The organism is Paenibacillus lentimorbus NRRL B-30488 (genome assembly GCF_000411595.1).
Taxonomy (GTDB): domain Bacteria; phylum Bacillota; class Bacilli; order Bacillales; family Bacillaceae; genus Bacillus; species Bacillus velezensis.
This window is the reverse complement of the sequence record NZ_ANAT01000007.1, coordinates 1-101,146: the sequence shown is the minus strand read 5'-3', so window position 1 is coordinate 101,146 and position 101,146 is coordinate 1. Positions and strand designations below refer to the sequence as shown.

The following is a 101,146-nucleotide window of genomic DNA, read 5'->3' as shown; positions in this document are numbered from 1 at the left end:
ATGGCTCCGTCTTCTGCTGCGGGAGCGGTGTGTCCGGTGATGGCTCCGTCTTCTGCTGCGGGAGCGGTGTGTCCGGTGATGGCTCCGTCTTCTGCTGCGGGAGCGGTGTGTCCGGTGATGACTCCGTCTTCTGCTGCGGGAACGGTGTGTCCGTTTTCTGCTGCGGGAACGGCCCGAACATTTTTTGGAAACCGGTTCTTGGTATAAATACTCCCCTAAACCTTCTCTTTCCGCAACGGCAACTCCATGTTCAATTTCTTTAACAGAAATAGCGTTCAATTCTGTTCACCTCCCTTTTCTTTACAACATAACGTATGAAATGTACCCCTCACGTGTATAAGCTTCTCTCTCATATGAGCGAGAAATGGACATTTATACAACAAAAGACCCGTGGGAACGGGCCTTTTGCAGGCATTTTGCCGGGAACAAACGCAAACATAAGATCGATTTATTTCTTCCTCTCGCTCTCCGGCTCGGGGTGAATCATTACCTGTGCTTGTTTGAATTCATTCGTAATATCTCTTTCAATGCGGTCACACAGGTCGTGCACGTCTTTAATCGTCACGTGAGAGGCTACGACCAGGTGAAAATCAATATACTCTTGCGGGCCGGAGCGTCTTGTACGAAAATCGTGAATTTCAATAAATTCCTGTTGAAATGTTTCGATAATCTTTAAAATTGTTTTTTCTTCCTCTTCCGACAAACGGGTATCAATCAGCGGCGGGAATGCTTCTTTCATTAATTTAAACGCTTCATATATGATATACACCGCCAGCACCATACCTATAATGGGATCAAGTATGTACCACTCCGTTAAGGTAACGACCAAAAGGCTTGCCGCTACGCCTAATGATGTGTACACGTCAGTCAGTAAATGCAGGGCATTTGATTTCATTGCCACGGAATTAACCTTTTCGGCTTCTCTTTTTACGAACTTCGAAACGATCAAATTAATGAGAGCCCCCGCAAGCATCACAACAATTCCCAATACGGGCAGATGAACCGGCGCCGGGTTCACCAGTTTTTGAACGCATTCATATATCATCCAAATCCCTGCCGCAAAAATCAGAATCGTCTCGATGGTCCCCGACAGATTCTCGACTTTTCCATGACCGTACGGATGCCCTGTATCAGCCGGCTTTTTTGAAATCCTGACGGAGATAAAGGCGATGAAGGCGGCAATCAAATCTAAAAAAGAATGAATGGCTTCAGAAAGTATCGCGACAGATCCGGTTATGATCCCCACCACTATTTTGAGCATGACGACCAGGGAATTGCTTATAACCGATAAAAAAGCGATTTTAGAGGTGTTTTCCACCGTGATCCTCCTCTTTTTGACTTCTTGTATTTATCGTATCAAACGGCATTCGTGTGGGTCTACGACAACGTTTTTCACAAAAGCCATACATGTAACTCACCATAAACTAAGTTGGAAAGCGACAAAACAGGCAAACCTTTCTTTCAGCACTCAAGTCCCATTGACAAGATATAACCGCTTACATTATAGTAGTTTCATGAATAACCACTACGGAGGATGTTTATGGACGATGTTCTGAAAGAATTACAGAAGTTTGGATTTTCTCAATATGAATGTAAAGCATATATCGGCTTGTTGAAACACTCGCCTGTTACCGGATATGAAATCAGCAAAAGGTCAGGCGTCCCCCGCTCAATGATCTATGAGGTATTGGGGAAATTAGTTGATAAAGGCGCTGTCCATATTGTACCGTCTGATCCGGTTACATATGCCCCGCTGGCCGGAAAGGAATTAATCGACCGGCTCCGGCACGATTTCGAGAACTCATTCGGCTACCTTGAGGAAAAGTTATTGGCGCTGGAAAGCGAGCAGGAGATGAATGTCATCCGCCGCATCAGCACGAATGATCATGTCATCAATGAGATGAAGGATATGATTGAAAAAGCCGAGGAAGAGTTGTGGCTGTCTGTCTGGGAACAGCAGATTCCCTTTATTCAAGAAGCCGCTAATAAACGCGCCGCCGAACAATTGCCCGTCTTTTCGATTGTGTTCGGTCCTCCGGAAGTGAAGCTCGGAAATACGACAAATCATAATATGTCTCCTGAAGTGGCGGAGAAACGGATGGGCGGAAGATTAACGATAGCTGCCCGAGATAATAAAGAAGTCTTAATCGCCAATTTTTCTCCGCAGACGAATGCCTGGGCCATTAAATCAGAAGATCCCGCTCTCGTTCTCGTGGCCATGGAATATATGAGGCACGATCTGATGTTCGCAGAGCTTGTGAAAGAAGTCGGGGCTGAAAAAGTTGAAGGCCTGATGAAACAAAACCATTCGTTATTTCATGTCGTCACCGGAAATCGGTTCATATAAATGTGAACCGTATTTTCTTTGATTTTTTCATTAGTCGTTATCATTATAATCTCTATGAAAGGAGTTTAAAAAATGATTAACACAGAAGTGCAAAAAACCGCCGTTTCCCGGGAAATGAACGATACGTTTTTACAGGGGGTGCGGGATTGTGTGCCTACGCTGCTGGGCTATATGAGCATCGGTTTTGCTTTCGGCATCGTCGGCGTTGCCTCTCATCTAAGCATTCTTGAAATCTGTTTGTTATCTTTGTGTGTCTATGCCGGCGCCGCCCAATTTATTATTTGCTCGCTCCTTGTTTCCGGGAGTCCGATTTCCGCCATTATTTTAACGACGTTTATCGTCAATCTGCGGCACCTTCTGCTGAGCCTGACCATCGCGCCGTATTTCACGAAATACTCTCTGGCAAAAAATATCGGCTTCGGGGCTCTGCTTACTGACGAATCTTTCGGGGTAGCGGTGAACAAAGCGGCTCAAAACGGCAGGTTATACGATAAGTGGATGAACGGCCTCAATATAACCGCTTACATGTGCTGGGTTATTTCCTGCGTGATGGGCGGGCTTCTCGGGCAATGGATATCTGATCCTTACGCGCTCGGCCTGGACTTTGCTTTGCCCGCTATGTTCGCGGCGCTGCTTGTGCTGCAATTGCAGTCATCCGCTTCGGAAAAGCTGAAGCACAGCCTCTCCTTAATTCTCTATATGATCATTTTTATGGTCTTGTTATCGTATTTCGTCCCGTCACACATCGCGGTCATCGTCTCAACCGTGATTGTGGCAACGATCGGGGTGGTGACGGACAAATGAGCATCAGCACACAAATGATCTGGATTATACTCGGCTGCATGATTGTTACACTTGTGCCGCGCATTGTTCCGTTTATATTTGTCCGGAACATTCAGATGCCTGAATTGGCTTTAAAATGGCTCTCCTTTATTCCGCTTTGCATTTTGACGGCTCTGGTAACGGAAAGCATGATTGTGAAAACAAACAGCGCTTTGACCTTTGATTGGAAAGCAATGATCGTTCTCATCCCGACATTGCTTTGTGCGATGCTGACAAAAAGCTTATCCATCACGGTCATCACAGGAGTCGTGCTGATGGCCGCCGTCAGACTGATATGGTGACAATCAAAAGCCTCCATTCCGCAGAATGGAGGCTTTACCTTTATGATGTCGGATTTTCTTCTTCCATCTCTGATTCCTCGGCTTCGGCGTTTATGCTTTGCTGCTGTTCCCAATGATCCCGCTGCAATCTTTCTTTGGCGATGGTAAACATGAAATTCACGGCGCAGCACCCCTTCCCTGTTTTGCTTATACTATGTACTGTACTCATTTCCCCGTGCAGTATTCACAAAACATAAAAAAGCAGCCTGCCGCATGGAGCGGCCGGACTGCTTTTATTTTCAGTACGTGATCAGGAAGTATTTTTCTTTCCGCGGCGCAGTACGGTAAATTGATCTTCAATGCGGTCTTCCGCAGTCAGAAGATGCCCGATGTCCGTCTGGCGCTCGCCGTTAATGTAAACAGCTCCGTTTTGAATGTCTTCGCGGGCCTGCCGTTTTGAAGGCGACAATTTAGATTCCACTAGCACGTCTACTAAAGACAGTTCTTCAGAGCGGTCTTTTTCAAACGAAGGTACATCTTTGAATCCTACCTTGACGTCTTGAGCGGAAAGCTCTTTAATATTGCCGCTGAACAGCGCCTGGGAGATATGAACGGCCTGCTCAAGCGCTTCGCGGCCGTGTACAAGAACCGTCACCTCTTCAGCGAGACGTTTCTGCGCTTCTCTTTTCTCAGGAGCCGTCTCCGTTTTTTCAGCATAAGCTTCAATTTCCTCTTTTGACAAGAAAGTAAAGTATTTTAAGTATTTGACGACGTCGCGGTCATCTGTATTGATCCAGAACTGGTAGAATTCGTACGGCGATGTTTTTCTTTATCAAGCCAAATGGCGCCGCCTTCCGTTTTGCCGAATTTCGTGCCGTCAGCTTTTGTGACGAGCGGAATGGTAAGACCGAAAGCTTTCGCCCCTTCTTCTTCTGATTTTCTGATCAGTTCAAGACCGGCCGTGATGTTGCCCCACTGGTCACTGCCTCCGATTTGGAGTTTGCAGTTCTTTTCTCTGTACAGATTCAGAAAATCGTAGGATTGCAGGATCATGTAGCTGAATTCCGTGTAAGAAATTCCGGTTTCAATTCTTGAGCTTACAGTATCTTTCGCAAGCATGTAGTTAATTCCGAAGTTCTTTCCGACGTCGCGGAGAAATTCAATGATGCTCAGCTTTCCGATCCAATCAAAGTTGTTCGCTATGACAGCGGGGTTTTCTCCGGCTTCGAAATCTAAAAATCGGGAAAGCTGATTTTTAATTTTTTGCGACCATTCGACAACGATATCCTGAGTATTTAACGTACGCTCCGCTTTTTTGCCGCTCGGATCGCCGATCAGTCCCGTCGCTCCGCCTACAAGCGCAATCGGATGGTGGCCTGCAAGCTGGAAACGGCGCAGTGTCAATATCGGCAGAAGGTGTCCGATGTGCAGGCTGTCAGCCGTCGGGTCAAACCCTGAGTATAAACGGATTTTTTCTTCGTTCAGCTGTTTATTCAGTCCTTCTTCATCCGTCATTTGCTGGATTAAGCCGCGGAATGATAAATCCTCTAATAAGTTAGTCATTTTGTCTGCTCCTTTGTTTATGAAAATAAAAAACGCCCCTTCGTTTAAAACGAAGGGACGATATAATCGCGGTACCACCCTACTAATAAAAAGCATAAAAAAGCTTTTATCACTCTTTTTGATAACGGACCGTGTCCGTTCTTTCACTACTGAAAGCCTTGGAATGGCTTTGTTCGCAAAAGCGGTTCATGAGTGTATTCGGCATATCTTATGTGCTGATTTTCACCGGCCATCAGCTCTCTGGAACAATCAGATATCCTACTTGTCTCAATCAAAACCTTTTCGTATGAAGCTTACTCATTTTTAACATAAATAAGATACGATGTCAACGCCGTCTTTAATCTTCCATTGTGGACAGGTCGCCTGCCGGCAGGTTCAGCTCCCACGCCTTCAGCACACGTCTCATGATTTTTCCGCTCCGTGTTTTCGGAAGTTTATCTTTGAATTCAATTTCCCGCGGTGCGGCATGCGCGGCAAGCCCCTGTTTTACAAAGAGGCGAATGTCCTCCTTCAGCTGATCGGATGGCTCATGCCCTTCTCTGAGCGCGATAAACGCTTTAATAATTTCTCCCCGGACAGGGTCCGGCTTTCCGATGACCCCGGCTTCGGCAATCGCCGGATGTTCAACAAGTTTGCTTTCGACTTCAAACGGGCCGACGCGCTCGCCGGATGTCATGATGACATCATCGACTCTGCCTTGGAACCAGAAATAACCGTCTTCATCCATATAAGCAGAATCTCCGGAAACATACCAGCCGCCCGGCATGAAATAAGAATCATATTTCTCTTTGTTGTTCCAAATGGAATCCATCATCGACGGCCAGCCCTTTTTAATGGCGAGATTTCCCATCCGGTACGGCGGAAGCTCATTTCCCTGATTGTCAACGATCGCCGCTTCCACTCCCGGAATCGGTTTCCCCATTGAACCCGGCTTGATCTCCATGCAAGGATAATTGCAGATGAGCTGTCCGCCCGTTTCTGTCATCCACCACGTGTCGTGGATGCGCTTGCCGAATACTTTATGTCCCCACTTGATGACCTCGGGGTTCAGAGGTTCTCCGACACTCAGGACGTGACGGAGTGAAGTAAGGTCAAATTTGGATGCCATTTCATCTCCGGCGCCCATAAGCATTCTGAAAGCCGTCGGAGCGCTGTACCAGACGCTGACACCGAGCTTCTCAATCGTGCCGTACCAGTTTTCCGGACTGAATCTGCCGCCAACGATCACGTTCGCCGCTCCGTTCAGCCAGGGCGCAAATATCCCGTACACCGTCCCGGTCACCCAGCCCGGGTCCGCAGTGCACCAGTAAATATCGTCTTCTTTAAGATCAAGCACCCACTTGCCGGTCTGGTATTGCTGAATCATGGCTTCATGAACATGGAGCACACCTTTGGGCGTTCCGGTAGATCCTGATGTGTAGTGAAGCAGGTAGCCGTCTCTTCTGTCCATCCATTCAATATCAAGTCTCGTGCTTTCTCCCTCAGCCGCTTTATCATAATGGATGATTTTATCTCCCGCTTCTTTGCTGCCGCCGACAATGAAAATATGCTCGAGGTCAGGCAGGCTGTCCGCCGGAATCCGTTCGGCCAGTTCAGGTGTCGTCACGACAACCTTTGCCTGGCTGTTCAACAGGCGGTCTTTGACGGCGCCTTCCATAAACGCTTCAAATAAAGGGCCGGCGATCGCACCGATTTTAATTGCGCCGAGCATGATAAAGTAAAGCTCCGGCGAACGCGGCATGAAAATAAAAACGCGGTCCCCTTTTTCCACGTTTCCATACCGTCTCAGTACATTTCCCGCCCGGTTCGATTCCTCCATCATTTCTTTAAATGTATATTTTTCATCCCGGTTTGCGTCCTTGTAATACAGCGCTACTTTGTTTTTTCGAAATGATTCGGCATGACGGTCAATCGCTTCGTACGCCGCATTCAGCTTCCCCGTCTGATGCCAGGAAAACTCCGCTTCGACCTCTTTCCAATCGAAGCTGCGGTACGTTTCCTCATAATTTCGCAGATGATAATTCCCCTTTTCCGCCGGCAACGCTTTCAAATTCATGCAACATCCCCCTTTGCTTATCTATAGACTAATTATAGTAGATGTTCACAGTTTTCTCAATTTTTAAAATATAAATTACAACACTATTGAAAACGCTTTATATTTTGTTATGCTTAAGAGAGATGTGTTTTTATTAAGAACCGACAGGCGGTGAATCAGTGAAACATCATAAAACGTACCATTCTTCATCAATTCAGACAGCAGCCGGCCCTCTATTGGTAGAAGGGCCCGTTCCTCCAGAGGACCTAGCACAGTATGAGTTTCATGAAGGTCTGACAGCCTTTCGCCTTCCTCATCTACAGCACAAAGCGTTAATCGAGATCGCCGGGCTTCCTGAAGGTCGGATCATTATCGCCAGGGACGGACAGACGATTATCGGCTATGTGACGTATTTATATCCTGATCCGCTTGAACGGTGGTCTGACGGAAATATGGAAGACCTCCTTGAACTCGGTGCGATCGAGGTCGCTCCCGGCTACAGGGGCTGTTCTGTCGGAAAAACGTTGCTGACAGTCAGCATGATGGATGAACAGATGGAACGGTACATCATCATGACGACGGAATATTACTGGCATTGGGATTTAAAAGGAATGGAAAAAGATGTGTGGGAATACAGAAAGATCATGGAAAAGATGATGAATGCCGGGGGTCTTGTCTGGTTTGCAACGGATGAACCGGAAATCAGCTCTCATCCGGCCAATTGTCTGATGGCCCGCATCGGCAGGCACGTCAGTCAGGAGTCAATTGAACAGTTCGACAGGCTTCGTTTTTATCAGCGATTTATGTATTGACTGACATACAAAGGGGATAAAAAGATGATTGCAGAACAAATCATGAAACGGGACGTCATCACCGTCTCAAAACACGACTCCATTGAAACAGCCGTCCGGAAAATGAAGGTATATCATATCCGCCATCTCCCTGTCATCGACGACGAGCTGCACGTCACCGGTATTGTCACAGACAGAGACATTAAACAGGCCGGCCCCGGCAGCTTTGAACAAAAGGAACGCGGCGCGTTTCTGACAAACAAAGTGGAGACCATTATGAAGCGGGATGTCATCTGCGCCCATCCGCTTGACTTTGTGGAAGAAATATCCGCCTCCTTTTATGAGCACGGCATCGGCTGTCTGCCGATTACGGTAAACCATAAGCTGACGGGCATTTTAACGAAAACCGACGTGCTCCGGACTTTCGTCAGCCTGACAGGCGCGGCCCAGCCGGGATCCCAGGTGGAAATCCTGGTGACGGATATGACAAAAAGCCTTGCTGATCTCAGCTGCATGTGCCGTGATCTTCAGCTTCAAATCCTGAGTGTGCTCGTCTATCCCCATGATTCCGCCGGGTCGAACATTCTCGTCTTCCGGGTGAAGACGATGAATCCGCTCCCTTTTATCCGTGCCGTTCATGAAGCCGGATACAATGTCTTATGGCCGAAGCATTTGAGGGATCAGCCATGAAAGACAGCGTTTTTGTTTACTCGCCTTCTTATCAGACGTATCAATTTCATCAGGATCATCCGTTCAATCAGCAGCGCGTGCTTTTAACATACGATCTGCTTCAGGCGGCGGACGCGTTTGACGAAGGAGACATCGTCATTCCGCGCACGGCCTCTAAAGAAGAGCTGGCTCTCGTTCATACAGAGGATTATATACAGGCGGTGGAACTTGCGGGTGCGGGCCGGCTCCCTGCCGCAGAAGGAGAAAGCTACGGTCTCGGAACGGAAGACACCCCCGTTTTTGCCGGCATGCATGAAGCTGCGTCGCTTCTGGTGGGCGGCACCTTAACGGCGGCTGATTACGTCATGACGGGACAAGCCAGGCACGCCTGCAATTTAGGAGGCGGCCTTCACCACGGCTTCCGCGGCAGGGCGTCAGGCTTTTGTATCTATAATGACAGCGCCGTGGCCATCCAATACATCCAGAAGAACTACGGGGCAAAAGTGTTATACATTGATACAGACGCCCACCACGGCGACGGCGTTCAATTTACGTTTTACGACAGGTCTGATGTCTGCACTGTTTCTTTTCACGAGACCGGGCGTTATTTATTTCCCGGGACGGGGCAGGTACTGGAAAAAGGAAGCGGGCAAGGCTACGGCTATTCTTTTAACATTCCGCTGGACGCTTTCACAGAGGACGATTCCTTTCTCCACGCTTACAAAACGGCCGCCTCAGAAATCGCGGCTTTTTTTAAGCCGGATGTCATACTTACCCAAAACGGTGCGGACGCCCATTATTACGACCCGTTGACACACCTGTCCAATACAATCTCCATTTATCAGGAGATCCCGCGGCTCGCTCATTCATTAGCCCATCAATATTGCAGCGGCAGATGGATCGCGGTCGGCGGCGGCGGATACGATATTTGGAGAGTCGTCCCGAGAGCATGGAGCCGCATTTGGCTTGAGATGAAAGGGATTGATCCCGGGGAGCGCATACCGCAGAAATGGATTGATAAATGGCAGAAGCACTCCCCCTGCACGTTGCCCGCTTTTTGGAGTGATCCTGAACAATTATATCCTCCGATTCCCCGCAAAGAAGAAATTTCAGAAAAAAATGCCCAAACCGTGGAAAAAGCACTTTTTGCCATCCGGTCTGAGCAACGGTATAAAACAAAATAAAAACGACCTTATGAGGAGGTCGTTTTTTTGATCACAATTTCTACACGGCGGTTTTCTTTCATATGTCCGGGACTTTTGTTGTCCTTCACAGGTTTCGTATCCGCATACCCGGCAGAGATAAACCGTTTGGCGGAAAAGTCTTCATTCGCGGTAAAATACCGGATCACACTCGCCGCTCTTGCAGAAGACAGCTCCCAGTTCGATGGGAATTGATAGGTGGAAATCCGGCGGCTGTCCGTATGGCCCTCTACCTGTATGTCATTCGGAATTGTTTTTAAAAGCACCGCGATCTGATGCAGAACCGGCTCGGCGTTTTTCAGCACATCCGCTTTTCCCGTCTGAAACAGAACGGCCTCCTGCAGCACAAGAACCACTCCGCGCTCATCGCGCTTCGCCGTCAATTTGGAACTCAAATGATGCGCTTTTATGTATGTCTTCACGTTTTGTAACAGCAAATCCTGTTCTTTATTTTCGTTTGCTTTGTCTGATGACGCCGGTTCACCCCCGCCGCCGTTTGTATGAATCGATGAAACGGCAGATTGAAATTTTTCCGCGTCTATTTGCGACATCGAAAAAAGCAAGATAAAGAACACGAGAATGAGCGTGATCAAGTCAGCGAACGTCACCATCCATCTCGGTGAACCGCCGGAATGTTCCGGTTTGTTTCTTCTTTCAAAACGCTCTTTTCTAAGCTTCATGGACAGCGCCCTTTTTCTTGTTCGCAGGCTGTCCTTTACGCCAGTCTTCTCTTGAGCTGAAGACGACGAGCTGACTTTCGAGGTTGCGGGGATTTTTGCCCGATTGGATGCCGACAACCCCTTCGATCATGACCTGTTTGATGAAAATTTCACTTTCCGTTTTTCTTCAAGCTTTGCCGCGATTGGGATAAACACCAAATTGGCAAGCAGCGCTCCGTACAGCGTCGTCAATAGCGCAACGGCCATGTTCGGTCCGAGGGTATGCGGATCATTTAAGTTTTTGAGCATGAGAACGAGTCCGACGAGCGTCCCGATCATTCCCCAGGCGGGTGCGAAATCACCGGCTTTTTCAAAAACGCGTCTTCCTTTTCTGTGTCTTTCTTCCATTGCGGCGATCTCAGAATCCATCACCAGCCGGATCGTTTCCTCGTCCCAGCCGTCAATCGCAAGCAAAAGCCCTTTTTTTAAAAACGGATCCTTGATCTCCCGCGCCTGATCATCCAGAGACAGCAGCCCCTGCCTGCGCGCCTGCTCCGAAAGGCTGACAAATACTCTGACAAGCTCTTTCACATTGTCATCCTGACGGGAGAATACCTGTTTCAGAACAGAAGGGGTTTTCTTTAAATCCCTCGGCGGAAAGCTGATAAAAATCGCCGCAGCAAGGCCGCCAGTGACGATTAAAAAAGAAGTCAGATCCAAAAATGAACTGATTCCCGCCAGTCCCGTCCCTGACAGAATACCGATTGCGACGATAATACAGCCTAACATAAAGCCAACGGGCGTCAGATAATCAAAACGTTTCATATCTTCTCCTTACTCAAGTAAAAAAGCAAGATTCCACCCCTCAGAGTGAAGCTTGCTTTTCCGTTTTTTATGACTTGGTTGATTGTCTTAATTCGATGCGGTGAGGCAATTCGACGATATGCTCTTCAACCGGCTCTTTGTTCATCAGTTTTGTCAAAAGTCTCATCGCCACGGCGCCGATGTCGTACGTAGGCTGCACGACTGTTGAAAGCTGAGGGCGGACCATCAGGCTCAATCTCGTATTGTCAAAACCGATAATATCAAGATCATCAGGTATCGAAAGACCTTGATCTTGGGCCGCATGGATAATGCCTAGGGCCATTTCATCCGTCGCAGAAAGAATCGCCGTCGGTTTCCGGTCAAGGCCCATCAAGCTTTGAAGCGCCTCCATACCGGAATCATACGTGTAATCGCCTTCCGCTACGAATTGCTCGTTAAACGGAATCGCCGCTTCTTCAAGCGCCCGTTTGTACCCTTGCAGTTTTTTCGAACGGTTGATCGGCTCTTGCATCGGTCCGGAGACGAAAGCAATATCACGATGCCCTTTATCAATGAAAAGCTTAACGGCATCATAAATCGCCTGTTCATAATCAATGGCGACAGAAGGCGTCTCGCCCTGTTCTTCCACTGATGCCGCCAAGACGATCGGCACAGGAGAGCGCTTAAATTCTTCGACATGCTCGTCCGTAATGTTGCCGCCCATAAATACGATACCGTCCACTTGTTTGCCGAGCATCGTATTTAACAGATGCAGTTCTTTCTCAAGATTTTGATCCGAGTTGCTTAAAATAATATTATATTTGTACATCGTCGCGATATCTTCAATTCCACGCGCAAGTTCCGAGTAGAAAATGCTTGAGATATCAGGGATGATGACGCCGACCGTTGTCGTTTTTTGCTTGCAAGCCCTCTTGCCACCGCGTTCGGACGGTAGCCGAGCCGGTCAATGGCTTCCAATACTTTTTTTCTGGTCGTCGGTTTTACATTCGGGTTGCCGTTCACGACGCGGGAAACAGTCGCCATACTGACATTTGCTTCTCTGGCCACATCGTATATCGTAATGTTGCTCACTGAAACCACTCCTTTTACTGGATACACTTATCCTTATCTATAGCATAAACACTTTATGTAAAGAAATGTCGTACGATTTCGCATTCTGTCGTTTATGATTGTAAGCGTAAGTCAGTAGTGTACATTATTTTTCATTATTCATCAAATTTAAATATCTCTCATGAAATTATACACGTTTTTCCCAGTGATGAAAACGTTCACTTTCATTTTATAATTAAATAAAATGAAGATACGAAAAAAAGCCGCGCGAGGCGGCCTTTAAAGAGCGGAACATTGTATTATGCTTTTACTTTCAGCATCGGCTTTAATTCGTTCAGCCATTTCTCGAATTCAGGGATATCCATCTGCTGCGCAGAGTCTGAAAGGGCAACGGAAGGATCAGGGTGAACTTCGGCCATCACGCCGTCAGCGCCGATCGCAAGCGCCGCTTTTGCTGTCGGAAGCAGGAGATCGCGGCGGCCTGTTGAGTGTGTGACGTCAACAAACACCGGCAAGTGAGTTTCCTGTTTCAAAATCGGCACGGCAGAGATGTCGAGCGTGTTTCTCGTTGCCGTTTCGTACGTCCTGATTCCGCGCTCACAAAGAATGATTTGGTCGTTTCCTTGTGACATGATGTATTCAGCTGCATTGATGAACTCTGAAATTGTTGCGGCAAGACCGCGTTTTAACAATACCGGCTTTTTAACGGAGCCGGCGGCTTTCAGCAATTCAAAGTTTTGCATGTTCCGCGCGCCGATCTGAATGACGTCAATGTAATCAATCGCTTGCTCAATGTGTGCGGGCGTTACGATTTCACTGATCACCGCGAGGTCATATTCATCAGCGACGCGTTTAAGAATTTGCAGGCCTTCTACGCCGAGACCTTGGAAATCATACGGACTTGTGCGGGGTTTAAACGCGCCCCCGCGCAGGATTTTAATGCCTTGTTTTTTCGCGGCGGCCGCGACTTCGGCAACCTGCTCATAGCTTTCTACGGCACAAGGTCCGACGATGAATCTCTGATCGCCGTCACCGATTTTTTCGCCTTTAATGTCAACGATCGTATCTTCTGCTTTTTTCTTCCGGGAGACGAGCAACGCTTTGCTGTGATCCTCTTCTTGAAGTTCAAGTCCGGCTTTGAAAATTTCTTTGAAAATATGCTGGATCGTTGAGTTTTCAAATGGGCCGTCATTGCTTTCAATAATGCGGTTAAGCATTGTACGCTCTCTGACAGGGTCAAATCGGTTGACACCCTGTGCTTCCTTTGCTTTACCGATTTCTTTTACAACGGCTCCGCGTTCATTGATTAATTTAAGGATTTCTAAGTTTAGTGCGTCTGCCTGCTGTCTTAGGCTCTCTAATTCCTTGTTGCTCATCTTTTTCATCCCTTCTATGCTATGTTTTATTTTAATGGTTAACATGCATCTTACTACAGTTATGCGAAAATAGGAATATGAAATAATAAATTTTTTCACATTCGACTTTATCACCAAAACGCTTTTAAGCTTTTATGCGTTGAAGCGGTATATATTGATATCCTACATGATCCGGCTGAAATGATCAATAGTTTTTTTCAAAAAAAAACCGCCGGTATCAACCGGCGGCCAGCAATTATGAAAGGTGCTGCTCTATTGCGTTTTTTGTGATTTGTGAATGAGACGCGTGCCATTTCACTTCGCCGTTTGTAATGACGAATACTTGCGGGCTTTCATGTTTCACGCCGTATGTCTCGGCGATATAGTTTGAAAGCGGCCGGCTGTCCTGCACATGCAGGTAATAAGAAGGTACTTCTGAATGCTCCGATGCAAAGGCGTCAAACTCCTGAAACGCGGCTTGGCTGATCGGGCAGGTTGTGCTGTGTTTTAAAAACACGAGCGTGTTTTCTTTCTCAGCGGCATTTTTGAACTCTTCTTCAGACGATATCAGCTGTTTTGTCATGTCGGTTATCTCTCCTTATTGAAGATCAGCGATTTGCCTGACCGGCTTTTTCCCCTGCGTCTTCCGCTTCGGCCTTGATGCTTTGGGCCGTGTCCTGCATTTCGCTTCTCGTCTCTTCGGCTTTCTCGGTTAGTGTGCTCTTAGAACGGTCTTTTAAATCCTTCACTTTATTCATAATCTGGCCTGACTGATCAGCTACCAGCTGGGTGATATTAGATGTTTTGTCCTTGGCGATGCTGACATATTGAGAGCCTTTTTCTTTCGCGTCGGCCGTCATTCTGTCCGTCTTATCCTTTAACGCAGAAGCCTGACTGCCGAGATCGTCGCGCAGCTCCTTACCTGATTTAGGCGCCAGAAACAACGCCGTTGTCGCGCCGATAATTCCCCCGATCAGCGTTCCGATTAAAAAATCCTTACTATTGATTCCATCTTTGCTCATTATGATTCCTCCTTAGTGGATTTTTCTTATGATTAAAGCGATGTTTTTTCTTTTGCTTCCACTTGTCCCATATTTCCATAGCGGCCTGGCTCCAGGTGACAACCTGACTGATCTTATCCTGATTCTCTCTTACAGAGGCCGTAACGGAACCTGCTGCCTGCTTTATGGATGTATTAAACTGCTGGACGGAAGTTCCCACTTCCTGGACAGCATGGACAACCGTATTTAATTTCTCTGATTTTTCCTGAATGTCTTCCGCGAGACGGTTTGTCTTATGTAACAGCTCGGCTGTCTCTGCGGTAATGCCTTTCATCTGCCCTTCAAGGCCGTCTAAAGTCGAGGCTACGTTTGTTAAAGTCATCTGCACGGACTTTAATGTTTTGGACAGATAGATGACGAGGATGAGAAATGCAACGGCAATGAGTGCGACGCTTAAGTAAAGAATGATGATCATCTAATACCTCCTTATAATGCAGGATATAGTGGTATATACCCAATTCTCAAAATGATAAACATATATGAAAGGTCTGTATGTATACTATTTCTCCGTTTATCGGTAAATCCCTTTTGCAGCACGCGCAAAAAAGCAGTGAGAGCCCCACTGCTTTTTTGTTACGCTATGACGTTTTCATAGGCTCTCATATATTTTTGAATGTCTCCGGCACCCATGAAGATCAGCACTGCGCCTTCATGCGCTTTTAACACGGATGTGTCATTTTCTTCAATGAGTTCTGCGTTATCGATTTTTTCCTGAAGATCCGTGATCGTGAGCTTGCCGACGTTCTCGCGGGCAGAGCCGAAAATGTCGCACAGATACACGCGGTCGGCCGCGCTTAAGCTTTCTGCGAATTCATCCAGGAATGATTGCGTCCGTGTAAACGTATGCGGCTGAAATACCGCGATGATTTCACGTTCGGGATATTTTTGGCGCGCCGCCTCAATCGTGACTTTGATTTCAGTCGGATGGTGGGCGTAGTCGTCGATCAGTACCTGGCTGCCGATCACTTTTTCATTGAATCTGCGTTTGACGCCGCCGAATGATTCAAGTCCGAGCTTAATCATGTTCACGTCTATCTCTTCATAGTGGCAGAGCGCAATGACCGCTAAGGAATTGAGGACATTGTGATGGCCGTATGCCGGGATGTAGAACGTATCGTAAAACGTATTGCGGACAAAGACGTCAAATGTCGTGCCTTCCGTATTTTTTACGATGTTTCTCGCTTGAAAATCGTTTTCTTCTCCCGTGCCGTAATAAACGACAGGCACATTGGCGTGAATTTTCGGCAGGTACTCGTCATCACCGCAGGCAATGATGCCTTTGTTGACTTGAAGCGCCATGTTTTGGAAAGCATCAAACACATCGTCAATGTTGGCGAAATAATCAGGGTGGTCAAAATCAATATTCGTCATAATCGCATAATCAGGCTGATAGCTTAAGAAATGACGGCGGTACTCGCAAGCTTCAAATACAAAGTATTCGCTGCTTTCATTTCCTCTGCCCGTCCCGTCTCCGATAAGAAACGAAGTCGGCTTCGCCTGCTGCATCACGTGTGCCAAGAGGCCCGTTGTGGACGTCTTGCCGTGTGCGCCCGTTACCGCGACACTTGTGTATTTTTTCATATATTCAGCTAAAAATTTATGATATCTGATGACAGGAATCCCTTCAGCGAGCGCCTTTGCGATTTCCGGATGAGAATCAGGAAATGCGTTTCCGGCGATGACCGTTAAGCCGGGTTTGATGTTATCGGCGCTGAACGGATAGATCGGGATATTTCTTTTTTCAAGGGCAGCCTGAGTGAAAATCTGCTTCTCGATATCCGATCCCTGCACCTGATACCCTGTATCATGCAGGATTTGAGCAAGCGGGCTCATACCTGTCCCTTTTATTCCAACAAAATGATAAACAGTCATAATCGTACCTCCAACAAACGTCTATCTGTTCCCCAGTATATGACGCTCATTTCATTTTGCGACCGCAGCGGGCGAAAAGCCCGCACAGCGGCGCTTCCATTTATTTTTACGTTATCGTCAGTATCTGTAACTTTCTTTTTGATTAAACCTGCCGCATGATATTTCAGCGCGTGACAGTGATGCAGTTTTGATGGTCCATCCACTATCATACCATGTTTGTGAGAAAAATGAACGATATTCTTATTCTTGAGAAATGTCAGCGGCCGTAATCAGCACTTCACGGGGTTTGCTGCCCTTCGCTTCTGAGATCATGCCTTCGGCTTCCATCATGTCAATCAGCCTCGCGGCGCGGTTATAACCGATTCTGAACCTTCTTTGAAGGCTTGAGGTGCTGGCACTGTTTTGCTCCACGACGAATTGGCACGCCTCAGGAAACAGTTCGTCTTCTTCCTTAAGGGCGGTTCCCTGCCTGATCAGTTCTTCCTGTTCAAACAAATAAGAAGGCGGCAGCTGTTTTCTGACATGAGAGACGACGCGGTCAATTTCTCTGTCGGACACAAAGTTGCCCTGCAGGCGCACCGGTTTTCCTGTACCGTTTTCCCAATACAGCATGTCGCCTTTTCCGAGCAGCTTTTCCGCTCCCGCCATGTCGATGATCGTTCTGGAATCTACCTGGCTTGAGACGGAGAATGCAATCCTCGTCGGTATGTTCGCCTTGATCATTCCGGTAATGACATCGACAGACGGACGCTGTGTCGCGACAAGCAGATGAATGCCGCAGGCTCTCGCTTTCTGGGCGATTCTGGCGATGCTTTCTTCCACATCGTTCGGCGCGACCATCATTAAATCGGCAAGCTCATCAATGACCACTACGAGGTACGGGAGCTTTTCGCCTGTCTTATGATCGGCCGTTAATTCATTAAAGCGGCCGATATCTCTCACACCCGAATGGGCAAACAGTTCATACCGCCGTTCCATCTCTTCCACAACCCATTTTAACGCGGCGGTCGCGGCTTTGGCGTCCGTGATGACGGGGCTGACCAAATGCGGAATTTGGTTATAAGGCGCAAGCTCGACCATTTTCGGATCAATCAGAAGCATTTTGACATCACTCGGATCCGCCTTATAAAGCAGACTGACCAAAATGGTATTGATGCAGACGCTTTTTCCCGATCCTGTCGCACCCGCTATCAACCCGTGCGGCATCTTTTTCAAATCAATGACGACCGGGTTTCCGGAAATATCGACACCGAGCGCCGCTGTAAGCGGAGACGGATTCGTCCTGAAAGCGGCGCTTCTGATCATCTGCCTTAAATCGACGACTTTGCTTACGCGGTTCGGAACTTCAATGCCGATCGTGTTTTTACAGGGAATCGGCGCCTCAATCCGAATATCCTTGGCAGATAAACTCAGCTTTATATCATCTGCTAAGTTTGTAATTTTGTTCACTTTCACTCCGGGCTCAGGATGCACTTCAAAACGTGTGACGGACGGGCCTTGTGTGACATGAACAACTTGGGCGCGCACATTAAAGTTTTTCAGCGTAACGTTTAAAAGCTCGCGCTGTTCTTCAATCCACGATTGGTCGTCATGTCTTTGCGCCGGCGGTACGTCCAGAAGCGACAGATTCGGAAAGACATAGCTCGCTCCGCCCTCTGGCGTCTTCGTCTGCTTGTGTTTATCGCTTTTAAGCATCATGACGTTAAACGGAACATTGCGCTCTTTCGGCCGCTCCGCTTTTCTCACAGTCTGAGGCTGTCCGGGATGCTCCGTTTTTTCCTCGGCAGGCCGGGACGGGGCATCAGCCGTCTCAATGCTTACAGGTTCAGGCTCGGGGTCTGAATGCCGCTCTGCTTCATTGTACTCAGGCTGAGAGTCTGCTTCCTGTTTCGCGTCGGTTTCAGCTGATTCGGGCTTGTCTTCAGGCTGCGGCTGAACTTCCTCATCGTATCCGGGTTCTGTGTATGTATACACCGGTTCTTCTGCGGTTTCAAAAGGAGGTGCTTTTTCCGGCTCAGGCTCCTGATATTCCCCCCTGCAGCGCCGCTTGTTCCTCTGTGTTTTCAGCCGTTCGGGATGCTTCATACTCAGGCTCTTTAATAGGCTGCGGTCGGGTTTGTTCATGCTCTTGTTCTTCTGTAAAGCCGGCAGACTCCGCGCTTTCGGTGTGCTCCAGCTCTTCAGCCTGCTGCGGTTCTGGTGCCGCAAACACTTGCTCTTTTGCATTCTCAGCCTCGGTGTGAAGCTCCTCTTTTTTAACGGCCTGGATTTCTTCCGTTTCTTGTTTCGCAAACGGGTCTGGCCGGTCATTCGTCTGTTTTGTTATGCCGGATGTTGTGAAGACGGGCTCTTTTTCCGTTTCCTGACCGGATTTTGGCGGAACAAATTGCTCCTCTGACAGCAATGTTACGTTCTCTTCACGCCGCTTTTCGGAAATAGGCGCTTTTTTTATGCTGTGCTGAGATTGAAAGCCGTAAACCGGTGAAGGAATGGATGACGGTTTAAAGGGCTTTTTCACGGTATCAGGCTCTTTATGTGTATGCTGTTTCCGCTCGGTTTGCTCCTTCCCGGCGGCATAACCCCGGGACGGCTGGCGGCGTTCGTGCCTTTCCCGCTGTCTTTGGTTTTGCTCCGTTCGCTTATAGCCGTCCGGAACGACAGGGAAGCGGAAATTCCCTTTCGGATATTCGTAATATATTTTAGGATCTTCCATGCGCGTTAATTTGCCTTCTGGCTGATCCGGTATGTGCTGTTTCGGGATTTGGGCATGCGTGTTCGGTTCACGTTCATGCTCTTCTTCTTTTTCACCTAAAAATAAGTCAAAAAATTTATTCAGCCAACTCATGTTTAATCACTCTCTAACTCCCTTTTTAGTAGTCTGGGACGATATTTAGTATACCATTGCCGGGCGGCTCAGAAAAGATTAAGCTCCCAACTGAAGAAAGCCGTTAAGCAGGCCTGCTTAACGGCTTTCTCTCACATCATTCGATTCTGTGCGCTTATTTATGGGAGTTAGAATTGAAATGCTTCGCCGGCCTCGCGGCTGTCTTCAAGAACAAGAATCCCTTTTTCCGCCGGCGCATCCGGCAAAGCGAGTTCTTTCGCGGAGCAGATCATGCCGCTTGACGGAACGCCTCTTAATTCAGCGTCTTTAATCACAAGTCCGCTCGGCATTACCGCGCCGACTTTAGCGACGACGACTTTTTGCCCTTTGTCCACGTTCGGCGCGCCGCAAACGATTTGAAGGGTTTCCTCTCCCACATTCACTTGGCAGATATTCAGTTTATCCGCATTCGGATGTTTTTCTTTCGATTCAACGTGACCGACAACAAATTTCGGAGAAAGGTCAACCGTCAGCGTTTCTGAAACGCCGTTTCTGTTCAGTATTTCATTCACATCCTGAACGAATGTCTCAGACAAAGCGACGGGGCCGTTGTCCTCAATCTGTAAGTAAGAAGACACGTTAAAAATGTTAAAGCCCGTCGTTTCTTTTGTTTCTTTGTTAAAGATTCTGACGACATCGCCTTCTCTTTCATAGCCGATTTCTTCGCGTGCTGCATCTTTAAGAGAGATCAGAAGCGTATCTCCCACACCTTCTTTATTGTAAAAAGCGTTCATAAGAAAAATCCTTTCTAATCCTTTTTCGGCCGGCTTTTCGCCATGATAAACACAGGTTCCAGTCTGCCTTCATTATACAGAAATGAAAGGGCCGTAATCGGCACCGTGCCGCTTGCAAAGAAGCTCATGGACATTTGCCCTAAAATATCATACCCCGATTCATTTCGAATGTCAGCAAGTATTAATACATCTTGATGCGGAACGGAAATCGCCAATTCGCCTTCAGCGGCCTGCTTGTATTCATGAAGAATCGAATCATTGAGAATCCGGCTGGCGTCATAGCCGTCATTTGCCCTGAAAAATAAAAATAATTGTCCGCAACCGTATCCTGTTTCACGACCGAAGGAAGAGAGCGGAGATTGAATGACGCCGTCTCCCTGATGCGTTCTTTTGTCCAGTTTTCTTTCTCGAGCATACGGCTGTCAATTAAGCGGTACGTCTTACCGAGATCAAGCGCGTAGTAGATTCTCGTTTCGGCCGTATGGTCATCATACACGAGCGGAATGCCGTCGCTCGTTTGATCGGGAAATGACGTGGAGCGAATGACCGGATAGATTCCGGCTTCCTTTCCGGACATCTCCTGTCCGCTGCCTTCCATCGCCTCCATCGCTTCTGACACATAGTAGACGATTTCGTCGATCGCTTCTTCTTTTTCGTCTCCCATTTCGCAATGATCGGCGGGAGCTCCAATGTGATGCCTTTTTTGGTTGTTTGATCCTCAACACGGAGGGTGTCTTTTTCTCTGTCAAAAAAGAAGGATCGGTTCTCGTGCTGCAGGCGCTGTTTTAATAAATCCGCCAGCTTCCTTGACGTCATTTTCAAAGCCCGTGGCCTCCTTTATGCTTTAGCAAGGGAATCGGTTAAAAATTGCTCAATTTCTTCTTTTGTTTTACGGTCTTTGCTGACGAAGCGGTTCACTTCTTTTCCTCCGTTAAACACAACAAAGCTCGGAATGCCGTAAATCTCCCATTCCGCGCATGTATCAATAAATTGATCGCGGTCTACGTAGTAATAAGTGAATTCAGGAAAGTCCGCTTCCAGCTCAGGGAGAAACGGCTCCACAAAGCGGCAGTCCGGGCACCAATCCGCTGAAAACATAAATACCGCCCAATCGTCTTGTACCGCTTTTTGCAATTCTTCCGTGCTTTCAATCTTTTTCATTGTCATTCCTCCATCTGGATTATGAGTTTTTTATATGCTGATGTTTGTCCAATTGGATCATACCAGACTGTTTACGGCAAAACCAACTATATGCAATATCATTATCATATTTCATTTGCATTATCAAGCAAGTTTCGTTTACCATTTTGCTTGTAGCCGTACGAAAATCTGAATATGTACATAAGGAGGGGCAAAAGATGCAGTTTGTCGTGTATTTAGCCGGTGAAATCCACAGTGATTGGCGGGATGAAATCAAACAAAAAGCAAAAGCGCTGAACCTGCCGATTACGTTTGTCGGCCCGATGGAAAACCATGAACGCTCAGACAATATCGGAGAAGAGATTATGGGCGTGCAGCCCGATTCTGTTTTAAAAGACGCCAGAGCTTCTGATATCAACAATTTCCGTACAGAGGTGCTGATGGAAAAAGCCGATTTTGTGATCGCCCTGTTTGGCGAGAAATATAAACAGTGGAATACCGCGATGGATGCTTCTTATGCCGTCGCAAAAGGAAAGCCGCTCATTCTCATCCGTCCGAAAGAACTTCATCATCCGCTGAAAGAGCTTTCCGGAAAAGCGAATATCACGGTCGAAACCGTAAATCAAGCGATGAAAGCACTCTCTTATTTATTTGAAACAGAATAAGCAGGCCGCCTTTATGCGGTCCTGCTTACCTAAACTCACCACTTTGTATTAATCAGTTCAAGAGGAAATTTTATGTTTGTCTTTTTTGTCATAATCATATCTCCTTGCAGAACAAATAAAAAATGCAAATGACTCGACTTTGTGAAATCGCTGCTCATCTCAATGCTTGCAGCATATTTTTGATTTAAAAACGTTTATCATGGCAATAAAGATTCGAGGTTGTTTATTTGGATTGGAACCATTTTGATAATAATATTGAAAAATAATATGTGTTACCTAATTCTATTTTCAATACGCTTTAATGAACTGTCTCGATCATGCGGCTTAAAACAGAATATAAAAACAGCAGTCAATAAGTATTCAAAGGGACTTATTGACTGCTTATTTTTTTACACATTTTCTCTGATCGTTTCAACCGTCTGTTTGTCACTCGCCATGACCAGCTTAATGAGCATTTCTTTCGCCGCGGCATAATCATCGACATGGATGATGGCGGCATTTGTATGAATGTATCTTGAACAAATGCCGATGACGGCAGACGGAACCCCGCTGTTTGATATGTGGACCCGTCCGGCATCCGTTCCCCCGCCTGAAGCGAAATATTGATAAGGGATATTGTGCGTTTCCGCCATATCAAGGACGAACTCTCTCATCCCGCGGTGCATGACCGTCGTTCTGTCGAGAATGCGGAGCAGCACCCCCTCGCCGAGACGGCCGAACAGCTCCTTATCGCCGCTCATATCATTTGCCGGGCTGGCATCAAGCGCGAAGAAGAGATCAGGCTGAATCATGTTGGCCGCTGTCTGCGCCCCTCTCAAGCCGACTTCCTCCTGAACGGTGGCCCCGGCGTACAGATTGTTCGGCAGGTCTTTTCCGTGCAGCTCTTTTAATAGTTCAATGCTTAACCCGCAGCCGTAGCGGTTATCCCACGCTTTGGACAATATTTTCTTCTCGTTGGCCATCGGGGTGAACGGGCAGACCGGCACGACCTGCTGTCCCGGTCTGATCCCCATTTTGACCGCGTCCTCTCTGTCATCAGCACCGATATCAATCATCATATTTTTGATCTCCATCGGCTTTGCGCGCTGGGCATCTGTTAAAATGTGGGGCGGGATGCTTGAGATGACGCCGATAATCGGTCCGTTATCCGTCTGCACCTCGACGCGCTGGGCAAGCAGTACCTGGCTCCACCAGCCGCCGAGCGTCTGAAATCTCAGCATGCCGTTATCCGTAATCTGTGTTACCATAAACCCGACTTCGTCCATATGCCCGGCTACCATAACGGTCGGCGCATCTTCAGCGCCGCGCCTTACTCCGAAAACACTTCCGAGTCTGTCCTGCACGATGTCATCCGCATATTTCGCAAGCTCCCGTTTCATAAAGGAGCGGACCTGATGTTCATTTCCCGGTGCGCCGGGAAGCTGCGTCAGCGTCCGGAAAAGCGTTTTCGTTTCCTCATTCATATTTTCCCCTCATTTCTATGTAATGCTTTTATTTTATTAGAAAAACAACCGTTTTCCAAGCGCTCAGATTGAATGGGCTGTAAAACCGCCGCTTTACTTAACACCGTCTGGCATCTTCTGTATAATAAAAACTACGACATAATTGGAGGTGCTTCATATTGAAATTACGTCATTTTCTCTTAGGTGCAGGAGTCGGATTATGCGCTGCCATCGCAGTGAAAAAGTATGCGATGAAACCTTATATCTCTTCAGAAAAAGCGCTCCGTATCGTGAAAGCGGCTTTTAAACAGCGCGGGCCGATAGACGGATCATGGATTTACACAGAGCCCGAGCCCTACCAGGTAAACGGAGAAACCATCCAGGTATACAAAACCGGCGTGACACGTTCGGCATTCGGCGAACTGGAGCAATATGAAGTTATGGTTAATGCAAAAACAGGCCAGATTGTCGATGTCATTGATTCTGTCGCCTCATAATTCGGACAAGCAAAAAATAAAGCCCAAAACCATCAGCGTTTTGGGCTTTATTCGGTTACATCGGCCGAATTCGTTTATATACGGGGTTCCACATCGCGTCCTGCACCGCTTGGATCAGATCCTCGGGTTCCGTTTCCGCTACACCGTCCTGAATCGCAGCTTTAGCTACGGCTACCGCCACTGTTGCCGATACCGTCCTGAGATCCTCCACTTTCGGAAGCATCGGCGCGCCCGGCTTGCCGACGTCCACCATACCGGCGATGGCATTCGCGCAGGCAACGAACATATTGTCCGTAATGAGCCTTGCTTTTGTCACAATCGTGCCGAGCCCGAGTCCCGGGAATACGAGCGCGTTGTTCGCCTGTCCGATATGGTAGGTAACGCCGTTATACGCAACAGGCGGAAACGGACTTCCCGTTGTGACAAGCGCGCGGCCTTCCGTCCATTTAATTAAATCTTCAGGTTTTGCTTCTGATAATGTCGTCGGATTTGACATCGGCAAAATCGCCGGCCGTTTGACATGTGAGGCCATTTCTTTGACGATTTCTTCCGTAAATGCGCCTGAGACGGTGGATGTGCCGATCAGGATCGTCGGCTTGACCTGACGCACCGTCTCCGCCAGATCAATTGATCCGCCTTCACCGCTGCGGCCGTACTCTTTCACTTCATCAGCAGGGCGGGCGTACGGAACCTGAAAATCACGCAGGTCCTTCATATCATCCGTTAACAATCCGTTTCTGTCGATACACCAAAAGCGGCTGTATGATTCTTCTTCGCTTAATCCGTCATGCACCATAGCTTCGCGCAGCTGCTCAGCAATTCCGATACCGGCCGTTCCCGCGCCGAAGACGACGACTTTATGCTCTTTTAAAGGCACTTTTGACGCTTTCGCACACGCTAAAACAGCTGCAAGCGACACCGCGCCCGTTCCTTGAATGTCATCGTTAAACGTACAGACTTTATCTTTATACCGTTTTAATATGCCGCGGGCGTTAGCCGTACCGAAATCCTCCCAATGAAGCAGCGCATTCGGGAATGTTTCCCGGGCAAGCGAGACATACTCATCAATAAAGCGGTCATATTTCTCGCCGCGCACTCTTGAATGCTGGTTTCCGACGTACAGCGGGTCATTTAAGAGGCTTTCTTGATTTGTCCCGGCATCTAATACGACCGCAAGCACTCGTGACGGATCAATTCCGGCCGCCGCCGTATACACCGCGAGTTTTCCGACAGAAATGGCGATGCCGCCGACGCCCCAGTCACCGATTCCCAGAATACCCTCCGCATCTGTGGCAACGATCAAGTCAATGTTTTCATTTTTTCCGAACTGCTGAAATGCGGCGCGCATTCCTTCAGGGTCATCTATTGACAAATACAGACCGCGGGGTTTTCTGTACTCGTGGCTGTAACGCTGGATCGCGGTGCCGACGGTCGGCGTATATACGATCGGCAGCATTTCGCCTAAATGATCATTTAACAGCCTGTAAAATAATGTTTCATTCCGATCATGGAGAGCTGTCAAGTAGACATTTTTGCTCAGCTCATCAGGCTGCGAACTGAATTGTTCGTAGGCCCGCCTCGCCTGCTCTTCGATTGTCAATACTTTCGGCGGCAGAAATCCCTCGAGCCCGAGTTCCTTTCTTTCCTCCTGTGTAAAGGCCACCCCTTTATTTAAAAAAGGCGTAGAAAGCACTTCTAATCCGCGCAGAGTTGTTTTGATTTCTCCATCTTTCGTCACTTGAAATTGATTCACCTGTCTCTTCCTTTCAAAGCAATTTGTCTTAGGTTTGCTTTTATTCCCGAAATTCATACAGGTAAATCATCGATCCGCCTATTTTTTCTCCCGTCTGACAGATGCAGCCACTTCGCCGTCTTCTCCCCATTTTACCGCTCTGTAAATCGCGTCGTGATAGAAAATCAGCCAGGCGTCTTTTTCTGCCGCGAACGTCTGCCATTTCTGCTTTTGCGGAATGGAGGTCATCGGATAATCATCATATGCCAGCACCCATAGCGGATTTTTATGCGCATTCGTCGGCATCAGGTCGGCAAAATGCACAGCAGTCTCCCCGCCGTCTTCTAAGACGATGACGCTGTGGCCGTCGCTGTGGCCGCCGGTGTGGTGCATCGTAATGCCTTCTGTCAGCTGATACTCGTTCTCAAAGGTTTCGACCTGATCTTGTACCGCCTCCCAATTTTCTCTCCAATATGTATTTTTCGATCTGATATTAGGGTTTCTCATTTCGCGCCACTCTGTTGCAGAAGTGATAATGCGGGCATTCGGGAAAACAGAGACAAGCTCCTCTCCGCTGTATTCCGTCAAGCCGCATGCATGGTCAAAATGAAGATGGGTCATCGCCGCAATATGAATGTCCTCACAGGAAAGCCCGAGTTCACGAAGAGAGTGTTTTAAATTGGATTCCTGTGTTACACCGTAATTCCTTTTTTGTTTATCAGAAAATTTCCCTCTGCCGATACCCGCGTCAACCAATATATTCAGGCCGTTTTTTCTGATCAGAATCGGGTCTGTTCTTAATTCAATCTGGTTTTTGTCATTTACGGGGTATTTTCTCGACCATAAAGGCTTCGGGACAACGCCGAACATCGCTCCGCCGTCCATATGCGTTACACCGCCGTCCAGCCATGTTAATGAAATATTCCCAATATTCAATGTCTCCATCTTGATCCCTCCTGATGTAATGGTAGCAAATGGCGGCATAAAAAACAGACTCCCGCATCAGAGTCTGTCTTTTGTTCTCCATTCAACTTCGGCCCGGTAAATCGGCTGGCCGAGCGCGGAGAATTTTTCTTCGTATTCTGTCATAATATTGCCCTTCGGATCGCTGTTGTGCAGATCAAGACTGACTTCCGTCAGAAGCAGGCCGTATTCGGAAAAGCTTTTCAGAGAGTATTCGAATAAACCGCGGTTATCGGTTTTGAAATGAATCTCACCTGTTTCGCCCATCACTTCTTCGTATTTTTTCAAGAACGTTTTAAATGTTAAACGGCGCTTTTCGTGACGGTTTTTCGGCCACGGGTCAGAAAAGTTTAAATATACGCGCTTGATTTCTCCCCGTTCAAATACGTCATTCAGTGTTTCCGCGTCTATATTTAACAAACGGACATTGTGAGCCCCGCTGTCCTTTACTTTTTGGACGGCAGTGACGATGACGCTTTTAAACAGTTCGATCCCGATATAGTTGATATCCGGATTCTGCTTGGCCATTCCTGAAATGAACTGCCCTTTTCCCGTACCGACTTCAATATGGATCGGGTTGTCATTGCCAAAGACCGTGTTCCACCGCCCTTTATACTGGGCCGGATCACTGATGGCGATGTCAGCGTTTTCTGCCAGAAAATCATTCGCCCAAGGTTTATGGCGCATTCTCATATGATTGACACCTCTATCTATAATTTCGAGTAACAACATACCATGAAACATAAAGAGCCGCAAGCGCCTTTTAAAGGCGCCGGCTGCATAAAAAAAGAGGCTCCCCCGGTCCGGAACACTCATGTGATGCATAAAACCGCACCGCTTTGCACAATGTATGACACAGAAAGGATGTGTATATGAATCATGGGCTTAACAAGCGAACATCAGGTCCGGTTATTAAAGGACATATTGGCCGACCATCAATTGGATTGCTGCGGCACGGTTGCCGAGTATGAACAGCTGGAGCGCGTCATCAAATCACTGATGGCCAACACCGGGCTTGATTCAAATATAAAAAACGTGCTCGAGGATGTCTACCGCTACAGCCAGTCCGGCATCACGGCCGATTCCATCGACACGCATATTCAGGAGCACCAAAACCATTTGTCCCAATGGGTGGAGCAGATGGATTCGTACTCCTGACTACTTGACAATCCGCTTCATCAGGGCATGAAGCTCTTCCATGGCATCATGATACGCTTTGTCGTTTCCTTTTGATTTGTGCCAGGCGATGAAGGTGATGGTCTCCGATAACATGTACCACGCCATCCGCAGCCGAAGCCCTTCCGTGAGCTTCATGCCGTACATCCCAAGCCAGCTGTCCCACGCTGGCTCTTCGACGTAATGATACAATAAAGGGCCGAGATCCATGGCCGGATCGGCTATCATGGCGCCGTCCCAATCTATTAAATACAGCTGGTTGTCTTCTGACAGAAGCCAGTTATTATGATTCACATCACAATGGCAAACGACTTTTTCACCGAATTGCACCTGATCCACATGAGCTTCCAAATAAGCAAGGCCTTCCTGAATAAGCGGCGAAAATTGCCGCACGGCAAAGACGGCCTGCTTCAGCTGCGACAAAAGGGCGCCCGGATCAAGCGGTTCTTTTCCCAATCTTTTCAGCATGTCGAGCAAAGCTTTTGATGTGTGGATTTTGCGGAGCAGCTCAGCCACCGGGCGTCCGCTCATATCCTTTGCCTTCAGCTCCCTGCCCGCCATCCAAAGCTGAGCCGTAATGACGTCTCCGTTTTCCATCCGTTTTGTCCAAACCAGCTTCGGAACAATGCCTTCGGCGGATAACACGGCTAAAAAGGGCGAGCTATTACGTTTTAAAAAAGCTGTTGGCCGTTATGTTTCGCATAATATGCATCTCCTGTAGCTCCTCCGGCGGGGAAGATCTCCCAATCGCTACCTAGTAATTGTCCCAACCAGTTCATATCAATGTTCAACCCATCATTTCTTAAAATATTTTAGAATAGGCCTCCAGCCTTTCTCTATTGGCGGAGCGGCCTGTCATAAACAATTTCATGAGAATAAAAAAGACAGCTATTGAGAGTCTCATATGCTAATCAATAGCCGTCCTATAAATTTTAGCGCTACAGCACAAACTTCGTCAAGCAAAACTAGCAAGAACACCTGTGAATTCTGAAGATTTATGCCGCGAACCGCTCTTTGCCGTGAAACATTTGACGGGTTTCATTTGTTTATTATGTTTTTATTTTCAACGGCGCGCTGCCCGGCATAAGCCGAAACGGCGTCGTTCCGATCAGCTCGCCGTCAGCGTGAAACGGAATTTTCCCATCTGTTTCAAAAACGAATTCCTTCCCCTTTATCATCGTCACTCCGTCCATTTTGATATGCCGGCCGAAGCTCATCGCCCATAAAAAACGATACAGCGAGAAAAAGGACAGGTTTTCTGCAATGACAATATCAAAATGGTTTTGACGGGGATTTGCTGAAGGCGCCGCTTTCATGCCGCCTCCGTAATAAGGGTGATTAGCCGCAATGACAAACCAGACATTGCGGAATTCACACCTCTGGCCGTCTGCCGTGCAAACAAATCTGAACGGCTGAAACCCTGAGGCCGTATGTAAATGCGCGAGCGGGTAAATCACAAAGCCGAGACGCAAAAACCGAAGAACGCGCGATAACGGAAAATTCGCGGCTGCCTTCAAAACTGAGGCATCGAAGCCGACAGACAGGTGGTTAATAAAATAAAGTGATTGCGCTTTGTCATGAAAAAAGTTGATGTTTCCCGCAAAAAATTTCCGTGTGAGCGGGCGGTGCAGACTTTTGATTTCTTGGAGGAGCGCCGACTTCTTAATACCGAGCCCTTTGGAAAAGTCATTGTACGAACCGGCGGGCACAAAGGTCAGCTCAATCTGATCCGTTCCCTTAAGTCCGTTAATGACTTCATGCATCGTCCCGTCACCGCCGATGACGAACAGCCGCTTAAGCTTATGATCCTGCATCATTGAAATCTGTCTCGCCAGCACCTCCGCATGTCCGGGATGCCCGGTCAAAAAAGAGCGGTGGCTGACCCCGCGCCTGGTCAGCTCTTTTTGAACTGATTTCCAGACACGCCGGCCCCGCCCGCCTCCTGAGACCGGATTAATAATAAAAAACCATTGACTCATCGTTTGTTTTCACCTGCTTCATAGATGAAGAGACAGCCGGCAAACGTCCGCTTTAATCAAGCCATTCCTGTCTCCGGCTTGAATCGCTCAAGCCGTAAGACAAAAGAGCCTTCGCCGCCTTCAGCTGGTGGTGCTTGATCGGCGCCGTATTTTTCTGCTGCTTTTCCAGCCACCCTGCCGCAGTCCGTTTATCAGCTATTTCCAGCCCGTACGGCGGCTCCGGGTAATCAATATAAGACGTTCTGCTGAGTAAAAGCTTCCGCACGGGAATGTCGGCCTGCTTTTCTTTTACGATTTGCGAAACGACCGAGCCCGTCCGGTGCAGGCTGAGCGACGGATTCAATACTTGGCGCGTGCTGCCGGAGCCTCTTTCTTCCCAAAAACGGTGTTTTGATCCGATATATACGCTGTCCTCTTCCGCTTCCATAAAAGCGGCGCAGAAAATCTCCAGCGGCGAGATGATGATAATGCTCAGTTCGACGGACGCCTGCTGAATTTGCAGAACCGGATGATACATCACAAAATAGGAATCGGGCAGTTTTTGAGCCAGCATTTTTAACATCCTGTCCCTTTTGACCGCCTGCGAAAGCTCAGACTTTTGAGAAAGCGTGGAGCTCGCCCATTTTAATTGAAAGTCATACAGCTGATCTTTGAAAAAAGGCGCGAGCTCAGACTTTTGAGACGGAAGATTCCCGAACAGCGCCTCTTCTCCCTCCGGTTCATCAAACCATTGGTGCCTCTTTTCATTTATATCGGCCGTATTTTCTTCTTTTCTCTTTTTTAAGGAAAATTTTTTCCTGGCCGGCGCTTGATCGGTTTCCCCGCCGGCAGCCGTTTCCGTTTCTTCCGTTATCCGGTCAAACGCTTCAAGAAGCGCCTCCCAGCGTTCTTTCTTCAGCCGGATAAACTGGTTCATATAATGGTATGGATCAAGTTCATATCTGGATATGCAGTCGTGAATTTTGATGATCTGTGCCATGTGATTTCTCCACTCCGAATATTTGTTTATGTCAATTGAAACTGTGCGATTTCTTCGTATTTAGGCGACCGGTCAAGATGGGTCTGAAACAGGGAAAACCGGCTGACGGCACTTTGCACCCTGCCGCTTTCAAACGGCACATCGTCAGAAAACGGCCGGTCTCCCGCCCACTTCCGCGCCATCGTCATATGAGGGTGATACGGCCGTTTTTCCACTTGAAAACCGGCTTTCAAAACAGCCTGTTTTGTTTTTTCCCGCAAATCAAAGAGCAGTTCATTCCGTTCGGGCTCAAGGTGAAGCACTCTCGGCTGTCTGCGGTCGCCGAAAATATCCAGATGCTGAAACTGTACGGTAAACGGCTGCGCTGCCGACGCAGCATCTGCGAGCAGAGACGATAATTTCGCAAGCCGTTCTTCATCCGCGGCTCCGAGAAAAATCAGTGTAATATGATAGTCATGCGGGTGCACCCATTTTTTGAATGATAACGCCGGCTCCTTTTTGGCTGATTCCCAAATCGGTTCAGCAATATCAGCCGGAATCGGAATGCCGATAAAATAATGCGGCAATGAAGCTTTCATACGAGGATCTCCCCCTCTTTGGTTATGGTGTTATTATAAAACGGATAAGCGGAGAGGAGAACCCTGTCCGCTCATTATGATAGGATATTATGTACCGAACGTTTTATACAGAAAGGAATGAGCCGGCCTTGAAAATCGTAAACAGCACGGCGGAGCTGATCGGCGGCACACCGATCGTAAAGCTCAATCGCCTTCAGCCAGAACATGCAGCACAGGTCTATTTAAAATTAGAATCGTTTAACCCGAGCGGCAGTGTCAAAGACAGAGCGGCTTACAATATGATCATTGAAGCGGAAAACAGCGGGCATTTAAAACCCGGCTCTGTCATCATCGAACCGACAAGCGGCAACACAGGCATCGGCCTGGCGATGAACGCGGCGGCGCGCGGCTACAAGGCAATTCTCGTCATGCCTGACACGATGACGAAAGAACGCATCAACCTCCTGAAAGCGTACGGCGCGGAGGTTGTGTTAACACCGGGGGCGGAAAGAATGCCCGGCAGCATCAAAAAAGCGAAAGAACTCGCCGAACAGATTCCGGGAAGTTTTATCCCGATGCAATTCGATAACGGCGCAAATCCAGATGCCCACCGAAAAACGACCGCCATTGAAATCTATCAGGCCGTTCAGCAGCTCAACAGACCGCTCGGTGCTTTTGTGGCAACGGCGGGAACGGGCGGAACCATTACCGGAACCGGAGAAACGCTGAAAGAGCTTTTTCCGGATATGATTGTTCATGTCGCCGAGCCTGCAGGATCTCCCGTCCTGTCTGGCGGAAAACCCGGCGCTCATAAGCTTGTCGGGACAAGCCCCGGATTTATTCCCGGCATACTGAATCAGGACGTTTACGATGAAATCATGAAAATATCTGATGAAGATGCGTATACGACAACACGGCGTCTGGCCCGGGAAGAAGGCATACTCGTCGGCCCGTCTTCAGGCGCCGCCTGCTTTGCCGCCATTGAAACCGCCAAACGCCTCCCTCCCGAACAGATCGTCATCTGTATGACGGCCGATACGGGAGAACGTTATTTATCAACGGATTTATGGTCATTTGAATAATAAAAAGGGATGCCGCTTTCGGCGTCCCTTTTTATTATCACTTGGCAAGCTCATAAATGGCTTCGGCATATAAAGCCGTTGACCTGAGAAGGTCATCGATTTCAATGTACTCATCCTTTTGATGCGCGCTGTCAGGCCGGCCGGGGAACAGCGGCCCGAACGCGACGCCCGCCGAAAGGGATCTCGCATACGTTCCTCCGCCGATTGAAATCAGATCCGCTTTCTTTCCCGTCTGTCCTTCGTAAACCTTTTGAAGCGTCTTTACGAGCGGATGATCGGCAGAAACGTGGTGCGGTTTGCTGTCTTTAAATTCTTCAAGCCGGAATTCTTCAGCAGACGTAAAAGCATCACGGATGACTTTGCTGTCTGAAGTGACGGGATAACGGATGTTGATGCCGAGTTCTCCATCCTCACCCTTTCTGTATGTAAAGGTGCCGACATTCAATGTAAGCTCTCCGCTGATGTCATCCCTGCAATCAATTTTCAGCTTTTTGCCTCGTGTATCATTTAAAAAATAGTCACTGACGGTTTTGACAAAGTGCTTTCCGGCTCCATCCAGCTCTGTTCCGTTAAGGCATTCAGCAAGCTTTAAGCCGGCATTGATACCATTATCCGGTTCCATCGCGTGGCATGATTTTCCGTACACCCGAAGCGTCAGTTTTCCATTTTCCGAAACTGCTTCACCTTGTGTTTTTGACTGCTCAAGCCATTTGCTGAAATATGCGTGCACGGCATCAAGACCGTTCCCTTCAATAACCGCTTCAGCCGCATCCGGCACCATGTTCAAGCGCAGTCCTGAACGGAATGACAGAAGCACGTTTTTTGCGTCTTTGTCAGAAGCGCTTTTTACAATACGCAGTGACGCATCTATAATTCCTTTTTCCGCGTTAATGATCGGAAAGTCTGCGTCAGGAGCAAAGCCGATGTCAGGCATTTTTTCGTGTTTGAAGTAGTGATCCACGCATCTCCAATCACTTTCTTCATCCGTTCCGATGATGATTCTCACGCGTTTGGATAAAGGGAGCTGCATGTCTTTGACGATTTTCAGCGCATAAAACGCCGCCATTGTCGGCCCTTTATCATCAATGGCCCCTCTGGCATATATCCGGCCATCCCTGATATCGGCTGAAAACGGATCGCTCGTCCAGCCGTCTCCGGGCGGAACGACATCGACGTGGCACAAAACGCCGACGATTTCGTCACCCGTTCCCCATTCAATATGGCCCGCATAGCCGTCAAGATTCTTTACGGTGAAACCTTCTTTTTTACCGAATTCCAGCAGTGACGTCAGGCTGGCATTGACGCCTTCTCCAAACGGCCGGCCGGGACCGGCTGTTGATTCGTCCATTACGCTGTTGATCTGCAAAAACTTCTGCGTGTCACGGATCAGATCTTCTTTGTTTCTGATGACTTCAACTTCCCAGTTCATCACAAATCCCCTTTCTTGATAAAGACTTGCAAAATGTCGATAAAACGAATAATATAGATGATGTTTTGAAAAAATGTTCGTCATTGGAGGTACTTATGTTTCATCTCGACAAGCATCAAACGACAATAAAAAGAGAAATTACCGCGGGATTGACCACCTTTTTCACAATGGTGTATATCATTGTCGTCAATCCGGTGATCCTTTCCAATGCGGGAATTCCGTTTGACCAGGTGTTCACCGCGACGATTATCGCTTCCATTGTCGGAACTTTATGGATGGCTCTCGCTGCGAATTTTCCGATCGCCATTGCCCCCGGCATGGGCTTAAACGCGTATCTCGCCTTTCACGTTGTCGGCACAGGCAGCGGCATTACGTATCAGACGGCTTTCAGCGCCGTTTTTATCGCGGGAGTCATCTTTATTATTTTATCGTTAACGCCTTTAAGAAAACAACTTATAGAAGCGATTCCGGACAATTTAAAATACGGAATTACGACCGGCATCGGCTTATTTATCGCTTTTATCGGCTTACGCCAATCCGGAATCATCACGGCTGATAAATCCAATCTGGTCGCACTCGGCGATCTTCATTCGCCCGCCGTCATTTTAACGCTTATCGGACTTATCATCAGTATCGTGCTGATGGTGCTGAATGTAAACGGGGCTCTGTTCATCGGAATGGCGCTGACCGCCGTCATTGCCTTTTTGACCGGACAGATCCATTTTGCGAAAGGGTTCGTTTCATTCCCGCGCCTGCCGGAGGGCCTTTTGATCACAAATCCGTTCGGTGCCCTCGGGGATGTCGTGCATCACGGTCTGTACGCCGTTGTGTTTTCTTTTCTTCTCGTTACGATTTTTGACACGACCGGCACCATGATCGGTGTCGCCGAACAGGCGGGATTGATCAAAAACAATCAGCTGCCGAATGCCAGAAGAGCGCTGTTGGCTGATTCGACAGCTACGACGGTCGGAAGCATCTTCGGCACCAGCCCGACGACCGCGTTCGTTGAATCTTCAGCAGGTGTGGCCGCCGGCGGAAGAACGGGTCTGACGGCGCTGACGATTGCCGTTATGTTTGCCGTTTCCATGTTTTTCAGCCCGCTTGTCAGCGTCTTATCGGAAGTGTCCGCGATTACGTCACCGGCTCTGATTATTGTCGGCAGCCTGATGATGGGTGCTGTGTCGAATATCCGCTGGAATGAGCTTGACGAAGCGTTCCCGGCCTTTCTCGTCATTTTGGCGATGCCTTTAACGTCCAGTATTTCAACCGGAATCGCACTCGGCTTCATTTCATATCCGCTTGTTAAAGCAGCTAAGAAAAAATGGCGCGAAATCCATCCTCTAGTCCTCATCTTCGCCGTGCTGTTTTTTATTCAGCTTTTTATTTTGAACGGACATTAAGAAAAATCCCTTTCCTTTTCGGAAAGGGATTTTTACATATAAAGAACGGAAAGAATCGCGGCAATGAGACACCAGGCGGAACAGATGATTTGAATGACGGTTAATGCACTGTTTCGCGCCCGGAAATAGTCATCGCTGTCTCTCTTGATACCGCTTAAAACCGGTTTATCCGTGATCCGGTCAAATAAAAGCGACGCGGCATAGCGGCTGACGATCGCAAATAAAATAAGGACTGCCGGCTTCACTAAGAGCGGAAGAACGAGAATAAGAGCCGTAAAAGCCGCGGTTAAAAGGTAAAGCTGCCGGAGATACCCGCCGTTTCGGATCAGCACTTTAAAGAACAATTCTTTCCACGCCGTATACGCCGACCGTTTTGTAAAGATGTGCTTTGAGCCGGGATATAAAAACGGCTTGTTCCGCCCTTTATTTTTACCATTCGGGAGCTGCACATCATGGCTGAGCATCAAAACAGAGGCGGCGAGTGAAAGCTTCCGCCCGTTCTCCTCAAGCACTTCTTCTTCAAAGGCTGATAATGTCTCCGTCCCTTTCCAAGTCAAAAAAGCGGAACAGATGAACAATATACATCCCGCCGGCCAAAGCCAATACCATTCGGCGGCAAAGGTGATCATAAAAAACGCACCCGCCATCAGAACCATCACTTTCAGCCAGCCCGCAGCCTGATTCCCGAATGTCCGCCTGCTGTTTTTTCTGTGCCGGTGCACCGCTAATATCGCGGTATGGAAGCCGAACAGACAGCAAAACATACCTGAATATGCCGGTAAGGTACAGTCACCGTACTGGCGCCATAAGGGAAATAACAATACGGCAAGCGCACCCCATTTGATAAGGGAAAGGAACATCGAATACAAAAGCGCGTACCGTTTCAGCTTTTGCATCAGATGTTTTGCATGCACCAAAAACACGTGATCCGCTTCCAGCAAAAAGGTATGAATAAAACCCGTGCATAACAGCAGGGCACTGAATACATACAGCCAGCCCCATCCCAATACACCTGCCGCTCCATTAAGAAGCCCCCTGCCGTTCAGCCATTCAGCATATTGATAAACGGCAAATGCGGCAGCGGGAAGAACGATATACAGCGCGACCGTCCAATCAATGACCGTCTGAAACACCTTCCATTGATACCGCCAATAATGAAACAGCCTTTGAAAAACAGAGCCCGCCCGGTCATCGCTGACTGCTCCGAACCGCTGAATAAAAGCAATCCAGCAGTGAACGGCTCCCCGTTTTTCCTGAAGCTCCTCTAACGTGCCTTGAAGAAGCAGAGCGCCCTGATCCAGCAAATAAAATCGGTCGCAGATTTTTTCCGCCGTATCCAGAACATGCGTGCACATCAAAATCCCCGCGCCCCTTTCTTTCTCAGCAATCAGCATGTCGGAAAACAGCTTTGTTGAGATCGGATCAAGTCCGATAAAAGGCTCATCAATGATGTAAATATCCGGCTTCGCCAAAAATGCCTGTATGAGCATCAGCTTTTGCTGCATCCCTTTTGAAAAACCGGAAGGCAAATCATGTTTTACAGACGTCAGCGAAAACTCTTCAAGCAGCCGCCCTGCCCGCTCACGGCACTCTTCCCCTTCTATTCCCCGCAATGACCCGGTCAGCTCGAGGTGCTCCCAAAGCGTGAGTTCATCGTAAAAACTCGGACGCTCCGGTATGTAAGCATAAGATGAATCATTCCACTCAATACCGCCTTCTATATCCCGGGACAGCCCGAGAACCGCCTTTATCACTGTACTTTTCCCCGCGCCGTTCGCTCCGATTAAACCGGAAATTTCACCAGCGTTGACTGACAGAGATACATTCGAAATCACCTTCGGCCTGTCAGCATAACCGGCGCAGACAATGTTTGCATTCAATAATTCTCCCAAACTTCTCACTCCCCCGTTTTCATACGGACATGTATAAAAAAAGTTTCAGTTTCCATAATAATAAAAGCGGGCCGGACATAGTAATGCACCAAGGCTGTACCCATTTGAAAAAATTACCTGCGCTTATTCCTAGATTCATGTCGTCCATATCGTGTATAATGGAGGCAGTTAAAAGAGAAAAAACAGAATGTCATCCTTTGTTGCTTATTCGTACGAAGTTTTAGAGTCGAAAGTTGTGGTATATCAAGTCCATCCGATCTTATGATAGGGAGTGGTTTTTTGAAACCTTCAACAAATCGTATGCTGACTCGGATTAAATCAGTTTACATGTTCATCCAGGAAAAAGGCCTTGTGACAACACAGGAACTGGTTGATGAATTCGGCATTACACCTAGAACCATTCAGCGAGACTTAAATGTGTTAGCATACAATGATCTTGTTCATAGTCCTAGCCGAGGCAAGTGGGAGACAACACGAAAAAAAGTGAAAATTACATCTTAAGCGAACAATTACATAAGGCCCTTTTCGGCCTGACATGCTGCAAGGCAAAGCAGCGTCTTTGCCTTGTTTTTTGTTCCTCTATATAAAAAGCCCAAAACAAATCTGTTTTGGGCTTTTCTGATATCGATTACACTTCAGCGCCTCTCAGCGTTTCGAGCTCCTCTTCAGTCAGCTCGCGGAATTCTCCCGGTTTAAGATCCGGGTCAAGAGAAACAGCCCCCATCGAAAGCCGCTTCAAATAAGCCACTTCATTTCCGACAGCCTTTGCCATCAGCTTCACCTGATGATATTTGCCTTCTGTAATGGTCAAGTGAATCACCGTTTCATCCGGGCTTTCTGTAATGATTTCAACGGCTGCCGGCTTCGTCTTATAGCCTCCTTCAATGACGACGCCTCTTTCCAGATGAACGATGTCTTCCGGTGACAGAGGTGAAGTTAACCGGACCTCATATGTTTTAGGCACATGCTTTTTCGGAGAAAGGAGGGGATGAGCGAGCTGCCCGTCATTGGTGAGAAGCAAAAAGCCTTCCGTATCCTTATCAAGACGTCCCGCCGGAAACGGTTCAAATCGCTGTTCTTCAGGCGTCAGCAGATCAACCACCGTTTGCTGGCGGCTGTCTTCTGTAGCGGACAGCACTCCTTGCGGCTTATTCATCATGACATAAATAAATTCACGATAGTCTGCCGGCTCTCCGTATACCGTGATGTCCTGTTTTTCCGGGTCGACATGGGTTTTCACATCTTTCGCCGGCTCTCCGTCAATCATGACAGCCCCGGCCTTGACGATTTTTTTCACATCTTTTCTTGAGCCGAATCCGCTGTTGGCAAGCAGCTTATCAAGTCTCATCCTGATCCTCTCCTTTAAAAAGAAAAGCCCGCGATAAGCGGACTATTCATTATTTCTCAATGGGCGGAATGCCTGCCTCTCCTCAAAACGCGGGGCAGACGGTTTCCAAACATTTTCTGTAAAAATCCGATTCGGTACGCGGCAAACATGTACACCGCACCGCCGACAGCGGCGCAGACAAAGACGACAATCGCCGCATGCATCTGGCCGCTTTGGTATGTTACAAAGAAGCTGAGCAGCCATTGAGTCAGCTTGACCGCGACTCCCATCACGACGGACAGGACTGCGATTAAAATGACCCGTTTTATAAGTACCGTATACGAATAGCCCGCATGGCGCTTAATCATGATAAAACCGTACAGAAGAGAAGCGATATAACCGAGCGCCGTTGCCAAGATGGCCCCGTCTCCCTGAAACAGCTTGATCAGCGGCACGTTCAGCACCACTTTTATAATGACGCCGATGAAAAGGCTCACGACAGCAAATTTCTGCTTATTAATCCCTTGCAGGATCGCGGCGTTTACGGTAAACAGAGAAAACAGAATCGCGACAGGCGCGTACCAGAACAATATATCCTGTCCGATATCCGGGCGAAGACTTTCAGAGCCGTAGAAGAATGTATAGGCCGGACCCGATAACACGGACATCCCGACAACAGCGGGAATAACCAAAAACAGAATGATTTGCATCGTCTGGTTAATCTGCTGGTTCAAAAGCTTATAATTCCTGCTCGTAAACGATTCAGTAATCGTCGGAATCAGCGTCAGACCGAAAGCGGTCGCCAGAGAAACCGGGATCATCACAAGCTTCGGCACATAAAGGGTGACAATCGCAAGCATGTCCTGGCTGATATCCTTATGGCCCGCCGCAATCATCGCTTTATTAAACGTATTCGTATCGATATACGAATACAAAGGAATCGCCAGTCCGACAAATACGTAAGGAGCGGCATAACTGAAAAGCTCAATGAACATTTTTTTATAACTTAAGTTCGCAGACGGGACGAGATTCGGCTTCATCGCCAGAAGATCGCCCTTCCGCTTATTCCAGTAAATATAAAGGACGACAAGCCCTCCGAATGATCCGATCAGCGCCGCGAAAGTCGCGTATCCGACTGCGATGACAAGGCCGCCGTTGATCACTCTTAAAATCAAATACGTTGCGCCCAATAAAAAGATGATCCGGGCAAGCTGCTCCACAACCTGTGAAACGGCTGTGGGCCCCATCATCTGATGACCTTGGAAAAAACCGCGCACAAGACTCATAATCGGCACGACCAAAAGTGCCAGACTGACCATCCGGATGACATAAACGACGTGGTCAATCGTAAGTCCGTTGTTACTCGTGCCGCCGAGAGATGTTTCCGCAAAAAACGGCGCCGAAATATAAAGAATTGAAAAAGCGATCATCCCGGTTACGAGCATAACCGACATTCCCGCTCTCAGCATCCGCCTGCTCGTCTCATAGTCTCCTTTGGAGTTATATTTCGAGACAAATTTTGAAACCGCGGCGGGAAATCCCATCGTGGCAATGTTTAAAAACAGTGTATATTGATTATATCCGTATTGAAACAAAGCTCCGCCCGTCGCTCCGACCATCGCTCCGAACGGGATCAGATAAATCATCCCTAAAATCCGCGATATATAGGTGCCGAGCGTCAGCACGAACGTGCCCCTTAACAATTTGCTTGACATGTTTCCTCATCACCATTTTCTACGAAGATTCAACTTTTCTATTTTAACACAACTGGGCAATTAGACGGTAATAAATACAGCGGGAAACTTTTTGGGAAAGCTCTTAAAAAAACAAAATACGTTTAAGGAATCCCTTTCTTTCGCTATAATAGCAGAAAGCGGACATTTCCGCCTATTATATGTGAAAAAGAAAGTTGTTGATGAAATATGAAACATTATGACGTCATTGTGATCGGCGGCGGTCCCTCCGGTTTAATGGCTGCGATTGCCGCAGGCGAAGAAGGGGCGGACGTATTATTAATCGATAAAGGAAACAAGCTGGGACGGAAGCTGGCGATTTCCGGCGGCGGACGCTGCAACGTGACCAACCGCCTCCCCGTTGAAGAAATCATCAAACACATTCCCGGCAACGGCCGCTTTTTATACAGCGCGTTTTCCGAATTTAATAATGAAGATATCATCGCCTTTTTTGAAAAACTCGGCATTCAGCTGAAAGAAGAAGACCACGGGCGCATGTTCCCGGTGACGGACAAAGCGCAAAGCGTTGTCGATGCGCTTTTGAACCGATTAAAACAACTGAATGTCACCATCCGCACAAATGAAAAAATCAAAGAGGTGCGGTACGAGAACGGCAGGACAGCGGGCATTACGACAAACAATGACGAACACATTAACGCAGACGCCGTCATTATCGCGGTCGGCGGAAAATCAGTCCCGCATACCGGCAGCACCGGAGACGGCTATGCATGGGCGGAAGCGGCCGGTCATACCGTGACCGAACTCTTTCCGACGGAAGTGCCGGTTACGTCGTCAGAACCGTTTATTAAACAAAAAACACTTCAGGGGCTGTCCCTTAGAAACGCGGCCGTCAGCGTCCTGAATAAAAAAGGCAAACCAATCGTCACACACGTGATGGACATGCTGTTTACCCATTTCGGCTTGTCAGGCCCCGCCATTCTCCGCTGCAGCCAGTTTGTCGTCAAAGAACTGAAAAAGCAGCCCGAAGTCAAACTCCGCATCGATCTGTTTCCCGGCATCAACGAGGAAGAGTTATTTCAAAAGATGCACAAGGAACTGAAAGACGCACCGAAAAAAGCGCTCAAAAACGCGCTGAAGCCGTGGATGCAGGAACGGTATCTGCTTTTTCTTCTGGAACGGAACGGTCTTGATCCGCAGACAAGCTTTACAGAACTGCCGAAGGATCAATTCAGGGCTTTTGTCAAAGACTGCAAACAATTTACGGTTGCCGCTGACGGAACGCTTTCTTTGGACAAAGCGTTTGTCACAGGCGGAGGTGTTTCCGTAAAAGAGATTGAGCCGAAACAAATGGCGTCTAAAAAAATGGAGGGCTTATATTTTTGCGGAGAAATACTCGACATTCACGGCTATACCGGGGGCTACAATATCACTTCAGCCTTTGTCACGGGTCGTCTCGCCGGTTTGAATGCAGGACGTTTCTCACGCTCGCTGTAAATGGTTTAAAGCGCATTTACCTGAGCGTCCCCGTTGATAATTGACCAAAAACATGATACAGTTTTCTGCGTTTTGTTTCACCTGATTGAGGGAACAGGAAGAAAGGAATGATCTGCAATCGTGCGACCATACTAAAAAGTGGCGTATTGAAAAAAATAGTCAGAGGGTGAGAACGTTTGAAGAAGAACATCTCCAGTGTTTTTTGGATTGTGATTGTCATCACAGCCGCTGCGGTTTTATGGGGGGCCATTTCTCCTGACAGCCTGCAGCAAGTCACTGATACGGCACAAAAATTTATTACGGATTCTTTCGGCTGGTATTATCTGCTGGTCGTTTCTATATTTGTCGGTTTCTGTCTCTTTCTCATTGTGAGTCCGATCGGCACAATAAAACTCGGAAAACCCGGGGAAAAACCGGAATTCGGCTTATTATCATGGTTTGCCATGCTTTTCAGCGCGGGCATGGGAATCGGTTTGGTATTTTACGGGGCTGCAGAACCGATCAGCCATTACGCCATCAGCTCTCCCTCAGGTGAAACAGAAACACCCCAAGCATTTCGTGATGCGCTCCGGTACACGTTTTTCCACTGGGGGCTTCACGCTTGGGCCATCTATGCGGTCGTCGCTTTATGTATCGCTTATTTTCAATTCAGAAAAGACGCGCCCGGTTTGATCAGCAGCACACTGACACCGCTTTTGGGCGATAAAGTAAACGGGCCGATCGGCAAAGCAATTGACTGTATCGCGGTGTTTGCGACCGTTGTCGGTGTGGCGACAAGCTTAGGGCTCGGAGCAACTCAGATCAACGGCGGTCTGCATTATTTATTCGGCATTCCGAAAACATTTTCCATTCAGCTGATCCTGATCGCTGTCGTGACCGTGTTATTTTTGATTTCTGCGTGGAGCGGAATCGGCAAAGGGATTAAATACTTAAGCAATACCAACATGGCGCTCGCGGCTATTTTAATGATCTTTATGCTCATTGCAGGCCCGACGGTGCTGATTATGAACTCATTTACCGATTCTATCGGCCAATACATCCAAAATATCGTGCAGATGAGCTTTCGCTTGTCTCCGAATGATCCCCAAAAACGCGAATGGATTAACAGCTGGACCATTTTCTATTGGGCCTGGTGGATATCCTGGTCGCCGTTTGTCGGCATTTTTATCGCCCGTGTATCAAGGGGCCGGACGATCCGGGAATTTTTAATCGGGGTGTTGGTGACACCTTGTATATTGGCTTTCTTATGGTTTGCGATTTTCGGTGTATCCGCGATGGATCTTCAGCAGAAAGGCGTATTCAATGTCGCGGGAATGTCAACGGATACGATGCTGTTCGGCGCACTCAGCCACTATCCGCTGACAATGGTGACATCCGTATTAACGCTTGTTCTGATCGCTGTATTCTTTATTACATCAGCGGATTCAGCGACATTTGTGCTTGGAATGCAAACGTCTTACGGCTCTTTGGACCCGTCAAACCGGGTGAAAATCATCTGGGGCGTCATCCAGTCCGCCGTGGCAGCTGTATTATTATATTCCGGCGGTCTGGCCGCACTGCAAAACACGGCCATTCTCGCCGCGGTTCCGTTTTCAGTCGTGATCCTTCTGATGATCGTGTCTCTGTACAAGTCATTAGCGAGCGAAAGAAAAGGAATCAAACAAGCGGAGAAATACCAAAAACCGAGAAGTCCCCGCGTCAAAAAAGCATAATGCATAAAAAAGCCCGGTATTTCATCCGGGCTTTTTATTTTCGGTATAAAATGAGAGCGGAAAAACAATAAAGCTGCTCACCTTCAGGATCACAGGCCGCCGCTACCGTATATTTAATATCAACGAGCTGTTCATCAGAAATCCCCTTTAAAAATGTATTGACTTCAGTCTGCAGATCCTTTTCATGCTCCTCATCAAAAACAGCTATCTTCAGCACATCACCCTCTCCTTTCTCTATCAATTTATTCCGGTTCAATTGAAATATGATAGAGAAAAACAGATTTTCTTTTTTACTGATTTTTACTAAAAGTAACCAAAAATAGGTGTTGAAAACGCTTACTCTCATATGATAATATCATTTTAACAATAACCAGGTCATTTCTGTTTAGTAAACATTTAGTAAAAAGGAGATGCGAAATGGTCCGTCTCAAAGATATTGCCTTACAGGCATCTGTATCCAGCGCGACAGTATCGAGAATTTTGAATAAGGATGACTCTTTGGCCGTGACTGATGAAACAAGAGAAAAAGTTCTGAGGATCGCTGATGAGCTGGGCTATCAGCCGTCGGCAAAAAAACGGAAGAACCGCAGCCGCAGCGATTCAGCGCCCCTGATCGGCGTTGTCAGCTGCCTGTCACCGGAAGAAGAACGGCAGGATCCTTATTTTTCAGCGATCCGAAAAGGCATTGAGGAAGAATGCTTTCGGCAAAAAGTTTTTATCACATCTTCTATCCATCTCGGTTCTTTTCAAGAGCATATGTTTCACGAACTGGACGGCGTGATCGTAATCGGCAGCCTGCAAGACGAGGCGCTTACGAATATCAGCGCCGCTTTCAGGCACGCGGTATTTGTTAACGGCACCCCCGATCCGGCCCGCTACGATTCCGTGAGCGTGGATTTTTATGCCGCAGCGCAAAAGGCGATAGAACATCTTCTGTCGCTCGGTTACCAGCGGCTCGGTTATATCGGCGGCCGGGAGCGGGAGCATACCGTCATAGACGGTGTAAACAGCAATAAAACGATTGAGGATAAGCGTCTGACCGCTTTCTTACAAATGGCCGGCGCCGGGCCGGAGCATGTACTGATCGGCGAATACAGCATGCACGAAGGGTTCCGGCTGATGAATGAAGCCATCAAAGGCGGAAGTCTCCCCGATGCCTTTTTTATCGCAAGTGATTCGATGGCTGTCGGCGCTTTAAAAGCCTTGCAGGAAGCCGGCCTTCAAGTCCCGCGCGATACGGCAATTGTCAGCTTCAACGGAATTGATGAGGCAGAATACGCCAGCACGCCGTTATCAACGGTAAAAGTATACACGGAAGAGATGGGCCGGACGAGTGTCAAATTGCTTCTCGACCGTTTAAACGGCAGAACCGTCCCGCTGGCCGTGACGCTCCCCACTTCATTGATTGTCAGACAAAGCTGCGGCTCACAAGAAAGGAGGTGACATGTCCCGCAGCGTTTATATCATATTTAAAGGAGGAAAAGATGAAACGCTTACTGGCTTTGTTTCTTTCTTTTACTTGCATGATACTCCCCGGCTGCTCGGCAGAACAGAGCGGCGCCGGAGAAAAACAGAAAACATTGACAGTCTATTCCACAATATCCTCAGACAGCGAACGCGCCGTATTCAGAAAGTTGGCTGATTCATTCCAAAAAGAACATCCGGACATTCAAGTAAACGTTCATTTCCCAGGCAATGACTACGAAAATATGATGAGGGTCAGAATGGCGGCCGGTGACATGCCCGATCTTTTCGACACACACGGCTGGGCCAAAATCCGCTACGGAGAATATACCGCCGACCTCAGCGGCATGTCTTGGACGAAGCGGCTCGATCCGAATTTAAACAGCATGCTCAAAGACGCCAAAGGCAGAATATACGCCTTCCCTCTGAATCAGGCAAAGGACGGACTGGCCTACAACCGTACAATGTTGGAAAAATACGGAATCGAACCGCCGGAAACAATGGATGATTTTATGAAGGCACTGAGACAGATTAAAGAAAAAAGCGGCGGAACAGTCACCCCCTTTTGGTTTGCCGGCTATGAGAAAAGCTCATTTGCCCAATATTACGATCAATTCGCCGCACCGCTTCTCATCACAGATCCCGCACACCGTTTTAAAAAACAGCTGTTAAACGGAACCTTCCGCTGGACACACTTCACCTATTTATCTGACAAACTGAAAGAGATGCAAAAGGAAAACCTGCTCAATATAGATGCCGTGACGGCAAAACGGTCCCAGCTCATTGAACTGATGGCGCAAAACAAAATCGCCTTTACGCTGCAGGGCGGCACCCTCGGCCAAGACGTCGCTCAAATCAATCCGAAGGTAAAAGTCGGCATCATACCGACCCCGGCCATCCACAAGGGAGACGCGCCGGTTTGGATCGGAGGCGAACGTTACACGCTGGCGGCATTCAAGGATTCCCCGCGGCTTGAAGAAGCGAAACAGTTCATCGCATTTATGGCCCGTCCCGAGCATGCGAAATCAATTGCCGAAGCGACCTCGCTTCCGGCCGGATTAGTGAATGTACAAACGGACATTTTCTACGCAAATGACTATAAGCGCTATCAGCATATTAAGGTGCAGCCTTATTTTGACCGCCTTTATTTGCCGAACGGAATGTGGGATGTGATGGGGACAGCCGGGCAGGAGCTGATGGCCGATATCTTAACCCCCGCGGAAATTTCGGCGAAACTCGGCAGGGAATATAAGCGGCTCCGTCTTCAATCTGATTCACAAGGAGCTGAAAAAGAATGAGTGATCTTGCAAGAGAAACCCAAGGTTTTCAGCATCAAAAGCCGGTAAAACCCGCGTCACTGTGGTGGATGTACGTTCCCGCTCTTGCCACGGTTTTTATTTTCATGATTTTTCCGTTTGTCAAAGGCGCTTTTATCACATTTACAAACTGGAACGGCTTCTCACAGACGTATCAATGGGTGGGGGTCACTCAATATAAAAGGCTTTTTACAGATCCGGACACGTGGCTTGTTGTGAAAAACACTTTGCTTTACGGCATCGGAAGCACTTTTTTTCAGAATATGCTCGGACTTTTATATGCGCTGCTTTTGAATCAGAGCTTAAAAATGAAGGCGCTCACAAGAACGATCGTCTACCTGCCCGTCATTATCAGTCCGCTGATTATGGGATACATTTGGTATTTTATTTTCTCATATGACGGGGGTGCGCTGAATGATGTATTTGGCGCACTGGGAATCGGTCCTGTCAACGCCTTGGCAAGCCCTGCGGCAAACCCGTGGATTATCGTCATGATTAACACGTATCAATACGCAGGCATTGCGATGATTGTATATTTAGCGGGGCTGCAAAGCATTCCGAAAGATTATTACGAAGCCGCAAAAATGGATGGCGCGGGAGGTCTTCAGCCGTTTTTCACCATCACCCTGCCATTATTGATGCCGGCTGTCACCATCAACATGGTCATCAATATCATCGGCGGGCTGAAGCTGTTTGATGTCATTTTCGCGCTGACCGCAGGAGGGCCGGGCAATTCCTCTCAATCGATGTCGACGTTTATGTATGATTTATATTTTAAACGGCAGGATGCGGGATATGCCGCCGCCCAAGGAGTATTTATGTCCGTCATTATTCTTGTCATCAGCTTTTCTGCTCTCGTGTATTTCAAGCGAAAGGAGACGGAAATGTCATGAAAACAGCCCGAATGCGGATTTTTACGCTGTTGGCAGCCGTTATCTCGTGCGTTCATATTGTCCCCTTTTATATTTTGCTGACCACGTCATTAAAAGCAAAAGGTGACTACAGTTCAAAATGGTCGCTGCCATCCGCCTTTTCATTTCAGAATTTTCGTGAAGCATGGGAGCGTGCCTCTCTCGGGCAATCCTTTCTGAACACGATCATCATTACAGCCGTTTCCGCCGCTTTGTTAATTTTCATGGGTTCGCTTGCCGCATACCCGCTCGCAAGAAGAAATACAAAGCTGAACAAAATCGTCTTCGGCCTTTTGATTTCAATCATGATCATCCCGCCTTTGACTTCCATGGTTCCTTTATACAAGATGGTCGCTGATGCGGGGCTGATCAATACGCATGCCGCAGCCATTCTCATTAATACGGCTGCATATATGCCGCTGACCGTTTTCTTATATTCAGGGTTTATCCGCTCTTCCATTCCGAAAGAGCTTGAGGAAGCCGCGAGGATGGACGGCGCGGGATTGATCAGGACTTTTTATACAATCGTGTTTCCTTTGTTGAAACCGATTACCGCAACGGTCTGCATTATTTCCTGCGTGTTTATCTGGAACGATTACCAATTTGCGATTTTCTTTTTACAAGATCAAAAGGTGCAGACATTGACCGTGGCCATGGCGGGATTCTTCGGCGAAAACGCGAACAATCTTCACTTAGTCGCCGCAGCCGCAATTATGGCGATGCTGCCGATGGTCGTATTGTTTTTGGCGCTTCAAAAATATTTTATCTCAGGGCTGTCCTCCGGGGCGGTCAAAGGCTGAGAAGAAAAGGGAGGAATTTCTGTTGAAGAAAATTACGTTTATCGGAGCGGGAAGCACGATTTTCGCAAAAAATGTACTGGGGGACTGCTTACTGACTGAAGCATTAAACGGGTTTGAATTCGCGCTTTATGATATTGACGCTGTACGGCTGAAAGAATCCCAGCTCATGCTGGAAAACATGAGAGACCGCTACAATCCGAGTATATCCATCATCTCCTACGATGACCGAAAACAGGCGCTTACACACGCCGGCTATGTGATAAATGCCATTCAGGTCGGCGGTTATAAACCCGCGACGGTCATTGACTTTGACATCCCGAAGCGGTACGGTCTCCGCCAGACGATTGCCGATACCGTCGGAATAGGCGGCATTTTCCGTTCCCTTCGCACCATCCCCGTTTTATTTGACATCGCAAAAGACATGGAAGAGGTCTGCCCGGATGCGTGGCTGTTAAACTATACAAATCCGATGGCCTCTCTGACCGGAGCGATGCTCAGACATACAAATGTCAAAACGGTCGGCCTGTGCCACAGCGTCCAGGTCTGTACCAAAGATCTGTTTGACTCACTAGGCATGGATCACGAAGGTACGGAAGAACGCATTGCCGGCATCAACCATATGGCTTGGCTTTTGGAGATTAAAAAAGACGGAATTGATTTATATCCGGAAATTAAAAGACGGGCACGCGAAAAACAAAAGACGAAACATAAGGACATGGTGCGGTTTGAGCTGATGGATAAATTCGGCTGCTACGTAACGGAATCATCTGAGCATAATGCCGAATATCACCCGTATTTTATAAAAAGCCGGTATCCGGAGCTGATAGATGAACTCCAAATTCCGCTTGATGAATATCCGAGGAGATGCGCGGAACAAATCAAAAATTGGGAAACGATGAGAGACGGCATCATCAACAACCAAAACCTGACGCATGAACGCTCGAAAGAATACGGTTCGAGAATTATAGAAGCGATGGAGACGGGCCGTCCGTTCACATTCGGCGGCAATGTGCTGAATACAGGGCTGATACCGAATCTGCCGGCGAAAGCGGTCGTTGAAGTGCCGTGCGCCGCCGTCAAAAACCAAATTATGCCGTGCTATTCCGGCGAACTTCCGGAGCAGCTCGCGGCGCTCAACAGAACAAACATTAACACACAGCTTTTAACCATCGAAGCAGCCGTTACATTAAAAAAGGAAGCCGTATATCAAGCGGCCATGCTTGATCCGCATACGAGCGCCGAGCTTTCCATGAATGACATCATCTCTTTGTGCGATGACTTATTTGAAGCGCACAAAGACCGGCTTCCGGCTTATCATTGATCATTCGCAATCCGGTCCTGGGCGGGCCGGACGCTTTTATATGTTCAGCACCAGTTTGACCGTCTGTAAGGTGTGTCCTTTAAAATCTTCTTCAAATTCACATACCCTTTGAAACCCTTTCGCTTGATAAAAGGACAAGGCGATGCGGTTCTCTTTTTCTGCATGGACATAAAGCTTTTTTACCCCGCCGGACTGCCTGATGCATTCTTTAAGGAGTGCCGTTCCTATCCCGCTTCCCTGGCAATCCGGGTCAATATAGATGGCGGTCAGCTCCGCATTTCCGTCTTTTTGAACCGGAGTGACATTTGCAAAACCGAGCACTCGCCCCTCTTCTTCTGCCACAAAGAACAGAGAATGCAAGAGCCGGCGTTCCATCATCTCATCCTGATAGGCGGATTCGAGAAACTGATCCTGAATGTGTCTGGGAATAATCCCTTCATATGTATGATGCCAGCTGCGTTCTGCGACTTTCCGGACCTGTTTGATATCGTTTGTTTTCATCGCGCGGATCATCGGTTTCATCTGATTCGCCTCCCGTTTTTTTATAAAAAAGAAGAAAAAGACGCACGTCCCTTTTCTTCTTTCACTTCAAAGCGTTATTTCTTCGGCTTTGTTTCGCCTTCCCACTCCAGCATGCCGCCTTCAACATTAACTGTACGGAAGCCCTGCTCATGTAAATACATACAAACGTTCATGCTTCTTTTTCCGGAACGGCAGATAAATACATATTCCTTGTCCTTGTCTAACGCATCCATCTTCTCAGGGATGTCCCCCATGCGGATATGAACGGCCTCCGGAATCATTCCTTCGGCAACTTCTTCGTCTTCTCTGACATCAATCAGATACAGCTCTTCTCCCGCTTTTAATTTTTCTTCCAGTGCGGCTGTGCTGATTTCATTTATTTTCAATGTGTGACACTCCCATTCATCTTTATGGTGTTAAGTATACCAAAGCCCGCGGTGCAATTTCTATGATAGAGGCCTGATAAAAAAGCCCCTCTCTGTAAGAGAGGGGCTTCGTCCGGTCAGTTTGCCACGATATTGACAAGCTTGCCCGGTACGGCAATGATTTTTCGGATCGTTTTTCCTTCAAGCTGCTCTTTTACTTTTTCATCAGCTTGTGCGAGCTGTTCTAACGCTGCTTTATCAGCATCAGCCGGAACCATTAATTTCGCTTTTACTTTTCCGTTCAGCTGGACGACGATTTCCACTTCATCGTCCACCAGTTTTGATTCGTCATAAGCAGGCCAAGCCTCGTATGCAATCGAACCTTCGTGGCCGAGTTTTTCCCACAGTTCTTCCGCCAAATGCGGCGCAACAGGAGAAAGCAGCTTCACAAAACCTTCGATATATTCTCTCGGCAGTTCATTCGCTTTGTAAGCTTCATTAATGAAGACCATCAGCTGAGAAATGCCCGTGTTAAAACGAAGGGCTTCGAAGTTTTCTGTCACTTTCATAACCGTTTCATGATAGACGCGCTCAAGAGTTTCGCCCGCGCCTTCTGTCACTTTACCCGTCAGCTCGCCGTTTTCCTCGATAAACAAACGCCATACGCGGTCAAGGAAGCGGCGCGCTCCGTCAAGACCTGATTCAGACCAGGCGATAGATGCGTCAAGCGGCCCCATAAACATTTCGTACAGGCGAAGCGTATCTGCTCCGTGAGACGCCACAATTTCATCCGGATTGACGACGTTTCCGCGGGATTTACTCATTTTTTCATTGTTTTCCCCGAGAATCATCCCTTGGTTATACAGCTTTTGGAACGGTTCTTTCGTCGGCACGACACCGATATCATAGAGGAATTTATGCCAGAAACGAGCGTACAGAAGGTGAAGCACGGCATGCTCCGCTCCTCCGATGTAAATATCGACGGGCAGCCATTTATCCAGTTTCTCAGGTGAAGCGAGCTGATCCGGATTTTTCGGGTCGATAAAGCGGAGGAAATACCAGCAGCTTCCCGCCCATTGCGGCATCGTGTTCGTTTCTCTTCTGCCTTTTCTGCCCGTTTCAGGATCAGTGACTTCCACCCACTCTTTAATGTTGGCAAGCGGTGATTCACCTGTTCCGCTCGGTTTGATCTCATCGGTTTTCGGCAGAATCAGCGGCAGCTCTTCCGCCGGAACGGCTGTTGACGTGCCGTCTTCCCAATGAATGACCGGAATCGGCTCGCCCCAATAGCGCTGGCGGCTGAACAGCCAATCACGCAGACGGTATGTCACTTTTTTCTCACCGTTTTTCGTTTCTTCAAGCCAGGCGATCATTTTTTCAATCGCTTCCGCTTTATTCAGTCCGTTCAGAAAGCCGGAATTGACATGTTCTCCGTCTCCCGTGTACGCTTCTTCTTCCGTGTTTCCGCCTTTTACGACTTCTTTGACAGGCAGGCTGAACACTTTGGCGAATTCAAAATCACGTTCGTCATGCGCCGGCACGGCCATTACAGCGCCCGTTCCGTAAGAGGCGAGGACATAATCCGCTATCCAGATCGGCAGCTTTTCCCCGTTTGCAGGGTTTACGGCATATGCGCCTGTGAAGACGCCCGTTTTTGTTTTCGCAAGATCCGTCCGTTCCAGGTCACTTTTCGCCTGAACTTCTTTAACATAAGCGTCTACCGCTTCTTTTTGTTCAGGTGTCGTGATGACCTCCACAAGCTCATGCTCAGGAGCCAGTACGGCATAAGCCGCGCCGAACAGCGTGTCCGGTCTTGTCGTAAACACCGTAAACGTGTCATCAGTGCCGTCGATCGCGAAATGCACGTTTGCGCCTTCTGAGCGTCCGATCCAGTTGCGCTGCATGTCTTTAATGCTTTCCGGCCAGTCAAGTTCTTCTAAATCTTCAAGAAGCCTGTCCGCATAAGCGGTGATTTTCAGCATCCATTGTCTCATCGGGCGGCGTTCAACCGGATGGCCGCCCCGCTCGCTTTTGCCGTCAATGACTTCTTCGTTCGCAAGCACCGTTCCGAGCGCCGGGCACCAGTTGACCGGCACTTCGTCTACGTAAGCGAGCCCTTTTTCGTACAGCTTGGTGAAGATCCACTGCGTCCACTTGTAATAGTCCGGATCAGTCGTATTGATTTCACGATCCCAATCATAAGAAAATCCGAGTGATTGGATCTGGCGGCGGAAATTATCTATATTTTGTTTTGTGAACTCAGCCGGATCATTCCCCGTGTCAAGCGCGTATTGCTCGGCAGGAAGCCCGAACGCGTCCCATCCCATCGGATGAAGCACATTGTACCCTTGCATGCGTCTCATGCGAGAAAGGATATCGGTTGCCGTATAGCCTTCCGGATGTCCGACATGAAGGCCGGCTCCTGAAGGATACGGAAACATGTCAAGCGCGTAAAACTTCGGCTTGTCATTCTCTTCACTGACGGCGAACGTTTTATGATCCAACCAGTAATTCTGCCATTTCTTTTCTATTTTTCGTGCTGAAAACTCAACGTAAAAACCTCCTTCTGATTGAATACGGCGTATGTAGTCCAAGTATTGACGGGATGAGGAAGATTATATTCAGATTATTCTAAAACTAAAAAAACTCCCTCATCCCTAAAAGGGACGAGAGATTTTTGTTTCCCGCGGTACCACCCTCGTTAGCGCGGTTTTAAGCCGCACTCACTTGATACTTTTAACGCAGTTATGCGTCAGCGGTTTTGCCGCTGCAACTCTGAGGCGAGTTCGGAAACAGACTTGATTGACTTGCACCGGCCGTCAACTCTCTGAGTGCGAAATCTGCTTCTTACTGCTCCTCTTCACTGTTCTTATCGCTACCGTAATCTTACCTGTATTTTATAGAATTCTGTTCATAAGTGCAAGCAGGTTTGTATACAATGGGAATGTACCCGGAACGGGTCGTGAGCGGGGATATTATTTTGATGGAGGATTTTTTTGCTGGTGTGGTTTTGCTTCGGCCGAATCACTGTTTTGTTCTCTGACAAAATCAAAGCTCCTGAGAACAGCTTCTCCGCCGTAGCCTGCGATTATGGATAAGATGACGAGTTGAATTCCTGAATCGGGGTCAGCGGATAAGACAAGTAAGATGGAAGCAGCCATTCCGATAAAACCATCTTCCAAAAAACCGAGATAGATAAACCGCTTTGTCATTCTGGGTTTCTCCAGCCTGCCTCTCTTTTTCACATGACCGAGAACCCCCATGATGCCTCCAATTACACAAGCAATTATTACCTGATGCAGCATCTTCATCACCTTCCTAAAGCCCTTATTTAGTAAAGCGACTTCAGGCCATCCAGCCCCCTTACGAATACGATGATTTTCGATATCTACATACCGGCGATTGAACAGGAATGTAAAAAGCTTGTTTCTTCCATTATATGTGAACACATGATCGGTAAGCTTGATGCATTAGATTCATTTTTCACCCAGTGACAATGACCTAGTCACTTACTTAGCGATGATGTGCCTTCCCCTTATATATTCAGTGTATATGAGGACAAGCCCGAATGACAAATTGCAAACTTCGGCTGCTTGAATCAGAACATATGTTATGCTACGGTTACTGTAGATTCATTTAAAAAGGGGAGAAACAATGGCTGAAAAAGCGCGCAGCTTTACGGCCAAAAGGGGGTTTTACATGGCTGACTCAAATGTATTCGGAAAACTGGAGCAGCTGGAGCTTATCAAAAAGGCGCTTGATCACGCACGCATCGGCGTGGTGATTACAGACCCCTCTCTTGAGGACAATCCCATCATATATACAAATCAGGGATTTATGGATATGACAGGCTACTCTTCCGAAGAGATATTAGGTAAGAACTGCAGATTTCTGCAAAGCAAAGAAACCGACCGTCAACAAGTCGCGAAAATAAGAAAGAGCTTAAACCAGAAAGAAAAGATCACGGTGCGGCTGAAAAATATCAAAAAAGACGGCACCCCGTTTTGGAATGAACTCAACATTGATCCTCTGTATGTTGAAGACAAGCTCTATTTTGTCGGTTTTCAAAAAGACATTACAGAGCAGAAAGAATACGAAAAGCTCCTTGAGGATTCCCTCACAGAAATCACGACGCTTTCAACACCGATTGTTCCGATCCGAAACGGCATCTCCGCCTTGCCGTTAGTGGGAAACTTAACGGAAGAACGATTTGATTCAATTGTGACAACTTTGACGGACATATTAACCGCATCTAAAGATGATTACTTAATTATAGACTTATCAGGTTTGGCCGAGGTAAACGAACAGACCGCAGACCGGATTTTCAAATTGCACCACCTGCTTAAATTAATCGGCACAGAACTGATTATCACCGGGATCAAGCCTTCCCTCGCCATGAGAATGAATCAGCTTGATGCCAGCTTTTCTTCATTAAAGACATATTTAAACGTTAAGGACGCCGTCAACGTGCTTCCGGTCGTATAAACAAAAAAATCCCGCCGACACAGCGGGATTTTTTATGTCGTCATCGCACTTGGACGTTTTGTTTATTAACGGTTTTCAGGCGTTTGTCGTACAGCACCGTCGCTGCGATGCTGACAACAAGAAGCACCATCAGGATCAACAGCAGCACGCTCATGCCGTACTGATCAACCAGCACGCCGCCAAGGAGCGGCCCGATCATTCTGCCGCCCGTCGCCGCACTGTTGACGAATCCTTGGTAAAACCCTTCTTTCCCCTTAGGCGCAAGCTGATTGGCAATGGTAGGCACGGCAGGCCAGACAAGCATTTCTCCGACAGTTAAAATCACCATTGCGGTGAGGTACATCGGAAATTGCTTGGCGCTAAGAAGCACGCCGAACGAAACGATAAAAATACAAAAGCCGATGACCATCTGCGTTTTTAACGCGCCGGACCATTTTTTCAGAACAGCTCCTATGAGAGGCTGTCCGGCGACAATTAATATTCCGTTTACGGTCCAGAGCACACTGTATAATGAAAGCGGCATACCGATGCTTTGAGTATGTGACGCAACGGTTGTGGACCACTGCGAATAGGCAATCCACCCGAGAACATACCCGCCGCTCAATATGAGAAGCGCCGTAAATTTCGTTCTGCTGCTGACAGGCTCGTAGTCCAGAACAGAAACCTGGCTCGCATTTCCGGTTTTGATATTTCGAAACCCGAAAAATACGATAAGGAAAAACAGCACATAAAGCAAAGCATTGGCTAAAAACACGTACGTAAACGAGTACGCTGCAACCATCCCGCCGAGTGCCGAGCCCACGGCGACACCTGCGTTCTGAGCTACATAAATCGCATTAAAAGCTCTCCGCCCGCCTTCTTTCCATACCGCTCCCGCCATGGCGTAACTGGCCGGAAACACGATACCGGAACCGAAGCCGACAATGATGAGCAGCCAAATATAAACGGGCCATTGGTGAAACAGAACGAGTCCGAGAAGACTTGCCAATGTGATCATAATGCCCAGCATAATGGATTTGAATCCGCCGATTTTATCAAACAAAAATCCGCCGCATAAATTCCCCGCCACACTGGCCCCGGAATTCAGCATCAGAACAATCCCCGCAACAGTCAGCGATTTCCCTAAATGATTATGAATATAGATCGTATTCAGCGGCCACAAAAAAGATGCGCCCGTCACATTGATAAACATTCCGATGATTAATATCTTCAAAGCGCGCGGCATACCCATCCCCCTCTCTCTATAAAAAACCCCATGAAAAAACGGAAACCGCAAGCCGCGGCTCCGTATCGATCACGTTATCATAGCACATTCATTCTATCGCCGCGGACGTCTTTTTTCAATATCAGAATCTGAAAAAAATAATGCCGGAATGTTGAAAAAATTACAAATGATTGGATTCGCAAAAACAGACCGGCTTCATGCTCTTTTCCTCAGCAGCCAAAACGGAATATACAGAATGAAAAAGCTCAATATCACCGCCGCTTCCATTGATAGAAGATACCACGGCCAAGGTCCGAAAACATTCAGAAGCGAAGCGGTCTTCGGTTTTTTCATTAAATATAGATAATTTGCATTCAGCACACGATCAATAAAAAAGACACACGCCCCGTACAGATTTACGATCAGCACCGACACCCACAGCCCGCGCGCCGACGGTCTGTACTTTTCTGCAGCGGCCATGAATAGACAGGTAAGAAAAACACAGCCGTGGGAGACGAAAAACACGATGTACCGAAAATGCGGGAAAGAATACGCCCCTAAATCAGGTGTTGCCATCGCCTGTACGGCGCTGCCCAAACCGGCAAAATAGAGGAAGGCGAACAGCTTTTTGCTTTTTGTCATAACCATCAGCATCGCCAAATAGACGGAAAGGTCGCTCAGCTGCAGCGGCAGAGCTGTTTTCAGCGACCAGGCATGATGACAAAGCAACCATATATGATAGCTGATCTGTGACACGGCAAGGAGAATGAATAGTACATAGCGGATCATGCGGCTCTGGTTGAGCTTTTTCCTGAATACGATCACGCCCGCCACCAGCAACCCGATGATCAACAGCGTGAAAATGTGTTCCTTGGAAAAAAGATGAAAGGCCCCTGTTTCAGATTTCAATTGAAAATACTTCTGCATAAGGCTCCCCCGCGCGAAAAAATGACGTATGTCTATTCTTTTAAAAATCGCTTTCTTCTATTCATACAAAAAAGCCTCCGCTTATGCGGAGGCTTCTCAACTTGTTTTACAAGGCGGATTGAATGACCTTTTTATAATACAGCACCGACAGCATGCCGAAGATGGAGTACAGCAGCGTATACAGCGCCATGACGATGATCATCGGCGTCCACACTTCCGTTCCGAATAAAAACCATCCTGATTGAACGGCAAAATAGCTGTGGAACAGCCCGAGAACGAGCGGAATTCCGAAATGATACGCCTGCTTCCGGCGGATGCCTTTCAGCAGATCTCCCGTTGTGAAGCCGAGCTTCCGCAATATCGTATAATCAGCCTTCTCATCCTCACACTCGCCCATTTGTTTAAAATAAAGGATACAGCCTGAGGTGATCAGAAAGGTTAATCCCAAAAAGCCGACAATAAACATGATCAGCCCCATGTTTTTCTTTTGCGTGTCAGCCGTTTCAAATTGTGAAAGCGCGCCGTCTGAATAGTGCTGCGCCTGAAACAGACCATCAGCTTTTTGGATGTCCTCTTCTCGTTTGAGTGTAATGCCGAAGAACCGATTTGATTTTCCCTGAATGGACGGGTCGATATCTTTCTCGATCCGGTCGAATACCTGCTGCGTGACGATAACGGTCGGCAGCCCTCCGCTTGTAAATGTATATGACAGGAGGAAGTCGTTCTTCAAGCCCTTATACGCCAGCGGTATTTTATCCGTTTTGCCGTTTATATCAATGGAACCTGACGTTTTCAGGTCGAGAAATCTTTTCATCATATCATTATATCCGGTAAACACGGCTTCTCCGTCAGAAAGCTCCGTCCCTTCTGCGTCTTTCTCGCTTATAATCGGCAGCGCCAGGCTGGACGGGTCTTGTTTAAAGCTTTTCATGTCGCCGTTTATGATGTTCTTCATATTGACACCGGCTTGAATGGTCTTGATTGTTTTTACTTTGTGTTCAATTCCGTTTTTCTTCAATAAAGCGGTAAATGAGTCAGTCTCCTTTTGGTTATCAAACGCAAAGTCCGCAGCTGTATTTTGCTCAGCCGATTTTTCCGCGGAGTAGTACGAGATATAGCTTAAAGACAGTAAACCGATTGCCAGCGCCGAAAGAGTCGTAATAATCGTCAGCAGCACGGCGTTTGACTTCATCCGGAACATGATGGATGACAAAGACAGCACTTCACTGACATTCAGATACCCGCCTTTTGATTTCCGGATGAGATTTGCCAGAAAGCTGACCGAACCTTTATAAAACAGATAGGTTCCGATAATGACCGAGCCTAGAATAAACACCATTGCCGAAAACAGTTCATTCATGCTCGTAAAACTGCCTCCGAATAAATCCGCGGACACGGCATAGCCGGCGATAATGGCCGCAATACCGACAACGCCGATCAACATCTGCACCCAAGAAAGCCGTCTTATGCCGCTTTCTGACGATGACGCGGTTTTAAATAAAGACAAAATGCTTTGCCGTTTAATAAATAAGTAATTCATCATCATAATCAGCACGTAAATTGCCCCGAACACAATTAACGTCTGAACGAGCGCCTTGCTTGAAAAAAACAGTGAGACAGAGGCTTTCACACCGACTGTATGAAACAGCATCATCATACATAATTTCGAAAGAGAAAAGCCGGCAAAAATACCGATCCAAATCGATCCGAAATACAAAATGAAATTTTCTGTGCTGAGTATGCGGAAAATGTGCATTTTCGTCATGCCGATTAATCGGAATAAGCCGATTTCCCGGCCGCGCCGTTTAATAAAGATGGTGTTGGCGTATAAAAGAAATACCGACACGATCGCCACAAGCAGTACAGAGGCGGCCCGGATTGCCGCCGCCCCTTTTAAGGAGCTTTTCATTTCATCAAGCGCCGGATCGTATTGCATCGTGACAAACGCGAAATAAAGGGCGGCGCTGAACACCAGCGCAAAAACGTAAAGGTAATAGTTTTTCATATTCTTTTTCAGGTTCTGGAAGATCAAATGATGAATACTCATGCCTGAACCCCGCCCAATACACTTTGCGTTTTCATAATATCCTGAAAAAAGTCCAGTCTGTCCTGACCGCCTTTATTCAGCTGTGTATACACACGGCCGTCTTTAATGAAAACCACACGTCCGGAATAACTGGCGGCAACCGGATCATGCGTCACCATCACAATGGTGGCGCGGCGTTTTTGATTCAGGCGGCTGAGTTTATTCAGTAAATCCATGGCAGCCTTTGAATCGAGCGCTCCGGTCGGCTCATCAGCAAAAATAATGCCCGGTTCGTGAATAACAGCTCTTGCGGCAGACGTTCTCTGTTTTTGCCCGCCGGAAATTTCACTCGGATACTTATGTCTCAAATCATAGATCCCAAGCTCCTCTGCCGTCTCGGCAAATCGCAGGTCCGCCTCTTTCTTAGACATTTTCGTAATGGATAACGGCAGGAGTATGTTTTCTTTCACGGTCAGGGTGTCCAATAAATTATAATCCTGAAAAATAAAGCCGAGATGCCGTTTTCTGAATTCGGCAAGCTGTTTTTCTTTCATGGATGTAATCTCCGTCTCGTTCAGTTTAATGGTGCCCGCGCTCACTTTATCAATGGAGGAAAGCACATTCAAAAGGGTCGTTTTCCCTGATCCTGACGGGCCCATAATGCTGACGAATTCCCCTTTGTGAATCTGAAGATCAATTCCTTTCAGCACCTCTTGTTTATTCAGCTTGTTTCCGTAGCTTTTTTGGATATTGCCTGCTTCTAAAATCATCACGTTATGATTCTCCTTTTACATTGGTTATCTTTATTTTAAAAACAGAAGCCGTTTTTTCGTTTGATTAAGCGAACAAAAGAGAAAAGCATGTGACACTTTTGTCACACGCTGAACATGCTGACGGCATCGTTCTGTTTCGGAAACACCAAGGTAAAAACCGTGCCGCTTTCCGGCTCAGAGCGCACGCTGATTTGGATGAGAAGAGGAGCCGCGGCTTTTTGAGCCAAATACAGGCCCATCCCCGTTGACGCGTGATCTCGCCTCATTCGCGTCGAGGTAAATCCTTTTTCAAAAATGCGCGGAAGATCTTTGGGCTCGATGCCGATGCCGCAGTCTTCGATATCGACATGCACACGGCCGTTTTGTTCATAGCTTTTTACGGTAATGTCATCCGCTTCACTGTATTTTACCGCATTGCTTAACAGCTGCCTGATGATGAAGGAAAGCCATTTTCCGTCACTGTGAACGTCCGGTGAATCAAGCTGAATGTCAAACCCGATCCCTTTTTGTATGCACCATGATTGCAGATTTTTAATTTCTTTGAAAACAAGCGGTCTGAGCTGAATGCGCTGGAATGATAAATCATTTTCAATAAAGGACAATCGTTTCTGATGAAGCTGCTGGTCCAGGAGATGGTGAATCCGCAGCCATTCATACAGCAAAGGGGCTTTCAGCGGCTGTTCATCAAGGCGCTCGATCATGAGATGCATCGCTGTCAACGGTGTTTTGACCTCGTGAATCCATGACATCAGATCATCCTTTTCATGCTCTGACGCCGCCTGAAGATCAAGTGAGCTTTTTCGTAATTGCTCTGTCTGCCCTTCAATGCTTTCTTCAACGATAGACTCAAACGGACTGTCAGGCGCTTTAAGATAAGACATGTCTAAATTGGCGTCCCACTCTCTTAAGCTTTTATAATAGGCGGTCTCTTTCCGATAGCGGAACAAGAGAAATACAAGAAACACAAGAAGCGACAGGTAAACAAAATACAGCACTGAAAGAAACGGAATAGACGGATCAATATATGCCGCAAAAAGGAGCACAGCCTGCTGCAAAAGAAACATCGCGATCCAGCTTTTTCTTTCGAGCAGAAATGATTTAATCATAAAGACCGTCTTCTTCCTTTGCGATGTATCCCTGCCCCACCTTGGTTTCAATCATTTTCCCGATGCCTAATTGATCGAGTTTTTTCCGCAGCCGGTTGACATTCACCGTCAGCGTATTATCACTGACGAAACGCTCATCATTCCATAGGCTTCTGATGAGTTCTTCCCGGCTGACGATTTTATTTTTCTGTTCAGCCAGCAGTTTTAAGATCAGCATTTCGTTTTTGGTCAGCTCGACCGAACCGTTTTTACGGCTGACCGTGTTGGTTTCTGTGTCAATGACCGCCCCGCACCATCTTTTCATCAGCGCCGGTTCTGTGCCGTATTGGTGCACACGGCGGAACACCGCCTGTATTTTCGCGATTAACACATCAAAGTGAAAAGGCTTCTGAATAAAATCATCTGCCCCGAGCTGCATCGACATGACCATATCCGCGGGATGATCGCGCGAGGACAAAAAGAGAATCGGCACGTTTGATTGGGAGCGTATCATTCTGCACCAATGAAAGCCGTCAAATTTCGGCAGCTGTACATCAATGATCACCAAATCAGGCTTGATTTCGGTAAACTCCCGGATGACCCGGCTGAAATCCTTTATTCCATGCACCGCAAATGACCAGCCCGTTAATCTCTCTTTCATCTCGTGAAACAAAGTGTTATCATCTTCTATTAACAAAATGTGAAACATGGTATCCGCCCTTTTCTGATAGATAGAGGAAAAACCGGCTGATGTCCAGCCGGCTTTTTTCCTTTACAGTTCTCTTCTTAATGCGGTCAGAACGTTGGTTTTTGTCGCTTTGCGGGCCGGATTCATACCGGAAATCACCGCGACCCCCGCACAAATGACAACTGCGATCACAACGAGGCTGAGCGGGATATAGGAGAAGGTATAATGAAGATCTTCAGCTCCGGTGTTTCCCCCTACCGCTTTCAAGATAACCGGCACAGCCAGATTGACGGCAAAACTCACTCCGTAAGAAATGATAATCCCGATGACAGAACCTAATATCCCGATATAGGCGCTTTCCATCAGGAACATTCTGCGGATGATGGAAGGGCTTGCGCCGATCGCTTTCATAATCCCGATTTCCTGCGTTCGTTCCGTCACCGCCATCGTCATCGTATTGAAAATACCGATGGCTGAAATCACGACGGCGATAAAGCCGACAAAGATCAGGCCGATTTTAAAGACGAGGAAAAACGTGTTGACGCCCTTCAGCTCGGTAGTGACAGACCTGACATAAAAGCCGTCATCCGTGAGGTCATGGGTAAGCTGATCGACATGATCGAATTTGTCTGCATACACATTGATGCTTTTTTCCGCATTTCCATTCTTCAGATCCAAGAATGTCGAGAAGTCTTTCTTGAATTGATCACTCACAAAAATATTTGTATCCTCCATCCAATCTTGGGACGGTTTTTTTGTAATTCCGACTACTTTGAAGTCGTACGATTTCGTTTTTTCAACGTCTCCGTCTTTGTTTGTTTTGGAGATGCTCAGCTGTATCGTTTTATTAAGCAGGTCTTTCGTATAGCCTTTTGGTTTTTTCACCTCCGACATGTCGCCTTGGTGATCCTTTAACTCTTTGTCGTAAGCGTCAGCCTCTTTTTTCGTCAATAGGTTCTTCGCAAAATCATAGCCGACCACGATTTCATTCTCTGTGCGGGCGACTCTTCCCTGATCAAGCTCCATATTGGCTTTGACTTCATCTTTCATGTTTGTCAGCACAATGGCTGAATCTTCATTTGTTCGGTTTCCCAATGACGCTTTGTTCGGTTCATACACTTGTGTTCTCTCAACGACAGACTTGACATTTTTATACTTTTCCAAGTCTGATTTCTTCACGGCTTTTCCGTTCTCTTGGCCGAGCACATTGATTTCCGTAACAATCTGCTGGCTCATGGTAATGTCTGTAATCGTTTTTTGGATGCCGAATCCGACGGAAGCCAGCACCACTAAAAACGCGCACGCCATTGTCGTCGCCAGCACCGTCATGAAAACACGCAGCCGGTTTTTCTTCATATTTCTTCTGATAAAGTGAATCTGATCCTTAAATCTCAACAGTAACGCCCCCTTTTAATACACCGTCATGCAGCTGGAATTTTGAATGCGCGATCGAAGCGACTTCATCGTCATGCGTAATGATGACAAATGTAATCCCGCGCTCCCGGTTCAGCTGCTGAATTAATGCAAGCACCTCAAGTTCCGTTTCTGAATCGAGGCTTCCCGTCGGCTCATCGGCTAAAATAATTGACGGATTTAAAATGAGGGCTCTTGCGATACTGACACGCTGCTGCTGGCCGCCTGACAGCTCATTCGGATAATGATTCGCATGATTCTCAAGTCCGACCCGTTTCAGCATATCCGCGACTTTCTGCTTGCGTTCAGACGGTTTGACGCCTTTTAAGGCAAGCGGCATTTCAACATTTTCATAGGTTGTCAGACTCGGAATGAGCTGAAAGCTTTGAAAAATAAAGCCGAAATGCCCGAGGCGGAACTGCGCCCACTCTTTTTCATTGAAACCCGTCACATCAGTGCCGTTAATGACGATACGGCCCTTTGTCGGCGCTATGTATCCCGAAATTAAATTCAGAAGCGTTGATTTTCCGGAACCGCTCCGCCCGACGATACAGGCAATTTCCCCTTTTTCAACGGTCAAAGAGACATCCTTCAGCACCGGAACCTCACTCTCTCTGCCTTTCCTGCCGATTTTAAATGAATGATCGATATGCTGTACCTCTATCACGTACACCACTCCCCCTTATATCTGTTTCGTTTTTTATAGATGAAGTAATAACTGATGAAAAACCCGATAACCGCACCGATGAGCATGCCGAATATGTAACCGGTATACGAACCGTTATAAGCATATCCGCATACCCCCGCACTTCCCAGCATACTGAGCGACATGACGAGCACTTGAATGATGCGTTCAATGTGTTTGCTCAGGATAAAATGTCCGCTTCGTTCATTCGGCATTTTCAGGAAATTCACATAGCCGAATAGATAGAAACAAAATCCCATTAATGCGGAGATGAACAATGCGTGTTTCATGTAATACATCCATGATGTATGGATGTAAGCGGCAGGCATGAAATAGATCAGAAATCCGCTCCAAGGGAAATCAATATCCGGCACAGCCTGCCTGCCAAAAAGGAACTCGGCGTTTAACAGGTAAATCGTCATAACCACGATCGGAAAGACGGAAACCGTGAACGCTGTGATCAGCTGCGCCGCTAAATTGCCCGTTATCGTGCCGGCAGCTGTCACTAATGCGTAGATCATCAAGCTGATGACCAGCATCCCTGCGCTGAATGATTGAAAATGATGGACAGCGTCAGGTTTAAGCGCTAGGAACAATATGTCGGATACTCCGTAAGAAACAAACTGCGAGCCGGCTAACACGGCTGCTCCCAAGAAAAACTTCGTATGAAATATCCGGCTTCTCGAATACGGAAGACTCAGTGTAAACATCCTTTCAGCCCGGCCTGCTCTTATCAGAAAAAGCCCCATAACAACCGGCGGAATGAAATGAAGCCCAATCAAATTCCGATAATTGCTGTAATCGATGCTGAATGTACAAACTGACCCCGGGTACAGCTGAAGTGCACGTAAACAATCCTTATAGTGAAAATACTCATTTATAATTGCCAAAGGGCCTAAGATAGATAAGAACCCCGCTGTAAGCAGCAGCAGCGTCTGCCGCTGCTTACATTCTTTATAAAGCAAACCGCTAATCGGCACCTTGCCTTCCTCCAAACTGCTCATTTTCAAACGGATCTACATATGCTTTGACTTCCTGTAAACCGTAAAATAACTGATGAAAAACCCGATAACCGCGCCGAAGATAATGCCGGCTAAATAGCCGAACATCGTGTCTGTGACCCCATATCCGAAAACGCCGAAACCCATAACGGCAAACGCAATCACCAAAATCTGCACCGGACGGTCCAATTTTCTCCATAGAAAGAATCTGCCGTTCCGTTCATTCGGATGTTTCAGAAAGCTGACGTAACCGATCAGATAAAAGACAAGACTCATCATCATCGGAATGATTAAAACCAAATCCCTTTCTCTGATCCATTCGTTAAACACATATCCAATAGGGGTTACAAATATAAAAAGACGGGATTCGATATAACTGCTGATAAAAGAAAATTGATCTCCGACACTAACACCGAAAACGACCTCCAAATTCGCGGCCGGCAGACCGATGAGTAAAAAAGGCAGAATCGTTACGGTAAACGCCGTTAACAGCTGGGCGAATATATGTCCCGTTATTGCTCCGGATGCCATTAACAAGGCGTAAGCCATAAAACTGATGACAATCATTCCGATTGAAAAATGATCAAAATCGTACGTATGGCTCGGTTTCAGCAAAGATATCAGCAATGACGCCGCTCCATAGCCTATCGCCTGAGGAACAACAATGACTGCCCCGCCGAGCCAGAATTTAGTCTGAAAGATTTGGCCTCTGCTGTAAGGCATGCTTAACAAAGCATCCATCGTTCCCTTTGTCCGTTCCAAGCCTAATAAGAAGACAGCAATGATGACACTCACAATCCAGCTGAAGGAAAGAAGCGACCCATTCGTATAATTAACAACGAATTCACAATCTTGAAGAGCCTGGTTATTCAAACATTCTTGATATGTTGAGTAGTTGTTATAAACCAAAAAAGGGTTTGCCGCCATTAAAAGAATGCCGCTGCATAAAACAACCACTGATTTTTCTTCCATTCTGTGTACAACAATCCCCGCGGTATCATTCCGGTCCTCCTTTCTTACACATGCTTCGTTTTTTTATATATGGCAAAATAACTGACCAAAAATCCGACCGCTCCTCCGACCAGCATCCCGGCCACATACCCTGTCATCGTCTGTCCCGTCGAGTACCCCGCCAGGCCAAAACCGAGAACGGCGATGATGATCACCACAATCTGAATGGGCCGGTCAAGCTGCCTCCAGAGAAAAAAATGGCCGTTCCGTTCCACCGGCTGCCTGACATAGCAAAAGTACCCGATGGCATAAAATACAATGCTCATCACTGCCGGAATGATTAATATATACTTGCTGGCAGATACCCAATCTGTATCCATGTACATGATCGGATTCAAATATTGAAAAAGATTGTATACTTTGATATAAGCATCCACTGACGGCATCAGCTCATACATGCCGGCTCCGAAAATGACTTCCGCGTTGGACAGCGGCAACGTAATAATCAGGTATGGTGATATCGACACAGCAAACGCCGTTAACAGCTGGGCGAACGTATTCCCCGTTAAGCAGCCTGCGCTCGCGACCAATGTAAAAGCCAAAACACTCACAATAATCTCTCCGACGCTGTAATGGTGGAAGAAATATACGCGCTCAGGCTTTAACAGAAGAATGAGCAGCTCAGCCAGCCCGTAGCCGATCACCTGAGCGCCGGTAATGACCGCCGCTCCGAGCCAAAATTTAGTGTGGAACACCTGAGCGCGGGAATAAGGCAGACTGAAAAGCGCATCAATCGTACCTTTCGTACGTTCCAGTCCGAATAAGCAAACCGCCAAAATCACAGCGGGCGCCCAGTTTAAGTTCAGCATTCCGCTATCCAAAGAATTCACATAAAAATTACAATATGCTCCGTGGGTGTCCAGACAGCCTTGATAAACCAGATAGGTATTTAACACTTCAAATGGATTGACCGCCGCTAAAAAAATGCCGACCATCACAAGAACAGTTCGATTCTGCACCCATTCCCTGTACAGCAATCCCCTGTCTACCATCTCCGGTTCCCTCCAAACTTCGCGATGAAGACTTCTTCTAAGTTCACAGGAAGCTCGTTCCATACTTTAGGCTGCAGCTCTTGCAGAAAGTTCTTTTTCTTCTCATCGTTCTTTTGAATCAGCACTGTATAAAACACGCCTGCATGGTCGAGGATCGGTATGTTTTGTTCTCTGATCATCAAGTTGACATCCTCTTCAAATGCCATTTGGATTTTCATGTATTCTTCCTTCATATCATCCAAGTCCATCACATTCGTCAGCTGATTTCCTTCCAAAAACCCGATCCGGTTGCACATTCGCTCAATATCTTCTAAACGGTGTGAGGTAATCAGAATGCTCGTTTCCCGTTCAGCCACTTCATCCACCATAAGCTGAAGCACGTCATGACGCGTTACGGCGTCAATTCCGTCCGTCGGTTCATCCAAAAGGATAAGAGCCGGGCGTGAAGCAAAGGCAAGGACGAGCGCAAGCTGTTTTTTCAGGCCTGTGGATAATTCACGGTATTTCTTCGTTTCCGGAATGCCGTACCTGTTCATCAGCTCATTGGCGTAAGTCACATCAAAATTCGGATAGATTCTGCTTACAATCGCAACAAGCTGTTTATATGTATACTTGTCATAAAAAGGATTTTCAACAGGCATATAAATGATATTCTGTTTGACTTTCGGATGACGCTTTATTTCCACCTGATTAAATAAAACCGTCCCTTGATCCGGCAGCAGAATCTGCTGAATGAGCCGGAGCAGTGTTGTTTTCCCTGATCCGTTTCGCCCGAGCAGCCCGAAAATTTCCCCTTTTCCGATGGTGAGCGAAATATCTTTGAGCACTTCTTTACCGTCTATCGTTTTTGAGAGATTCCGCAATTCAATCATGATCCTTGCCTCCTTTCACATCAGCGCTGATTTCCTTTATCCATTCCTGCAGCTTCTCCAGCTCAACTCCCGCGTAATGGGCATCGATGATGAGCTGTTTCAATTGCTCTTTTATCATCGTCATCTTCCCTTCAACCAATGTCGTTTTTGCATTCTCCGATATATACGTTCCTCTTCCCCTCAGCGTTTCAATGACACCATCGCGTTCGAGCTCCTTGTACGCTTTGCTGACTGTGTTCGGATTGGCGATAATAATCGTTGCCAATTCCCTGACAGAAGGAAGTTTATCCCCCGGCTTCATGATCCCTTTTAAACAAAGCTCTTTCAATTGCTGTATGATCTGCTCATAAATCGGAGTTGAGCTTCTCGGATCGATTTGAATCATTTACTTCCCTTCTTTCTTTTACGAGCTGCTCTCTTTCTTTAAATGTTCTGCCATTGAAAACCGATGACGACAAGAACGACAAACAGACTGCTGGCTAAAACCGAGGCGGCGATAATAAGAGGCACATCTTGTTTTACGGATCTTTTGTTTTTCATGAAAGTTCCCCTTCCCTATGCTTAACATTTATATGTCGATTTCATTTTTTGAGTGTTTTATGTGTATTACATCAAGTAGTACACGTAATACAATAAACACACTCAGGCCTATTGTCAATTCTTTTTTAAAAGAAATACAAAAAAACCCGCCGGGATTCCGGCAGGTTTGCTGAACCATTTGAAACGGCGCGGTCAGTACTCAAAATTACGCTGCAAAATCATATTGTTTTGCAAGGTCTGCAGCTGCAATCTCATTCTGTAAAGCTGCTCTCTTTGCTGATCATTCGCAGATAATGACAGCTTGTTTAATTCATTCACCGCGTTTTCAAGCATCATTTGCGCTTCACTGTACTCATTATCATTATAATGCTCTTGTTTTGAAGCGGTCATAAATTGCTCATTCGCAAATTCATACGCCTGTTCGCTTCTTTGGAGATGTTCATCTACTGATTGTCTTGTTGCCAACGAAACCCCTCCTCAGTGAATGGGAAATCAAACTTAGTTTGAGCGGACCAAAAATAATAACACCCGAAGGTTGCAGGAAAGAGAACCAAATTTTCCGTGTTTAAGCTAAAAGAATGAGAATCTTGCCTGAAGTCATAATAAACAAAAGAAAGCCGCATCCTGTTTTCAGATTGTGAACCCCCATCATTCATGCTACAATTTTAGGATGCATCTGATGTGAGGGAGGCTTTTTGAACATTGAACGAGAATAACCCTTTTCCTTATTCAAATACGGAAAAACGGTACCATACATTAAATTATCACCTGCGGGAGCATTTCGGGCATAAAGTGTTTAAAGTCGCGCTTGACGGCGGTTTTGACTGCCCGAATCGGGACGGCACGGTTGCACACGGAGGCTGCACATTCTGCAGCGCGGCGGGCTCCGGTGATTTTGCCGGCAATCGGGCCGATGACTTACTCACTCAATTTCACGATATCAAAAACCGCATGCACGAAAAGTGGAAAGACGGCAAGTATATCGCATATTTCCAGGCGTTCACGAATACGCATGCCCCGGTAGAGGAGCTGCGTGAAAAATTTGAATCCGTCCTCGGGCTTGACGGCGTTGTCGGCATGTCTATCGCGACCCGTCCGGACTGCCTGCCGGACGATGTCGTGGAATATTTGGCAGAACTGAATGAGCGGACCTATTTGTGGGTTGAACTCGGGCTGCAGACCGTGCATGAGCGGACCGCACTCCTGATCAACCGCGCCCATGATTTTGACTGCTATGTTGAGGGTGTCAATAAACTGAGAAAACACGGCATCCGCGTTTGTTCCCATATCATTAACGGGCTTCCGCTTGAAAACAGAGACATGATGATGGAGACGGCCAAAGCCGTCGCTGATTTGGATGTGCAAGGCATTAAAATTCACCTGCTTCACTTATTAAAAGGCACACCGATGGTGAAGCAATATGAAAAAGGAAAGCTGGAGTTCCTTTCTCAAGAAGAATATGTAAGTCTTGTATGTGATCAGCTCGAAATCATTCCCCCGGAAATGATCGTTCACCGCATTACGGGAGACGGGCCGATCGAATTAATGGTCGGGCCGATGTGGAGCGTCAATAAGTGGGAAGTACTGGGCGCCATTCAAAAAGAGCTGGAAACACGGGGAAGCTATCAAGGAAAGCTCTTCAGAAAGATCGGGGAGGAGACCGCCCTATGACCTTGATGCACATCCTCCCTTTCAGTAAAGAATTGCTGAAGTCCGCCGCACAGGAAGGTGATATCACGGTTGACGCGACGATGGGCAACGGACATGATACATATTTCCTGGCCGGCCTTGTCGGTGAGACAGGACATGTCCATGCCTTTGATATTCAAGCGGACGCACTCGCTAAAACGAAGGAGCGGCTCGGTGCCGACTTCGGCCCGCGCGTCACGCTTCACCATAAGAGCCATGATCAAATAAAGGCATCGCTGCCTGAAGATGCGCACGGTCGTGTGGCTTGCGCCGTCTTTAATCTCGGCTATCTGCCAGGCGGCGATAAAAGCATTACGACAAACGGTCACTCAACCATTTCCGCGATCGAACAGCTCCTTGAACTGCTGAAGGAGAACGGGCTGATCGTTCTCGTTGTGTACCATGGGCATCCTGAAGGCAAGACGGAAAAAAGTGCATTACTGGAATACTGCAGCAATCTTGATCAGGAAAAAGCCCGCGTGCTGAGCTACGGCTTTCTCAACCAGCGGAACGACCCGCCGTTTATTATAGCGATTGAAAAGAAATCTGCCGGCAAATAAAGAATCGGCCTGTCATAAGCGGGCCGATTCTTTTTGTGTTTACTTTTCAGGAAAAATCAATTACTATGAAATAATGGAAAAAAGTTCATCTTTTAAGTGTAACATCTGGGAGGAGCGGCAGTTTGAATATTCTTCGCATCATATTTTCAAGTGTTCCCTATGTGATGTTTGTCATCATTTTATCAAGACATTTAGGATTTGAGTTCGCGAAAACCTATTACTGGTGGTTTGCTGCATTTTTTGTCATCGGGCTGATCGGCAAATTCGCAATGTACCTTGCGGCAAAAAAGAAACCGTTAAAAAAAGAGACAGCGTAAAATGCGCATGTCTCTTTTTATTTATTGTTTTGCAGCACGCTGCGTGTATAAGCGGGATTGTTCGTAAAGACACCATCTGCTTTTTGTTTCAGCATAATAGGCGTCAGCGTATGCTCGTCTTCCTTATCAAAAAACACGTGCACTTTCATCTTATTGTGATGAATGCGCTTCACGACTGCTTCATTTGCCAATTTGGCGTTGAGCCCGACTGTATCAGCATACGTTCTGATTACTTGCAGCTGCTTATCATTTATCTCCTCAGCCTCGTGATCTTTTAATAATCGAACAAGAGGAATTTTTTTATTCATAGAACGAACTTTCTTTAAGCTCTTCCCGCTAAAAGACTCAATGACTGCTTTATGGCTGGAAATCAGCTTATGTTTTTGTAATATGTCAATCAGTTTCTTTTCCATCACCAGGCTGCCGTTGCTTTCTCTTGTCTCAATATAGTAATTGGCAGTTTGTCCGAATTTCTGGATGATTTCTTCTAATGTTAAAATCTTTTCTCCTTTTCCCGCATTCAGTTTCTTAATCTGAGCCAAAGACAGATCATCTGTCATCCCTTTACCATCTGTTGTCCGGTCTACCGTTTTATCGTGAATCGCAATCAGACGGCCGTCCTTTGTCTCCCGTAAGTCTATCTCAATATAATCTGCTTTGTCTTTAATCGCACGTGCATAAGACAAAGCGGTATGTTCCGGCTCAATCCCAGAAGAGCCCCTGTGCGCTATCAAGACAGGATGATAGCCGGCGGAAGCATGGATGACGGAGCAGCCTCCGGAAATGGAAAGTAATGCTATGACCGCTAAATACTTTAATTTTTTCATAAAATTAAAGTATCATATTCTGCAGGCGCAAACAATGTTTCATTCTTCACGTCATAAATAAAAAAACTGCGCCGTCAATGTACACGAGAGGCGCAGTTCCCCATTACGAACTTTTCGTCCAAGCCATCTTCTGAAATTTGCGGTAGGCTCTTCCGTTGATATAAAAGAAAAATGACGTTTTTCCGCTTGCCCTGATCAGCTTTCGCGCGAGGCGGCCCATTTCTTTTTGGCCGGCGACTTTGTCATCGGATAAATAGACACCGAGCAGCCCCCTGTTGATCAGCCGGTGAAAATTTTCATGCGGAATGCCTTGCAAATGTTCATCCGCTTTTTCAATAAAATGCTGCAGTCTCTGCATCATTTCTTCATGAGACTGATAATACGTACAGAAATTCAGATCGCCTTCAAGCAGATCCTCTTCCTGGTCAATTAAATAATCGAGCAGTATATGCAGCCCTTGTATGTACGGAAAATAACTGCTGCGGATTTTCTCAGCGGTATGTTCGTTAAAATCAGGCTGGAATGAGTAAGCAACGAGACAGAAAATGCCTAACGTCGATCCGGCGCAGGCCGAGAACTCAAACCACTCCATTTCCGGAAGCTGTGACCGGTACTGCTCAAACCATGCTTTAAGCCTCGGAACGCGTTCATGCTCAACGACATGCTTATGAACCTGAAGATCGCAATAATAATCACACAGCTCAAGCAAATAAGGTTTAATGATATCGTAATGTTCTATTGACCCGAGCACCCGCTGGCATGTTCTGACCAGCTCATGAAGATAACCGCCGTCATCCCGCTCCTCTCTGTACTGATAGTACGGCCGCACCTCGGCTCCGACCGTCAGCGCGTCACGCATGGAAAGATGAAGCATGCGGAAGTCCTCCGGATCAAGCGAGGTGCTGCGGTCGCACAGATTGTCCAGATAATCACTGATTGTCTGATACGCGATGATAAATTGCACGCATTTCTGTTTTTGTTCTCCCGAAAGCAAGGCTAAAATGCCGCCGCCTTCACAATGAAACGATTTATCGCGGATACTTGCGGCCGCCTGCTGCCGCAGTTCGGTATTTTTAATGGAATCTGATTTTTCCCGCCACATGTTCAATTCCTGATGAACGAGCGGAAAAATTTCCCGATACACTTTTGCCATAAGGTTAAAAGGATGTTCCGGTACTGTCAACATATGCACCCCCAGCGAATTCAAATATACTGATCTGTAAAGGCTTTTGCCGCCTTAAACACAGTTTCTCTTTCCGGTTCATTAAAAATTTCATGATAAAGCCCTTCCCATTCCCGATACGATTTATTATGGGAAGCCACACCGGAAAACCATTTGCGGACCTTCATTTTATCGACGATTTTGTCATCACCGCCCTGCATAAGCAAAAGCGGCACCTTTAAAAACGCATCAGTCGGCACCATAGCGGCATCAATGGTTTTTAAAAGCTCTCTGTACCATCTTACGGATACCTTCGTGACATATAAAGAATCGTTTTGATCCGCTTCAATCATATCCGCATTCCTCGTTGCCATATCAGGTGATAAGCCGGAATCCACTCTGAGGGACGGAGCGAGGACGTTCAGCCCTTTAGACGCAAAATCAAGGACTTTATTGACTTTTATTTGCAGACCCAGACAAGGTGATGATAAAATGAGTGCCGTAATGCGGGGATTTCTCTGCTGCTTAAACCATTCTATCGCAATCAGTCCGCCCATGCTGTGTCCCAAAAGGAAAACGGGCGCTTCAAGCGTTCTCGCTTTATCAATCCATATATCTACTTCATCAATGTATTCTTGGAAAGAGCGAATATGCCCTCTGGCGCGGGTCGACGTTCCCTGACCGGGCAAATCGCCCATCACCACGTTATATCCGGAAGATCTCCACATTTCAACGAGCCATTTATAACGCCCGTGGTATTCGCTTGCCCCGTGGATAATGACAATGGTACCGACGGGCCTGTCTGCTTTCCAAGTCCACATGCAGTTCACCTCTTACATAAATTTAGAGAAAGAAGGATGAGACATGATAATCTACCCTTATAAACAATTTACGCCTGACATACATCCTGAAGCGTTCATTGCGGATAACGCCGTCATAACGGGCGACGTCGTGATCGGAGAACAGTCGAGCATCTGGTTCTCGGCAGTCATCCGGGGAGATGTTGCGCCGACAAAGATCGGAAAAAGAGTCAGCATACAAGACTTGAGCTGTCTGCATCAAAGCCCGAACCGCCCGCTTCTTATTGAAGATGACGTCACGATCGGCCATCAGGTTACACTGCACAGCGCAATCATCAGAAAGAATGCTTTAATCGGTATGGGCTCCGTCATTCTTGACGGGGCGGAAATCGGAGAAGGCGCGTTTATCGGCGCCGGAAGTCTCGTTCCCCCGGGCAAAACCATTCCTCCCGGCTGTCTTGCTTTCGGCCGGCCCGCAAAGGTTATCCGCCGGCTGACAGAAGAAGACATACGGGACATGGAAAGAATCAGAACGGAATATGTTGAAAAAGGCCGATACTATAAAACACTGCAAGAGAAATAAAAAAGATCAGCTTTGTTTTACTACTGTACCATTTTTCAAAATATTATTTAAGTAAAAACCATTTGCATTCTCCCGATTGTCAGGAAACAGAAGCAAAATGTTCCGGAATTTGTTTTATTCTCCCCCCGCCGGCCCGATCCTATGAAAAAAAGAGCCCATGTCCCGGGCTCTTTTTTTTACGCTTTTTTCGGCGAATGTCTGTCCGTTTTCCAGATCTATGTCTTTTCTTTTATGGAAACCTTTCCCGTAATAGGCGGCTAATAATATGCCGAACCAGACAGGACCGATGATGACGGCCACCCTGGTCTCTGCATCAAAAGCCATCAGCACAACGACAAAAGCCAGAAATGCCAGCGAGATATATGAGGAAAAGGGGTATAAAGGCATTTTATATTTGAGTTTTTTCCGTTCTTCCGGCTGTAAGCTTTTACGGTATTTCATTTGGGAAAGCAAAATAATCGACCATGTCCAAATCGCCCCGAACGTCGCAATGCTCGTCACCCACGTAAACACTTTCGCCGGCACCACGTAGTTCAGCAGGACGCCGATGCATAACGCGCCCGCTGAAACCAATATCGCTTTTCCCGGCACACCGCCTTTTGTGACCGTACCGTATGCTTTAGGCGCTTCATTTTGCTCCGCCAGATTGAACAGCATGCGCCCCGTGCTGAAGATCCCGCTGTTGCAGGAAGAAAGAGCCGCCGTCAATACGACAAAATTAATGATTCCGGCTGCAGCGGGTATTCCGATTTTTTCAAATGTCAAAACAAACGGGCTCCCGCCTGAACCGATTTCCTGCCACGGATAAATTGACATAATGACAAACAAAGCTCCGACGTAAAAAATGAGAATGCGCCAAAAAACAGTATCTATGGCCCGCGCCAGTGATTTTTCCGGATTTTTGACCTCACCGGCTGTGACACCGATCAGTTCAATCCCGAGATAGGCAAACATGACCATCTGAAGCGACAGCAGCACCCCTTTAATCCCATTCGGGAAAAAGCCGCCGTGGCTCCATAAATTGCTGATTCCGAGCGCAACGCCTCCGTTTCCGAGACCGAATACGATCATCACCAGACCGATCGCGATCATTGACAGAATCGCCAATACTTTAATGAGCGCAAACCAGAATTCAAGCTCACCGTACGCTTTGACCGCCAGAAAGTTGACAGCCGTCATAATGACGAGTGCACAAAGCGCCCAGATCCATGACGGCACGTCAGGGAACCAGTAGCCCATATAAATGCCGACCGCGGTGATTTCCGCCATGCAGGTAACAACCCATAAAAACCAATAATTCCAGCCCGTTAAAAACCCGGCAAGCGGACCGAGATAATCTCTGGCATACCGGCTGAATGAGCCGGCTACAGGCTTTTGAATCGCCATTTCCCCCAATGCCCGCATAATAAAAAACATAATCAGTCCGCTGCAGGCGTAAGCGGCTAAAATCCCCGGCCCGGCAAGCTTTATGGCAGAAGCTGACCCGAGAAACAGCCCGACTCCAATCGCGGCGCCCAACGACATAAGCGAGATATGCCGCTCTTCCAAGCCGCGGTGAAGCGTTTTTTCTTTGTTTTGCATAACTCTCCCTCCCCCTGATTTTGACAAAGAAACGACAAACCGAGACAAAATAGCCAGAAAACTCTTTCCGGAATCTACCCGATTAGTCCTATTATAACCTTTTTCTGAATATTGCGTAATACTTTGTCGAAAACAGAGCGGAATAGACGGTTTACAAAAAACAATAAAAAAAAGGCTTTCGATGTTATCGAAAGCCTTTTGGATTAAACGAAAATGACTTCTTTCGGCTGATGATTCAGCTCTTCCGGCACCAATCTTTTTTCGACATTGATGCTGTGCCAGATCATGAAGATCAGCACGGTCCAGATTTTGCGGCTGTTGTCCGCTCTGTCGGCACAATGATCTTCCAGAAGCTGAAGGACATAATCCTTTTCAATATAAGCATCTGTTTCACTTTCACGAATGATGTTGCGAACCCATTCGTTCATTTCATTTTTCAGCCAGTGGCGGATCGGCACAGGGAAGCCGAGTTTTTTGCGGTTAAGCACATGATCAGGCACTACCCCTTCAGCAGCTTTGCGCAGAAGGTATTTCGTCGTGCCGTTTTTCGTTTTCAATTCATCCGGAATTTTTGAAGCTACGTCAAACACGACTTTATCAAGGAACGGCACGCGCAGTTCCAATGAGTTGGCCATCGTCATTTTGTCAGCCTTTAACAGGATGTCGCCGCGCATCCACGTATGGATGTCAACATACTGCATTTTATTAATGTCGCTGTATGAACGGCTTTCCGTAAAGTACGGCTTCGTGACATCACGGTATGAAAGCTCTGGATTGTAATGTTTGAGCAGCTGTTTTTCACGGGCTCTTCAAAAATCTTCGCATTACCGATATAGCGCTCCTCAAGCGGTGTGCAGCCGCGGACTAAGAGGCTTTTCCCTCTCATTCCTTCAGGCATGACGGACGCCACATGAAGAAGCATTTTTTTCAGACCGGACGGAATGCGTTCAAACGGTTTAAGCGAAAGCGGTTCGCGGTAAATATTGTACCCGCCGAACAGCTCGTCCGCGCCTTCCCCGGATAATGCAACCGTTACATGCTTTTTCGCTTCTTTCGCGACAAAGTACAAAGGAATCGCCGCCGGATCTGCAAGCGGGTCATCAAAGTGCCAGACGATTTTCGGAAGCTCATTCATATACTCCTCAGGAGAAATGACTTTGCTTATATTTTCAATCCCGAGCGCGGCAGCCGTTTCCTTCGCTACGTCAACTTCACTGAAGCCCTGCTGCTCAAAACCGACGGAAAATGTTTTAAGGCTCGGGTGAAATTCTTTCGCAACTGAGACGATAAAAGAAGAGTCAATACCGCCGGATAGAAACGAACCGACAGGAACGTCACTTCTCATGTGAACTTTGACAGAGTCAAAGATTGCGTCTCTGACTTCTTTCACCAATTTATCTTCATCAGACTGAACAGGCTTAAAGTTCGCTTTGAAATATGTTTTAAACGCGATGTCGCCTTCCGGGCGGATCGTAAACTGGCTGCCCGGCTCGACTTTTTTCACTTCAGCGTCAAGCGTGCTCGGTTCAGGAACGAATTGGAAAGACATATATTGCTGTAAAGAAGCTGTATCAAGATCAATACCGTTTTGAGCGGCCATTAAACTCTTTCTTTCAGATGCAAAATATACTTTGTCCCCGATGGTTGTGTAATACAGCGGTTTAATTCCGAACGGGTCTCTCGCGCCGTACATGACGCGGTCAGCCTTGTTCCAGATTAAAAACGCAAACATTCCGCGAAGCTTTGAAGCGGCTTCTTCTTTATAATGACGGTATGTCGCAAGGAGCACTTCGGTATCGGAATCTGTATTGAAAGTGTAGCCTTTCGCTTCAAGCTCTTCTCTCAATTCAATGTAGTTATAGATTTCGCCGTTAAAAATGATCCAATATTTTTCGTCTTCATATGATAAAGGCTGTCCGCCGTTTTCTACGTCAATAATACTGAGCCGTCTGAAGCCGAATCCGACGTGCTCATCATGATAATACCCATCGCTGTCAGGACCGCGGTGAACGATCATTTGGTTCATTTGTTTGATTAGCTCTTCTTGATCTGCGGTTTGAGTTAATGGATGCTTATTAAAAACACCGACAAATCCACACATAGTATAGCCTCCATAAGTGTAATTTTCTAATTGGACCCCCTTTTTATAGACGCTTTGTTACGCCATTGGTTTCACGCTATGTAAAAAATAAGCATGGCAGCATCTACAAAAAGGGAAAGCCGCTTAAGTAAGCGGCTATAAAATTATTCTCCTAGTGCTTCTTTGCGAAGCGCATCCGCCTTGTCAGTACGCTCCCAAGGAAGATCCACATCATGACGTCCGAAGTGGCCGTAAGCAGCTGTCTGCTTATAGATCGGGCGGCGCAGATCAAGCATTTTAATAATGCCGGCAGGTCTCAGGTCGAAGTTATTCCGTACGACTTCGATCAGTTTTTCTTCAGAAGCTTTTCCTGTATCAAATGTATTGATGGAAATAGAAACAGGCTGTGCCACGCCAATCGCGTATGCAAGCTGCACTTCACAAGAATCAGCAAGACCTGCTGCCACGATGTTTTTCGCTACGTATCTCGCAGCGTATGCCGCAGAACGGTCTACCTTCGTCGCATCCTTACCGGAGAATGCGCCGCCGCCGTGACGTGCATATCCGCCGTATGTGTCAACGATGATTTTACGGCCGGTAAGACCCGCATCACCTTGAGGTCCGCCGATTACGAAACGTCCCGTAGGGTTGATGAAGTATTTTGTTTCTTCATCGATCAGTTCCTCAGGCACAACAGGGTTAATGACATGCTCTTTCAGATTGCGCTGAATCTGCTCAAGCGTAATTTCCGGGTGGTGCTGAGTTGAAATGACGATCGCGTCGATGCGGACCGGCTTGTTGTTTTCATCATATTCAACGGTAACTTGCGTTTTGCCGTCAGGGCGAAGGTACGGAAGAATGTCTTCTTTGCGGACTTCGCTCAAACGGCGGGCTAATTTATGCGCCAAAGAGATCGGAAGCGGCATAAGCTCTTTCGTTTCGTTACACGCATAACCGAACATCAGGCCTTGGTCTCCCGCTCCGATTGCTTCGATTTCAGCATCGCTCATTGTGCCTTCACGCGCTTCAAGAGCCTGATCGACACCCATTGCGATATCCGCAGACTGTTCATCAATTGATGTTAAAACAGCGCAAGTCTCCGCATCAAATCCGTATTTAGCGCGTGTGTAGCCGATTTCTTTAATCGTTTCACGGACTGTTTTCGGAATGTCAACGTATGTTGATGTAGTAATCTCTCCGCTTACCAGCACAAGTCCTGTCGTTACAGATGTTTCGCAGGCCACGCGCGCGTTCGGGTCATTTTTTAAAATCTCATCTAAGATACTGTCAGAAATTTGGTCACAGATTTTGTCCGGATGACCCTCAGTAACAGATTCAGATGTAAATAGTCGACGGTTTTTACTCATTCACTTTTCCTCCTGAAAAAAGATCTTTTGCAAGACCTTCTCATATGATACGGAACTCGCTCCCTCTTAATACAATGTCATACTATATCAGAGAATGTTAATTGGCATATTTTATGAAATAAAAAACCTTTTCCACTCGAGGAAAGGGTTTGGTCTGTGTGCCTTTCACTCTTATCGCTCAAGGAAAATATTAAACCTTGCATCAGGTTAGCACCTTGGTTTCCCACAGTGTTTTCACCTGCTTTTTTACAGAGAAACCGGTTGCTGGGCTTCATCGGGCCTGTCCCTCCGCCAGCTCGGGATAAGAGTATCCGCTCAATGAAATATCTTATCGTAAAAGGGCGGAAAGTGTCAATATGAATTAAAGCGATTGCGCGCCTTTATTTCAGGAAGCAATGGAAAAACACAAACAAAAAACCGTAAATAGTATAGACTATTTTCAGATATATGTTATACTAATTCCACATTCAGCGAAATACAAATAAACCGGCAAAGGAAGGTTTTTATGAAATTAGTTGATTTAACCGCAGATCTTCAAGCATTACTTGCAAGTCCGAATGTGCATCATAATTTATCGGCTCCAAAACTTACCGAAAAAGTGATCAGCCGAAATGAAGGAACGCTGACATCAACGGGCGCCGTACGCGCCACCACCGGCGCATATACAGGCCGGTCCCCTAAAGATAAATTTATCGTCCGTGAACAAAGCACAGAAAATCAAATTGATTGGGGCGCGGTAAATCAGCCCATTTCTGAAGAGGCGTTTGAAAAGCTGTACGCCAAAGTCGTCAGCTACTTAAAACAGCGGGATGAACTGTTTGTGTTTGAAGGATTCGCGGGAGCGGATGAAAAATACAGACTGCCGATTACGGTCGTAAATGAATTTGCGTGGCACAATTTATTCGCGCGCCAGCTGTTTATCAGACCGGAAACGGATGAAAGAGACCCGCAAGCGCAGCCTTTCACCATTCTCTCAGCTCCGCACTTTAAGGCAGACCCGGAGACGGACGGGACGCATTCGGAAACATTTATCATTGTCTCTTTCGAAAAGCGCGTCATTTTAATCGGCGGCACCGAATACGCCGGAGAAATGAAAAAATCAATATTCTCCATTATGAACTTCCTGCTTCCGCAGCAGGATATACTGCCGATGCACTGCTCAGCCAACGTCGGTGAAAAAGGCGATGTCGCCCTGTTTTTCGGCCTTTCCGGCACAGGGAAAACGACGCTTTCAGCCGATGCGGACCGCAAACTGATCGGAGATGACGAGCACGGCTGGTCAGATTCCGGCGTTTTCAACATTGAAGGCGGATGTTACGCTAAATGTATCAATCTGAGCGAGGAAAAAGAACCGCAGATTTTTCGTGCGATCCGCTTCGGGTCTGTTCTTGAGAATGTCGTGCTTGATGAAAAAACGGGTGAAGCGGATTACGACAATTCCTTCTACACGGAAAACACAAGAGCCGCATATCCGATTGAGATGATCGGCAATATCGTGCAGCCGAGCATTGCCGGCCATCCGCAGGCGATCGTCTTTCTAACGGCGGACGCATTCGGCGTGCTTCCTCCGATCAGCAAACTGACGAAGGAACAGGCGATGTATCACTTCTTAAGCGGCTACACCAGTAAACTCGCGGGAACCGAACGCGGCGTGACATCTCCGCAAACGACTTTCTCGACGTGCTTCGGTTCACCGTTCCTTCCGCTTCCGGCACATGTATATGCCGAAATGCTCGGGCGTAAAATCGACGAACACGGCGTTCAAGTCTTCCTGGTCAACACAGGCTGGACCGGCGGAGGGTACGGAGTCGGAGAACGGATGAAACTTTCGTATACAAGAGCGATGGTCAAAGCCGCTATTGACGGCAGACTGAACCAGACTGACATGACGGCAGACAGCATTTTCGGCCTGCACAGTCCCGTTCATGTTCCGGGCGTGCCGGATGAAGTTCTTCAGCCTGAAAACACATGGAGCGATAAACAAGCATACAACGAAAAAGCGCTGTTTTTAGCCAATGAGTTTAAAGAAACTTTAAAAAGTTTTCCCATGCAGACTCGATTGCCAAAGCCGGCGGACCTCTCGTGTAATCAAAAAAGCCAAGGGCGTTTATGCCCTCGGCTTTTGTTTTTCAGTTTGTCGAATGAAGCGAAGTGAGTCTGTATGTAATGCTTGTCCGGCCGTTCGCCCATTCGAGCTTTTGGACCTCGCCGGTGCCGGATTTCTCTCCGGTCTTCGTTTTGCGCACGTCCATCGGAATATCAAGAGGATAGACGCGGTAGCCCTCTTTCTCCAATAAAAAGATATTTTCCTCTATCCGTTTTTCATTGCCTTTTGTCACAATCATGGTATTAAATTCAACAGGCATTCCCAAAATGAAAATCCCCTTTCATTCTCTTATTCTTTATTATCATATCATAAATCAGGCATCTTACCGTGTCTTCATCCATTCCGCCAGCCGCCGGACAATGCGTCTGTTTTCCTGCGGCGGAAAATAATGCGTAAAACCGCTGTAATACCAAGTTTCCACCGGTTTCCCCGCCTCTTTCAGCTTGTCCTCGATCATCCGGGCGTGTTCAATCGAAACATTCTCATCATTCTCTCCATGGATGAGCAGCACAGGGGCCTGAATGCGGTCTGCTTTTTCAAACGGCGAACGCCATCTGTATTCATCCGGCACCTTTTTCGGCGTGCCGCCGATCACCCGCTTCATCATCCGCCGCATATCCTTCCGCTCTTCATAAGTAAGCACCATATCGCTCACACCGCCCCATGAAACGAGTGAAGCCGCTTGATGCCCCATTTCAATCGCGGTCAAAAGCCCCATGATTCCGCCCCGGGAAAAACCGAAAATATGCACCCGCCCTTCCCTGACGTTCGGATGCTCCCGAAGAAGGCGGAAAGCGGAAAACGCGTCCTCTCTGTCCTCTCCCGCAAAATCTTCATTTCCCTCGCCGCCCTGGTTGCCTCTGTAATAAGGCGCAAACACGACAAAGCCTTGGGAAGCGAATTGAACGATTCTCCCAGGGCGTACCATGCCGACATTTTTTATGCCGCCGCGCAAATATAAAAAACCGTCATATGTTCCCGGTGCCGCAGGTTCGGCAAGGAGCCCCTTTACCTTCAGCCCTTCTGACTCATAGCATACCGCAAAGAGGCGGACATGCGGACTCGGAGACGGGAACCTTTTCTTTTCTACCAGCAATACAATGCGCCTCCTTATATCATCAGTTTTTTTATTCTTTCCCAACGTGAATATGGGCACTCACACATTTTTTATACCCATCATACGATATGTAAAGCAGAAAAGGTTATTTTAACGCTTAAAACAAGGAGGTTACACCGTGAACAAATGGCTCAAAGCGGGCTGCGTTTTTGTCATATGCGCCTTTTTCCTGCTCATTCTTCCGGCTTGCAGACAGGAAGAAAGTCTGACAAAAGTAAAGGTGGCGGAAGTCACACACTCCATCTTCTATACGCCTCTGTATGTCGCTGAAGCAAAAGGTTTTTTTAAAAAAGAAGGGCTCCAAGTGTCACTTCAAACAACATGGGGCGGAGACAAAACGATGACATCGCTTTTGTCAAACGGGTCAGACATCGCGCTGGTCGGTTCTGAAACATCCATTTACGTGGAGGCGCAGGGAGCAAAAGATCCGGTCATCAACTTTGCGCAGCTGACACAGACGGACGGCACATTTCTCGTGTCGCGGAAGGATGAGAAATCATTCAAATGGAACGATTTAAAAGGAAAAACATTTCTCGGCCAGCGAAAAGGCGGCATGCCCCAAATGGCCGGTGAGTACGTCCTGAAAAAGAATCACATAGAGCCGAAAAAAGACATTAACCTCGTTCAAAACATTGATTTCGCCAATATTTCCAACGCATTCGCATCCGGAACGGGTGATTATGTGCAGCTGTTTGAACCGACGGCATCCCAATTTGAAAAAGAAGGCATCGGTCATATCGTCGCATCCTTCGGAGAAGCTTCCGGCCAAGTGCCATACACAACCTTTATGGCAAAAGAAAGTTATTTGAAAACCAATGAAAAGACGGCGGAAAAATTCACCCGCGCCATTTATCGCGCCCAGCAATGGGTGGAGAGCCATCCGGCCAAAGACATCGCAAAAACGATTCAGAAGGAATTTGACGATACAGACCCGGCCATTATCGAAACATCGATAGAGCGCTATAAAAACAAAAGTCATTCTCTGCAGACCCAGTTCTGCAAAAGGATGAATGGGAACTGCTTCAATCTATTATGGATGAAGCCGGAGAGCTCCCGAAACACATTCCGTACAGCAAACTCGTCAACACAAAAATCGCCAAAAAAGTCACCTCAGAACAATAGGAGGAACATGAATGTCTTTTTTACATGTGGATCATGTAACACATACTTATTTCTCGCTGAAAGAAAAGACAACCGCTGTGAAAGATATACATTTTCAGATTGAAAAAGGGGATTTCATCTCCTTTCTCGGGCCGAGCGGATGCGGAAAAACAACACTCCTGTCCATTCTGGCCGGCCTTATCACCCCTGCGCAAGGCCGGGTGCTGATCGAAGGAAGCGTGCCGAACCATAAAGAACACCAAATCGGTTATATGCTTCAGCAGGATTATTTATTTCCTTGGAAATCAATTGAGGAAAACGTGCTGCTCGGTTTACACATTTCAAAAACATTAACAGAAGAAAAAGAGCTGAAGTTCTCAGCCTTCTGCCTAAGCTCGGATTAATCGGCGTTGAAAAGAAATATCCGAAAGAGCTCTCAGGCGGAATGCGGCAGCGGGCGGCACTTGCCAGAACTCTTGCGCCGGACCCGGGCCTGCTGCTCCTTGATGAACCGTTTTCCGCGCTGGACTTTCAAACGAAGCTTTCTTTGGAAAACCTTGTCTTCAGAACATTAAAGGATTTTCAAAAAACCGCCGTGCTCGTCACCCACGATATCGGTGAAGCCATCGCCATGAGCGATACGATCTATTTATTTTCGAATCAGCCGGGCACCATCCACCAAATATTCACCGTGCCTAAGGAGCTCGCGGCTTTAGATCCGTTTGACGCGCGTCAGGATCCGGCCTTTCAGCCGCTGTTTCAAACCATATGGAAGGAGCTGAATTCCCTTGAAAAACAGCAGCGGCACGATTGAACAGCTTCATCAGCAGTTTAAGAAAAGACACCAAAAAGAAAAGCTCCGGATCCGTGCGTATCAGGCCGCCATTTTCATCGTATTTTTTGCCGGGTGGGAAATATCGAGCAGGGCGGGCTGGATCGATCCGTTAATCTTCAGCTCACCCTCCGCCGTTTGCAGGCTTTTAGTTGAAAAGATTGCGGACGGATCCCTTGCGGCGCACATCGGCGTAACCTTAGGAGAAACCGTTCTCGGCTTTTTGCTCGGCACGCTTCTCGGCACATGCCTCGCCGCTCTGTTATGGTGGTCAAACAGGCTCGCCCGGGTTTTAGACCCGTACCTCGTCATTTTAAACGCGATGCCGAAGGTCGCACTCGGACCGATTCTCATCGTGGCACTCGGACCGAATTTCACAAGCATTGTCGCCATGGGAGCAGTCATCAGTGTCATTATCACGACAATCGTCGTCTTTACGGCTTTTCAGGAAGTGGATGAAAACTATATTAAGGTGATGAAAACCTTCGGTGCGAAAAGAAGCATCATGTTTAAAGAAGTCATTCTGCCGGCATGCGCCCCCGCGATTATTTCCGCGCTTAAAGTGAACGTCGGTTTATCCTGGGTCGGTGTCATCGTCGGCGAGTTTCTCGTTTCCGAAAAAGGTCTGGGCTACATGATCATTTACGGATTCCAGGTCTTCAATTTCACTCTTGTGTTCTTAAGCCTTCTGATCATCGCGATTTTTGCGACATTGATGTATCAGGGAGTCGAACTGTTAGAAAGAAAATGGACGAAAGGAAAAATATAAAAAAGACCCGTGCGTAAGCGCCGGGTCTCCGTTTTTTATGATTGAAATACGCCGTCCTCTTTTAGCTTTTTCAGACTGATCGGAAGCACCGAATCTTTCATAATGAAACTGAATTTTTTATTTCGGGGGAGATTCTCCGGCAGTTCGCTGAACAGCACCGGCCCCTTTGTTTCAAAATAGTCAGCCTGTTTTTCAAGCTTTTCAATATCGGCAAAATAAATATTCTTCACGATTACCTTTTCCCTGCCGAGAACTTTATACTGTCCGACGTACTTCAGATGTCTTACCGCGGCGCCGGTTTCTTCTTTCACCTCGCGCAGGGCCGCTTCCTCCGCACATTCCATCGGCTCCACTTTTCCGCCCGGAAATTCAAACCCCCGGTCTTCGTGCTCAGTCAAAAGCCACTTATCTCCATATCGGCATATGACCCATACATGCTTCGGGCTGTCTGAAAAAGGCTGGTGTTCAAAGGAGAGCTGAACAGTATTCTGATAATAGTCTTTAAACTCGTACATGTTTATCCCTCTAATCCGTTCCTTCATATCTTCCATACATCATACCACAGTTGCGTTTGTTCGGAAGCCCTTTATCAAAAATTCAGAGGAAAACCATCCTACCCGCTAGTATAGCCTCCTTTGAAGCAAATGTTACGGTTTGCGCTTGAATTTATTTTTCAGGGTATCCAATAGGTCGACGAGCACCTGCGGAACCGGTATGCCCAGCGAGCTTGCCGTAATCACGATCTGAACCGATTCGTATAAGATATAAAACATAATAGCCAAATTGCGGATGGCGCCTTCTGAATGAAGCAGCTGATCAAAAAAATGGCAAACTGAGACTAATGCCAGGGTCACGATTTTTTTGACCAGCCGCGCAAAAAGCTTTCTTGCGCTCAGCTGCTGCAAAAGAGATTCTTTTAAGCTTGTACTGATAAACTCAATCGCCATGACCGATAGCAAAATCAGAAACGAATACTGAAAACCGCCAAAGAAAAACCCCGCTGCCCACACGATCACTGCAAAAAACGAAAAGATGCCAAAGTCTTTGCCCACTTGATCCAACATCCTTTCACAGAAACGGCCTTACATTATTCTATGAAAAGTGAATGGAACGGACTGGATTTTTCAGAAAAATGGACAACACCTCTCTTCGGCAGCCAAATAAAAGACCGAGTGCTTTATAGCCCCGGTCTTCCCTTGTTGATTATCCTAAATACGCTTTCAGCATCCAGTTATGTTTTTCGATATTCTGGTGAATGGCAAGCAGCATATCTCCGGTCGTTTCGTCTCCGACCTCATCTGCGAGATCCATGCCGCTTTTCAGCTCTTCCGCAATGACAGTGAAATCATCATAAATGTTCTGTACCATTTGTTCTGCGCTCTCATTGCCTTCCGCCTCTTTTATAGAAGCAGTCTTCAATGATTCCGTCATTGTGCCGATCGGCTTGCCGTTTAATGCCAGCAGACGTTCTGCCAGATCGTCAATATATGTAGCCGTTTCGTTATACAGCTCCTCGAACTTTTCGTGCAATGTGAAAAAGTCCTTCCCTTTGACGTACCAATGATAGTTATGTAATTTCACATACATGACCGTCCAGTTTGCAACTTGTTTATTGACCGCTTCCAATAGTTTTTCTGACATGCCTATCTTCCTCCTTTGATTTACTATTGATATACCCTATATATCGTGTGTTAAAACATAAATTTTTAGCCCTTGATTTTACGGATGGAAAATATGTTATGATTTGTTAAAAAGGAGGGATTTCATGCTGCTTCTTCTGGGCTTCGGCTTTCTTATCGTGCTCGCTGTGCTGCTTTTATCCATCTGGTCGACTGTAAGAGCTTATAACGTAAAACATACGATTGACCCGCCGGAGGACGCATCAAAAGGCTTGACGGATAAAAACAATCCTTAATGATGATGCGTCTGTTCCTCATGGCCGGAGGAATCATCGGCAGCTTCAGCATCCCCGACACGCACTTTTACAGTCGGCATATTATGCTGCTGTTTTGCCGTTACGTGGGATTGAACGGTATACACACCCTCTTCATCAAATTCAGTCCGCAGGTGATACGCCCCTTTTTCCTCCTTGGCCTTGCTTGTTTTGCTGCTGCCTTTTTTCCTTCTTTCCATACTTCAAACATGACTTCATCCGCATCCGTGACACGCTTGCCGCCGTAAAAAACCTCCGCCTTGTATTCCGTTTTTTCATGCGGTGCTGCCGTTTCCGGTCCTGTAAGCTTGACCTCAAGCGCTTTAGGCTCCTCATCCGCGGAGGTTTTGTCCGAATTGCCCCCGCAGGAAGATAATAGAAATACCATACCGCACATACCTGCCAATACAGCCCGTTTCATCCCATCACTCCTTCATGTTTGCTTCTATTTTAGCAAACGCTTACACATAAGGTGTGACATTTTTTAGAAATATGTAAAAAAGCCTTTTTGCATATCAGCAAAAAGGCCTGTTTTTTATCCGAACACTTTCAGCAAATCTTCTTTATCTTGTGACAGCCAGAAACGCATCAGGCGTTTCGCGCCTTCTAAATCATGAAGTTTCGCCTGGCCGCACTGTTTTTCATTGGCCGCCGGAATCTCCGTAATATCGATGGCTTCTTTCAGCGTAGCGTCAAGCAGGTCTACAATTTCTTCCGCTGTCGGCTCGCCGCTGACAACAAGATAATAGCCTGTCTGGCAGCCCATCGGTGAGATATCTATGATGTCGAAGTGATCGTATTTCTCAGAATGTGTGCGAATCGTAAACGCAAGCAAGTGCTCAAGCGTATGAATCGTATCCGGCTTCATCGCCTGTTTGTTCGGCTGGCAGAAGCGAATGTCAAACTTATTCACAACGCCGTCTGTTCCGACTTTATGCACTCCGCAATGTCTTACATACGGAGCCACAACCGCATTATGGTCTAGCTCAAAACTTTCTACTGAAGGCATAATGGCACTCCCTTTTTTCAGAATATGCATCCATTATAACACAGTTTTCCGATAAGAATTGTGGCGGAAGCTTTTCAATCTGAAATTTTTTTCTATACTAGCATCAGAAAGGTGGTTTTTTGATGAAAACCATAATGATTGCATTAATCCGCGGATACCAGAAGTTCATCTCTCCGCTGACACCGCCGTCATGCCGCTTTTACCCGACGTGTTCGCAGTACGGAATCGAAGCCGTCAAGACTCACGGCGCATTAAAAGGCGGATGGCTGACACTGAAGCGGATTTTAAAGTGCCACCCTTTTCATCCGGGCGGTGTTGATCCCGTACCGGACAAAAAACAAAAACATTAGTCCATATGCTGGTAGCCGTCGATCACCAGATCAAGTTTACCGGTTTCAGGATCAATCACCAGACCGTGCACCGGGACATTGTCAGGGAATAGCGGATGGTGTTTAATGACGTTTACGCTGTCTGTAACACTCGCTTCTACTGAATCAAAGCTTTTCAGCCATTGATCAAGATCAACACCTGAGTGCTTCAGCATGTCAATCCGCTCTTTCGGAATACCGCGGTCGATAATTTTATCAAGCATATCCTCGCTGTTGATTTTGCTCATGCCGCAATCATGGTGGCCGATAACGCAGACTTCATCAGCGTTTAATTCGTATACGGCCACTAAAAGGCTGCGCATGATGCTTCCGAACGGGTGGGCGACAAGCGCGCCGGCACTTTTAATAATTTTCACATCGCCGTTTCGCATGTTCATCGCATGCGGAAGCAATTCTACAAGACGTGTGTCCATACAGGACAAAATCGCCATCTTTTTATCCGGGAATTTAGATGTTTGGTATTTTTCATAATCTTTGTTTTTAGTGAACTGCTCATTAAATTGCATGATATCGTTTAGAAGATTCATCTTGGTGTTTCCTTTCTGCCTTTTTATTCACAATATAACATAAGGCGGGTCATTTCGTCACTCCCCGCACAAGATGACAAAGTGCTCAATAAATAAGACAAACCCCATTGGGCTTGTCTTATTTCCCCATATTGTATTTTTTGTTGAACTGTTCGACTCTCCCGCCTTTTTCGTTGAATTTTTGGCGGCCCGTATAAAACGGATGCGTATCTGAGCTGACTTCCACTTTAATCAGCGGGTATGTTTTTCCGTCTTCCCACTCTGCCGTTTCCTCTGACGTTTTCGTAGAATGGCTTAAAAAGCGGTAGCCGCTGTTCACATCTTGAAAAATCACTTGATGGTTATCCGGATGAATATCTTTTTTCATGATGATCTCCCTTTCTCAAATCGTAATAATTACGTTTTATTCTAAACCTTAAATAGGCGCTTGTCAATCATATATGCCCTGCTCCCTTGATTTCTAAACCCTGCACATATATGGAATCGGAAGAATAATCTAATCGCTTCAGCAAATAATATAATCACATTACATAAAACGGTAATTTAGAAAGGCGGTTTATGATCGTGGATGATTTAGTATTAGCCAGAAGTCTGTTCGGGACAACCATGGGCTTTCATATTATTTTTGCGACGCTTGGTGTCGGCTTGCCTCTGATGATTTTAATGGCTGAATTGATTTATCAAAAAACAAAAGATCCGCATTATGCCATTATGGCGAAAAGGTGGACGAAGGCGCAGGCTGTTCTGCTCGGCGTGGCGATACCGACCGGAACGATCGCGGGTACACAGCTTGCCCTTTTGTGGCCCGGATTCATGGAGGTCATCGGCAGGGTGATGTCACTTCCGTTTCAGATTGAAATTTATGCTTTCTTTATCGAAGCGCTGTTTATGTCCATTTATGTCTACGCCGCTGATCGGCTGACTCCGGCGATGCGCATCATTGCCGTTATTTTCGTTTTGATCGGCGCCGCGGCATCAGCCGTCTTAATCACAAATGTTCACGCATTTGAAGGAACGCCGGCCGGTTTTAAAATTTTAAACGGCAAAATCACTGACGTCGAACCGTGGGCAGCGTTTTTTAATCCAAGCTTTTTCACCACCGCGGGCCATGTCGTACTGACGGCTTTCATGACCGGTGCATTTATCGTCGCGTCAGTTGCTGCTTATAAAATGCTGAGAACGAGAAAACAGGAGCAGGTATACCGCTTTCACCGAAAAGCGCTGCTGCTCGCCTTAACGATCGGCGGGATATTCTCCATTCTTGCCTCTTTAAACGGTCACGAGTCAGCCCAGCTTCTTTACGAATACCAGCCTGAGAAGCTTGCGGGCGCAGAAGGGCTGTTTGAAACTAGATCACACGCTCCGCTTGCGATCGGGGGTTTTACTGATGCAAAAGAAGAAAAAGTAAAATGGGCGATAGAAGTGCCGTGGGCTTTAAGCTTTTTGGCCGCAAACAGCTTTGATACCGTCGTCAAAGGATTGAACGCGTTTCCGAAAGACGAGTGGCCGCCTTTATTCATCCATACACTGTTTAACGGAATGGTCGGCATCGGGATGCTGCTCATTTTGTACTCCATCATCGGCATCGTGTGGAGAAAATTTTAAAGAAAGACAGCTTTCCGACTTGGCTTTTGATTTTATTTTTAACCGCAGGACCGCTCAGTCTGATCGGAATTGAATTCGGGTGGATATTCGCTTGTACGGGGCGGCAGCCATGGGTGATTTACCATCTCCTGAAAACGTCTGATGTCGTCACGACAACCGGTTCAATCGGTTTGCTGTTCATCCTGTTTACGGTCGTTTACGCCATTTTGGCAGCCGCAGTTATTTATGTGCTGCTTTATTATTTCCGCAAACATCCTGTTGAGGAGGATGTAAAAGCGGCGGAATCCTAACAATAGAAAGGGCTGAATTGAAATGGACATTACCATGGATGCTCTCATTGCGATATCAATCGTATGGGGCTTCGTGTTTATCTACGCGGTCATGGCAACGATGGACTTCGGAGCCGGCTTTTGGTCGATGATTTATTTAAATAGAGAACAAACAAAGGCGACAAATATCGCTAATCGTTATTTGTCCCCGACATGGGAAGTGACCAACGTCTTTATCGTCGCGATCGTTGTCGCCCTATTCAGCTTCTTTCCAGGGGCAACCTTCGTGCTGGGAACCGTTTTATTGATCCCGGGAAGTATTATTTTGCTGCTCTTAGCCATCCGCAGCGGCTTTCTCGTCTTCTCCAATACGGCGAAGGAAAGAAAAATCATGAGATATATCTCCGGAATTTCAGGCTTCATTATTCCCGCTGTGCTGATTTTGGTCCTTCCGGTCACACACGGAGGGTTTATTGAGAAGACGGGCGGAGTGTATCACCTGAATTTGGCAAATGTCTTTACAAGCCTTAATGCGTATGCGTTTATCGGCTTTGCCATTTTAAGCACTTTATTTTTATCTTCACTGCTTCTGGCCGATTTTTCAAATGTTGCGGAAGAGGAGCATGCGTACCGCATCTACAGACGGAGCTCTTTACTAACAGGGCCGCTGTCGCTTCTGTTTGCCTTCTTCATTATGCTGACATTACGCTCTGAAGCCGGCTGGCTGTACACGGGCATGATGAAAGACAAGACATGGCTCATTCTGTCTGTCATTACATTTATCATTGCCGGCGTGGCTCTGTTTTTGCCGAATAAGCGCTTCGGCCGCAACCTCGGCAAACCGAGAATCGCCATGATCGCCATTGCGCTCCAATACTTTCTGGCAAGCTATGCATACGGACGGGCTCATCTTCCTTATATGATTTATCCGGATATTACGGTCATGTCAGGATTTACGGAGCCGGCAACCTTCAGGGCGCTGTTTATGACGTATATCGTCGCTTTCATCATTTTGTTCCCCGGGTTTTATTTCTTCTGGAAGCTCTTTATGAAAGACAGACGTTATATCCGCCAGGAGGAATAACAAAAATCAGGGCGGCTCATACTAAAGGCGTACCTTTTATCTTGGAGGGGAGCCAGCATGGACCAAAAAATTCTGTGTGAAGTCAATAACTGTTCATATTGGGGCAGAGGAAACAAATGCACGGCCGACGCTATTTATGTGGTCAGCCATACAGGCGAAACCGCTGAAAAAAGTGAAGAAACGGATTGCAAAACCTTTAAACCGCATGATTTATAAAAGAAAAGAGCTGTTTTATACAGCTCTTTTTCATTTCCGCCGCAAGCATCCCTGAACCGGAGAAAACCGCGCGGATGAGAAGCATGGCAGAAAGGCGGTTCGGCGGCAAATATAGGCGGCGGCATGCGATACAATCAGTATCGCATTCATGACAAGCACAGAATTTTTTATCAAGATGTACATGTTTGCCCCAGCCGGAAAGCAGCACCTGCGATGTAAAGCCGACACTGTTTGAAGAATAAAAAAATCATCGCATTCGCCTATTAAAAAAACCGGCTGATACAGCCGGTTCAAACGGGGGAAGGGGTGATAATGAACAGTTTCAATATAACAGCAGCATACAGGCAGCTCAACTCGCTGAAATGTCTTTTTATCAGTTGTTTGTCGTAAAAACGTCCATTTGGGTGACGTATTTTCTCATTATTTCCTGATTGACTTCAACACCCAGTCCGGGACCGTCCGGGACAGAGATGAATCCCTCTTCGATACGGATGTCGGGAGTGACAATATCCTCCTCCCAGTATCGGTCTGATGAGGAAATATCACCCGGTATTGTAAATTGCGGCAGCGAAGCAAGCGCGACTGTCTGCGCTCTCGAAATGCCGGTTTCAAACATTCCGCCGCACCAAACCGGCATGTGATGCTCTCTGCATAAGTCATGTATTTTTAAAGCCTCTGTCAGGCCTCCTACACGCGCCGGTTTTATGTTAATTATTTTACAGCTCCCAAGCTCAATCGCCCGCCTTGCATCATCATATGAGCATATGCTTTCATCAAGGCATACCGCGGTTCTTAAGTGTTTCTGCAGGTGGCGGTGATCGACAATATCATCTGCCTGAAGCGGCTGTTCTATCATCATGAGCTGGAATTCATCCAACTCTTTCAGCCTGCTGATGTCTTTCAGTTCATAAGCCGAGTTGGCATCCGCCATCAGCGGCACGTTCGGAAAACGGCTGCGGATGGCTCTGACCAGATCAACGTCATGGCCGGGCTGAATTTTTATTTTATACGTTGATAACCTTCTTTTACGTATTGCTCAATTTCCCGAAGCATCTCATCAGCCGAAGCCAGACCCACCGCCACGCCGGCGGGCACTTTATCTCTTTTGCCCCCTAAGGCTTCTGCGAGAGATATCCCCTTTTTCTTGGCATATAGATCCCACACGGCTGATTCAAGCCCCGCTTTTGCCATGCGGTTCCCTTTGAAACGCGCGAGACTGTCAGGCACTTCTGACGGATGGAAAAACTCGCGGCCTACGACATTTGGGATAAAAAAATCTCTCAGCATATGCGCGCATGTCTGAATCGTTTCTTCTGTATACCACGGAGAAGAAAACGCCGATACCTCCCCCCAGCCGGTTCTCCCGGTTTCATCGATCGCTTCCACGATCAAAAATTTACGGTCCTGCAGCGTTTCAATACTTGTTTTAAACGGTTTTTTCAGCCTCATACTTACATGATAAAGGGTGATTTTTTCAATCTTAATCATGACAATTCTCCTTTACGAAGCTCATTCAGCCGATGCCTCATCAGTTTATTGGACGCATTCCGCGGAAGCTCGTCAACCGTGAAAAAAGCAGCCGGTATTTTATATTTTGCAAGCCGCTCACGGCAAAAAGCGGTCAGCTCCTCAGAACTGACAGAAGAAGTCAGCACGAGAAAAGCATGCGGCACTTTCCCCCACTTCGGATCTTCGGCTCCCGAAACACCGGCCTCCGCTACAGCCGGATGGGCAAGCAGCGCCGCTTCCACTTCTGCCGGGTAGATGTTCTCTCCGCCTGAAATGATGAGGTCCGACCGCCTGTCCAGCACGTATAAAAACCCTTCATCATCCAAATAGCCAAGATCGCCCGTTTTAAACCATCCATTATGAAAAGCGGCCTGGTTCGCGTCGTCACGATGATAATACCCTTTCATTACATTCGGGCCTTTCACCGTAATTTCACCATGTTCAAACGGCGCACAAGGGTTTCCGTCTTTTTCAATTCTAATTTCGCATGAAAACAGCGGTTTACCGGCCGAGCCGAGCTTGTCCATGCTGAATTCCGGAGAAAGCGTGACAATCTGTGAGCAGGTTTCAGTCAAGCCGTAAGATTGGAATACCGGAAATTGTTTCCTGCGGCATTCTTCAAGGAGCGGCAGCGGTGCCGGACCCCCGCCAAGCAGAATGCAGCGCAGTGATTCAGGACATTGTTCAGTTTCCGCAAGCAGGCCCGAGAGCATGGTCTGCACCGCTGAAATGATCGTGACCTGATGGGAGCTGATGCTGTCCAGCACATCAGTGACAGAAAATTTTTGATGAAGCACGACAGGCATGCCGTAAATGACCGACTTAAACAGCGCAGACAGACCGCTGATATGAAACAGCGGCAGCGCAATAAGCCAGCGGTCCCGCTCTGTGACCCCCAGATTCAGCGCAGACGATACAGCGCTGGAATAATGATTACCGAAAGTCTGCTGCACCCCCTTCGGCCTTCCCGTTGTTCCTGACGTATACATAAGAGTCGCCGTATCATCAAGCGTTACATAAGCTTCCGGCTCCATGTCACCCGCCTCTTCAGCCTGCAGCTCGTCCACATCTGCGGTGGCGACCGCAGATTCATATTCTTCGCGGCAAAAACCGTCCTCCGTTAATAAAAGCTTTGCCTGTGAATCTTCGAGCTGAAACAACCGTTCCTGTTTTGAGAGCTTCGTATTCAACAGCACAGCTTCCGCCCCTAATAAGAAGCAGGCGTGAACGGCATAAACCATTTCCGGTCTGTTAGAAAGCAAAATCGCGGCCCTGTCTCCTTTTTTAAGCGAGCAGTATTTGGACAGCCGCGCGGCCATTTGTTTAGAAGCATGATATAATTCTCTGAATGTCATCTGTTTGTTTTCAAATATGAGAGCGATTCTCTCCGGTGTCAGCTGAGCCCTTTGAATGAGCCAATTCGGCTGTTCTGTCAGCATGTTATCATCTCCGAGGTAAAAGTACTGTTTTTGAAAAGAAAACAGCTTGGACCAGAGCGGCTCAAGCTGTTTCGTAGTGTCATCTGATCACGGAAAACGAGGGAATTGACCGAAATCGGGACTGCGTTTCTCTTTAAAGGAATCACGGCCTTCTTTCGCTTCGTCAGTCGTGTAATAAAGAAGCGTTGCATCTCCTGCAAATTGCTGAATTCCGGCGAGGCCGTCTGTATCAGCGTTAAATGCCGCTTTAAGGAAACGAAGGGCTGTAGGGCTTTTCTCAAGCATTTCTTCACACCATTTAATTGTTTCCTCTTCAAGTTTCTCTAATGGGACTACCGTATTGACAAGCCCCATGTCGAGCGCTTCCTGCGCGTTGTATTGACGGCACAGGTACCAGATTTCACGGGCTTTCTTATGTCCGACGATACGCGCCAGGTAACCTGAGCCGTAACCGGCATCAAAGCTTCCCACTTTCGGGCCGGTTTGACCGAAAATCGCGTTATCGGCCGCAATCGTTAAATCACAGACGATATGAAGCACATGGCCTCCGCCGATGGCATAGCCTGATACCATCGCTACGACCGGTTTAGGAATCACGCGGATCAAACGCTGAAGATCAAGCACATTCAGACGCGGGATCTGATCGTCTCCGACATATCCGCCGTGACCGCGGACTTTTTGGTCTCCGCCTGAACAGAATGCTTTATCTCCCGCTCCCGCAAGAACGATGACACCAATATTAGAGTCATCACGCGCACAAGCAAACGCGTCAATCATTTCTGATACCGTCTTAGGAGTAAATGCGTTATGTACCTCCGGGCGGTTAATTGTTATTTTTGCAATACCGTTATACGTCTCGTACAGGATTTCATCGTACTGACGTTCACTTTTCCATTCTGCAGCCATTGATATGACCTCCTTCATTTTTGCCTGAGTCCGGCCGAAAAGCTATTTTCTTTATGCTTTACAAGCCGTATAAAAACTCACTTACTATCTTACCAAAAATTCGCGGCTGTTCCACATGTACCGTGTGCCCCGCCTGTTTGACAACCTCTATTTTACTTGATGGGAGCAGGTTATGCACCTTTTGATTAATAGCGCAAAACTTTTCATCCCATTCACCGCATATAAGCAGGACGGGCGCCTTGATGCGGTGTAATGCCTCCCACCAGGAAGGCTGTGAGCCCGTCCCCATTCCGAGCAGGCTTCCTGCAAGTCCGGACGGATTATTCTTCAGCCTGCCGGCACGGATGGACGCCTTTACGCTGTCCGGCAGAGAAAGCTGCGTGGCAAACAACGGAATGCTCTCCCAATAATCAACAAACGATGTTATACCTTCCCACAATATAAAGTCAGCAAGCTTCCGGTCTGACTGAATCCGCTTTTTGCGTTCCTGAAGCGTGCTGAGGCCCGGGGTTGTACTTTCCAAAACAAGCGCTGACACCCGATGCGGAAATGCCTGTGCAAAGGAATACGCAAGTCTTCCCCCCATAGAATAACCAATAAGTTTCACTTTGTGAAGTTTTAATTGATCAAAAACGGCGGCAAGGTCCGCAACCTGCCGGCTCGCACTATACCTTGCCGCTTGCACAGGCGCGTCTGTCTCCCCGTGACCCAGGCAGTCAATCATCACCATTCGCTCGCCGGGAAACATGCCGCGTAAAAACATCCATGATTCTTTGCTGCCCGTAAATCCATGCAGACAAACAATAGCTTCAGACGATTCGTGTCCGCTATCAGCAGCACGATAGCATACGCCGTCAGCCGTTTTAACTGTTACAGTTTCCATTCTTTTTTCACTTCCCGCACTGCGGCCTGCAGCAGATCACGATGGAATTGAACTCTTGATGTCCGATCTGTTTTCAGCTCGATTATATGAAGTCCGGGCTTGTCCGCCTGCGGCTGATACGCATCCTTAAATGCTTCCCATGTCTCAGGACAAGTATACGTCCCGCCGTACAGTGCGGCGGCATGCCGGAAATCAAGACCCGTCGGCGTACCGAACAGTTCTTCAAAATGAGTCTTATCAGATGCCTGCGGCAAAAACGAGAAAATCCCGCCGCCATCATTGTTTATTAAAATAACCGTAAGCGGAATTCCAAGTTTTTTAGCCGCTAACAGCCCGTTTAAATCATGGTAAAACGATAAATCTCCAATGACAAGCGTGACAGGAGCTTTTGTACCTTCACACAGCCCCATAGCCGAGGAGACAACTCCGTCAATGCCGTTAGCACCGCGGTTGGCATAGACACGGAAGGAACGATCTTGTTTTTCAAAGAAAGTATCCACGTCGCGGATCGGCATGCTGTTGCCGACAAAAATCGAACTGCCTTCAGGGACAAGGTGCTGAAGCTGACGATATACATTTCCTTCAAATGATAAATCATCCATGCTCGCGGCCTGTAAATGACTCCGGAACCGCTCATTGACAAACTGCCATTTCTCAAGCCATCCGGACGGCCGTTTTCCGGTTTCAGCTGAACGGACCGCTTCCAAAAACACCGACGGATGGCAATGAATCATATGCGCGCCGGCCTGGGTGGGATCTCTCCATCCTCCGTCTTCATCGACGATAAACTGCTCAATGGCAGGATCATCTCTGAGCCATAAAAAGAGCGGTTTGGAAACCGGCATCGGGCCGAAGCGGATCACAGCGTCAGGGCGCAGCGCCTCTTTTATTTCTTCATCTTTTAAGAACGAGTCATAAGCATCAATAATCAGCGTCTTATCATGCTCCCCGTTTCGGAGGTTTGAAAGCGGATCAGCCAAAATCGGGAACTGAAGCATCTCGGCAAGCGCGATGATTTGCTGCTTTTCTGCTTCACCGTGAATTTCTCCGCAGACGATCATACCTCTTTCGGTACCCGCGAGACGCTCTGTAATATGACAGAGCGAGTCTTGATCAGCTGACTGCATCCCTGTTGTGACTGAGACGTGCTTCCCCTTTCTCATTCTTTCAAAAGGTCCGGCTGATAAATCCGGCATCAAAGGCTCTCTGAGCGGCACATTGATATGGACTGGCCCCATCGGGCGCTTCCCGGCTTCACTTACAGCTCTGCCGGCCAATGTTCTGATATAGCTCAGCATTTGAGGATTTTCCTCAGGCAGAGCCGAGTCTGTGAAAAACTTAACAAAGTTACCGAACAGAAAATGCTGGTTAATCGCCTGAGGCGCCCCCACTTCCCTCAATTCATGAGGCCGGTCAGCAGTCAGGACAATAAGAGGCACTCTTGAATAATGAGCTTCAATCACGGCCGGATAGAAGTTAGCCGCTGCCGTTCCTGACGTACAAATCAGCATGACCGGACGCTGGCGGGCTTTTGCAAGACCGAGTGCGAAAAAACCTGCGGATCGTTCATCAATCTGTATATGGACTTGAATATCCGGGTGGGCCGCCGCCAAAACCGCCAGGGGAGTTGACCTCGATCCCGGGCAAACAACCGCGTCGGTGACACCAGATAGAGCGAATTCATCAATAAAACTTCCGATATAATGTGTAATCGGGTTTGTCAAAGCCTTTCACCTCCTAAAGCAGAGATCATCGGCTTTAGTTTAATTTGTGTTTCTTCATATTCTGATTGCGGATCTGAATCTTCAACAATACCGCAGCCTGCGAAAAGCCGCGCACTTTTGCCTTCAATCAGCCCTGATCGGATAGCCACGACAAATTCTCCGTTTTCCCTGCCGTCCATCCAGCCGATCGGAGCCGCGTACCATCCGCGTGTCATCGGTTCAATATCAGCGATAACTTCAACAGCTTTCTGCTGGGGAGCTCCGCCCAATGCCGGGGTAGGATGCAGCTTTTCAATTAAATCAAACAGCGAAGCGGACGTTTTAAGATGGCCTGTGATCGGCGTATATAGATGCTGAACACTTTTTGTTTTATATAATTGCGGACCTGCAGGCTTTTTCACATCGCTGCAGCTCGACAAGAAAGAATCGTGTATCATCTGAACCACAAAATCATGTTCCGCGAGATTTTTTTCGTCATGCAGCAGCTCTTTGCCGAGACGGTCATCTTCTTGTTGATTTTCTCCGCGCTTAATTGAACCTGCCAGACAGGTGGACATAACGTCTTTGCCGGATTTTTTGATCAGCCGTTCCGGTGAAGCGCCGACAAAGCATTTATTTCCCTGCTCAATCGCAAAAACATAGCTTGTCGTTTGGTCCGTCAAAAGCTTGCGGACAACGCTCTCCGCCAGAATAGGCCCATCATATGACAAAACGACTTCCCTTGCCAGCACGACTTTATCATATTGATTTGCCTTCATATCATTTGTTGCTGTTTTAATGGCCTCAAGCCAGTTTTCCACATCAAGTTCTTCCGCTTTTGTTAAAACAGGATATTCTTCATACTGAATTGAAGAAACTGCAAAAGCTTCTGAAAAAGATTTCAGACGTTTCAGCGTATCTTCTGCCTGATTACCGTCTGCCGCCCATTGATTGACGGTTAAATAATCACCATCTGCCGTCTTTGTCAGCATGAGTGAGGGGATAAAGAACAGCCCTTCTTCGAACCCGTTCCATTCGTCTCCTCTCTCTTCAGCGGGATTAAATGAAAAACCGCCGAATAAGACAGGGCCGACCGCGGTATGCGCCGCCTCTTCTTCTTCATGAATATGAAAAGCCGTCTTTTTAAAGCGCTCCCATTGTTCAAAAACGTCGTGATAACGTTTTCCATTTTTTTCATTCGATTGGAACAGCGCTTCTGTGCCAAGACCGACTATTGTTAATTCACTACCGGGTTCTGACCAAAAAAATCGTTTGCCTTTATATTTTTTTGCTCCGTCTTTGAAAAATGATAGAGGGTCTAAAGACGCAATACGTCTTGAATAGCTCAATAAGACAGCATGGTTGACTTGTTTGGCTTTATGTAATGCATGATCTGCTTCCTCTCGGAACGTATGCTGCACCGTTGTCACCATGAGACATTCCTCCATAATCCGTTAAATGCTTTTAATACAATACACCTGTGATGAATTTGTGTCAAACACACAGATTTGAGCACGACAAAATGCCCGCATTTCTTATTATAAACCTTTTTGCGCAAATGAATAAAGAAACAAACTTGAATTTTCTTTCCCCACTCTCGGCAATCACTGTATCCTTTTACTTCCCCGTGGGAAAATGACTATTTTTATCCACCATTTTTCTGCGCAAAAACGTTCATACTAACAGTAAGCATCACATAGAAACGAGGGATTGATGTGCTTACAAACAAACAGATCACACACTTAAAAAAAGAATTGGAAGAAGCCAGAGATGATATTTTAAGCCGCTTTAAAGAAAATGATCAATTTCAGTTAACTGATGAATTCCCGTATCAATCATCCGGCGAATTGTCTTCCTATGACAATCATCCCGGCGATCAGGCGACCGAATTATACGAGCGGGAAAAAGACCTGGCTCTGCTCGACCATGAACGGGAGCACCTTCGCGATATTGATTACTCTCTGAAACAAATTGAAAACGGCACATACGGCACATGTGAAGTCAGCGGCAAGGACATTCCTTATGACAGACTCGAAGCTCTGCCGACGGCTACGACATTGGCGGAATATTCCTCGCAGGATGCCGTTTCCAAAGACAGGCCGATTGAAGAGGAAACACCGTTCGGACAGTTTGAATTTGATGATGATGAATCAATCCGGGCGGCTTACGATAGTGAAGATGCTTATCAGGATGTTGAGGAATACGGAAACTCAGAAACGCCTCAGGATTTAGAAGATCCGCCGCTCAGCTATGGGGATATGACAATGAACTCAGAAGAAAACATCGGCTATGCTGAGGATTATGAAAACTTTATCGCGACAGATATTACCGGAAAAACATATCCGTGTATCCAAGCAAAGCACACGAAAAATATGAGCAGGAACTGGACGAAGAAGGAATTATGACGACCTTTGGCGATCTTCATGCTGATTAAAACCCCGGCCTTCCGGGGTTTTTGAATACAAATAATTGGTTTGCTGCATTTTCACACTGAAAACTCATACACTTAATGGTGCATGGATCTTTAAAAGGTTTGATCTTTCCAAAAGAGGGAACTAACGTATTGACATTGAATGGCGGAGGGAACAAATGAAAAAGAAGTATATCGGTGCGATTATTGTATTTATCATTACATATGTCTTGTTTTCTTTAGCAGGGTTTCTCTTTCCCATCGACCGGGAATGGTACGACGCGCTGCAAAAACCTGACTGGACGCCGGGCGGATCAGTGATCGGCATCATATGGGCGGTTTTGTTTGCGCTCATTTCGCTCTCAGCAGCCTTGATATACGCAAAGTTTTCATGTAAAGAATCCAAAGCTTTTTGGGTGATGCTTCTCATCAATTATATCGTGAATCAAGGATTCAGCTATTTTCAATTCACACAGAAAAATTTGCTTGCTGCATCTATCGATTGCCTGCTTGTGACTGTGACAACACTCATTCTGTTGCTCATTGCCGGTAAATACAGTAAAGCTTCAGCCTGGCTTCTGGTTCCTTATTTATTATGGAGCGCTTTTGCCACATACCTGTCTTTTACCATTTACGTTATGAACGCATAATAAAAAACCTT

General features: G+C 47.2%; 89 protein-coding genes, 18 pseudogenes, 1 riboswitch and 2 other annotated features. Of the genes and pseudogenes, 35 read left to right on the top strand and 72 right to left on the bottom strand.

Annotated features, from left to right (window positions below):
* The 3 genes and pseudogenes from D368_RS20025 to D368_RS05840 all read right to left on the bottom strand — a co-directional run.
* The coding region (locus D368_RS20025) for a hypothetical protein (protein WP_486129233.1) at window positions 1–181 on the bottom strand (181 nt) is incomplete at its 3' end.
* Window positions 182–228: 47 nt separating this feature from the next.
* A pseudogene (locus tag D368_RS20020) lies at window positions 229–279 on the bottom strand (hypothetical protein); the annotation flags it as partial.
* Between the two features lie 169 nt (window positions 280–448).
* Window positions 449–1,318 (bottom strand): cation diffusion facilitator family transporter, encoded by an 870-nt coding sequence (locus D368_RS05840; RefSeq protein ID WP_007408764.1) that lies wholly within the window; start codon window positions 1,316–1,318, stop codon window positions 449–451.
* A gap of 222 nt (window positions 1,319–1,540) precedes the next feature.
* On the opposite strand from D368_RS05840, the gene D368_RS05835 reads away from it, so the two are divergent.
* The 3 genes from D368_RS05835 (at window position 1,541) to D368_RS05825 (ending at window position 3,471) form a co-directional block, all read left to right on the top strand.
* A complete protein-coding gene (locus D368_RS05835) occupies window positions 1,541–2,347 on the top strand; it encodes a TrmB family transcriptional regulator (protein ID WP_017418381.1) in 807 nt (268 codons plus the stop codon).
* A 72-nt stretch (window positions 2,348–2,419) separates the two neighbouring features.
* Window positions 2,420–3,151, top strand: a complete 732-nt coding sequence (locus D368_RS05830; RefSeq protein ID WP_003152395.1) for an AzlC family ABC transporter permease — start codon at window positions 2,420–2,422, stop codon at window positions 3,149–3,151.
* A complete protein-coding gene (locus tag D368_RS05825) occupies window positions 3,148–3,471 on the top strand; it encodes an AzlD domain-containing protein (RefSeq protein WP_003152394.1) in 324 nt (107 codons plus the stop codon). The genes D368_RS05830 and D368_RS05825 overlap by 4 nt, the downstream gene beginning before the upstream one ends.
* Window positions 3,472–3,511: 40 nt before the next feature.
* On the opposite strand, the gene sr7p is transcribed toward D368_RS05825, so the two are convergent.
* The 3 genes and pseudogenes from sr7p to acsA all read right to left on the bottom strand — a co-directional run bounded on the left by sr7p (window position 3,512) and on the right by acsA (window position 7,069).
* Window positions 3,512–3,631, bottom strand: a complete 120-nt coding sequence (gene sr7p / locus D368_RS20015; RefSeq protein WP_377802781.1) for a small protein SR7P — start codon at window positions 3,629–3,631, stop codon at window positions 3,512–3,514.
* A 118-nt stretch (window positions 3,632–3,749) separates the two neighbouring features.
* A pseudogene (tyrS, locus tag D368_RS05820) lies at window positions 3,750–5,013 on the bottom strand (tyrosine--tRNA ligase).
* A gap of 50 nt (window positions 5,014–5,063) precedes the next feature.
* Window positions 5,064–5,297: a binding site (T-box leader), on the bottom strand.
* A 53-nt stretch (window positions 5,298–5,350) separates the two neighbouring features.
* Window positions 5,351–7,069: an acetate--CoA ligase gene (acsA, locus tag D368_RS05810; RefSeq protein WP_014418650.1), complete on the bottom strand. Its 1,719-nt coding sequence runs from the start codon at window positions 7,067–7,069 to the stop codon at window positions 5,351–5,353.
* Between the two features lie 158 nt (window positions 7,070–7,227).
* On the opposite strand from acsA, the gene D368_RS05805 reads away from it, so the two are divergent.
* From D368_RS05805 to D368_RS05795, 3 genes are read left to right on the top strand one after another with little or no spacing between them, the layout of a single operon-like run.
* Window positions 7,228–7,860, top strand: a complete 633-nt coding sequence (locus D368_RS05805; protein WP_070082221.1) for a GNAT family N-acetyltransferase — start codon at window positions 7,228–7,230, stop codon at window positions 7,858–7,860.
* Between the two features lie 24 nt (window positions 7,861–7,884).
* A complete protein-coding gene (locus D368_RS05800) occupies window positions 7,885–8,529 on the top strand; it encodes an acetoin utilization AcuB family protein (RefSeq protein ID WP_077722714.1) in 645 nt (214 codons plus the stop codon).
* Window positions 8,526–9,692, top strand: coding sequence for an acetoin utilization protein AcuC (locus D368_RS05795; RefSeq protein ID WP_071391487.1), 1,167 nt, complete (start codon window positions 8,526–8,528; stop codon window positions 9,690–9,692). The genes D368_RS05800 and D368_RS05795 overlap by 4 nt, the downstream gene beginning before the upstream one ends.
* 8 nt (window positions 9,693–9,700) lie before the next feature.
* Here the strand turns inward: D368_RS05795 and motS are convergent, their stop codons facing one another.
* The 13 genes and pseudogenes from motS to D368_RS05735 all read right to left on the bottom strand — a co-directional run bounded on the left by motS (window position 9,701) and on the right by D368_RS05735 (window position 21,311).
* Window positions 9,701–10,390: a flagellar motor protein MotS gene (motS, locus tag D368_RS05790; RefSeq protein WP_070082224.1), complete on the bottom strand. Its 690-nt coding sequence runs from the start codon at window positions 10,388–10,390 to the stop codon at window positions 9,701–9,703.
* Window positions 10,380–11,194: pseudogene (gene motP / locus D368_RS05785) on the bottom strand (flagellar motor protein MotP). The gene motS and the pseudogene motP overlap by 11 nt, the downstream one beginning before the upstream one ends.
* A 67-nt stretch (window positions 11,195–11,261) precedes the next feature.
* Window positions 11,262–12,265 (bottom strand): annotated as a pseudogene (gene ccpA / locus D368_RS05780) (catabolite control protein A).
* A gap of 278 nt (window positions 12,266–12,543) precedes the next feature.
* Window positions 12,544–13,620: a bifunctional 3-deoxy-7-phosphoheptulonate synthase/chorismate mutase gene (locus tag D368_RS05775; RefSeq protein WP_003152383.1), complete on the bottom strand. Its 1,077-nt coding sequence runs from the start codon at window positions 13,618–13,620 to the stop codon at window positions 12,544–12,546.
* 235 nt (window positions 13,621–13,855) lie between these two features.
* Window positions 13,856–14,182 (bottom strand): bacillithiol system redox-active protein YtxJ, encoded by a 327-nt coding sequence (gene ytxJ, locus D368_RS05770; RefSeq protein WP_017418385.1) that lies wholly within the window; start codon window positions 14,180–14,182, stop codon window positions 13,856–13,858.
* A gap of 25 nt (window positions 14,183–14,207) precedes the next feature.
* Window positions 14,208–14,621 (bottom strand): YtxH domain-containing protein, encoded by a 414-nt coding sequence (locus tag D368_RS05765; protein ID WP_003152380.1) that lies wholly within the window; start codon window positions 14,619–14,621, stop codon window positions 14,208–14,210.
* On the bottom strand, window positions 14,599–15,075 hold the full coding sequence (locus D368_RS05760; RefSeq protein ID WP_486129232.1) for a DUF948 domain-containing protein: 477 nt from the start codon (window positions 15,073–15,075) through the stop codon (window positions 14,599–14,601). The genes D368_RS05765 and D368_RS05760 overlap by 23 nt, the downstream gene beginning before the upstream one ends.
* A gap of 158 nt (window positions 15,076–15,233) precedes the next feature.
* Window positions 15,234–16,532 carry a UDP-N-acetylmuramate--L-alanine ligase gene (gene murC / locus D368_RS05755; RefSeq protein WP_032873626.1) on the bottom strand — a complete coding sequence of 433 codons (1,299 nt, stop codon included), beginning with the start codon at window positions 16,530–16,532 and terminating at the stop codon, window positions 15,234–15,236.
* 240 nt (window positions 16,533–16,772) lie between these two features.
* Window positions 16,773–18,251 (bottom strand): annotated as a pseudogene (locus tag D368_RS20010) (DNA translocase FtsK); the annotation flags it as partial.
* 295 nt (window positions 18,252–18,546) lie between these two features.
* Window positions 18,547–19,377 (bottom strand): hypothetical protein, encoded by an 831-nt coding sequence (locus D368_RS20005; RefSeq protein WP_486129231.1) that lies wholly within the window; start codon window positions 19,375–19,377, stop codon window positions 18,547–18,549.
* 167 nt (window positions 19,378–19,544) lie between these two features.
* On the bottom strand, window positions 19,545–20,150 hold the full coding sequence (ytpR, locus tag D368_RS05745; RefSeq protein ID WP_003152375.1) for a YtpR family tRNA-binding protein: 606 nt from the start codon (window positions 20,148–20,150) through the stop codon (window positions 19,545–19,547).
* 14 nt (window positions 20,151–20,164) lie between these two features.
* Window positions 20,165–20,972 (bottom strand): annotated as a pseudogene (locus tag D368_RS05740) (DUF1444 domain-containing protein).
* A gap of 15 nt (window positions 20,973–20,987) precedes the next feature.
* Window positions 20,988–21,311, bottom strand: a complete 324-nt coding sequence (locus D368_RS05735) for a thioredoxin family protein (RefSeq protein ID WP_003152373.1) — start codon at window positions 21,309–21,311, stop codon at window positions 20,988–20,990.
* A 197-nt stretch (window positions 21,312–21,508) separates the two neighbouring features.
* Here D368_RS05735 and D368_RS05730 point away from each other — a divergent pair, with 197 nt between their 5' ends.
* Entirely contained in the window at window positions 21,509–21,955 is a 447-nt protein-coding gene (locus D368_RS05730) for a YtoQ family protein (RefSeq protein ID WP_071391484.1), read from the top strand.
* A gap of 389 nt (window positions 21,956–22,344) precedes the next feature.
* Here D368_RS05730 and D368_RS05725 read toward each other — a convergent pair whose 3' ends face one another.
* Window positions 22,345–23,418, bottom strand: a complete 1,074-nt coding sequence (locus D368_RS05725; protein WP_003152370.1) for a M42 family metallopeptidase — start codon at window positions 23,416–23,418, stop codon at window positions 22,345–22,347.
* Between the two features lie 158 nt (window positions 23,419–23,576).
* Here D368_RS05725 and D368_RS05720 point away from each other — a divergent pair, with 158 nt between their 5' ends.
* Window positions 23,577–23,894 carry a PepSY domain-containing protein gene (locus tag D368_RS05720; protein ID WP_003152366.1) on the top strand — a complete coding sequence of 106 codons (318 nt, stop codon included), beginning with the start codon at window positions 23,577–23,579 and terminating at the stop codon, window positions 23,892–23,894.
* A 55-nt stretch (window positions 23,895–23,949) separates the two neighbouring features.
* On the opposite strand, the gene D368_RS05715 is transcribed toward D368_RS05720, so the two are convergent.
* From D368_RS05715 to trmB, 3 genes are all read right to left on the bottom strand, one after another.
* Window positions 23,950–25,647 carry an NAD-dependent malic enzyme gene (locus D368_RS05715; protein WP_128574626.1) on the bottom strand — a complete coding sequence of 566 codons (1,698 nt, stop codon included), beginning with the start codon at window positions 25,645–25,647 and terminating at the stop codon, window positions 23,950–23,952.
* 78 nt (window positions 25,648–25,725) lie between these two features.
* On the bottom strand, window positions 25,726–26,571 hold the full coding sequence (locus D368_RS05710) for a YtnP family quorum-quenching lactonase (RefSeq protein ID WP_128574625.1): 846 nt from the start codon (window positions 26,569–26,571) through the stop codon (window positions 25,726–25,728).
* 57 nt (window positions 26,572–26,628) lie between these two features.
* Window positions 26,629–27,282 carry a tRNA (guanosine(46)-N7)-methyltransferase TrmB gene (gene trmB, locus D368_RS05705; protein WP_003152359.1) on the bottom strand — a complete coding sequence of 218 codons (654 nt, stop codon included), beginning with the start codon at window positions 27,280–27,282 and terminating at the stop codon, window positions 26,629–26,631.
* Window positions 27,283–27,468: 186 nt separating this feature from the next.
* Here trmB and D368_RS05700 point away from each other — a divergent pair, with 186 nt between their 5' ends.
* A complete protein-coding gene (locus D368_RS05700; protein ID WP_003152357.1) occupies window positions 27,469–27,747 on the top strand; it encodes a YtzH-like family protein in 279 nt (92 codons plus the stop codon).
* Here D368_RS05700 and D368_RS05695 read toward each other — a convergent pair.
* The 4 genes and pseudogenes from D368_RS05695 to thpR form a co-directional block, all read right to left on the bottom strand.
* Window positions 27,748–28,544: pseudogene (locus D368_RS05695) on the bottom strand (phosphotransferase family protein).
* A 270-nt stretch (window positions 28,545–28,814) separates the two neighbouring features.
* Entirely contained in the window at window positions 28,815–29,744 is a 930-nt protein-coding gene (locus D368_RS05690; RefSeq protein ID WP_101562352.1) for a YegS/Rv2252/BmrU family lipid kinase, read from the bottom strand.
* Between the two features lie 52 nt (window positions 29,745–29,796).
* The gene (locus D368_RS05685) at window positions 29,797–30,723 is read right to left on the bottom strand and encodes a hypothetical protein (RefSeq protein ID WP_024085700.1); all 927 of its coding nucleotides are present in this window, start codon (window positions 30,721–30,723) and stop codon (window positions 29,797–29,799) included.
* A gap of 26 nt (window positions 30,724–30,749) precedes the next feature.
* On the bottom strand, window positions 30,750–31,301 hold the full coding sequence (gene thpR, locus D368_RS05680) for an RNA 2',3'-cyclic phosphodiesterase (protein ID WP_101562353.1): 552 nt from the start codon (window positions 31,299–31,301) through the stop codon (window positions 30,750–30,752).
* Window positions 31,302–31,390: 89 nt separating this feature from the next.
* On the opposite strand from thpR, the gene cysK reads away from it, so the two are divergent.
* Window positions 31,391–32,362: a cysteine synthase A gene (gene cysK, locus D368_RS05675; protein ID WP_014305602.1), complete on the top strand. Its 972-nt coding sequence runs from the start codon at window positions 31,391–31,393 to the stop codon at window positions 32,360–32,362.
* A gap of 37 nt (window positions 32,363–32,399) precedes the next feature.
* On the opposite strand, the gene pepV is transcribed toward cysK, so the two are convergent.
* Complete coding sequence (gene pepV, locus D368_RS05670; protein WP_101562354.1) at window positions 32,400–33,791, bottom strand: dipeptidase PepV; 1,392 nt, start codon at window positions 33,789–33,791, stop codon at window positions 32,400–32,402.
* 95 nt (window positions 33,792–33,886) lie between these two features.
* On the opposite strand from pepV, the gene D368_RS05665 reads away from it, so the two are divergent.
* Window positions 33,887–35,191 (top strand): NCS2 family permease, encoded by a 1,305-nt coding sequence (locus D368_RS05665; protein ID WP_070082232.1) that lies wholly within the window; start codon window positions 33,887–33,889, stop codon window positions 35,189–35,191.
* Between the two features lie 32 nt (window positions 35,192–35,223).
* Here D368_RS05665 and D368_RS05660 read toward each other — a convergent pair.
* Both D368_RS05660 and D368_RS05655 read right to left on the bottom strand, forming a co-directional pair.
* A pseudogene (locus D368_RS05660) lies at window positions 35,224–36,383 on the bottom strand (ABC transporter permease).
* Window positions 36,380–37,083 (bottom strand): annotated as a pseudogene (locus D368_RS05655) (ABC transporter ATP-binding protein). Before D368_RS05655 ends, D368_RS05660 begins: the two co-directional pseudogenes overlap by 4 nt.
* A 279-nt stretch (window positions 37,084–37,362) precedes the next feature.
* Between D368_RS05655 and D368_RS05650 the strand changes: the two are divergent.
* A complete protein-coding gene (locus D368_RS05650; RefSeq protein ID WP_003152337.1) occupies window positions 37,363–37,584 on the top strand; it encodes a DeoR family transcriptional regulator in 222 nt (73 codons plus the stop codon).
* A gap of 127 nt (window positions 37,585–37,711) precedes the next feature.
* Here the strand turns inward: D368_RS05650 and D368_RS05645 are convergent, their stop codons facing one another.
* Window positions 37,712–38,431: a pseudouridine synthase gene (locus tag D368_RS05645; protein ID WP_128574623.1), complete on the bottom strand. Its 720-nt coding sequence runs from the start codon at window positions 38,429–38,431 to the stop codon at window positions 37,712–37,714.
* A gap of 56 nt (window positions 38,432–38,487) precedes the next feature.
* Window positions 38,488–40,125 carry a putative polysaccharide biosynthesis protein gene (locus tag D368_RS05640; protein ID WP_071391475.1) on the bottom strand — a complete coding sequence of 546 codons (1,638 nt, stop codon included), beginning with the start codon at window positions 40,123–40,125 and terminating at the stop codon, window positions 38,488–38,490.
* Between the two features lie 207 nt (window positions 40,126–40,332).
* On the opposite strand from D368_RS05640, the gene D368_RS05635 reads away from it, so the two are divergent.
* Both D368_RS05635 and opuD read left to right on the top strand, forming a co-directional pair.
* Window positions 40,333–41,598: a BaiN/RdsA family NAD(P)/FAD-dependent oxidoreductase gene (locus tag D368_RS05635; protein ID WP_007408798.1), complete on the top strand. Its 1,266-nt coding sequence runs from the start codon at window positions 40,333–40,335 to the stop codon at window positions 41,596–41,598.
* A 176-nt stretch (window positions 41,599–41,774) separates the two neighbouring features.
* Window positions 41,775–43,310, top strand: coding sequence for a glycine betaine transporter OpuD (gene opuD, locus D368_RS05630; RefSeq protein ID WP_012118228.1), 1,536 nt, complete (start codon window positions 41,775–41,777; stop codon window positions 43,308–43,310).
* A 34-nt stretch (window positions 43,311–43,344) separates the two neighbouring features.
* Here opuD and D368_RS05625 read toward each other — a convergent pair whose 3' ends face one another.
* Window positions 43,345–43,527, bottom strand: coding sequence for a sporulation protein Cse60 (locus D368_RS05625; protein ID WP_003152309.1), 183 nt, complete (start codon window positions 43,525–43,527; stop codon window positions 43,345–43,347).
* 200 nt (window positions 43,528–43,727) lie between these two features.
* On the opposite strand from D368_RS05625, the gene D368_RS05620 reads away from it, so the two are divergent.
* Genes D368_RS05620 through melA form a run of 5 tightly spaced genes read left to right on the top strand, consistent with a single transcriptional unit; the run spans window position 43,728 to window position 49,122 of the window.
* A complete protein-coding gene (locus tag D368_RS05620) occupies window positions 43,728–44,753 on the top strand; it encodes a LacI family DNA-binding transcriptional regulator (RefSeq protein WP_071391473.1) in 1,026 nt (341 codons plus the stop codon).
* A 41-nt stretch (window positions 44,754–44,794) separates the two neighbouring features.
* Complete coding sequence (locus D368_RS05615) at window positions 44,795–46,072, top strand: ABC transporter substrate-binding protein (protein WP_128574622.1); 1,278 nt, start codon at window positions 44,795–44,797, stop codon at window positions 46,070–46,072.
* Complete coding sequence (locus D368_RS05610; protein WP_021494481.1) at window positions 46,069–46,983, top strand: carbohydrate ABC transporter permease; 915 nt, start codon at window positions 46,069–46,071, stop codon at window positions 46,981–46,983. Before D368_RS05615 ends, D368_RS05610 begins: the two co-directional genes overlap by 4 nt.
* On the top strand, window positions 46,980–47,801 hold the full coding sequence (locus tag D368_RS05605) for a carbohydrate ABC transporter permease (RefSeq protein WP_007408803.1): 822 nt from the start codon (window positions 46,980–46,982) through the stop codon (window positions 47,799–47,801). Before D368_RS05610 ends, D368_RS05605 begins: the two co-directional genes overlap by 4 nt.
* Before the next feature lie 22 nt (window positions 47,802–47,823).
* Entirely contained in the window at window positions 47,824–49,122 is a 1,299-nt protein-coding gene (gene melA, locus D368_RS05600) for an alpha-galactosidase MelA (protein ID WP_003152304.1), read from the top strand.
* 36 nt (window positions 49,123–49,158) lie between these two features.
* On the opposite strand, the gene D368_RS05595 is transcribed toward melA, so the two are convergent.
* From D368_RS05595 to D368_RS05580, 4 genes are all read right to left on the bottom strand, one after another.
* The gene (locus D368_RS05595; protein WP_071392558.1) at window positions 49,159–49,644 is read right to left on the bottom strand and encodes a GNAT family N-acetyltransferase; all 486 of its coding nucleotides are present in this window, start codon (window positions 49,642–49,644) and stop codon (window positions 49,159–49,161) included.
* 74 nt (window positions 49,645–49,718) lie between these two features.
* Window positions 49,719–50,030 (bottom strand): rhodanese-like domain-containing protein, encoded by a 312-nt coding sequence (locus tag D368_RS05590; protein WP_003152299.1) that lies wholly within the window; start codon window positions 50,028–50,030, stop codon window positions 49,719–49,721.
* A 116-nt stretch (window positions 50,031–50,146) separates the two neighbouring features.
* Window positions 50,147–52,585, bottom strand: a complete 2,439-nt coding sequence (leuS, locus tag D368_RS05585; protein ID WP_128574627.1) for a leucine--tRNA ligase — start codon at window positions 52,583–52,585, stop codon at window positions 50,147–50,149.
* A gap of 83 nt (window positions 52,586–52,668) precedes the next feature.
* Window positions 52,669–52,882, bottom strand: a binding site (T-box leader).
* A 102-nt stretch (window positions 52,883–52,984) separates the two neighbouring features.
* Complete coding sequence (locus D368_RS05580; protein WP_015418038.1) at window positions 52,985–53,320, bottom strand: DUF4257 domain-containing protein; 336 nt, start codon at window positions 53,318–53,320, stop codon at window positions 52,985–52,987.
* A 388-nt stretch (window positions 53,321–53,708) separates the two neighbouring features.
* Between D368_RS05580 and ytvA the strand changes: the two genes are divergently transcribed.
* Window positions 53,709–54,494, top strand: coding sequence for a YtvA family blue-light photoreceptor (gene ytvA, locus D368_RS05575; protein ID WP_015418039.1), 786 nt, complete (start codon window positions 53,709–53,711; stop codon window positions 54,492–54,494).
* A gap of 40 nt (window positions 54,495–54,534) precedes the next feature.
* On the opposite strand, the gene D368_RS05570 is transcribed toward ytvA, so the two are convergent.
* The 14 genes and pseudogenes from D368_RS05570 to D368_RS05505 form a co-directional block, all read right to left on the bottom strand.
* Complete coding sequence (locus D368_RS05570; RefSeq protein ID WP_014305612.1) at window positions 54,535–55,719, bottom strand: MDR family MFS transporter; 1,185 nt, start codon at window positions 55,717–55,719, stop codon at window positions 54,535–54,537.
* A 195-nt stretch (window positions 55,720–55,914) separates the two neighbouring features.
* Window positions 55,915–56,625 carry a YwaF family protein gene (locus tag D368_RS05565; RefSeq protein ID WP_015418040.1) on the bottom strand — a complete coding sequence of 237 codons (711 nt, stop codon included), beginning with the start codon at window positions 56,623–56,625 and terminating at the stop codon, window positions 55,915–55,917.
* Between the two features lie 106 nt (window positions 56,626–56,731).
* Complete coding sequence (locus D368_RS05560; protein WP_128574621.1) at window positions 56,732–58,672, bottom strand: FtsX-like permease family protein; 1,941 nt, start codon at window positions 58,670–58,672, stop codon at window positions 56,732–56,734.
* Window positions 58,669–59,424: an ABC transporter ATP-binding protein gene (locus tag D368_RS05555; protein ID WP_128574620.1), complete on the bottom strand. Its 756-nt coding sequence runs from the start codon at window positions 59,422–59,424 to the stop codon at window positions 58,669–58,671. Before D368_RS05555 ends, D368_RS05560 begins: the two co-directional genes overlap by 4 nt.
* Before the next feature lie 101 nt (window positions 59,425–59,525).
* Window positions 59,526–60,530 carry a sensor histidine kinase gene (locus D368_RS05550; RefSeq protein ID WP_128574619.1) on the bottom strand — a complete coding sequence of 335 codons (1,005 nt, stop codon included), beginning with the start codon at window positions 60,528–60,530 and terminating at the stop codon, window positions 59,526–59,528.
* Window positions 60,523–61,218 carry a response regulator transcription factor gene (locus tag D368_RS05545; RefSeq protein WP_014305616.1) on the bottom strand — a complete coding sequence of 232 codons (696 nt, stop codon included), beginning with the start codon at window positions 61,216–61,218 and terminating at the stop codon, window positions 60,523–60,525. The genes D368_RS05550 and D368_RS05545 overlap by 8 nt, the downstream gene beginning before the upstream one ends.
* Window positions 61,219–61,281: 63 nt before the next feature.
* Window positions 61,282–62,592, bottom strand: coding sequence for an ABC transporter permease (locus D368_RS05540; protein WP_128574618.1), 1,311 nt, complete (start codon window positions 62,590–62,592; stop codon window positions 61,282–61,284).
* Window positions 62,582–63,277 carry an ABC transporter ATP-binding protein gene (locus D368_RS05535; protein WP_003152281.1) on the bottom strand — a complete coding sequence of 232 codons (696 nt, stop codon included), beginning with the start codon at window positions 63,275–63,277 and terminating at the stop codon, window positions 62,582–62,584. Before D368_RS05535 ends, D368_RS05540 begins: the two co-directional genes overlap by 11 nt.
* Window positions 63,274–64,275, bottom strand: coding sequence for an ABC transporter permease (locus D368_RS05530; protein WP_128574617.1), 1,002 nt, complete (start codon window positions 64,273–64,275; stop codon window positions 63,274–63,276). The genes D368_RS05535 and D368_RS05530 overlap by 4 nt, the downstream gene beginning before the upstream one ends.
* Window positions 64,276–64,311: 36 nt before the next feature.
* A pseudogene (locus D368_RS05525) lies at window positions 64,312–65,297 on the bottom strand (ABC transporter permease).
* A gap of 15 nt (window positions 65,298–65,312) precedes the next feature.
* On the bottom strand, window positions 65,313–66,299 hold the full coding sequence (locus D368_RS05520) for an ABC transporter permease subunit (protein WP_128574615.1): 987 nt from the start codon (window positions 66,297–66,299) through the stop codon (window positions 65,313–65,315).
* Window positions 66,293–67,171, bottom strand: a complete 879-nt coding sequence (locus D368_RS05515) for an ABC transporter ATP-binding protein (RefSeq protein ID WP_015418048.1) — start codon at window positions 67,169–67,171, stop codon at window positions 66,293–66,295. The genes D368_RS05520 and D368_RS05515 overlap by 7 nt, the downstream gene beginning before the upstream one ends.
* On the bottom strand, window positions 67,164–67,556 hold the full coding sequence (gene ytrA / locus D368_RS05510; RefSeq protein WP_003152275.1) for a GntR family transcriptional regulator YtrA: 393 nt from the start codon (window positions 67,554–67,556) through the stop codon (window positions 67,164–67,166). Before ytrA ends, D368_RS05515 begins: the two co-directional genes overlap by 8 nt.
* Before the next feature lie 347 nt (window positions 67,557–67,903).
* Window positions 67,904–68,176: a YtzC family protein gene (locus D368_RS05505; protein WP_071391467.1), complete on the bottom strand. Its 273-nt coding sequence runs from the start codon at window positions 68,174–68,176 to the stop codon at window positions 67,904–67,906.
* Window positions 68,177–68,413: 237 nt separating this feature from the next.
* Here D368_RS05505 and mnmL point away from each other — a divergent pair, with 237 nt between their 5' ends.
* From mnmL to D368_RS05490, 3 genes are all read left to right on the top strand, one after another.
* On the top strand, window positions 68,414–69,382 hold the full coding sequence (mnmL, locus tag D368_RS05500) for a tRNA modification radical SAM protein MnmL/YtqA (protein ID WP_015418049.1): 969 nt from the start codon (window positions 68,414–68,416) through the stop codon (window positions 69,380–69,382).
* On the top strand, window positions 69,379–69,960 hold the full coding sequence (gene mnmM, locus D368_RS05495) for a tRNA 5-(aminomethyl)-2-thiouridylate-methyltransferase MnmM (protein ID WP_007613246.1): 582 nt from the start codon (window positions 69,379–69,381) through the stop codon (window positions 69,958–69,960). The genes mnmL and mnmM overlap by 4 nt, the downstream gene beginning before the upstream one ends.
* 122 nt (window positions 69,961–70,082) lie before the next feature.
* On the top strand, window positions 70,083–70,277 hold the full coding sequence (locus D368_RS05490) for a hypothetical protein (RefSeq protein ID WP_041482123.1): 195 nt from the start codon (window positions 70,083–70,085) through the stop codon (window positions 70,275–70,277).
* A 17-nt stretch (window positions 70,278–70,294) separates the two neighbouring features.
* Here the strand turns inward: D368_RS05490 and D368_RS05485 are convergent, their stop codons facing one another.
* From D368_RS05485 to D368_RS05475, 3 genes are all read right to left on the bottom strand, one after another.
* The gene (locus D368_RS05485) at window positions 70,295–71,104 is read right to left on the bottom strand and encodes a glycerophosphodiester phosphodiesterase family protein (RefSeq protein WP_128574614.1); all 810 of its coding nucleotides are present in this window, start codon (window positions 71,102–71,104) and stop codon (window positions 70,295–70,297) included.
* A gap of 103 nt (window positions 71,105–71,207) precedes the next feature.
* Entirely contained in the window at window positions 71,208–72,287 is a 1,080-nt protein-coding gene (locus tag D368_RS05480; RefSeq protein WP_071392557.1) for a tetraprenyl-beta-curcumene synthase family protein, read from the bottom strand.
* A gap of 20 nt (window positions 72,288–72,307) precedes the next feature.
* Window positions 72,308–73,087, bottom strand: coding sequence for an alpha/beta hydrolase (locus D368_RS05475; RefSeq protein WP_003152261.1), 780 nt, complete (start codon window positions 73,085–73,087; stop codon window positions 72,308–72,310).
* A gap of 46 nt (window positions 73,088–73,133) precedes the next feature.
* Between D368_RS05475 and D368_RS05470 the strand changes: the two genes are divergently transcribed.
* Window positions 73,134–73,649, top strand: coding sequence for a gamma carbonic anhydrase (locus tag D368_RS05470; RefSeq protein ID WP_041482157.1), 516 nt, complete (start codon window positions 73,134–73,136; stop codon window positions 73,647–73,649).
* A 114-nt stretch (window positions 73,650–73,763) separates the two neighbouring features.
* Here D368_RS05470 and alaP read toward each other — a convergent pair whose 3' ends face one another.
* The 3 genes and pseudogenes from alaP to metK form a co-directional block, all read right to left on the bottom strand.
* On the bottom strand, window positions 73,764–75,230 hold the full coding sequence (alaP, locus tag D368_RS05465) for an alanine permease AlaP (RefSeq protein WP_486129230.1): 1,467 nt from the start codon (window positions 75,228–75,230) through the stop codon (window positions 73,764–73,766).
* Window positions 75,231–75,433: 203 nt separating this feature from the next.
* Window positions 75,434–77,331, bottom strand: a pseudogene (asnB, locus tag D368_RS05460) (asparagine synthase (glutamine-hydrolyzing)).
* A 143-nt stretch (window positions 77,332–77,474) separates the two neighbouring features.
* Window positions 77,475–78,677, bottom strand: coding sequence for a methionine adenosyltransferase (gene metK, locus D368_RS05455; protein WP_003152253.1), 1,203 nt, complete (start codon window positions 78,675–78,677; stop codon window positions 77,475–77,477).
* A gap of 168 nt (window positions 78,678–78,845) precedes the next feature.
* A riboswitch (SAM riboswitch) is annotated at window positions 78,846–78,985 on the bottom strand.
* Window positions 78,986–79,182: 197 nt separating this feature from the next.
* On the opposite strand from metK, the pseudogene pckA reads away from it, so the two are divergent.
* Window positions 79,183–80,765 (top strand): annotated as a pseudogene (gene pckA / locus D368_RS05450) (phosphoenolpyruvate carboxykinase (ATP)).
* 41 nt (window positions 80,766–80,806) lie between these two features.
* Here the strand turns inward: pckA and D368_RS05445 are convergent.
* Window positions 80,807–81,049 (bottom strand): DUF2584 domain-containing protein, encoded by a 243-nt coding sequence (locus tag D368_RS05445; protein WP_003152249.1) that lies wholly within the window; start codon window positions 81,047–81,049, stop codon window positions 80,807–80,809.
* A 57-nt stretch (window positions 81,050–81,106) separates the two neighbouring features.
* Window positions 81,107–81,880: an alpha/beta hydrolase family protein gene (locus D368_RS05440; RefSeq protein ID WP_015418056.1), complete on the bottom strand. Its 774-nt coding sequence runs from the start codon at window positions 81,878–81,880 to the stop codon at window positions 81,107–81,109.
* Window positions 81,881–82,019: 139 nt separating this feature from the next.
* Here D368_RS05440 and D368_RS05435 point away from each other — a divergent pair.
* The 3 genes and pseudogenes from D368_RS05435 to D368_RS05425 all read left to right on the top strand — a co-directional run bounded on the left by D368_RS05435 (window position 82,020) and on the right by D368_RS05425 (window position 84,603).
* Window positions 82,020–83,023 (top strand): annotated as a pseudogene (locus D368_RS05435) (ABC transporter substrate-binding protein).
* Between the two features lie 11 nt (window positions 83,024–83,034).
* A pseudogene (locus D368_RS05430) lies at window positions 83,035–83,816 on the top strand (ABC transporter ATP-binding protein).
* Window positions 83,791–84,603 (top strand): ABC transporter permease, encoded by an 813-nt coding sequence (locus D368_RS05425; RefSeq protein WP_014418698.1) that lies wholly within the window; start codon window positions 83,791–83,793, stop codon window positions 84,601–84,603. Before D368_RS05430 ends, D368_RS05425 begins: the two are co-directional and overlap by 26 nt.
* Window positions 84,604–84,638: 35 nt before the next feature.
* Here D368_RS05425 and ytkD read toward each other — a convergent pair whose 3' ends face one another.
* From ytkD to D368_RS05410, 3 genes are all read right to left on the bottom strand, one after another.
* Entirely contained in the window at window positions 84,639–85,118 is a 480-nt protein-coding gene (gene ytkD, locus D368_RS05420; protein WP_003152244.1) for an RNA deprotection pyrophosphohydrolase, read from the bottom strand.
* Between the two features lie 132 nt (window positions 85,119–85,250).
* Window positions 85,251–85,655 (bottom strand): phage holin family protein, encoded by a 405-nt coding sequence (locus D368_RS05415; protein ID WP_101562366.1) that lies wholly within the window; start codon window positions 85,653–85,655, stop codon window positions 85,251–85,253.
* Between the two features lie 151 nt (window positions 85,656–85,806).
* The gene (locus tag D368_RS05410; protein WP_003152242.1) at window positions 85,807–86,244 is read right to left on the bottom strand and encodes a Dps family protein; all 438 of its coding nucleotides are present in this window, start codon (window positions 86,242–86,244) and stop codon (window positions 85,807–85,809) included.
* A 124-nt stretch (window positions 86,245–86,368) separates the two neighbouring features.
* Here D368_RS05410 and ytzI point away from each other — a divergent pair, with 124 nt between their 5' ends.
* Window positions 86,369–86,518: a YtzI protein gene (ytzI, locus tag D368_RS05405; RefSeq protein ID WP_071391461.1), complete on the top strand. Its 150-nt coding sequence runs from the start codon at window positions 86,369–86,371 to the stop codon at window positions 86,516–86,518.
* On the opposite strand, the pseudogene D368_RS05400 reads toward ytzI, so the two are convergent.
* Window positions 86,515–86,957 (bottom strand): annotated as a pseudogene (locus D368_RS05400) (FixH family protein). The gene ytzI and the pseudogene D368_RS05400 overlap by 4 nt on opposite strands.
* A gap of 114 nt (window positions 86,958–87,071) precedes the next feature.
* A complete protein-coding gene (locus D368_RS05395) occupies window positions 87,072–87,545 on the bottom strand; it encodes an S-ribosylhomocysteine lyase (RefSeq protein ID WP_003152237.1) in 474 nt (157 codons plus the stop codon).
* A 122-nt stretch (window positions 87,546–87,667) separates the two neighbouring features.
* On the opposite strand from D368_RS05395, the gene yidD reads away from it, so the two are divergent.
* Complete coding sequence (yidD, locus tag D368_RS05390) at window positions 87,668–87,895, top strand: membrane protein insertion efficiency factor YidD (protein ID WP_003152235.1); 228 nt, start codon at window positions 87,668–87,670, stop codon at window positions 87,893–87,895.
* Here yidD and D368_RS05385 read toward each other — a convergent pair.
* A complete protein-coding gene (locus tag D368_RS05385) occupies window positions 87,892–88,461 on the bottom strand; it encodes a beta-class carbonic anhydrase (RefSeq protein WP_101562367.1) in 570 nt (189 codons plus the stop codon). The genes yidD and D368_RS05385 overlap by 4 nt on opposite strands.
* 118 nt (window positions 88,462–88,579) lie before the next feature.
* Window positions 88,580–88,828: a type B 50S ribosomal protein L31 gene (locus D368_RS05380; protein WP_003152229.1), complete on the bottom strand. Its 249-nt coding sequence runs from the start codon at window positions 88,826–88,828 to the stop codon at window positions 88,580–88,582.
* A 197-nt stretch (window positions 88,829–89,025) separates the two neighbouring features.
* On the opposite strand from D368_RS05380, the pseudogene D368_RS05375 reads away from it, so the two are divergent.
* The 3 genes and pseudogenes from D368_RS05375 (at window position 89,026) to D368_RS05365 (ending at window position 91,635) form a co-directional block, all read left to right on the top strand.
* Window positions 89,026–90,356 (top strand): annotated as a pseudogene (locus D368_RS05375) (cytochrome ubiquinol oxidase subunit I).
* A 22-nt stretch (window positions 90,357–90,378) separates the two neighbouring features.
* Window positions 90,379–91,419, top strand: a complete 1,041-nt coding sequence (locus tag D368_RS05370; protein ID WP_014418703.1) for a cytochrome d ubiquinol oxidase subunit II — start codon at window positions 90,379–90,381, stop codon at window positions 91,417–91,419.
* A gap of 57 nt (window positions 91,420–91,476) precedes the next feature.
* Window positions 91,477–91,635, top strand: coding sequence for a DUF1540 domain-containing protein (locus D368_RS05365; RefSeq protein WP_007408842.1), 159 nt, complete (start codon window positions 91,477–91,479; stop codon window positions 91,633–91,635).
* A gap of 373 nt (window positions 91,636–92,008) precedes the next feature.
* On the opposite strand, the pseudogene menC reads toward D368_RS05365, so the two are convergent.
* From menC to D368_RS05330, 6 genes and pseudogenes are all read right to left on the bottom strand, one after another.
* Window positions 92,009–93,123: pseudogene (gene menC / locus D368_RS05355) on the bottom strand (o-succinylbenzoate synthase).
* Complete coding sequence (locus D368_RS05350) at window positions 93,120–94,583, bottom strand: o-succinylbenzoate--CoA ligase (protein ID WP_071391458.1); 1,464 nt, start codon at window positions 94,581–94,583, stop codon at window positions 93,120–93,122. Before D368_RS05350 ends, menC begins: the two are co-directional and overlap by 4 nt.
* An 87-nt stretch (window positions 94,584–94,670) precedes the next feature.
* The gene (gene menB / locus D368_RS05345; RefSeq protein WP_003152221.1) at window positions 94,671–95,489 is read right to left on the bottom strand and encodes a 1,4-dihydroxy-2-naphthoyl-CoA synthase; all 819 of its coding nucleotides are present in this window, start codon (window positions 95,487–95,489) and stop codon (window positions 94,671–94,673) included.
* Between the two features lie 58 nt (window positions 95,490–95,547).
* A complete protein-coding gene (menH, locus tag D368_RS05340; protein ID WP_071391457.1) occupies window positions 95,548–96,372 on the bottom strand; it encodes a 2-succinyl-6-hydroxy-2,4-cyclohexadiene-1-carboxylate synthase in 825 nt (274 codons plus the stop codon).
* Window positions 96,360–98,096: a 2-succinyl-5-enolpyruvyl-6-hydroxy-3-cyclohexene-1-carboxylic-acid synthase gene (menD, locus tag D368_RS05335; RefSeq protein ID WP_071391456.1), complete on the bottom strand. Its 1,737-nt coding sequence runs from the start codon at window positions 98,094–98,096 to the stop codon at window positions 96,360–96,362. The genes menH and menD overlap by 13 nt, the downstream gene beginning before the upstream one ends.
* Entirely contained in the window at window positions 98,093–99,508 is a 1,416-nt protein-coding gene (locus D368_RS05330; RefSeq protein ID WP_029974105.1) for an isochorismate synthase, read from the bottom strand. The genes menD and D368_RS05330 overlap by 4 nt, the downstream gene beginning before the upstream one ends.
* A 282-nt stretch (window positions 99,509–99,790) precedes the next feature.
* On the opposite strand from D368_RS05330, the pseudogene D368_RS05325 reads away from it, so the two are divergent.
* Together D368_RS05325 and D368_RS05320 are read left to right on the top strand one after the other, a co-directional pair.
* Window positions 99,791–100,509: pseudogene (locus D368_RS05325) on the top strand (TraR/DksA C4-type zinc finger protein).
* 155 nt (window positions 100,510–100,664) lie between these two features.
* Window positions 100,665–101,135, top strand: a complete 471-nt coding sequence (locus D368_RS05320) for a tryptophan-rich sensory protein (protein ID WP_128574613.1) — start codon at window positions 100,665–100,667, stop codon at window positions 101,133–101,135.
* The last annotated feature ends 11 nt before the right edge of the window (window positions 101,136–101,146 follow it).

Excerpts from the sequence above, each read along its gene's own strand:
- D368_RS05735 (WP_003152373.1), bottom strand. The coding sequence starts at position 21,311 with ATGAAAAAGATTGAAAGCACGGAAGAATTGCAAAAAGCGGTACAAGAC.
- thpR (WP_101562353.1), bottom strand. The coding sequence starts at position 31,301 with ATGAAAGCTTCATTGCCGCATTATTTTATCGGCATTCCGATTCCGGCT.
- cysK (WP_014305602.1), top strand. The coding sequence starts at position 31,391 with ATGTACCGAACGTTTTATACAGAAAGGAATGAGCCGGCCTTGAAAATC.
- ytkD (WP_003152244.1), bottom strand. The coding sequence starts at position 85,118 with ATGTACGAGTTTAAAGACTATTATCAGAATACTGTTCAGCTCTCCTTT.
- D368_RS05645 (WP_128574623.1), bottom strand. The coding sequence starts at position 38,431 with ATGAGACTTGATAAGCTGCTTGCCAACAGCGGATTCGGCTCAAGAAAA.
- D368_RS05565 (WP_015418040.1), bottom strand. The coding sequence starts at position 56,625 with ATGCAGAAGTATTTTCAATTGAAATCTGAAACAGGGGCCTTTCATCTT.
- D368_RS05725 (WP_003152370.1), bottom strand. The coding sequence starts at position 23,418 with ATGAATGAGGAAACGAAAACGCTTTTCCGGACGCTGACGCAGCTTCCC.
- D368_RS05710 (WP_128574625.1), bottom strand. The coding sequence starts at position 26,571 with ATGGAGACATTGAATATTGGGAATATTTCATTAACATGGCTGGACGGC.
- D368_RS05635 (WP_007408798.1), top strand. The coding sequence starts at position 40,333 with ATGAAACATTATGACGTCATTGTGATCGGCGGCGGTCCCTCCGGTTTA.
- D368_RS05700 (WP_003152357.1), top strand. The coding sequence starts at position 27,469 with ATGGGCTTAACAAGCGAACATCAGGTCCGGTTATTAAAGGACATATTG.
- D368_RS05330 (WP_029974105.1), bottom strand. The coding sequence starts at position 99,508 with ATGGTGACAACGGTGCAGCATACGTTCCGAGAGGAAGCAGATCATGCA.
- ytvA (WP_015418039.1), top strand. The coding sequence starts at position 53,709 with ATGGCTGACTCAAATGTATTCGGAAAACTGGAGCAGCTGGAGCTTATC.
- D368_RS05595 (WP_071392558.1), bottom strand. The coding sequence starts at position 49,644 with ATGAAACCGATGATCCGCGCGATGAAAACAAACGATATCAAACAGGTC.
- D368_RS05665 (WP_070082232.1), top strand. The coding sequence starts at position 33,887 with ATGTTTCATCTCGACAAGCATCAAACGACAATAAAAAGAGAAATTACC.
- D368_RS05825 (WP_003152394.1), top strand. The coding sequence starts at position 3,148 with ATGAGCATCAGCACACAAATGATCTGGATTATACTCGGCTGCATGATT.
- D368_RS05795 (WP_071391487.1), top strand. The coding sequence starts at position 8,526 with ATGAAAGACAGCGTTTTTGTTTACTCGCCTTCTTATCAGACGTATCAA.
- mnmM (WP_007613246.1), top strand. The coding sequence starts at position 69,379 with ATGACCTTGATGCACATCCTCCCTTTCAGTAAAGAATTGCTGAAGTCC.
- D368_RS05365 (WP_007408842.1), top strand. The coding sequence starts at position 91,477 with ATGGACCAAAAAATTCTGTGTGAAGTCAATAACTGTTCATATTGGGGC.
- D368_RS05830 (WP_003152395.1), top strand. The coding sequence starts at position 2,420 with ATGATTAACACAGAAGTGCAAAAAACCGCCGTTTCCCGGGAAATGAAC.
- D368_RS05685 (WP_024085700.1), bottom strand. The coding sequence starts at position 30,723 with ATGGCACAGATCATCAAAATTCACGACTGCATATCCAGATATGAACTT.
- D368_RS05485 (WP_128574614.1), bottom strand. The coding sequence starts at position 71,104 with ATGAAAAAATTAAAGTATTTAGCGGTCATAGCATTACTTTCCATTTCC.
- menH (WP_071391457.1), bottom strand. The coding sequence starts at position 96,372 with ATGGAAACTGTAACAGTTAAAACGGCTGACGGCGTATGCTATCGTGCT.
- D368_RS05690 (WP_101562352.1), bottom strand. The coding sequence starts at position 29,744 with ATGAGTCAATGGTTTTTTATTATTAATCCGGTCTCAGGAGGCGGGCGG.
- ytxJ (WP_017418385.1), bottom strand. The coding sequence starts at position 14,182 with ATGACAAAACAGCTGATATCGTCTGAAGAAGAGTTCAAAAATGCCGCT.
- D368_RS05640 (WP_071391475.1), bottom strand. The coding sequence starts at position 40,125 with ATGTCAAGCAAATTGTTAAGGGGCACGTTCGTGCTGACGCTCGGCACC.
- D368_RS05515 (WP_015418048.1), bottom strand. The coding sequence starts at position 67,171 with ATGATTGAATTGCGGAATCTCTCAAAAACGATAGACGGTAAAGAAGTG.
- D368_RS05410 (WP_003152242.1), bottom strand. The coding sequence starts at position 86,244 with ATGTCAGAAAAACTATTGGAAGCGGTCAATAAACAAGTTGCAAACTGG.
- D368_RS05835 (WP_017418381.1), top strand. The coding sequence starts at position 1,541 with ATGGACGATGTTCTGAAAGAATTACAGAAGTTTGGATTTTCTCAATAT.
- D368_RS05610 (WP_021494481.1), top strand. The coding sequence starts at position 46,069 with ATGAGTGATCTTGCAAGAGAAACCCAAGGTTTTCAGCATCAAAAGCCG.
- motS (WP_070082224.1), bottom strand. The coding sequence starts at position 10,390 with ATGAAGCTTAGAAAAGAGCGTTTTGAAAGAAGAAACAAACCGGAACAT.
- D368_RS05760 (WP_486129232.1), bottom strand. The coding sequence starts at position 15,075 with ATGATCATCATTCTTTACTTAAGCGTCGCACTCATTGCCGTTGCATTT.
- ytpR (WP_003152375.1), bottom strand. The coding sequence starts at position 20,150 with ATGAACGCTTTTTACAATAAAGAAGGTGTGGGAGATACGCTTCTGATC.
- D368_RS05395 (WP_003152237.1), bottom strand. The coding sequence starts at position 87,545 with ATGCCTTCAGTAGAAAGTTTTGAGCTAGACCATAATGCGGTTGTGGCT.
- D368_RS05545 (WP_014305616.1), bottom strand. The coding sequence starts at position 61,218 with ATGTTTCACATTTTGTTAATAGAAGATGATAACACTTTGTTTCACGAG.
- D368_RS05775 (WP_003152383.1), bottom strand. The coding sequence starts at position 13,620 with ATGAGCAACAAGGAATTAGAGAGCCTAAGACAGCAGGCAGACGCACTA.
- metK (WP_003152253.1), bottom strand. The coding sequence starts at position 78,677 with ATGAGTAAAAACCGTCGACTATTTACATCTGAATCTGTTACTGAGGGT.
- alaP (WP_486129230.1), bottom strand. The coding sequence starts at position 75,230 with ATGCAAAACAAAGAAAAAACGCTTCACCGCGGCTTGGAAGAGCGGCAT.
- D368_RS05350 (WP_071391458.1), bottom strand. The coding sequence starts at position 94,583 with ATGCTGACAGAACAGCCGAATTGGCTCATTCAAAGGGCTCAGCTGACA.
- D368_RS05570 (WP_014305612.1), bottom strand. The coding sequence starts at position 55,719 with ATGCCGCGCGCTTTGAAGATATTAATCATCGGAATGTTTATCAATGTG.
- D368_RS05615 (WP_128574622.1), top strand. The coding sequence starts at position 44,795 with ATGAAACGCTTACTGGCTTTGTTTCTTTCTTTTACTTGCATGATACTC.
- D368_RS05475 (WP_003152261.1), bottom strand. The coding sequence starts at position 73,087 with ATGTGGACTTGGAAAGCAGACAGGCCCGTCGGTACCATTGTCATTATC.
- menB (WP_003152221.1), bottom strand. The coding sequence starts at position 95,489 with ATGGCTGCAGAATGGAAAAGTGAACGTCAGTACGATGAAATCCTGTAC.
- yidD (WP_003152235.1), top strand. The coding sequence starts at position 87,668 with ATGAAAACCATAATGATTGCATTAATCCGCGGATACCAGAAGTTCATC.
- D368_RS05730 (WP_071391484.1), top strand. The coding sequence starts at position 21,509 with ATGCAGTTTGTCGTGTATTTAGCCGGTGAAATCCACAGTGATTGGCGG.
- D368_RS05620 (WP_071391473.1), top strand. The coding sequence starts at position 43,728 with ATGGTCCGTCTCAAAGATATTGCCTTACAGGCATCTGTATCCAGCGCG.
- murC (WP_032873626.1), bottom strand. The coding sequence starts at position 16,532 with ATGACTGTTTATCATTTTGTTGGAATAAAAGGGACAGGTATGAGCCCG.
- D368_RS05580 (WP_015418038.1), bottom strand. The coding sequence starts at position 53,320 with ATGAAGATGCTGCATCAGGTAATAATTGCTTGTGTAATTGGAGGCATC.
- D368_RS20005 (WP_486129231.1), bottom strand. The coding sequence starts at position 19,377 with ATGAGTTGGCTGAATAAATTTTTTGACTTATTTTTAGGTGAAAAAGAA.
- D368_RS05385 (WP_101562367.1), bottom strand. The coding sequence starts at position 88,461 with ATGAATCTTCTAAACGATATCATGCAATTTAATGAGCAGTTCACTAAA.
- D368_RS05520 (WP_128574615.1), bottom strand. The coding sequence starts at position 66,299 with ATGGTAGACAGGGGATTGCTGTACAGGGAATGGGTGCAGAATCGAACT.
- D368_RS05765 (WP_003152380.1), bottom strand. The coding sequence starts at position 14,621 with ATGAGCAAAGATGGAATCAATAGTAAGGATTTTTTAATCGGAACGCTG.
- trmB (WP_003152359.1), bottom strand. The coding sequence starts at position 27,282 with ATGAGAATGCGCCATAAACCTTGGGCGAATGATTTTCTGGCAGAAAAC.
- pepV (WP_101562354.1), bottom strand. The coding sequence starts at position 33,791 with ATGAACTGGGAAGTTGAAGTCATCAGAAACAAAGAAGATCTGATCCGT.
- D368_RS05380 (WP_003152229.1), bottom strand. The coding sequence starts at position 88,828 with ATGAAAAAAGATATTCATCCGGATAACCATCAAGTGATTTTTCAAGAT.
- D368_RS05605 (WP_007408803.1), top strand. The coding sequence starts at position 46,980 with ATGAAAACAGCCCGAATGCGGATTTTTACGCTGTTGGCAGCCGTTATC.
- D368_RS05560 (WP_128574621.1), bottom strand. The coding sequence starts at position 58,672 with ATGAGTATTCATCATTTGATCTTCCAGAACCTGAAAAAGAATATGAAA.
- ytrA (WP_003152275.1), bottom strand. The coding sequence starts at position 67,556 with ATGATTCAAATCGATCCGAGAAGCTCAACTCCGATTTATGAGCAGATC.
- D368_RS05320 (WP_128574613.1), top strand. The coding sequence starts at position 100,665 with ATGAAAAAGAAGTATATCGGTGCGATTATTGTATTTATCATTACATAT.
- D368_RS05800 (WP_077722714.1), top strand. The coding sequence starts at position 7,885 with ATGATTGCAGAACAAATCATGAAACGGGACGTCATCACCGTCTCAAAA.
- ytzI (WP_071391461.1), top strand. The coding sequence starts at position 86,369 with ATGCTGCTTCTTCTGGGCTTCGGCTTTCTTATCGTGCTCGCTGTGCTG.
- D368_RS05550 (WP_128574619.1), bottom strand. The coding sequence starts at position 60,530 with ATGATTAAATCATTTCTGCTCGAAAGAAAAAGCTGGATCGCGATGTTT.
- D368_RS05370 (WP_014418703.1), top strand. The coding sequence starts at position 90,379 with ATGGACATTACCATGGATGCTCTCATTGCGATATCAATCGTATGGGGC.
- acsA (WP_014418650.1), bottom strand. The coding sequence starts at position 7,069 with ATGAATTTGAAAGCGTTGCCGGCGGAAAAGGGGAATTATCATCTGCGA.